The following is a 115343-nucleotide window of genomic DNA, read 5'->3' as shown; positions in this document are numbered from 1 at the left end:
TAATTACACTCGGCGTGTTGATCTTGGGTATTGCTCAGCTTCCAGCGCTTATTATTGTTGCTCCTGTTATCTTTTATGTGTTCTCGACACAAGACACAACATCGGCAACCATTTTCACAGTTTGGGTATTGCTTGCTGGTATTTCTGATAACTTCTTAAAACCAATGCTAATGGGCCGTGGTGTTGATGTACCTATGCCAGTCATTTTGATTGGTGCTATCGGTGGTATGTTAGCGGCTGGCATTATTGGTTTATTCCTTGGGGCGGTTGTATTGGCTATTTGGTATGAACTATTCGTGACTTGGTTGAAGTTAGATCAAGATGAAACGCCATTAGAAGCCGCTCAAGAAGATTTGGTTGAAGCAAAAGATTAACCGTCTTCATTTGCACTAAACATAAGTTGTAAATATAACGAAAGGCTAAAGCATCTATGGTGCTTTAGCCTTTTTTGCAACGGTATTGAATAAAGGTATCGAGTAAAGGCACACAGGGTTTATAAATCAGCATCTTGCTAATACCAATCTAGACAAGTATCTGAACATTCTTGCTGGTTAAAATAGCTTATAACTATGTTAGAAATTTTATAATTAGAACCACTAGTTACTTCAATTTCTGCCTTGTTATTATCCATTTTCTCTACGCAATTATCTGACCATTTACTTATCCAGAATGGTATAAGAACCCAACAAATTCTCGCTGAAACGAGCATCTTGAGGTAACTTGGGTATATGCATCACGTAAGTAGAGAATAAGAATCGCGTATGGCAATGAATAGCTTTTTCAAGAAAGTATTTAGCTACATGAATCCGTCGGTGAACCCTAATATCGAGCCCGCATTCACAGAATGGCAGCAGCATTTACCCACATTGTGGTTGTTAGGTAAAACGGGCGCGGGTAAGTCGACATTAATTCAAGCCTTAACGGGTAATTCGGCCGTTGAAATTGGCAATGGTTTTAAACCCTGTACCCAAACGGCACATAGTTATCATTATCCCGCCGACAATCCATTACTGTGCTTTCTTGATACGCGCGGATTATCTGAAGCAGATTACGATCCTCATGAAGATATTCAAGCCTGTAAAGATCGAAGCCATGCCTTAATTGTGGTGCTAAAAGCAGAAGAGCCTGAACAAAGTGATGTACTGAATGCACTTAAACAGATTAAAAAATCTGGCGATATCAAGCACTTTTTGATTGTTCATACCGCCATTAGTTCACTGGGTTCTCACACCGAGCAACAGCAAGCTATCTTGCACAATCAAACCCAAATTGAACATGTTTTGGGAGGGATCGTGCAGTCTATTCAAGCTGATTTCTCACCTGAAACAGGTGACGTAATTGGGCTTGATACACTGAAAACCACCTTGGCAGAGATGCTACCTATTTTAAGTTTATTCACGAATACCAAAGCACATATTTCTCGTGAAGAAGGTAATTTCAATAAATTGAAAACCGAAGTGCTGTGGTATGCCGGCACTGCTGGTGCAAGTGATGCTATACCTGCTGTCGGGTTTGTCTCGGTGCCCGCGATACAAGGAAAGATGCTGCACAGTTTAGGCAATCAATACGGCATCGAGTGGACTAAACAAGATTTCATTGAGTTTATAGGCACGTTGGGCACGGGTTTTATGGTGCAGTATCTTTCGAAGTTGGGTATTCGGCAGTTGGTGAAATTCATTCCGGCTTATGGTCAAACGATAGGCAGTGCAACAGCAGCAGCAATGAGCTTTTCATCGACATACGCGATTGGTCGTGCGGCATGTAAGTACCTATACCATAAGAGTAAAGATGAATCGGTAACAAAAGAAGAAATGAAAGCCGTTTTTGAGCAAGCGTTTGAAAGTATTAAAAATGTCGCTGAAACTGAAATGCACAAAACGGATACGCTAGAAAAGCGCCAAAGTAAGCATACCAGCGATATGAAATCAGAATTGAAGCAGGGCAAGAGATGAAACAGCTTAAAAATAGTTATCGATTATTGAGCCGTTTATCTTATGGTTTTGTGCCCTTAATGATTACGGCGATATTCATTCCCTTCATTATTCTGGCTGTTTTTGGTGCGGTGTCATTGTTTGAAAATGGGCAATGGCTGTTATTTTTAGGTTTATCAGCCGTATTTTGTTTAGTTATCTTTTTGCCATTTCTTTTCTTTAAACAAAAGATGACTAAACAGAGCCTGTTTGAACAAGACCAGTTTAAGCAAAGCCAAGACGGATCGCAGCAGGATCGTTTAACTGACGATGATCTTGAGAAAGCCACTGTCGAACCTAATGCAGAATGGTCTGAATTTGATCTTCAAGTGTGGAAAAAACTCAATACGACTATTCAGCAGAAACTAGATAGCGATGATGAGTGGGGCAGTTTGCGTGAACATGGCTTCGAATTAGCTTCCCGCGTTGCCTGCGAATATGCGCCCAATGCCACCGCTCACGATTTAGCATTTACTGCCCCTGAATTTTTATTGATGGTAGAAGAGGTAAGCCATCGTTATCGTATCTTCCTTAAAGAAAATATCCCATTTTCAGAAAAAATAAAGCTAACCACTATCAAGCAAGGGTATGCACACAAAGACAAAATGGACACCGCGAAGAAAGTGTACGATGTTTATCGTATATTTCGTGCCGTTACCCCAGCAGGCTGGATTGCCGAAGCTAGAAGTCAGATTATTGGCCGGCTTTTTGATGAAGTGAGCGCCGATGTACAGCATCGCTTGAAGAAGACGTTGTTACAGGAAGTGGTTTCCGTGGCGATCGATTTATACAGTGGTAGGTTTAAAGCCAGAGACACAGAACTTGCCGAAAGTGACGTTGTCACCAAAGATCGTGCGCGAGTCGAACCTAATATCGAACCATTGCGGGTTGCTGTTATTGGGCAAGTAAGTGCGGGAAAATCATCGGTGGTGAATGCCGTGGTTGGCAGTATGGTTGCAGAAGTCAGTGCTATTCCTTCAACCGACAGTATTCATGTTCATAAATGCGAAGTCGATGGTGTCGATCTGATCCATTTGATCGATCTTCCTGGTATTGATGGAAATCCTAAAACAGAAGCTTTGATTGTTGATCAAATTGCTAACAGTGATCTTGTCTTGTGGGTACTCAAAGCCAATCAATCAGCTAGAACACTAGACACTCATCTCAAAGCAGCTGTTGAGGAATTTTATACACAACCGAAAAACCGATCACGAAAAAAACCGCAGATATTGGCATTGGTTAATCAAGTTGATCGCCTTCAGCCTGTGCAAGAGTGGCAACCACCTTACAATTTAGAGCAGCCAACAACAGCCAAAGCAAAAACCATTAAAGCCGCCGTTGAATATAACCAAGAATTGTTATCGCCTGATCATATTATTCCGGTGTGCGTTAGTGAAGACAAGGCGGCGTTTAATCTCGATGAAATAGGGGTGTTGTTACAGTTTGCGTATGAAGATGGCGTTAATACGCAGCTTAATCGTCGAAGAGTTGAGGGTGATAAAACCGATTATCTCAATCAAGCCAAACGTCTTTTTCGTTTAAGTAAAGTGGCGTTTAAACAGTTAAGAGATGCAGATAAGTACTCTACTTGATGGTAAGAAGAGAGCCTATTAGTCGTAACGAATAGGCTCTCTTTTTTGTTAACGGCGATGTGAGAATGCTATTTAGGTAGCATCCGCTGTAGCGTATTGTCTTTCACCACATAGTGATGATAAATAGCAGCCCCTGCATGTAATGCAATCAAGAAATATCCAATGTCGGCAATAGTTTCGTGAATTTCCTTAATCGACTTTGAGGTTTCTTTATCTGGTACTGAAAAGGCAGGCATGGGTATTCCTACTAGATCCCATTGCTTACCCCCGACAGCAAGCATGATTAACCCTAATAAGGGTAAAAGAATAAAGGCTGCATACATGATGTAGTGTATAACCTTCGACAAGGTTAACTGCCATTGGGGAGGACGGGGAGTAATTTCGGGTGTTACCTGATTGCGCTGAAAGTAAAGCCGAATACACATCAAAACCAAGACAAAACAACCTACATTGAAATGAATGATTTTAAGGTAGTCATGCCAAGGGGTTGATTTAGGCACAATACCTTTCAGCTCAATGGCTGCATAGGTAATGGCAATAAGTAGTAGGCTAAGCCAGTGAAACCAAATTTGATGACGAGTAAAACGTGTCATAACGTTTCTTCTTAATATTGAACGTAGCTGTAACGTTAATTGAGTTAATGTGAATATAGGCTGAATTCTCCTTATTCACATCACTCACAGCCCTATTTTTACGTTATCGTCTTTTTATTTTTCTTGGTACAACTTCAACTCCGGTACGATAGCGCCCAGCTGCGGCATTGAGTGCTAGCTCTAGGGCATTGTCTGCAATTAGCTCAAATTGTTGGGGTAACGATTGAATTTTAATGGGTAAAAAATCCAATAAACGGTTGTCACCAAATGTTGCTAAATGAATTTTCGACATTAATTCGGGATTAGCCAGTAAGCAATCAAGAATGCCTTCAAATAAGGTATAAGAGGTAGCAAGAATTGCGTCAGGGAAATGGCCTGAATCAATCCATTGTTGCAGCTGTTTTTGCCCTTGTTCTTGGCTGAAATGATCGCCATAAGCAATGTGCATGTTGATATCAGGTTGATGACGACGAATAGCCGTTAAAAAACCTTGCTCACGTTCTTTCGACACACCTAGCTCAGGTACAGCTCCCACCAACCCAATGCTATTCACACCTTTATTGAGGAGGGTCTGAGTAAGCTCAAATGCCCCCTCTAAATCTTCACTTATTACACTGGCAAAAATTTCATCGTCTAACGCACGGTCGAGTGCAATAACAGGTACGCCACCAGTTTGAATGCGTGGATAAAAATCATTATCAGCAGGCAGGACACTGGCAACAAGCAGCGCATCGATACGACGGCTTAATAGTGTTTCTGCAACTTTCATTTCTGTATCTGGATCATCATCAGAACACGAGATGATCAATTGATAGCCTGCTTTACGCGCATTTCTTTCGAGTAATTTCGCTAATTTGGCATAACTACTGTTTTCTAGATCGGGAATGATTAAACCAAACGATCGGCTACTGCCTGCACGAAGAGAGGTCGCAGCGTGATCTGGGCGGAAGTTATGCTCATTAACAACTGCCATTACCTTTACTTGTGTTTTTTCACTGATCCGATATTTGCTAGCTTTGCCATTAATAACATAGCTAGCTGTTGTGCGAGATACACCAGCTAATTTTGCAATTTCATCTAACGTCATGATGAGTTCTTATCGTTTGCTTATAATAGAGATTAAAAAGAGATTTGTGCGCTTGATCATATAATCGCAAATGATCCTTTATAGAACAATTGCAATCATAGCTGAAACGATTCAGTATGTCTGCTGAAAGGTTTCAGCAAAGCTCTAAAATGTTAAGTGGCTTTACTGAAACTTTTAATTTCAGCAAAAGCTGAAACGATTCAGCTTTTAGGTTGAAGTATCAACTTATAATTACACGACGTGTCGATGGGTATGTTAACTGGGTATGAATAGAGATTTTCACCTCGGTTATTAGTACTAATCAGACAAATAGAAGACAGAAATCCAGTGGAGTGAATTCATGTTGTCACTATCTCAGAACGATATTCAGTTAAAGCAAACCGCTACCAATAAAGAAGATGCGATTAAAGCATTAGCAGCAAGCCTTGAAACACAAGGGCTAGTAGAAACTGGGTATGTGAATGGCATGCTTGCACGTGAAGCGCAAAATTCCACATTCTTAGGTAACGGTATCGCGATTCCACACGGTACAACAGATACTCGCAGTTTGGTGAAGCAGACTGGCGTGAAAGTGCATCATTTCCCACAAGGTGTTAACTGGGGCAATGGCAAAACGGTGTATTTAGCGATTGGTATTGCCGCTAAATCTGATGAGCACCTTGGTATTTTGAAGCAGCTAACGAAAGTGCTTTCAGCTGATGGCGTTGAAGAGAAATTAAAAAATTGCGAGAGCGAAAGTGGCATCATTTCTATCTTAAATGGCGAAGCGCAATTAGAAGCCGAATTTGATACAGATCTTGTTCAATTGGCATTCCCAGCAACAGATTTGATTCAACTAACAGCAGTTGCGGCTGGGCTTATTAAGAATCGCCAGTTTGCAGGTAATGGTTGTGTGGCAGATGCGATTGCAACAGGTGCTACGCATTTAGGGCAAGGAATTTGGTTAGCAAAAAGCAATCAAGATGTGTCTCGTACTGCACTGTCTTTTGTTACTCCTGCTGTGGCATTTGAAGAGAGTGGTCAAGCCGTTAAAGGTTTGATTATGGTGGCAGCGTGTAACAGCGCACATGTATCAAATTTAGGCTTTATAACGCAGCTTGTCTATACAGCGCAAGCCGATAAATTGGCAAGTGCAGATGCTGAAAAAGTGGTGTCTTTACTGACTCAAGAAACATTAGAAGGCTCTACAGCATCGTTCAAAATTCGCAATTCACATGGCTTACATGCTCGCCCTGGTGCGATGTTAGTGAGTGTCGCGAAGAAATTCACCTCCGCTATTCAGGTGGTTAATCTTAACGGTGAGGGCAAACCTGCGAATGCGAAAAGCTTGATGAAAGTGATTGCACTGGGTGTGAAATGTGGACACGAACTGCAATTTACCGCTCAAGGTGATGACGCTGAACTTGCACTTGAATCGATTGGTCAAGCAATTGCAGATGGTTTAGGAGAGGGTAAATAATGATGGATACGACGGCTATAACTACAACTATAGCGACAGGCGTAATTAAGCCTAAAGTCGTTACTGTTACGTTAAACCCAGCATTGGATTTAACTGGCAGCTTAGATTCATTGTCCCTTGGCACCGTTAATGTTGTGAACAAAGGTAGCCTTCATCCTGCAGGCAAAGGCGTTAACGTGGCAAAAGTGCTGGCTGAATTAGGTGCAGATGTAACGGTGACGGGGCTATTAGGTGCAGATAACCAAGAACCTTTCTGCCAGTTATTTGAAGAGATTGGCGCGACAGACAAGTTTATTCGCGTAAAGGGTGCTAGCCGCATTAATGTAAAACTTGTTGAAAGTACGGGAAAAGTCAGTGACATCAATTTCCCGGGTGTGGCCGTATCACAAGATGATATAAATCGATTTGAACAGACGTTATTTGAATTAGCAGAAACACACGACGTATTTGTAATTGCAGGCAGTTTACCAGCAGGCATTACACCTGAATTATGTGCCGATTGGATCGCGCGTTTACATCAAGAAGGCAAAAAGGTGCTTTTTGATAGCAGCAAAGCGGCATTAGTGGCTGGCTTTAGCAAGAACCCGTGGTTAGTTAAGCCCAATGATGAAGAGCTTGCACAGTGGGCGGGGCGAGAGTTAACAACAGAACACGATTTTACAGAGGTTGCAGAACAACTGGCTGAACAAGGCATCGCTAATGTAGTGGTTTCTTTAGGTGCAGATGGTGTGATGTGGCTGAATAATGAAGGCTGGTTACGTTCGCAACCACCAAAAATGCAGGTTGTTAGTACCGTTGGTGCTGGTGACACGCTGGTGGCTGGAATGTGCTGGGGTCATATCAATAAGTGGTCGAAACAAGAAACTCTTCGTTTCGCAACTGCGCTTTCTGCTTTAGCTGTCAGCCAAGTCGGCGTGGGCGTTGAAGACATTAACGCGGTTAATGCGATGAAAGAAAGAGTCACTATTTCTGGTTGTGTACTTGCAAGTACAAACGAACTGGATAATTCAATTAATAATGTGAAGTGCTAACACGGATATGAGGGTATCAACATGAAGATTGCAATCGTAACAGCTTGCCCTAGTGGCATTGCCAACAGCGTAATTGCTGCTGGCTTATTAGAAAAAGCAGCAGCAGAGCTTAAATGGAATGCTGACATTGAGTGTCAGTCAACCGTTACAGCTTCTACATCACTAACAACAGAACAAATTAAAGCGGCAGACTACATTGTTATTGCAGCGAGCACTGCGGTTGACACATCACGTTTTGCGGGTAAAAAAGTTTATCAATCAGCAGTATCTGCCTGTTTCTCTGATCCTAAAGCTTATTTAGAACTTGCTGTTGATAAGGCAGCTGTGTTGTCAGCACCTGAACTAAAAAATGCAGAGGCTGCTGTTAGTAATACATCTGGTAAGAAGAAGATTGTTGCTATTACAGCGTGTCCTACTGGTGTGGCACACACGTTCATGGCGGCTGAAGCGCTTGAGCAAGAAGGCCAGCGCCAAGGTCACGATATTAAAGTTGAAACTCGTGGGTCTGTTGGTGCTAAAAACCAATTAACCGATGAAGAAATTGCAGCTGCTGATCTTGTGATCATTGCCGCTGATATCGAAGTGGATTTAGCCCGCTTTGATGGTAAAAAGCTGTATAAAACAAGCACAGGTTTAGCACTGAAGAAAACGAAGCAAGAAATGGACAAAGCCTTTTCAAGTGCATCGGTATACAAGCATGAAGCGGGCAGTGCATCTTCTAGCGCTAAGAATCAAGAAAAAACAGGTGCCTATAAACACCTTATGACGGGTGTTTCGCACATGTTACCACTGGTTGTTGCTGGTGGTTTATCTATTGCTCTCTCTTTTGTTTTTGGTATTGAAGCCTTTAAAGAAGAAGGCACATTAGCAGCGGCATTAATGACAATTGGTGGCGGTTCAGCCTTCGCACTAATGGTTCCAGTGCTTGCCGGCTTTATTGCTTTCTCTATTGCTGATCGCCCGGGTTTAGCACCTGGTTTAATTGGCGGTATGTTAGCGAGTTCAACGGGGGCTGGTTTCCTTGGCGGTATTGTTGCAGGTTTCCTTGCTGGTTACAGCGCGAAGTTCTTAGCCGATAAAGTGAAGCTACCACAATCAATGGAAGCACTTAAACCAATACTGATTATTCCGCTTGTTGCGAGTTTAATCACGGGTTTAATCATGATTTATGTTGTTGGTGGCCCTGTTGCTGCAGCAATGACAGGCTTAACTGAATTCTTGAATAACATGGGTTCTGCCAACGCGGTACTGCTGGGTATTATTCTTGGCTGTATGATGTGTTTCGACCTTGGTGGTCCGGTAAACAAAGCGGCATATACATTTGGTGTGGGTCTATTAGCGTCACAAACTTATGCACCAATGGCAGCTGTAATGGCTGCGGGTATGGTACCTGCGATGGGTATGGGTTTAGCCACATTCCTTGCGAAACGTAAGTTTAACTCAAGCGAATCAGAAGCGGGTAAAGCATCATTTGTATTAGGTCTTTGCTTTATCTCTGAAGGTGCAATTCCTTTCGCAGCGCGCGATCCAATGCGTGTAATTCCATGTTGTATGGCAGGCGGTGCGTTAACAGGTGCATTGTCGATGCTATTTGGTGCGCAACTAATGGCACCACATGGTGGTCTGTTTGTTCTGCTTATTCCAAATGCGATTAGCCCAGCACTTATGTATTTAGTGGCGATTGCGGCAGGTACATTGGTAACAGGTATTAGCTATGCACTCTTGAAAAAATCAGACCAAGAGCAATTAGCAACAGCATAAAATGTAGTGTGTAAGTAATACTTTAAAAAGCCTCAGATAATCTATTAACCATTAATAGTATCTGGGGCTTTTTTATGCGTATGAATAATAACAAAAATATGCACGTAAAGTTTTCAGATTATAATAAAGAAGTATATTTTGGTGTTAAGTATCAATGATATTGATGTATGTGTTTTTTAGGAGAATATTTAACATCTTCGCCTTCTAATTATACCCAGTAAAATAATAACTTATACGTTAATGTCAATGTGAGTAATTGAGTTCATGCTAGTTGTTATTAGCAATCTTACGAAAAAAAGAGAGTTATACGTTTAGTGTGATAGATGATCTAGTTAGGTTTTCTGGGTGTTAAATGTATGTTTATATTGTATTTGCGTATTGATTTACATGCTCTAAAAGTAAGATCCAGTGCAAGTTTTTAAAAACTTAGAATATCTTCCAAACAACTTAATCGTATAGTAAATAGCGAATGCAATTAATTGCACTAGCTATTGCTAAAGGTAAGTGATTTTTCTTTTAAGGAAAAATATGGAAATATTAGCCGCATCCTCAAAAAAAGAAAAAGTAGTGTTTGATTACACGTTATTCTTATCTGCGTCTTGTAAGCATCGATTCACTTTTTTAGATGCGATAAAAGCGTGTATACCTGCGTTTGAGATATCATGGAGGTCATCTCTACCTAGCGGGTTAAGTGTTTCTGAACAGTTGCAAATGCAAGCATTAAAAGTGCTTTCTACCAATGTGAGTGATGCCAGTAATCTTGTGCGTTTGTTGCGTTTAGCACGCTCAGAAAACATTAATGAGATTGTAATTTCTTTGCCATATTCTTTGGATGAAGAACAATTATTATTAATCGAAGAGAAGTCGGGTTGTCACATTGGATTTATTGAAGACAATGGTGAACAGTTAAGAGTCAGTATCTGATACACGCTCTAGCGCCAAACTAGCATTTGTAGATAAAAGAAAAGCCAGTTTTAAGCTGGCTTTTTTGTGTCTGCTATTTTAGAACGAGTAAAATTAACAGAATTATAAGATACCCGTCCAAAGCATACCGACTGCAAAACAAGCAGCAACGGTGAGCATACTAGCTGCCGCTTTTTCTTTCCCAACGAATACTTTTACGCCTTGTTCGCGTTTAGCTTTGACGTAGAAATACAAACCGGGAACGTAAAGTAATGCAGAAAGCAGCAGGTAATTTAAGCCTGAAGCATATAGAAGCCATAAGCCGTAACTACTTGCACAAATCCCAACAAATAGCAGTGAACCGCGATTTTTAGTCTGAATAGCTAACTGCAATGTATATGCACCGACTAAGAAATAAGGCACTAAAATCATTTCAGAAGCGATGGCCAGTAGGGTGTCATACGTTCCGCCTGAATACATAACAAAAAACAATGAAACTTGAATGCAGATGTTAGTTAATAAAAGGGATTTTACAGGGCTTCCCGCTTTATTCTGAGTGGCAAAGCACTTAGGAAACATCTTATCTTTAGCAGCAAGGTAGGGCGCTTCAGAGGCTAATACAGTCCAGCTTAAGAATGCTCCGCATACCGAAATTAACAAACCACAACCAATAATAATCCCACCCCAAGGGCCTAAGATATGCGTGAGCACTTGTGCCATTGATGGGTTGTGATAAGTCGCTAACTCTTGAGTGGTAATAACCCCCATAGAAAGCAGCGTTACCAGTACATAAATAGATAAAGCGGTTAATAGGCCAAGAATGGTTGCTCTACCAATATCTCGACGGTGCCTTGCGCGGCTTGAAACAACCACTGCGCCTTCAATACCTATGAATACCCAGACTGTAATTAGCATGGTGCTTTTTACTTGAGAAAGAAGATCATGCTCTTCACCAAAATGAAGCCCAGTAAAATCAAAAATAAAGGTATCCCACTTAAATGCTATAAATGCGAAAGCAATAAACATAAAGAGGGGAACTAGTTTAGCGATGGTTGTTACCATATTAATAATGGCAGCAGTTTGAATACCACGAAGTACTAAGGCGTGTACAAGCCATAATAAAATGGAGGAGCCCGCAACAGCAAGCCAGGTATTTCCTTCGCCAAATAAAATCATATCAGGTTGATCGAAAAACATACCTAGCGTGCTGAAGACGATAACTAAATAAGAAACGTTGGCAAGCATTGCGCTTAACCAATAGCCCCATGCAGAACAGAAGCCTACGAAGTCGCCAAAACCTGCTTGGGCGTAACCAAAAACGCCACTTTCGATTTCAGGTTTTAAATGGGAAAGGTGTTGGAAAGCGAGGGCGAGAAAAATCATGCCTACACCTGTAATGCTCCAACCAATCATTACAGCTGCTGGGCTAGCCACTGAAGCCATGTTTTGAGGAAGGCTAAAGACGCCCGCACCAATCATAGACCCTATTACCAGTGCGGTCATCGCACCTAAGCCAAGTTTATTATCCAAAATAAAATCCGGTGTATATAACTATAGGGCGTAGATAATAAAGCATTTCATTGTGCTTTTTTGATAATTTTCAGAAATTATGTGACATTGATTAACTTAATAGCAGTGGATAACCCTTTTCATTGCTATAGATCAACATATTAATAAGATATTTTGATTAACCAACAACATTATTAGTAGCTTTGTAACGCTTTGTTTCACAACTAGTGAAGGGTAACTTTATGTTTTGTCGCATGATTAATAACAAAAGCTAGCGTTTGACCTTGTTCTGATGCTTGGCGAATAGCATCTGTTTGGAAACTACTAATGTTACCCGCCGCAATAACGGCACTACAGTTACCACCGATCAATGCCTTTGTCATCAATGCTTGGTCGTCGAGCAATTTTTTGCTTTTTAAGACTAGCACCCTATTAATATCGACGCCTGCGCTTATAAGAAGCTTCTTATCGACCATCGCTTCGTCGCCAATGAACATAATCCAACGGCTCTGCAAACTTGCTTGCTTTAATAAACGTAGAAAGTAGGCGAGTTGAGTTTGTGACTCATCGGTAAATGAAACATCAATTGGGCATTTAACCGACTGGTATTGAGACAAAGTAGAGTTTGCTGTAAAGGTTGATTTATATGCCTGAGAAGCAGTAACCGATTGTAGGTTATTCAATAATGCTGTCATGGGTTGTCATCCTTATACCAGTGGTTAAATAGTACTGTGTATCTATACTGTACTGTATGAACGTACAGTAGTGTTATTTAGACGAGGATGCAAGTATTTTTTTGTTGTACTTTTATGTCTTAACAGAAATTACTTTCGGCATGCTGAGATCGCAGGTGTTTTCTATCTCGTTGTTTATTAGTGTTATTTTTCATTGATGGTGATTTTATAGAAAATAGAACGTCAGCTTAAACTCAGAAATAATGAGAAATAACGTATCGAATATTTGAGTTACTTCACGCCAGTTAAGCGGCCTGTAGGTAGGTTTATACAGTAGTTTACTGTTTATCTTCTTATCGTCTTTTTTAAAGCGTTTACTATTTGATGACCGTTTTGATAAGAATCAGCCAGCCCAGTTTGGAAGAATGAATTTGATAAATGAATGTCTGAAAATTGCATGTCGAGTGTATGTTGACTTATAAGGTGGAAATTAATGCCTAATTTATTAGACTTTCATCAAGTTACATATCAAATCAGTTGGTATCATATAGCCTACATTTTGTGATCACGAATGCGGGGGGCATACCCGAGGGTGGTAGCGTATTTATAGGGTTCTTCATACTGAAGTGAGATATACGATCGCAGATCGTATATTCCATGCGTATATCTGCGGATTTAGTGAGGATATACGAATTCATTTCGTAGAATAAAATGTTATAAAGCAAGGTAGATAATGAGTTCAGATAAAGTAGATGATTGGGTTGGACTATTACAATTTCGAGATGAAAAATTCGCATCATTAATTCACGACAATCTACAGGAAAAGTACATCATTGCATTAGCAATTAGGGTTACGGAACTATGCTTAGATGCTGTAGTCCTTTTAAATAATCATCGAGTTTCATCAGTCCCTATAGTTTTACGCTCCGCATTAGAAACTTTCGCTGATCTTCAATGTTGCATTAAAGACAAAAGTCATCCAGAGGCTATGACAAAAGCTCAATACTTGCGGCTTTACGAGCTTCAAAAGCATATTGAAAGTGATAAAGCGGAAAAATACAAAAAGTTAGGTAAAAAGCTTTCCGTGTGGGATCGCTTCAAAAAAGCTGATTTAGTGGAATTGTATAATGGTTACTATTCTATATTGTCAATGTACGCACACGGCAATGTAGGTGCTTTGATCGAGAGTAACTCGAAAGATTCCCAAGTTTTACTAGGCTCAGCCTACGATGATGAAAAGTTACTTCAATTTTTCGATCAAGCAATAAACTTGGTAGCACTTTCTATTCGAGACAGTTTGGAATTCTTTGGGGTAGATAAAGCTACGCTTGAGTACCCACAAAAGATACTCGATAAACTCAACAAAGCTTTATAACAGATAAGGATATGTGTCGCGAAGCCGACACCTATCCGAAGTGTTGAACAAGCCCGAGCTACCTTATATAGGGAAATATTACGAAGAAGTGGAAGGGTGATGATTGATAAGCGGTTATCTTGAAGTGAGCACCTGCCTTGTCTTAAAGCCAATAAACATAATCAACTGATTTTAATGGTTAATTCTGATTATCTCCTCAAGTGAAAGCAGAACCTTATCTTTATATAACGCAATATTATCTTGGCCGAAATACACCAAGACACCGCATTAAATGATGACAACAAGGGCAAAAGTAATCCGCTTTTGTCTGGCTATCCAAGTAGCGAAAAGTGATATTCCCGTTGTCTTTGTAAAGAATATTGTTATCGGCTAATACGCCACGGTATAGGCATTTAGATAAATATAACAAAGCTGATTTCCCCTGCCCAACATGACGACAATCAACGACCCATACGGTGCGCTTGGTGAGTTTGTCGTAGCGCACCTTACTGCTGGCGTTGGATCAGAATAACGCGTAGATATACATTAACGCTATTGGATTGGTACTAAGTTGTTATAAGTACAACATTTTCAAATTAAATCTGTACGCTCTTTTTGTAAGAAGTAACACTTAGGTCTAGTCTGGTTTTTATCTTTGGATAAGAAGGAGCCATGTTGAACTCGGAAGTCTTCGTGGTTTTACATGTAATTGATTATCATGAATAAATTTAATTTCACACTCAAGGCAACATTTTTGTCGGTTTTGTTTTGGCTAATAGAGTCTTTGATTCATAATCTTTTCTTTTTGGAAGATAATTTTGAAATTTTCCCTACTGATTCAAATGAACTTTGGATGAGGGTAGTAATCGTCATACTGGTGATTAGTTTTGGTATATATGCTGACTTTCAAACAAAAATGCTATTGAAAAAAGAAGAAGAAAAACGACTAATATTCAAGGCGACTATTTATTCATCGCAGCATATTACCAACAACCTACTGAATCAAATGCAATTTTTTAGGATGAAGGCAGATGAAAATAATGCATTCAGTAGTGAAGTGATTAAATTGTATGATCAATCTTTACTGGAAGGTCAAGAATTAATGAAATTGTTAAGTAATGTAGATGATCTTACAGAGGAAAATATTCGAATGTCTGTGTCTCCTAAAGAACCAGACACATCACCAGATTTGTCTGTTTAAGTTGTGATGCTCAAACATTACGTGTGCAGATTCTTGTAATCCTGACCTGATGAAACATATCAATGCGTTGTAGTCGTAGCAAGGCAGTGCGTTACACGGCGGTTTTGGTATGGAGTTTAGGAGAGATATGAAAAAGTATATCTATTCTTTGATGATCATTGTTGTAGCTGTACTCGGTTCATATTTGTCTTTTCACTTGTACCGAAATTCTTTGCTTTCTACAAACATTGAGCATGGTAGCTATAGTAAATGTTTTTAACGATAGTACCTTAGAGAATCGTATTCTTAGCTCGTGGAGTAAATCGGGCGTTTTCCAAGTTCGATTTGTAGCCTCAGGTAATGAACATTGCTTTGCTCCCAAATTTCCATCTATTGAAGTTACTTCTGCAAATGTTACTACAAACGGGGACGTTCAGTTTTCAGGTAAGCTTTTTAGCCTAACTGAAAAGAATGGTGCCTTTTACCCTAAGGGCGGTTTACTTTGAGGTTTTAATCTACAGGGTTGGGCTATGAAGCCAGAGCCCATTGAGTTAGTTATACTTGATAAATCTGCGTGGTTGACAGTGGCTGGCATGTTAAACGAAGAATACCAGAACTATGAATTCAGCACAGATTAGCTGCGCACATAACACAATCAAGGGTGACGCGTTACACTTATTCACATTATCCCCAATCCACGTTGTATATTAGTGTAGTAGCCAAGGAAAACAGGCCTGTTCTTTAGATCTTTCATTAAATAATCACTCTGATTCATTTGGTGTTAAACCACTATTATATTGATGTGGTCTAATCTTGCTGTAATAACCAATAATATATTGAGTTAGTCTTTCTTAGCATCCGCAAAATATTCATATCCTGTTGTTGGTATCCATACGGTCTTTCAGCTGTATGTAAAGAACTTCGTTTTCCGAGTCTCGCCACTAATGATTATAGAATTCATGAATATGTTAGTTTTCAAGTGCTTGGTCACTTTGTTATTTCAACGTATTTGTTAAAGTAGCTTGGTTTTACTACAACCGTGCTAACAAGTGTATTTAAGCGGTGTTAGCCGAAATCGGGCTCCATAGAGTTTTTTATAACTATTAATAATGGTATTTCTAGAAAATGTTTAAATTTATTTTTCGTCTATTGTTTAGACTTCAGGGTTGGAAAGTACGTGATTTGCCGCCTTCTGATATCAAAAACTGTGTAATGGTTGGTGCTCCTCATACGAGTAATTGGGATTTTGTTTTTACAATGGCAGCTTGCGATTATATGAACTTACCTCAGCCACGTTTTACAATAAAAAAAGAATGGATGCGCTTTCCATTTAACCTGATTCTTGGACCTATGGGGGCTATTCCGATTGACCGTTCAGGAAAAAAAGCGGGTGAAAAGCGCCCTAAAATGGTAGATGAAATGGTTAAATTCGTTGGAGCCTCAGATGGCATAACTGTTTTAGTTACACCAGAAGGTACTAGGGGGCCAGCCAAAAGGTGGAGAACAGGTTTTTATCATGTCGCAATGCAATCTAAAGTGCCAATACTTTTAGGGTACTTGGACTATAGCAAGCGTGAAGTTGGGGTTGGTAAGGTTATTTACCCAAGTGGTGACTTAGAAAAAGATTTACGCCAAATATGGGACTTTTATAGTACGATTCCGCCGCGATATCCAGAGAGGTATATACAGCTTTAATCGTAAAATATATGGACTTGCAATGTTATACATTGCAGGGACTGTCCAACAATAAAAACATGAAGCTGACGCGCTTTACTCTGCATTTTTGGTTTGTTATTCGGCAAGTGGAAGCTCATCTAATATCTTTTCAGTCGAAATGCCGTGAATTTCATTTGTCGGTTATTGCGGTTTAAGGCTTGGCGAAACAATATTTTCATACCAATTTTCAATCGTGCTCAATAAGTTCTTTAGCCGCAATTGTTCATTAATGTTGTTTGTTATTACGCTAGTTGCGGTTCAAATATTGTGGCACTAAATTTATTGCTGAGTAGGAAAAGGTACCCTTCAATATTCTTGTGCCGCAACAAAAGTTCTCATCTGTATTGTGTTTGGCTTCAGTGTTAACTCAGTCGCCTTAAGTGAGAATTAAGTCATTGATTATGGCGTACTATTAAGTGAATCGCAAAAGAGAAGAGGCGAATTGTTGTTGAAAGTTATCCGCTGTATTTTAGCTCTATGTTGTTGAGTTATTATATAAAGGTATAAAATGAGTAATTTTTTAGGTGTTAACGATATTTATAATGCGAATATCAATAGTAAGATAGTTATTAACCCTAACTTTCAGCGTATTGACGAGAAAATATTCTTTAACTTGGGGCGGTTCCACATATCTCGGCGTGAATCTGATGAGTTGTCAGAAGGACAGATTCAATTGTTCGACACGTTACATGAGCAGCCAACCTTGGATCGAATTCTCTGCAATTTCCCGGATTCTGATATTTGTCTTAAGCGATGGTGGAACCTTGGGATTATTGAATTAGTTGCACCATTGAAGAGAAAAAGCGATTCGCACCTTGTTGTGATAGAACCGCATATTGATGATGCGATTCTATCTGTTGGGGGAGCATTACTGAATCGGAGGGGGGAGCAGAAAATAACGATTGTCAGCAATATTTTTCACTCCAACTATACCTGTTATCATGAAAAAACAACGCATGAGAAAGCGTTTGTGACCGAACGCCGCGCAAAGGAAGCTAGGCTTGCTTGTGAGATGGTTGGCGCTACTCACCTTCATATCGGACAGTTAGACAAACCCCTCAGATGGATGGAGGGTAACGGTCAGGATTTATTGCACTCTGACCAACTTGAAGAGCTGGCCACCATGCTCAGGGATGTTATTGCCCCCCTTAATGCTGATGAAATCTGGATACCTATCGCATCAGGTTCGCACTCCGATCACCATAATACCCGCAACGCCGCGATTTTAATGCTACAGCGTTATAAAGAAGAATTTGTTACTTGCAGAATCAGCCTTTATGAGGATTTACCATACGGACATGATTTTGGTGGTGAAATGCGAGACAGGCTGGTTAGCCAGATTAATGGCGGAAGTTTGCTAGATACTCAGTTTGAAGACATAACCAGCATAATGGAAAATAAAAAACGTTTGGTTGGAATTTTTGCATCTCAATTCAGAACCAGTTTCATGGTTCCTTCTATTATTTCCTCAGCAAAAAATATTCACTCAGATTTTGAATTTAGCGAAAGGCGTTGGGCGTTAACCCATACACCAACGTTGCCATCTTATGTGGATTTTGAACAGCTCGATAGTATTGATATGTTATTTAAAAATCTCAAAGATAACGATGTTGTTAACTTGGTTATTCATGACTACTTCGTAGCAAAAGATATAGAAAAAATCATTGATGAATTTTCGCCTTTGAAATTGAATATATACACAAGAGAACGCGAAAAAATACGCACAGTAAACCTGAATTCTGAACATGTCAGCCTGACGTATTATTCCGATACAATCGATGCATTTTATAAATGTGTAGATACGCTTCTTTCTACTGAAAATTTGTTTTGTGTTATCGCGGGTTATCAACTTGGACAACCCGCTGTCGCAGCACGCTTTGAGGGGTTTAAAGACCCTAAGCATAGCTATCAGACACTATGGATGAGCTCTATGGTTGGCGCGTTGGATGAACTGATCGCGAATACTCTGCTTGAATTGCCGAAAGAATAGGAGGCAGAAATGAGCATAAATAAAGTAAGTGTTGTGATTCCAACGTATAACCGCAGCGAATTACTGAAGGAAACCCTTAACTCACTGGTAGCACAAAAATGTGCGGGTGATTTGTTTGAGGTGCTGGTTGTAGATGATGGCTCTAATGATGATACCCGTGATGTAGCTAATAGCTTTAAAAACAAACTCAACCTTAAATATTTCTTTCAGGAGGACAAGGGGTTCCGGGTAGCTAAAGCTCGAAATGTCGGCATTTTTTCAGCAAAATATGAGATTTGTCTTTTTCTCGACTCTGGAATTATCGCACCTGATAACCTGATCCTTGCTCATAGCAATCACTACAAAGAGAGTGATGACGATGTACTTATTGGGTTTTCATACGGGTTTGACGAATTCGAAGTTAGGAATGAACAGGCGCTTTTGAGCTTATATCGCGAATATCAAGCAGAAGGCATATTTCGTGTGCTTGCACAAAATGATCAGTACCCAGATTGTCGTTATGATCGCCTCCACGCATTAGAGAATGGCTATGCGCAAAGCCGCTTCCCCTGGTTTGTGTTCTGGACATGTCATGTGAGTTGCAAAACGTCCTTGCTAAGGGACATTGAGGGGTTCGATGAATCCTTTTGTAGCTGGGGTGGTGAAGACATGGAGCTTGGCATACGGTTATTCTCGGCGGGCGGTAAGTTCGGTTTACTTTCAGAGCCACTGGTGCTTCATCTCCCCCATGAAAAATCGCCTGAAGATGCGAAAGCATTAGGTCAGGCAAGTTTGAAATACATCATAGAAAAACACGGAGATATTTCTTCTGACGTTTTAAAAATGAATTGGAGTCAGGGGATCTTGCTGTCTAAATAATGACAAGTTCACATTTTCAAACTGATTTTTAAGGGAATAAAATGCCAACGTACAGAAGTAAATTTGTTAGCTTGCCTGATGACCAAGATTTTATTAAGCAAGTCGAAGAAGGGCCGTTCCAGACAGATCCGGAACACGTCGCCAATTTATTGAGGGAAAGGGGGATTACCGTTGATGACTCTGCCGTCATTTCAAATGTTCCGCGCATCTGTTTCACGTCGGTACACGATGAAGCCGGTTACTCAGTTTATAAAGAAATGAATAAACTGGAAATTGAAGAGTTTCGGGGTGTTATCTCTATAGGAAAAAACAGCTTTATAGAATCGGACAGCGATCGTCCTCCTTTTCATAGTGCCAGCACCAAATTCACTTCAGTGAAAGCAAACGCGAATCCACCGGGGAAAATTACGATAGGAGACAGAGTACAAATGATGGGTGTCGCCATTGTTGCTTATTCCCATGTTGAAATTTGTGATGATGTCGGTATTGCTCCAATGGTTACGATTATGGATTGTGATGGACACACAACTGAAGGCCGGGGAACGGATACAGAAATTGCGCGGCTTGAAGCTTTACCCGTGAAAATTGGTAGTGGTTCATGGATTGGTACTGGGGCGGTGATCATGAAAGGCGTTGAAATCGGCAAAAACTGCGTCGTTTCGGCCAATAGTGTTGTGGTTCGCTCTGTACCAGATGGTTCCATCGTTATGGGAAATCCCGCACGGATTGTTAAGTCTTTGAAGACTCAACAAACGGCCCCTCTATCCAGAGAAGCCACAGAGTAGATCTTCCCGCTCACCGAGTAATGCGCGAGAAAAACGGACACGCTATCTTTCGTACTTTTGGTAGCGTTTCGTTGTCCAAGAAATCGCATAAAAGGCGGAGAGACTTGGTTTTGTTGTTACTACGCGTACTTATGTTCGGCGTTATGGTTCTCGAAATCTTATTTTTCATATGCGAGGTGAATGTATGAGTCATGTATCACATTTAGCGTAAATCTGATGTGATTAGCTTGCGTTTTATTAAACCTAATACGGTCATTATGAATAAGAAAGAATTTATAGAGATTTATTTGCGCCAAAAAGGTGCGAGTAGAACAGTAGTGAAACTCGCACCTTTTTTATGGTACAAGTTGTTTAATTCGAACGCTAAACCTTGTTTATTTGAATCACCATTGAAGCTATTTGTTTGGCAATTAGTTCTTGGAACGGTGACTTGGGGAGGTGGTATGTGGCTAATGGTATGGCAGTTTCAAGAACCAAATGTTAAGAATTTATACATATCGCTACTTTTTGGCTTCACTACAGGTTTATGGTTGAGCTTGGAAGTTTTGTACTACTCAAAGAAGCTTAAAATTACATCATGGCCAGAGTGGTTAAGCGAGCACCATTTAGCTGAATAGTCTAAAAACATTCAAGGATATCAAAATGAAACAAGCACCAATTAAAGAATTAATCACATTCGATGATTTTGAAAAACTAGATATACGAGTGGGAACAATAACAGCTGTTTCAGAAGTTGAAAAATCTAAAAAACTGATGAAATTGACTGTGGATTTTGGTGAGCATGTTCGTTCAATTCTTGCTGGCATAAAACAAGAACGTGAAAATCCATACGAAATTGAAGGTAAGCAAGCTCTATTTGTTGTTAATCTACCTGAGCAAAAAATGGCAGGAGAGGTTTCTCAAGGAATGCTGTTTGATATTGGCTATGCAGATAAATTGACTCCTTGTTTAGCAATGCCAGAAATGACAGTTCCTAATGGTAGTCGAGCAGGGTAGGTACTTGGTTGGTTAGCCGTGGTGCAACCTATGTTAGACGTTATATGCAAAGAGTGAATCTGAAATGAAAATACATTGTCGAAAGTTGAACGATATTGATTATTTAAATATGAGGGCTCTCCTGCTAAGAGATGGGGCAAATGACTGGAATTACATTACTGAAGAAAGTATATCCAACCAATTTACATTGATAGATGAAGGGAGAGCATCGGTTGCTTTGGCTGAAGTTGAAGAGGGTGAAATCATAGGTTTTGCAGTAATCATTCATAATGATGCATTCCCAGTCAAACTTGTAAAGTATACTGATTCTTCAGACATCGCTTATATCAAGGAAGTAGTTGTGAGTAAAAGTCACAGCGGGAAAGGATTGGGTAGTAAGTTGCTTCAAGAGTGTGTTCTTATTGCCCGTAATCAGAATGCGAGTAACGTGTTCATTGAAAGGCACGAGGAGAACGCTGCTTCAGCAGGGATGATGCGCAAAGCCGGATTTGAAATTATTGATACTTTTTATGACCCTAAAAAAAGGTCAGCAGGATCAAGAAACACTTCAGTGTTAGCTAAATGCACATAACAGATAAGGATATGTGTCACGAAGCCGACACCTATCCGAAGTGTTGAACAAGCCCGAGTTACCTTATATAGGGAAATATTACGAAGAAGTAAAAACTGAACCATTATCCTTAAATAACCCAAGATTATCTCGGGCGAAATACGCCAAAATGTCGCATTAAATGATGACAACAAGGACACGACCAATACGCCACGGTATAGGTATTTAGATAAATACAATAAAGCTGATTTTCCCCGACCAACATGACGACAATCCATAACCCATTTTGGGGATAACTGACGAGGTAACCGTAATTTTAGTGTGTCAGTGATGTGGCTGAGTAAACGTGCTCGCCATACGTTAGCTAAATCAAAGGCGCTGAATAGATACTGATTTTTACAGTGTATCCATTGCCGTTTATTGGAATCAAAGCCGTCGGCACCATATGAATATTGTATTAGCAGAATCAACAGAGATTAAAGAGATAGATAGGCTCATTGAGTCGGCTAAACGATATTGGGGCTATAGCGATAAGTTAATGGATAGTTTGGCTCCCTGATTTACTTATTATCCCCGAAGATCTTACCTCTCGTACATTTTGGTTAGCCCCTTCAGCAATGGGAAAGGGTTTGGGACGTAAAATGTTCCAATTCATAATTAATCATCTAAAAAGTGTTGAAGCTATAAAATTGGTAATCGTCTCAGATCCAAATGCAGAAGGTTTTTACCAAAAAATGGGAGCAACTAGAGTTAAGTTAGTTAATTCAAAACCAGAAGGTAGGGTGTTGCCAGTGATGAATCTATCTCTTTTGTTTTGTAAGTAATGACTGAATTTTAAAAGTAATTACCTATTTGCGCATGGTTAAGGTGAATCTAAAAAATGGTAAATATTTAACTGGCATGGGTTTGAAGGGCTATATTACGGTGGTTACTAAGAGGTAGCTGATAAATGCCATTGTTGCAACACTGAGCGTGATTGGGAGCTGCGTTCTAAAGTGACTTTCAGGGCTACACCCTGCAGCGGAAGATGCCACAATGATTGAGTCGGAAATAGGCGAACTTTGATCACCAAAAACAGCACCAGAAATAACAGCACCAATAATAAGCGGTAACGACAATCCCATTTGAGCAGCCATTGGTAATGCAATCGGTATTAATATGCTTACGGTAGCTCCAGAACTTCCTGTTGCAAATGAGATGGCAATACCAATCAGAAAGATGATTGCTGGTAGTGTTTTTTCTGAAATATGACCCACCATAATTTTGGCAAGGTAGTTCCCTGTACTAAGTTCTCCGATGACATGGCTAAGGGTAAATGCCAAGGTCAGTATGATTACCGCTGGAAGAATTTGTATTACACCCTGAAAAACCCAACGTAAGGTCTGATTGAATTTTATTCCACTTAGGCGGTAGAGAAGTGCACTTCCCACGAGTGCTATATATCCACTCCAGTAAATCGCATTGCTGATATCGCCGTTGATTGGGTTTCCACTGCCTGTAACGGTTGCGATAGTCACGATACTTAGTATGAGTAAGTAGAGTGGGGCCATTAATACCCATAGGGGATGACTCGGATTGCTTTGCTCGATATGGGTTTCCACTACCTGTATCGTACTTTTCTCTTGCTCGTATTTGAAGTCGTGAGGTAGCACGGATAGCAAAGGAACAGAAAGAAGTATAAATAGGGTATAAAACTGATAATGCACTGAATCCATAACCAGTTGAGTCGCAACGCCTTCAATAATACCTTGCTCAATTTGAACTTGAATCAAACTGGTCAAGAAAATACCAGCGCTACTGATAGGTAAAAGCCATGCTAAAGGTGCCCCAGTCCCATTTGCTACAAACGCTAATTTTTGTTTAGACACCTGATGGTTAGTAAACAGTTGGCGACCAATCACCCCAACCATCATCATTGAGCCAACACCTTCTAGGCACATTAGAAAACCAGCCCCAAAGGTTAGTAACTGTGCATGAGTTTGATTTCTAATCCACTTCTTCTCTGTGATGATAAACAATGCGCAACGAATGGCCCCTGAGCATTGTAATAAATGGATAATTGAGCCGATCATCAAAATAAATAGCAAACTCTTTAATGCACTTGGTGATTGAAGGGTCAGCGCAATCGCATTCACACTTGAGACTAATCCAGATAGGAATGACGGTGCTAAAATCAAAGACCCCGCCACGATACCTGAAAAAATCGCCAAATAGGCTTTGCGAGTCGTTATTGCCAATGAAATAGCCAACAGTGGTGGAAGTAAGGATATCCAATTGTTCATAATAAACCGTCCAAAATTGTGAAGGTTTAGTGTAGTGGTGCAGATATTTATTACATGGTGAAGGTAAGTGGGAAAATGGTATATATCGAACACTATGGGTTGAATTACCCGAGTATTTAGATGCAACAGAGTTATACCAGCGCGCGTTGAAAGACAATATTAGTATTGCGCCAGGGAAAATGTTTTCCGCGAGTAAACAGTTTAATCATTGTTTTCGGCTTAATTCATCGTTTGAATGTTCAGAGCCGGAAGAAAGAGCGATAAAACGGCTAGCCGAGTTAATCCAAAACATGCTGGATGAATAAGATGAACTTCATAAGTAGCGAGTAAAGCCTACTTATGTAGGCCTTCACCCATAGCGAGCATCGTTGATGATTACCAACAGCTTGGGCTCTCTTTTGTACTAATACCAATCTAGACAAGTCTCTGATCATCCTTGCTGGTTAAAATTGCTTATAACTACGTTAGAAATTTTGTAATTAGGGCCACTAGTTACTTCAATTTCCGCCTTGTTATTATCAATTTTCACTGCGCAATTATCTGACCATTTACTTATCCAGAATGGTATAACAATTGATGTCAGTGAGTTACTGAATCGGCTCAATCGTTAATGGTGCAAAAGTTGCTGTGACATTGTTACCCGCAGCAGAGTAGTCGCTGTACATGGTGCCTTGACGCAAAGTGTAAAATACATCGACGAAGTCATCATCGTTTGTTGCCCAGCTGTCTGGAATCGCTTCTAAAACTTTCCCTGTCAGTTGTGGAATAATCGCATACGCTTGCACTTCAGGATCAGGAATCGATTTTAAAGCTGCAGTCGCCACTTCTAACAAAGTACGTGCTAAATCCTTATAATTGGTGCCGTCATCTTTCTCCATTAACAGCATATCAGCCGCAGACCAACGGTAACGCTGCCAATAGATCATCACTTGGTTCGGTGAGTAATCAGTCTCGCTATAGTCCAAATACGGCATATCAATAATATCCAGTACTGGCTCGTCACGGCTTGGATTCACGCCTGTCACTATCGCATATACTTCAGCTTTTCCTGAAATCCAAGGTTCATGGTCATCTTTCAGACGAATTTTCTTGAGTACAGTCGTCGATATACTTGGTGTGTCAGCTTGTGTATCAAACGCATTCTCAGCCATTGAACGGGATTGAAGTGCCATGGGTTTTGGTGCGATATTCGCATTATTCAAGCCTTGTAAGCGCTGGATTTCATCGTTCATCGCCTTAATGCCTGCTTTCAGCTCTTTACGCGAGTTTGTATCAACAACGAGCACAGGGCGATCAGGCACATCATATACATCCAATAAGTGAATGTTACCGTCGATATCGTAGGCTTCGATATAACTCCAGTTCTTATCGTTGCCTTCTGGCTCCCATGCAAACAGTGGAGACTGTCCCGCCTGCCAACGTGCCAACATAGTTTTATCAGCCAAACGTAATTCCATAATGGTATCGGTATAATCTTCGATGCCTTTCTCTACTCGTAACGTCTCATCCATCGCCACCATCGAACGCGCAAAAGGGGCCGCACGCTTACTACGTTTTAATTCATTGAGTGGCGCATTCAATTGGTACTAGCTGATCTCTTCATGAAGTACAGGTGCAAGTTGTGCGTATTGTTGACTCAAGCTCAATGCTAACGCACGTTTTGATTCCGTAACCGATACCATTGTTGGTGATGCCGAGCTTGATTTATCTAGAGTGGGAGCCAATTGTGCATTAGACACCGGCGCTGCAGTCACACCCGCAGAGAGTATGCCAGCAGTAATCGCTAAAGGTAGTGTTATATTCATACCATATATCCTTCTATTAAGTTTTCATCCTGCGCATTTATAATGCAATACCATTTATTCACAGTATTTATGCCACTTAATGAGTAATATAAAAAACAGATGTGTTTTTGTTTGAGATACGCGTTCAATGATAAACAGATATGCGCTATGGGAATTAAATGAAATCGGGTAGTTTTGCCTTGAAAAGCTTACAATTAAGGGTTGGGTGTGTATGGATTTTTGCTATACCCCCATTCGTAACACGAAAATAGTCCAACCATAGGATAACGAATATGCAAAATAAAGTTATTACAGCGGTAACACTCTCACTTCTTCTCACTTTATCAGCTACAACGCAGGCGGCTCAACTAACAGGTTGTGAAGCTAAAAAGGAAGAGATTAAAACACAAATAAAATATGCAAAGGAATATGGAAATACACATCGTTTAGCTGGCTTAGAAACGGCATTACAAAAAGTAAATGAATACTGTACTGATGATTCACTAAGAGTAGAGAGGAAGGAAAAAATAGCTGAAAAAGAGCAGAAGGTAGCGGAAAGAGAACAAGAGTTAAATGAAGCAAAAGAAAAAGGGAATACTGACAAAATAGAAAAGAAAGAGAGAAAGTTGCAAGAAGCGATTGATGAACTCGATGAAGCTCAAAGTGAACTTCTACGTTAAATACGAAAGTTATTTTACATCGTCTTGTTCGAATGTTGTTTTATAGATCACAAGTTTTAACGTGTTTCTGCAAAGCGATGTGTTAGCGGATCTTGCCTGACACAGATTTGCCGCTATATATCTTCTGGCTGGTGTTTGCCGATTCTCAATATAACAATGAGGTATAATAAATGATCCCTGTTAGATGTGCTGTTGTTTCGGGTATTGCCTTATCTGAGGTGAATGATCAGACGAAGATCCTTTTGATGAAAAGAACAAAGGGTGGTTTTTGGTGCCATGTTGCTGGAACGGTTGAAAGTAATGAGCTAGGTTGGCAAACCATCATCAGAGAGTTTAAAGAAGAAACTCAAATTGATGTGGGAGACTTATACAATGGGCAATATTTAGAACAATTCTACGAAAACAACCTCAATACAATAGAAGTTATTCCTGTATTCGTTATTTACTGTAAACCGAATCAATCCGTAATTATTAATCACGAGCATACGGAATATAAATGGTGCACTTTAAATGAAGCTAAAGAACTAGCTGTTTTTCCAGGCCAAAACGTATTATATGATCATGTCTGGCATTACTTTGTAGACAATAAGCCATCAGAATTAATGCGAGTGAAAATTGGCTAACAACAATCAAACGGTGCTAATTACATTAGGTATCTTTGGTATTGAGTTTGGTAAGATTGGTCAGTTTGCTGTGGAACAGGCGCTAGGTACCCAATTTTGATACATAAGGAAGTGATTAGAGTGAAAATGATTTTATCGATTTGTTGTGTTGTATTCTGTTTGTCGTCATTTCCCACGATGGCTGATGATGTATTACTGAAACAAGTGTATGAGTCGCATCAAAGTGATGTTCAGGTTTCTGGTAGTGGTAATGTCATTCGCGTTCTTCCTGATGATAACCAAGGTTCACGACATCAAAAATTCATACTGCGCCTTTATTCAAATCAGACTATCTTGATTTCGCATAATATAGATCTCGCTCCACGAGTCTTAAATCTAAATGTTGGTGATACAGTGGAATTTAATGGTGAATATGAATGGAATTCAAAGGGTGGTGTTGTTCATTGGACGCATCGTGATCCAAGAGGTATTCATGTACATGGGTGGTTAAAGCACAACGGTAAGACATACAACTAAAACGCTCACTGTTGCTACGTACTCTAAGCCTATGGCATTATTAGCCTTATTCCGCTTAATGTCTGGCGGTTATTTCGTAAAATATCGAATGTAACGTTATATTAAGCTATTAAAAAAGGCGATAGAGGACCATATGAAAGAAAAACATGTCTATTATTTAGTGACATTTTTAACCGTGTTTGGTGCGGTGCTTATTAAGAACTACCTTGTCGACAACTATGCAGAATTGAGCAACTTATCGTTTGTGTTCGATGTATTACTGTTTGTCGCCATCTACATGCCGTTGCATTTTGTTTGCTCCAAAATCGGTAAGCACTTTACGAAAAGCATGTAGAAAGCCTTCACGGTGCTCCTTTCTGGTTATCGACTTGGGTAAATAATCAGAAAGCTATCGACTTCTATCGTTACTTAGGTTTCCAAGTTATTGGTGAATTGAATTTTGACCTTGATGGGGTGCTGCATAAAAACCATGTGTTCTCTATGTAGGCTATCGACAGGTATCTAACTCTAGGTAACCTATCATCGATTGACTAAAGGTTACCTCTTCATACGCCTACCATCTTATTTCCTCTTACAACATTTTGTTAAATAAACAAAAAAATCAAATCATTTGAATCTGTGATTATATTATGAGATAAATTCATAGTGCAAATAAGTGCTATTCAATGTTTAGTTGTTTTGAATGAAACATGATGTCTCAAAGCAATGCGTTAATGTCTGCTTTAGCCATTATTTAGTAGTGAAAAGGAAAGGGGTTAGGTTATGGCTGTACAATATTGTGAGAAGTGCAATAAAGACACTGAACATAAGGAAATTATGAAACAAAAACCGTCGAAGTACGGTAAAAGTAAGAAAGAGCAATTTAAAGCATTTCTTGAAGGTTTCTTTTCTGGCACTGCCAGCCCGGTATTGGCATCGTTAGATTTGCTCGATCGTTATGTTGAATGCCAAACATGTCACCATCGAAAGCTTGAGAATCATGGCGACGAATTCCAGTAACTACTACAGGGTTTTATATATATCTAATAGTCACTGGGTATTGTGACAATAAGCTAAATGATAGATCTACCTATTCAGCTGTGTTGCAATTGATAAGGTAGCTTTCGATAACAGTATAAAAAAATCGAACGAAATACGTCTTATATCAATGATTGAATATCCCCGCTCTTCTAAACTGGCGGTAATATTCCCATGATTTTAAATTATGACTCAGACTGATATTAAACAAATTATCGCTAGTTTTACTTCAATAGAGCAAGCGTTGGAGTATTTTGATATAGGCTTTGATAGCCGCTTTATTGATGAATACCGTACAGTGTTAGTGAAACGCTTTAATGGGTATTTGTTACTTGAAAAGCCAGATGATTGGTTTTCAGCCCGTCGCGCACTTAAAAGTGCTTATTGCAAAGTACAGCGAAGCCGTCTAGAGCCTCACTCCCGTTCAGCTTGTCGAGGGTGTACGTCGTGTCAGCGTCGTTAAATATTGATGGTGAAACTAGGCCGCAATCTGCAGCACTATAGTCACTATAAGATTTCAGTTAATAGATCGACTAGCTCGCTTTCTGTTGTTGGCATTTTAGCGAGTTCAATATTACAAGAAGCTCCACCTTTAAGCATGTAGGCAGTAGTAGTACAGTGATCGTGGTGAAACCATTTCCCATTCACACAAACATCGGTGTAACATCTAGTGTCTTGTATTAATTTCATACGAATACCTCTCAAATCAATCGCTAACTAATTATCAACATAACGTTACAGGCTTGTTATAAAAATGATCTAGGTCAATTATTTCGAAATTTACCCCTATAGCGTTACCCGGAATATTAGCTTTTTTGCGCTTGATTGATTCAATGTGGTGCCACGTATTGTAACTGTTATATATAAAAGTAATCACCTCTGAATATTTATTATTTAATATATTAACTTGGGTATATTGATATGACTCGCATTTGTTATCTTTAAATTAATACGGAATTACGTTGAAGCGGTACTCTTATTAAATTGATGAGTCATCTGTATTGGCAGAGTGTCGATTGTTTTTAATAGAAGGACCTTATGAAAGTTCAAATCCCATTACTTACACCTTTGCGTGGAATAGCGGCGTTATGTGTCGCTATTTTTCATGCTCGCCTCATTTTTTTTCCGCAATGGAAAGAACCTCTTAGTGAATACACGCTGTTTTTAGAAAATAGCTACCTTTGGGTTGATCTGTTTTTCTTGTTGAGTGGCTTTGTGATGATGCATGTGTACAAAAAAACCTTTATTCAAGGGGTTGATGCATCACAATGGAAGCAGTTTATGTGGTTGCGATTTAGTCGTATTTATCCTCTCTTTATTATTACTTTATTAGTGCTTTTTTTGTGGGAAAGTATCAAATATAGCCAGAATATTGGATTTTATGGTGGTCCATTACTCGGTAGTTGGGGTTTAACGGGTATACCTGCATTTGAAGGGCCATTTAATACATTTGATTCATTGCTATCAAATATTTTCATGTTTCATGCAATAACGAGCAGTTCTTTAACATGGAACATTGCTTCTTGGTCATTGAGTGTTGAATGGTTAAGTTATATGGTATTTCCTTTCATGGTGCCAATACTTTCGATGCGAACTCGTATAACGCTTTGGATTCCAGCATTAGTGTGGTTAATACTTTTTAGTCTGAATCAAACGTATGGGTCGTTGGATATCACTCATGGTATATCGTCTTTTATGCGGGCATTATGTGGTTTTGTATTAGGAGGTTGGTTATGTAACCTTATTGTTCCATTGAATTTCAAGCGTATAATAAATAACGATCTAGTGCTTCTCGTTGTGCTTGTTTCAAGTTTTTTATTAATGCACATACAAGTTGCAGCACACTTAAATATTATGATGTTCGTGTTACTGGTATTTATATCATCACAACAAGAAAGCCGTAATACATTAGTTTTCATCTTTTTTGATAATCGAGTAACTCGTTTTTTGGGTGATATATCATACTCACTGTATTTGTGGCATGTGGTATTACTGTTACCAGGTATTGAACTTATTAATGTATTGATGCCAGATTTGTTGAAAGTTTGGTTTACACAAACAGATTGGTCGATAGGGTTATTAGGAGTATTAATTTACATTATGGTAACTATTATCGTTTCAACGCTGAGCTTTAATTTTATTGAACGCCCTTTAATGAAAAAATTAAGAACTAAATTTGTAAAACCATCTAAGGCGTTAGCAAATCAATAAGCATAATTCAGCGTTGATTTTGCTTATAACGTCCACTTTTCCTACTCATTGTTATGACAGCGCTGAAATAAACCATAACGTGAACTATGATCTTTCTTGACCCGTTATGAATCCGGTCATAGAGGAAATCGTTATGATTAAGAGTGTGCATAACCTAAAAGCAGTGCTTATTTTTGTTTTAACATCGTTTTTGGTAGTTGGTTCAGTTTCTGCCGAAAGCAATACTAAATCAGATCCATCTTCACTATATAGCCGCTTGGGAGGGCTAGCGCCGATATCTGTAGTCGTCAGTGACTTTATAGACATCGTAGTGCCTGATACTTTTCTTAATAAAAATCCTGCGGTTCAAGCCACAAGGGCACATGTGCCAGCTGCATATTTGAAATATCGTGTAACGTCTATGGTGTGTAGTGCGACTGGTGGCCCTTGCGAGTATCAAGGGAAAGGCATGAAAGAAGCGCATGCGAGTTTGAATATCACTGAACCTGAGTGGGATCGCATGGTTGTTCTTTTTAAGGAAGTACTCGCAAAGCATAAGGTTCCGGCAAAGGAGTCTCAAGAGTTACTTGAACTTATTGGTTCGACCAAAGCTGATATTGTTGTTGTAAATAGTCAGTAAAATTCCCGCTAACAAGCAAAGGCAGTAGGGCTGTTTCATTGTCTGCTGCCTTGTTTGTATCAATTTTCCCTGTGTAATTATCTGACTATTTACTTATCCACTTTTCTAGTAATTATATTCCTATTGAAATATCACCAAAGTAGCAGCAACCGCAACAAGCAATAATGCAAATATGTCTTTTCGACGGGTTTGTTCTTTTAGCCAAAAGGCAGAGATAACCATCATAAAGAAAATTTCAATCTGACCTAATGTTTTCACGTAAGGAACAGTTTGTAATGACATAGCACTGAACCAGCCTAATGAACCGAAGAAACTGGCAATACTAGTCATTGTTACGAGTTTTCTTTGTTTGAACATCTGCCTGAGTGTTTCTCTATCTCGTATGCATAAGTAACTAGTCAGTATTAGTGTTTGAATAAAGATAACTAAGAATAAAATCCATGCCGCGCTATGAGGGAAAGGTAAGGATAAGCTCAGACTTGCTTCTCTAATCCATAGTGATGTAAGAGCGAATGCAGTACTGCATGCAAGCCCAATGGCGACGGTTTTGAGGGATATATTTCTAATCTTATCTGGCGAGCTTAAAATTAAAACGGCAATAGCGCCAACAGCAACACCAAGCCAACCCCAATAAGTTAGTGTTGTGCCAAAAAATAAAACGCCGAGAAAGGCGGCGACAGGAGCTTCACATTTTGCTAAGCCAGCCCCGACTGCAAAGTTTTTTTGCTTAAATAGAACAACCATCAATGCTGTTGCTACAATTTGCATGACAGCTGCACTAATAATGAAAAACCAAGAATCAGCAGAAAAGCTGGGTAGGTCTGTAGGTTGCCATTGATAAAGGCTACATAGATATAACAAAGCCAATGGACTAGCCAAAAGAAAGCGGGAGAGGGTAACACCGACAACATTTAACTGTTTGCTCAATTTACTCTGAAAAGCATTTCGCCATGCCTGACAAAAAGCGGCAAAACAGGTTAAAACAATCCAACTCATCTTCATCTCTTGTTATTTGAAAGTTATGAAGGTAAATCATAAATTGTTGTTGTTAATAATGATATGGTCTATTAAGAAAGAACGACTAAGCCTTGATTCTATTATTGCGTACTAAACCACGTCGCACATTTTTGCAGAGTTTTCCAAAGCTATATAGCTCATCAAAACTAGGGGATATGCCTCGGTCTATAGCGTGTTGCCAGTAGGTGAGATCGGTATCTACCAGTTCCATGAGCTTTTTAGGGCATCCGATACAGCTATTATCTACACCACACACAAAAGTCTCGGAGTCATATAATGGAAACTCCTTTTTGACGGCATCAATGATTTGTTGCATAGCGGTAATTCTGTCGGGTTTCTTACTCATACTAACGGTGACTTCTCTAAAAGTTGAAGTGAGTATTATAAAGTGAGTTACAGTGGTGGCAACTCTGCAAAAGTGGTAATTGAATATTCAATTTTACCTAGCGTTACATTCGTCAATTTTTATCCTTACAGCATCCATTTGCGCAAATTCATGACCATTTACTTATCCTGATTGGTACTACAAATTTTAGATGTCATACATCTCAATCAAATGATATATTAATTATACATGTTTATTGCTACAAACATCAGCATGAGTTTTAAGTCGATTGTTATTGTGTGTATCTCAGTAGTGTATTCAGATACGGTGCTGTGAATAGATGCAGGATAAAGATCGTTGAATAAAGGCTGTTAGCACATAAAAGGAAGTATCAACAATGTATGGTTTTCTATTGGCGATTCATATCTTGTCTGCCACTGTTTGGACTGGCGGACATATCGTTTTATCCTGCGTTATTTTACCGAGCGTTTTAAAAAATCGGTCGCCTCAAGAGTTACTTAAATTTGAAGAGGCATATGAAAAAATAGGAATGCCTGCGCTTATTATTCAGGTAATTAGTGGGCTAATTCTCGCGTATCACTTAGTGCCTGATGTGTCGTTGTGGTTTGATTTCTCTAATCCGTTAGCTCATGGAATTGTCGCAAAATTAAGTTTACTTGCGCTAACTGTAATGTTTGCACTAGATGCGAGATTTCGAGTGATCCCTAAATTATCAGAAGAAAACCTTGTTGATATGGCGCTGCATATTATTCCCGTGACTATACTCTCAATCTTGTTTGTATTAGTCGGTGTATCGTTTCGAACAGGGTGGTTAATGTAAGCATTTATCTATTCAGAGTAGTATTAAATGTTGAAGGATCTATATGGAAATTAAAACATTTTCTGAACAATATCGAAATGCTTTGCGAAGCATCTATCTTGAATCAAGAAAATCTACTTTTACCTGGCTGGAGACCAGTACATACCAGTTATTAGATTTTGATCAAGATACAGAAGAAGAACGTATTCACGTAGCACTCGAGGGGGATGATGTTTTAGGGTTTATCTCTGTGTGGGAGCCTGACAATTTCATCCATCACCTTTATGTGTCAGAGCGTGCCAGCAGAATCGGTGTGGGTACACAACTGTTAGAAACCGCCAAAAATTTAAGCGACAAACCGCTAACGTTGAAATGCATGAGCAAAAATGACATGGCGCTAAAATTCTATGCATCAAAAGGTTTTGTTATTGCGTCTCAAGGGTCTGATGATTATTGTGATTACTACGTAATGACCAATCGTTGATAAAGGTTTAGTTGGCCGAAAATTGACATTAATAGGGTACACCATGGAAGAGCTTGAAGGCGGTAGAGAAGGGAAAATTAAACGTTCAGCTGATAGGGTTTATCGACCTTGTGGTTTTTGGTCTCAATCGATTCATCATTTATTTACACACCTTAAAGCAGAGCAGTTTTATTCAGCACCAGAAGCATTTGGTTTTGATAACAAGGGCAATGAAATTCTCTCTTATATCGTAGGCGATGTTTATAACTACCCGCTAGTTGGTGCTATTGCGACGACGGAAGCACTATGTTCAGCAGCTGCGTTGTTGCGTCAGTACCACGATGCCACTGTATCTTTTGTTCAATGTGAACAATGCAGTGATTTGAAGTGGCTTTTACCCAAAAGAGAGCCTCAAGAGGTTATCTGTCATGGCGATTATGCGCCATATAATGTGGCATTAAATGGTTGTCGTGTTGTTGGTATATTTGATTTTGACACTGCACATCCTGCACCAAGGGTTTGGGATGTCGCTTATGCTGTTTATTGTTGGGCACCTTTTAAAACGAATACCTATGATTCATTAGGTGATGTTGCAGAACAATCGATACGTGCAAAGCAATTTTGTGATTCTTATGGTCTATCAAATGAAAGCCGTGAGCATTTAGTCGATACGATGATCGCTAGAATACAAGCGTTGGTAGATTATATGCGTGATGAAGCAGCAAGAGGTAATGAGGCGTTTATTGCTAACCTTAAAGATGATCATCATTTAGCGTATATTGCAGATATTGAATATTTACAGCGTAATAAAGCATACATCACATGCTGTATGTTCTAGCAGAAAGAAGAGGTTAAAGTTTGTTAGTTCTCATGTATCTTTCTTCGTTTCGTCGACACCAATTAAAATAGACTCATGGTTATCTAGCCATTGAGGGTATTTTTTCATTGCTTTAGAAAATAGTGGGTTTTGATAATGTATATTCAGCCAGCGTTGAATGTTTGTATAGGGGGAGTGTAGATACCACTTTCGATCAACGCGGGAAAACTGGCGCACAAAAGGTAAAAGTGCGTAGTCAGCTAAACACGGTTTATCACCCATCAAGAATTCATCGGTCGTTAAGCGTTCTTCAAGAACGGTAATGAACATCTCGCATTGGTTGCGATAAAACACCTCTGCAATATCATGATAACGCGCTGCGACTTTATATTTTTCTAACGACTCGACAAACTCATTGTCGTTGCGGTGAATAAGGTTAAGCATGGTAGGTAGAGCATCGGTACTTTCTTTAACAAGTAGATCACTCGGATCACTTTGCTGTAATGCCCAAAGCATTATATCAAGACTTTCATCAATGACGGTCGAATCGGCAAGCACTAAAACCGGGACTGTTGCTTTAGGTGATACTGCAATCATTTCGGCAGGAATATTCTTCATCACAATATCACGTAACATAACAGGCTGCTTTGCCAATAGTATTCCTATTCTTGCTCGCATCGCATAAGGGCATCGTCGTAATGAATACAGTATTGGAAGCGTCATGTTATTGCCTAGATATGTATAAATTATATGAGCGATAGTATCGCTATTTCTTGTTAAAAATAAACAAAAAAAAAGCCAACCTCATATTGAACTCTGGCGAGTTACTATGCGATCAGCTTTATTTCTTTTATTACACTATGCGACTTTTTTGTGTTTGATTATGCTTTAATTTGATAGGTACTCGTTGAACGTACCTTGGAAGTTAATCATTTTATTATCTTTAATGTCGATAATGCGTGTAGCCAGTGATGAGACGAATTCACGGTCGTGGCTAACGAAAATAAGCGTACCTTGGTACACTTTTAATGCGTTGTTTAATGCTTCAATCGCTTCCATATCCATGTGGTTAGTTGGCTCATCCATGACTAACACGTTAATGTCCATCAGCATTAGCATACCAAATAACAAACGGTTCTTTTCACCACCAGAACAACTGCGTGCTTTTTTGTTTGCGTCATCTTCAGTAAACAGAAGACGACCTAACATACCGCGAATCATAAGATCATTGTGCTTCTCGGTACGGTACTGAGAAATCCAATCAAATAGGTTAAGATCGTTGTCGAAATATGCAGAGCTATCTTGTGGGCAGTAACCAACAGAGGCATTTTCAGACCACTTAATCACACCTTCGTTTTGTTGTAGCTCATTCACTAAACAGCGTAAAAATGTCGATTTACCTACGCCATTTTCACCGATAACTGCGAGTTTAGCACCAGCTTCAAGAATAAGATTGCCACCTTCAAATAACATTTCGCCATCAAAACCGTGACCAACATCTTCAAGGATTAATGCTTGGCGATGCATTTTTTTACCATCTTGGAATTTTAGCGATGGTGTCATACGGCTTGATGATTTAACGTCATCAAGTTTGATTTTGTCTAATTTCTTCGCGCGAGAACTAGCTTGTTTCGCTTTAGATGCATTAGCACCAAAGCGGTTAACGAAGTCTTGTAGCTCTTCCATTTCAGCACTTTTCTTAGCATTACCCGCAAGTAATTGCTCTTGTATTAGTGCTGCAGCTTCCATGAAATATTCATAGTTACCAGGGTAGATGCGTAGTTCGCCGTAATCAATATCTGCCATATGCGTACAAACAGTGTTTAAGAAGTGTCTGTCGTGCGAGATGATGATCATGGTGCACTTACGCTTGTTAAGTTCACCAGCCAACCAGTTAATAGTGTGGATATCCAAGTTGTTGGTTGGTTCATCCAGTAACAAAATATCAGGGTTAGAGAATAATGATTGTGCAAGTAGCACACGCAATTTCCGGCCAGGAGCAACTTGTTGCATTGAACCGAAGTGGAATTCTTCTTCAATACCTGCTTCTAGCAAAATGTCACCCGCACGACTTTCAGCACTGTAGCCGTCCATCTCTGCGAATTCACTTTCAAGCTCACCCACTTTCATACCATCTTCTTCGCTCATTTCTGGCAGCGAATAAATGCGCTCACGTTCTTGCTTTATTGCCCAAAGCTTAGCGTCACCCATAATCACGGTGTCGATAACACTGTATTCTTCGAACGCAAACTGATCTTGGCTTAGTGTGCCAACTTTCTGACCTGGAGAAATTGATACATTGCCAGATGTTGGTGCTAATTCACCGCTGAGAATTTTCATAAATGTGGATTTACCACAACCGTTAGCGCCGATTAAACCGTAGCGGTTGCCGTTACCAAATTTGGCAGAAATGTTTTCAAACAAAGGCTCAGGGCCAAATTGCATTGTGATATTTGCGGTCGAGATCAAAAGAGTGTCCTAGCTGTTTACTAACAGGTTAATTATCTGACTTACTGTTTATGAATAAACGAGCTCAGGATAAGTACTGCGAAAGTAAGGTGCATATTAGTGTGATTAGGGTCACGGATTATACAGAGTTTACCTTGAAGATGTCGAGTGATAAGAGGCAAGTAATATATACAGTAGAAGACTTTATTTGTAATAGATGGTGATTTTGAGGCTTTATGACATTGTTATTTACGGTAATTAGATAAAAGTAAATCTACTATCTTCTTTTTAATCATTGGTTTACTGTTAATGTTTGTTGGGTTTTTTTATCATATATATTCCCTTAATATAAAATAATACTGATGATTGAGTGAAATGAGAATATACCAAGTAAGTGATTGTCACCTTCAAATTGGTAATACAGAGGCTAGCACCAATCTAGTCCGTGCATTACAGCATATTGAAGGCAATGGCGATGGTGCTATTTTATTGCTAACGGGGGACTTGGTTTGTAACCCTTCAGTCGATGCTTATGAGCATTTCAGAGAAATCATAGAGACTCATGTCTCGAACAGTGAAATATATGCTATTGCTGGTAATCACGATGATTTTCAAATGATGAAAGCTGTATTTAATGGCAGTCGTATTATGGTTAAGAAAACGGTAAAACTGGCAAATGGTTGTCGGCTTATTTTTGTCGATTCAAGTCAAAAACCTTTAGCCAATATGCCGCTTGGGTCGGGTCGAGTTTCAAACAAAGATCTTAGTTTGCTGAAGAAATGGTCACGTAAAACACCCTCAATCGTTGTTGTTCATCACCCCGTGGTTGATGTTGGTACAGAGTGGTTCACTCAAATAGGAATTGAAAACAAAGCGGCAGTAGTAAGAGCGATACGTCATCATACTCTTTCCGTTATTAGTGGGCATGCACACTCATTCTTTAAGGTGCCGATAAAAGAGGGGATAAGCCAAGTTGTTTGTCCAGCTACGTGCTATGGCTTTGACCACGCTAACCCTTGTTATGAAAGGAATGAAGATATTGGAATTATGTCTTATGACATTGAAAGAGTTGGAGAAACGTTTGATGTACAAGAGTCCATAATGCCGATTAACCGTTAGCATTTGTCGATAGTTTAAATGGCGACTAAGTCGTATTATGTACCTATTTAACGTCTAGTATTTGTCAAAAAGAGATACACAGTATGAACGATCTTTACACTTACATTACCGCCACAAAAGGTGAAACTACCAAATTAAAACTCGTTAGCCATGAGTCGGTTGATACATTCTATAAAGATCAAGGTATCGAGGTTGATTGTACAGAGTCGTTATTTACCTTTTCAAATGGCGTGATAATAAAACATTGTATTGAGTCTGAGCTTTTTGAAGCCAATGAACAAATGTGCCCAGAGTGCTGGATTTCGTACGAAGTGATTTCAGAGTTAGGGAGTACGATGGTGCATCCAAAAAGAAAGACATTTATAAACCATTGCCAAGAATCGTTTTGGCTCAAAATCAATAAGCAACACGTAAGTGTTTAGATAATTAGTATTTAACGCTCCAGTGCTGATCATAATGCTATTAATTTCGCCCTGTAAGAGGCACACACTAAACGCTTCATAGGAACCGTCACTGTTTTCACGTTGTTCAAATGTGTGTCTTTCCGTTTTTTAATACCCAACCTGTTTCATTTGTTCTTTTGTGATAGATATAGCGTTTTTACATTTGGTTACATAATACTTTGTGGCTATTAAGTAGGTAGTTTTCTTATATGTAAATAACGTAGTGGTTATAAAATGGATATTATTAAAGAGTCAAAGAGAACATTTCAATTCCCAACCGCATTCACAATCTTGTTTGTAATTATGTTAGTTGCCATTGGTCTTACATGGATTGTTCCTGCTGGATCATATTCAAAATTAGCGTATAGCGAAAATGATAATACGTTACAGATAGCTAGCCCATTAGGGAATGTAACAACAGTTGCAGCAACTCAAGATGAGTTAAAAAAGCTTAATATCAACATCGACATTGAACAATTTGTTAACGGTGTAATACGAAAGCCAATAGCAATACCAGATACTTATCAACAAGTTGAACAATCACCAAAAGGGTTGTTGGATGTTGCTGTTTCAATAGTTGAAGGCACAATTGAAGGTGCAGACATTATTGTTTTTATTTTGATATTGGGTGGCATGATTGGAGTAATAAATAAAACAGGGGCATTTGATGCTGGTTTAATCAGTTTATCGGAAAAAACGAAAGGACGAGAATTCCTATTTGTTGCTTTAGTTTGTATCGTTATGGCATTAGGTGGAACCACTTGTGGTTTGGAAGAAGAAGCTGTCGCGTTTTACCCAATTCTTGTTCCTATTTTTCTAGCTCTTGGATTTGACTCTATTGTTTGCGTGGGAGCAATATTCCTTGCTGCATCTATTGGTACTGCTTTTTCAACCATCAACCCATTCTCTGTTGTTATTGCATCTAATGCGGCAGGCATATCCTTTACTGAAGGTTTGGGTGTTAGGGCCTTTGGATTAGTCGTTGGAACTACTGTGGTTATTGGCTATTTGTATTGGTACTGTAAAAAAATTAAAGCTGATCCTTCATTTTCTTATACCTATGAAGATCGAGAATCATTTAAAGCGCGTTTTTTAAAAAGTGACGACCTCTCAGGTAATGTGCCTTTCACTACGCGTCGTAAAGTGATTCTCGCTTTATTTGCAATCGCATTCCCATTAATGATCTGGGGCGTTTCCATGGGGGGGTGGTGGTTTCCTCAGATGGCGGCATCTTTCTTAACTATCGCTATAATAATAATCTTCATTTCAGGGCTAAAAGAAAAAGAAGCTGTTGAAGCCTTTACCAAAGGAGCGTCTGAGTTAGTCGCAGTATCATTAATCATTGGAATGGCGCGTGGTGTAAATATTGTTCTTGAGCAAGGAATGGTTTCAGACACAATATTAGCCTATGCATCTGATCTTGTATCTGGCATGCATGGTAGTGTATTTGCTGTTTCTCAAATGATTGTCTTTTTCTTCCTTGGATTAGTCGTTCCATCTTCATCTGGCCTTGCTGTTTTAGCTATGCCAATTATGGCACCACTCGCAGATACCGTGATGATACCTCGTGATATTGTGGTATCAGCCTATAATTGGGGACAATACTCAATGCTATTTTTAGCACCTACAGGATTAGTTTTAGTTACCCTGCAGATGCTCGATATTCCATTTAACAAGTGGGTTAAATTCGTACTTCCTATCGTTGGCTTCTTACTTGTATTTGGCTCTATTCTTTTGGTTGCGCAAGTCATGATGCTTTAGTTTGTTTAATGCATTCTTAATTAACCGACATAAGCAAGCCGCTCAATGAGTGGCTTGTTTAATATTGTTACGAAGCCACATTAATTCCCTATAGTGTTAAATTAATTTCCGATTCTGTTAGTTAACTACTCCGAATGTAGTAAGAATGATTACTATTTTCATTAGGAGTCTGCATGTTACTTACAAAAGATATGAATCGCTTGGCTGCTTTCAAAGTAATGCTGTCTAGCGAGAAGCGCAGGGTATGGGTATCTATTTGTAGTGCCGTACTTTGTAGTTTTGTGGAAATTATCCCTTGGCTATGTTTATATTTTTCTCTCAATGCAATCTATGAGGGGAGTTCCCCTTATATGTATTTAGTTACGATGGCTATAGCCTTAATAGTGCGTTATGCACTTTATACTCTGGCTATTTGGTACGCTCATTTAGCGGCTTATCACATTATTCAAAAGGTCCGTCAGCATTTGGTGATGGCTTTGGCTCATATGAAAATTGATAAGCTACGTGGTCTTAAAAGAGGTGATATTGAAAAGCGTGTTACGGACGATTGTCAGAGCTTAGAACCACTTATTGCACACCATGGAACTGATATCATTAATGGTTTGCTTATGCCTGTTCTTATGACTTCGTTCCTTTTTTATATAGATTGGCGGTTAGCAATTATCGCGTTGGTACCTCTTCCTTTAGCCCTCTCGGCCCAGTTTCTGATGATGCGAGGCTTTGCTGAACGGCAGGAAAAATACACCAAAATTGTTTCAAACATGCATCAGGCTCAATTGGAATTTCTGCGTAGTATTGGGGTAATGAAATTATTTGCCGTTGATGCTAACTCTTATTTGGAGTTAAGCAGAACGATGCGTTCACATGATAAAATCGTCACGACCTATACCAAACAAATGGTGGGAGCTTGGGTTACCTTTGTTACATTGGCTCAAATTTCACTGACTTTGGTTGTACCTGTAGCAATACTACTCGTTGAGTTAGGACAGCTTTCTCTTGTAGACCTAGTGATGGTTGTCTGTATCAGCGCTGGGCTTCTTAAGCCGTGGTTGGATTTGACTCAAGTATTTTCTCAGATTCAGCAATCGACCGTTTCTATCGATAGAATATTACCGCTTTGTTCATCCAATGATGGCATCAGTGTGATGTATGAGAAGCCTCTACAAGTTCTTTCTTGCGAAAATATGGCTGTTAGTCGTGGCAACTACACTGTCTTCGAGAATGTAAACCTCAATATTACACCGGGACAAAGAGTACTAATTGAAGGTGAGTCGGGTTCAGGTAAAAGCACGCTTTTATCTACTTTATCTGGAGCGCTCAGTTCTGATGCTGGTGGATGGAAAATTAACGACGACTTTGTTCATGATTTCGATGATGAAAGTCGGAGTCGGTATATTGCAGCAGTCGACCAACACGTAAATTTCTTCACCGGAACATTGAAAGAAAACCTCCTATTATCTAAACGTGATGTTAAAGATGAAGAGATCTGGCACTTGTTAGATGCCTTTGGCTTAAAGCAATTGGTCAGCGATTTACCTAGTAAACTGAGTAGTGATATTGGAGAAACGAGTCGACTGTTTAGTGGTGGAGAGATGCAACGTCTCGCTATTATCAGGGCTGCATTAGCTCAAACGCCTATCCTTATTTTGGATGAAGCAACAGCACATCTAGACCAATTGAACGAACAAAAAGCCTTGGCCGCACTGCGAGAATATTCTCCTAATCAAATCCAATTGATTATCAGCCATCGTTATCAACAAGTTAAACACGTTGATGTGCATTTTAATGTCCGCTCTGGTTCTATTCATGAGGTGTCCCTTGTATAACGTTAAACAGTTAATTAATCATAGCGGAGCAAAAACAGGTCAGTTCTGGTTTGGCTTAGTTGGAAAAATAGCAACAGAGTCTATTCCATTAATAATATGGCTAATGTTGTTCTCCTTCATATTGTCATTAAACGTACTGCCATTCGCCTATATGGCACTTGTGGCTTTGGCTGTCATTGTCGTTCAGTTTGTTTTGGGGAGAAGCGCCAGAAAGAGTTTTTTGGGAGCCTATGAAATAACTCACCACCTACGCAGTCAACTTTTAACTGATATTCGTCGCCAGCCACTTGCTACCCTTAAAGGTAAGGGGCTCGGTGAAAAGATGAAACTCATCACAACAGATCTGAAGCAATTTGAAGACATATTTAGCCATATGATTGTTGAGTTCGTTGCTGCTTGGGTCATACCTATTGCTATGGTGATAATTCTTTTGTGGGTCCAGCCTCTGATTGCATTGGCTATGCTGGGGATGTTTCTGTTGGCTTTGGGTGTTTTAGTGATGTCTGAGAATACATTTAGTCAAAAAGCAGAACACTATCACCACGCGAATATAGACAGTGCCAACCAACTTCTTGAGTACATCGATTGCCTACCTATGCTGCGTGGATTTGCGCAAAGTAACAAATTGGCAAAACCATTGTGCGACAAGATTGAACAGCAGAGACATGAGGGGTTAGGGCTTGAATGGGCTGGTGGCACGGGGGTGCTTATGGCGACTTTAGTCTTTGAGTTTGTATTGGTGCTAAATATTGCTCTGTCTGTGTGGTTTATTGATCAAGGAACGCTTTCCCTTCCTCAGTTTTTAGTTGTTACGGCAGCAACCATCGCTTGTATTCGTCCATTGGCTCGAATGACAGTATATGCTGCATTGCTTAGATATATGCTTAAAGCCGCTAGCCGCTTACAACTTCTTTCTCAGTTACCACAACAGAAAGAAGAAGGTGTTGGGCCTCACTCATTTGACGTTTGCTTATCTGATGTCGATCTTACTCTAGAGGGTACACCTGTACTCAAGGGGATAAACTTAAAAGTTGCTGAAGGCGAACATATAGCTTTAGTTGGCAAGAGTGGGGCTGGTAAATCAACGTTGCTCGACTTAATTGCTGCTTTCCATATTCCTAATTCGGGATCTATATCATTAGGCAATAAAACGATTGAAGAGGTCGGTACCAGACTCTGGTATCGTCATGTCTCTTATGTTACTCAAGATGTGCAGCTGCTTGGTGGTAGTTTACGAGACAACTTATTATTAGCGAAGCCAAGTGCAGATGATGACATTCTCTTTGAAGTGATTGAGTCAGCAGGCTTGACCGACTTGGTAACAAGACTACCTGAAGGGTTCGATACGCTAATTGGTGAAAATGGTAACCAACTGTCAGGTGGAGAACGACAAAGGCTTTCAATAGCGAGAGCATTATTACACGACGCTCCGGTACTTCTTTTGGATGAGATTACATCGGCGTTGGACTCCAATACTCAAGCACAGGTATTAAGTTCGATCAAGAAGCTATCAAAGGGGAAAACAGTAATTTCAGTGGCTCACCGGCTAGAAACTATCAAAGGTGCTGATAGAATCTACGTGATGGAAAAAGGGCAAATAATTGATTCTGGTGAGCATGATGAGTTGGTTGCAACGCAACCTGATTATCGTCAGTTGTGGCAGGCAGGCCAAGTGGCTTAAACGTTCTTAGCTCTGTTAGGCCGATCTATATTTCTATGCTGGTTCATTGCGAACCAGCATATTCCTCATTAAAATACTAGTTTAACTCATGGAACATCCATGGCTTACCATCTGGGCCTGGAACTTTTTTCTTATCTATTTTACCCACTGCCGTTTTGGGAAGCGAATAGACAATATTCAACTCATCAGGCATTTTGAACGAAGCTAATTGTTTGGTCTGTAAAAAACGGCGAAGATCCTGCAACGTTAGTGATTCATCCTTACAGATTAAAGCGACACCTATCCGCTCTCCCAAGTGTTTATCAGGTACAGGGACAACAGCCACCTGAGCGATTTCAGGATGGCTCAATAAATGCTCTTCTATTTCATCAGTAGCAATACATTCGCCAGATCTATTCACAATATCTTTTATTCTGCCTGTGACAGAAATGTATTGATTTTCATCTATTCTGACTTTGTCTCCACTGCGATAGAAACCGTCGTCTGTAAAGGAACGTAGGTTGTGCTCTGGAGCACGATAATAGCCCCGCAGTGTGTAAGGCCCACGAGTCAGGAGCTCTCCCTCTTCGCCGTTGGCAACTTGATTACCTTCACTATCGACAATACGAATTTCGTCCCACTGACTTATTGGACACCCTTGCTTTGCAGCAATTGTCTCTGGGTCATCACCTATACGGGTACAAGCTATCAAGCCCTCAGCCATACCAAACACTTGCTGTAGTGCGTTTGGAAATACATGTTGGATATCTATTGCATCACTGTAGGATAACTTTGAACCTCCAACTTGAATTAAGCGCAGACTCGAGATGTTTGCTTCTTCCCACTCGGCCGCTTCTGTCCAGATTTGGGCTAGCGCAGGAACCAAAGCCGTGGCAGTGATGCCGTTTTGTTCAATAAGCTCAAAGCAATAATCTGGCCCAGCCTCATTTGAAAAGACCACCTTTCCACCAAGCGAAAGCGCACCAAGGATTCCGGGGCAACCAAGGGTAAAGTTGTGAGCGGCTGGTAACACGGCAAGGTAGGTATCTTTTGCGCTAATATTGCTAGCCTGAACACAACTTTTGATGTTAAAAAGATAATCATTGTGTGTGCGTGGGATAAGCTTTGGCAGCCCAGTGGTGCCTCCCGAAACCAAGAAAATAGCGGGGGTGTCGGGATCGATCTTTGGTGGCGTAAATGGTGTGTTTCCAATACCAGTTAGTGAACGGTACTTTGTATGTGGAACCGCCGTATAAATATGAGTAATAGAGTTTGAATGCTGTTCTAAATACTCTGCTATACAGATAGAGTCCTTGCCTCCATCGCAGATATAACCTTTTGCCTGTGATATATCGATAAAGTGACGAATTTCAGCGATTCCATGCGCAGGTAAAGCCATTATCGGCACTAGTCCTGCTCTTTGAACCGAGAAAAAGCTGATAGCAAAATCACAGGTATTCGACATTTGAAGAACTACTCTGTCTCCCTGAATCAATTTATCTTGTAGCAATCGAGCGGCTATTCGATCTGCTTCTGCTAGTAGTTGTTTGAATGTAAATTCGCGTACATCATCTTTGATGGCAATTTGATCGCCACTCAATTTTACGTTGTCTGTTAGAACGCTCCAAAGTGGCACGTTATCCCATATTTCATCGTAACGGTTCTGTTGTTCTGCTGAGTAGTGGGTGAAACCTTGAAGCAGATCTTTATTCGAATTTTTAGCAACCTGTAACGGGTTCATGATTCTTCCTCACAGGCAGTTTCGCTTGATGGAACCAGTTGCGGTGTATTTTCTTGTGAAAAAACTAAGTGATTGAGAACACAAGCCATCTTTTCACAGGTCTCTTCCCATTCTCTTTGAGGGGTAGATAAGCTAATGATACCTGCTCCGGCTTGAAGTATAGAGAGTGATTTATGTTTATATGCTGCTCGTAATATAAGTGCCGCGTCGAAATATCCGTTTTGATCGGAAACAAGAATACTTCCACTATATAAACCTCGCGGAAGAGGTTCGAATCGGGCAATAGCATCAATGGCTTCACGTTTAGGGATACCAGACGCTGTGATGGCTGGGAAGAGAACCTTAAATGCATCCCATGCTGATTTATTTTCAGTTAGAGTTCCCGTTACACGAGAGGCAAGGTGCTGCACACTGCCTCTTTCAGAAATATGCATGAACTCAGCGATATTGACGGTTTCACTTGCACACACTTGCTCCAATTCTTCGACGGCAAGTTTGACCGATGCTGCATGCTCAGCGATCTCTTTTGGATCGGTAAGAAGTTCGTTTTTTAAACGCTTGGCTTCTGTAAGGTCCGATGGCAGTGCACGTGTTCCAGCCAGTGGTTGGGTACTCAAATTTCCGTAAGTATCTACTTCTAGAACCGTTTCTGGAGAAAATCCAAATGCCTCAAATCCTCCCATCTGGAGCATGAAAGAACGAGCAGGTGTATTATGTTTTCTTCCTGCTATGAAGCTGTTTTTAATATCTATAGATGAAGGCAGAATAGCGGGGCGTGACAGAATTACTTTTTTGTATTTGTCGGCTTTGATTTCATTTACTGCATGTTGGACTACGTCTTGGTAGTATTTTTTTACTTCTTCACATTGCACAATATCTTTTTGTGTCATGCTTTTATGTGATTTAGTCGGTTGAGCTTTATAGTTATTACAGTCAGCTGCAATTCGTTGAATTTGAGGTATAACGGCCTCATCCATTGTACGAATGGTAATATGTGTTTTGCTGATTCGTATATCTGTTTCTGGTACAAAAAGTTCTAGTAGAGATCTTTCGGTCTCTTTTTGCTTTAAGTTGTGAGCAAAATGGCAGAACTCGAAGTCTACACGTCCAAATAGTCTCCAGTCTTTGATTTGTATTTTTTTGGTTGCCTGATGAATCGCTTGGCAAATATTATTATGATTAACGCTTTGTCTGACGCCTGCGAAGTCAACGATATCACCCACTTGGTTTACCGTGAGTTGTGAATGCTTATTGATGCCGATTGCCCATTCCTGATTGTGTTCGTAAACGATATAGTCTGCGCAGAAATCGGCACTCGTGATTTCAGTCGCTAGTAAAATAGGTTGGCACTGATGCTCAAATGACAGAGTTTTATAGGTTTGCATGTTTTTATTAGCCATGGTGTTCTCCGAAAATGGCGTTTAAAGTGCCGGTATTTTTGTATTGGAACTAACGAATATGTTGTTTAATGAATGTTGAACTACAGTCTGAATAAATACTGCGGGTGTTGTTGTTAAATAGAAGTGATCACCAGGTACACCAAAGAATTGGGTGCTCGCTTTTATTGAAGGGCATATCCAACTTTCCCATTCTTTTACCTCTGATTCCCACGCCTCAGGATCGCACTCTCCAAAAACTAAAGAGCACTGCGTAAAATTCAGTTCCGGTGCACTATCTAGCTTCTTTACGTAAGTCTCCGTTGCGATGAAATCGGCTCTTAGCATGGGTAAGAAAATGGGTAACAGTTCAGGATTCTGCTTGAGAACTGGACTTCCGCTACCAATTTCTATTAGCTGATCAATAAAATCATTGTCACTAAGGTGGCTGAGTTTTCGGCGGCTTTCTAAGTGGGGTGCATGACAACCACTTAAAATAATCTGTTTAACCGGGGTTTCAGATCCGTAGTATTCTTCTAGTTGTGTGCAAACCTCAAAGGCAACTTGTGCTCCCATGCTATGCCCACACAAGCGTATATTGGCATTGGGAGGTAATTGGGTTTGATTTTCCCAACGAACAAATGCGTCGAAAATGTCATCGGCGAGATCGCTAATGGTACTTAGTGGTCGCTCACGCATGCGTTGATCTCGGCCTGGGTATGTTGCCAGCATGACCAAAGAGTTTTCTGGTAGAGTTTCGCTGTCAAGCTTTGTCCAGCTTTTGAATGCGCTTTGACTACCACCAGCAAAAGGACAAACAATCCATATATTCTCTGCGTGACTACCACTTTGATATAACGTTTTAAACACCTGATCTATCATAATTAATTTCTCTTTAAATCTGTTCTGCGAGTGGTATATCTACTTGAATTTCTGGTGATATGGCGCGCTCTTTCGGTTGCCCTACCAAAAGCAAAATTTGTTCCCAGAGGTGGGCTACTTTTAGTTGGTGTTCGAACGTCATAGCTTGATCAATTTGTTTGCCATCGATTGCTCGGCTGATTTGTTCTAGGGTGTATAAAACACCGTCAGGACCAAGGTCTTCGAAGGTGTCTTTTACTAGACTGTCGTTCTTGTAAAGCGTTTGAGTAGTCCGCTGGTTTAGGTATTTACCTTCGGGCAACTCTGAGAGTTGGTAGAGACTTTGGTCGTTACTTTGATGATGGTTCGCATATAACACTGGGGTCCAAGTGACCGGCCCATAACTATCCGTTAACGAGAAATAGCCATTACCCCAGCCTAGCATGATGCGGTGCATTGCAAGGCTGTGCATATCTGGATCTTGTGGGTCCAGATAGTTTTGCAGCTGTAACAAGAAGTCACCTTGTTCTGAATTGAGGTTGACTATGTCAAAGTGGGCCTGATGACCCAATAAGGTAGGTGTCAGGTCAACGTTTTCTCCGAGCGATTGCAGTAATAGATCAAGTGATGAATAAAGTAATTGGCGGCTTGTCGTCAGGTTGCCATAGGTGGCATTTTTCAGCGTTTGACTACGTAAAGACTGTGTACTTAAAACCAGAGTTCGTCCTGCCGTTGTTGCGCCATAAAAGCTGTTTACCCGATACTGAACACCATGTTTTTGAGCGAGAATTATGTGGCGGTTTAGCTCATTGATAGAGACCGGGTGCTCCTGAATTACGTGAATTTGACGCTGTAATAGGTCTTCCACTAACAAATTACCATTGCCACCAATGACTGATGCTCTAATAACAACACATGCAATGTCTATGTCTTGAGGAAGCTCTGAAATGTTAGTGAAAAGAGGAACCCCAAATGCTTCGGCTAATTGCTTGGATCGTTCACTTCCTGTCGAAACAATCCCCGCGAGTACTAAGTCAGGGTGCGGTTCAATAAAAGCATTAAGATAAAGTTCGCCAAATTTAGCGCCAACAATGACGATTTTTTTAGGTTTATTCATTTTCAAACTCTTCCAAGGAGATATTATTTGTAGAAACAACAGTGCCTTGCGGCTTAGTCAGTAGTTGAGAGATCATATTCGCCAAAAGTGTGACACTTGGCTCCTGCAGTATGGTGTAATGATCTGCATGAAGATCATGAATATGAGGGCTGCAGCAGTCTGTCCAACCGTGACAGGGGCGAGTCGCTATGTCTGGGTGCTGATAGCTCATAAACTCTAGGTGCTTGTTTTGTTCAGCAGTAAAGAGTACTACGGGTAAGTGTTTTAACACTGGCGGTTGGTAGTTCAACATAGCAAGCAGGTTACTGCGGTATATGTGGAATAGGCGGGTAATGCTTGTGGTATCCAAAACCGTTGATTCAATCATGCTAGCAAAAGCGGCACAGACCGAAGCGCTAAAAGATTCTTCATCGCTAAAATTAGGAGTGGTGGTTTCATTCAGATCTGGGAACCGACCAACACAATCAGCATAGAAGTATTTTCGCATGCTGACTTCATCCAACTGAGCGGTGTCATTTAAGCTTGGTTTGTAGCTGTCAATCATGATGCACTGAGTGACTTCGTGGCCTTGTATTATCATTTGGTTGGCAAGTTCAAAGGCAACAATACCACCAAAAGACCAGCCTCCAATTTGGTAAGGACCTTGAGGTTGCACCTCTTGAATCATCGCCAAATAATCACTCGCGAGTTGTTCAACACTCACATTTTGTTGCGATAAATGTTGTTCAGGAAAACTCAGCCCATAAAGGGTTACGCTGTCAAGCTGGTCTGCGAGACGCTGGTAGCTTAGTAGATGTCCACCGATTGGATGGATAATAAACAATGTGCTTGCGTTGCTTGTCGCCTTATTGCTTGGTGTAAGCAGCGTTGGTAATGTCTCTGAATTATTGCCTTGTGCGTCAATGAAATCAGCTAAACGTGCGATGGTATCATTTGCTTGAAACTGACCTGCTGTTAGCGATGTATTGAGCTTGGTGTTAATCTGATTGATAAGACGGACAGCCACCAGCGAGTTTCCACCAAGTTCAAAGAAACTTTGATTGGCTGGCACGGTGGTCAAATTTAAACATTCTTTCCAACTCGTCGCTAACATGAGTTCCGTATCAGAGGTTGGTAGGCGAAAATCAGTGGTTTGCAAAGTAAAGTCTGGCGATGGCAAGGCTTTGCGATCAACTTTTCCGTTGGCTGTTAACGGTAAGGTATCGAGCGTTACTATCTGAGCTGGGCACATGTAGTGGGGCAGGTTTTCCCTTACGTAATCGAGCAGTCGCTCACTACTTTCTTCATTATGGTCGCGATACAAGATATAACCAATGAGCTGTATTCCACCGTTGCTGTGTTCGAAAGGCGTAACAATAGCTTCTTGAATATGAATATCGCTCATCGAATCCTTGTATTGACGTAATACATGTTCAATTTCTCCCAGCTCTACTCTGTATCCATTCACTTTCACCTGATGATCGTTACGACCAAGAAATTCGATATCGCCATCTGGCAAGTAACGTCCTAAGTCGCCAGTTTTATACAAGCGAAGGCCGCTTGTGGGGTGTATAAAGAAAGCAGCATCTGTCTTTTCTTGATCCTGCCAGTAACCTATAGCAAGACCATTTCCACCGATGTAAATCTCACCAGAAACCCACTCTGGGCATGGCTCTAATTCATCATCGAGTATATGGAAGGTCTGGTTACTTAATGGCTTGCCATAAGGGATACTCATACAATCCGAATAACTTTGTGTGATCGAGTGACTGATAGACCAAATCGCGGCTTCTGTCGCACCACCAAGACTAAGAACTTGTGCATTTGGGGTGAGTTTGGTCAGGCGGTCAGGAAGACTTACTGGTATCCAGTCGCCACTCATCATTATTTGGCGGATAGCAGGTAGGTTAGATTGCTTTTGTTCAAGGTAATCTGCCAATAATTGCACAAATGCAGGCACGCTGTTCCAAACAGTAATGCAGGTGTCTTTCGCGAGTGAAATTAGGGCTTCAGGAGCTTGTGCCGGGGAAACTTCAGGGATTACAAGGGTTGCACCCTGAGACAGGGTTGAGAAAATATCAAAGACTGATAAATCAAAATTCAGTGCAGATATAGCAAGAACTTTGTCATCGATGGTCAAGTTAATACGTTGATTGATATCGAGTAGAGTATTGACTACAGCTTTATGCTCCATCATTACTCCCTTTGGCTTGCCCGTAGAACCAGAGGTGAAAATGACATAGGCCAAATCACTAGGTTCAACGCTTGGTAAAGTAAAGTGAGAGCTTATTTTGCTAGATAAACAAGGTATTAGTATTTGATATCCAGATTTTTGGCCAAGTTCATTGGCCAAATCACTTTGAGCAATGATAGTGTTTACATCACCTTGTTCGAGTAAGTCTTTGATTCGTTTTTGTGGGTATGAGGCATCGATAGGCATGTAAGCTTTACCTGCCAGCATAATAGCAATAGCTGAAATAACTTGTTCCCAGCCTTTGTCCATCACAATAGCAACTAACGGACTGTCGTTATGGTTAGCCAAAATTTTCGATGCCAATGAAATTGAAGCATTCCAAACTTGCGTATACGTCAGCTCTATATCACCTTGTTGAATAGCCAGACCCTCAGGGTGAAGCTCGACGCCATTACGAATTAAATCACAAAGAGTATCCGTAGGGCGCTTTCGCCCATTTCTGTCGGGCAACGATAATTGGGTGCTGGTGGCATTCGCCTGATCGCGAGTCTTGAGCTGTAAATCAGCGATTAGTAAAGACAGAGGGTTTTCCCATGATAGGGAAGGTATTGTGGTGACGGACTTTACATAGGCATGGAACATTGCGTTAAATATGCCAGATTTTAAGTGGGTTTCTTGAATGGTCCACTTGATATCAATGCCTCCACAAGGTGAAGCAATCAGCATGCAATCTAAATAAACATGAGGAGTTTGAGCACCAAATTCATTCAATTTACCCATATTGAGTGACTGATCCTGTCCAACAGAGGTCGTGTCGTTAAAGACAACCGGCATTCCTGTGTTGAAGTTTCGGTTATAACGATTCTTTTCCGTTAGAACTTGCTGACCATCGAAAATGGCGTGAGCAAGATCGTCGCTCATTTGTAGCTGAATTTGTTTTACAAAATCAATAAATGGCTTTTGCTCTGTTGCATTGACTTCGAGCATTGATGTTGTCGAAAGGTTACCAATTACGCTATCAGAGCCAGATTGAACTCTTTGGCGGTTACTGTGGAGAACGTTGATAGAGAAGTGTTTAGCTTCACTCCATTTCCTCAAAACCATGCAGAATGTGGTCAACATAGTCATTGAAGGTAACACGTTATTGGCCAGAGATACGTGTTGAAGCTGAGCCCATTCTTCTTTGTTGATGCGGTGTGTCAGAACGCTTTGAGAGAGAGCCTCACCTCTGTCGTCATTGAGCGGTAGCGTTGGAGCCTCTGGTAAAGAAGAAAGCCTATTTAACCAATAATCTTTAGCGACGTTATAACCTGAAGAGTTTTTCAGGCCATCAAGCTTTTTCAAGTATTCCCCAGCAGTAAGGGAGGGCAACACAAGCTTTGTATGGGGGGCTTGATATAACTCTTGGAGATGTTTGAAAATAGTACTCAGGCTACGGCCGTCAGCAACGACGAGATCGACGACTAAGTGAACCAAACTGGTTTTACTATCAGTTTGTATGATATTGATATCGAAAAGTGGCCATTGATCAGTAGGAACACCGTTGGCTGTGATTCGACGTCTAGCGTCATCGACAATATGTTGTTTGTTCGGTTCGTCCATCGCTGTCAAATCGACATATTGAGGTTGGTAGTAAGGGACATCGTCATCAATGCAGTACTTACCATCTTTGATTGTGCCGCGCAGTTGACTGTGAGCTGCAATCAGTTGGTTCCACGCTTGCGTGAATCTCGTTTGGTCGAGGTGTTGTATTTCTAATTCGGCATAGAAGTGCGCAATTCCATTGCCAAGGGAAAACATCTCGCTTTCACCTAACCAATAAGCGTTTTGAAGTGGTGTTAAATAGTATTCATTTTTTTGAATGTGTTCATCTTCGTCAGCCATATTAAATAGTGAATCTGACTGACGACTTGAGCCTGAATCATAAATAGCATCACAGAAGTCTGAGAATACTGGCTGCTCAAATATTTGTTGAAGGCTAGCGTTTGGAATACCGAATTTTTGTAACTCTACCACCATTTTAGTGGCCATGAGGCTGTCTCCTCCACTTTGGAAGAAGTCAGTGCTATCCAATACAGATTGATTGAGTAGAGTCGCCCATACATTACGTATGTGTTCGACTTGTTTTTCTTGAAATGAACACGTTCGTCCGTGTATATCAATGTCAGGCCCATCGGAGATGGCAGTAACAAAGTCCTCTAGAACCGACTTTTCGAATATTAATGGTAGGCTTGCTTTGGAGAAACCTTTTTTATTCAGCTCTACCACCATTTTGGTTGCCATTAAACTGTCTCCGCCGCTCAGGAAGAAATCACTGGCATTATCTACTTTGCAATTAAGCATCGAAGACCAGGCAAGTCGAATTTTATCTAACGCGTTAGAATTCAATTTAGAGTCAGTCAATGCCTCAAATGATGTGGACTCATGAGCAATGATGGCTTCGCTTATGTCTGGTCGATTGTGCTTAGAGTGGGTCGTTTTCGCTACGATTAAGTGTTGTCTTAGAACGGAACGCTCGCTTTCAGGAAAGGCCAGTTGTGGTTCAAAACCATTTTTTTCAAGCAGCGTTAGCCAAGCCGGTAAGCCGAGCATGGCGCTTTTTTGTTGCTCTCTGAAATCACTGAATGCATTTATTCCTTCTATAAAGCCAACGGTGGCCAATTGCATTGGGCTGAATTGGTCGGTTGCTTCAATTAAGATGAGGTGACCATCGTGTGCAAGTAATCCTCGTAGACGGCTTAATGTTTCTGGTAGGTTCTCTGCATCGTGCAATACGTTAACTGCAAGGATGACGTGGTAACCTTCCTTTACGCTCAAATTTGTATTTGCAGGTTTGTTAATATCGAACAGCTCATAACTAACCTGAGGGTAATCAGACAGTTTTAGTTTCGCTTCTTGTAAGAATACCGGGGAAATATCTGTAAAACAGTAATGGTTGATAGTGTTATTGGCATTTGCCAGAACTTCTAGAGTTGTAGATGCAGTCCCCGCGCCAACTTCGAGTATATTCAAGCTGTTAAGCGATCCGGCAGCCAGTTCTTTGACGACTCTAGCGGCGCTGTTGTTAAGCAGCTTCAATGACGGATTCGTTCGATAAAGGCTATCTGTCACGTCGTTGTCTTTGAACAAAATTTCTAACGCCGATTTACTACCATCAAGTAGAGATGGGTGAGATTGAATATTCTCAGCAAGGTACTGTGACAAACACTTGCACCAATTCTCATCAGGCAGAGAAGATTTTGGTGGGGTAGGGAATACACCACTAAATTCGAATCCAAACTCAGTTTTAACCAGCACTTCATCTCTGCATAGTTGATCGAGCCATAGGTCGATCAGCTTAAAATGTTTTTCTGCTACTTTGAGCTGGCGGCGAATGTTTTCTAAGCTGTAAGCTTTGCCTTGGCAAGTAAACAGTTGGTGTTTGATAAGTGTGTTCCATAGGCCACAAAGTGCCTGGTATTCGAGTGATTCCCATGCCGCTTTCACTTCATCTTCTGTGTGATAGTCGATTTCGGGAAGGCTAACCTTTAAATCGCTGGATATTTGAGGAAGAGTTATGACACTATTTTTGCTGTCTGCCTGTCGTATTGATTCTGATTGCATCAACTCTGGCAGATGTTCCATTAAGATAGGGTTGCTAGCAGTATCGGAAAGCTTTTGATTGTAGTTGCTGAATAGTTTATTAAGTAGACCTTCTTCTAATACTCCTTCCATGCAATACCAATTGAAGACAAGGTCACCGTCTACCTCCATGATTTGATGATCGAGCCAAACTTGCGGGGTCTGGCTGAGCACGAACACAGGTTTCCCAAGCATACTTGTCATTGCTTTCTCAATATCCATGCCATCCATTGACATGCCTAGCATGCTAGTAAAAACGACAGGGGTAAGAGGTAAGCTAGCATCGTGTGCGCTCATTTTTCCGTTCGCTTTTAAGTGCCTTGCCATTTCGCGGATCACTTCGACGCCATTGACTTGGCTATGTCCTAAACGTTTCCATAATTTATTTTGCGTCTCTAACATGCGGTTTTTTATGGTCGCTGGCTTTGACAGCATAAAATCCATTAGTAGCACTGATGTGAAGTCACCAATGATGTTCTGAACGCCTTCATGGAATGGTTGTCGGTTGAAGAACGTCATGTTTAGAGTGAAATCAGGCGATTGAGCGCATTGCGATAAGGCTTCAGCAAACAATGTAAGTAAACCTGCTGAAGGTGTGACTCCCCATTTTTGCCACTCAGATTTCAAAGTTTTCCAGAGTACGGAATCTAACCTACCTTCAAGCGTGATGAATGTTGGGTTATCGCGGTCATGCAATGGATTTAATGGCAAATTTGGGGCTTTGGGTAACGTAGGAATAGCTTGTTGCCAATAATCCCAAGAGGCTTTCCAGTCAGGTTCTTGTCTAAGCTTGTGCTCGTGAATGACGTAATCTCTGAATGTGATTGGCATTTCTGATAGCGCTAAACCTTGGTATGCAACGCTTAGATCGTCCATCATGATTTTAAAGCTTTGAACGTCAAACTGGAGTAGGTCTAGATTTATATGTAACCTAATTTTTTCGTCTGAAATACGGCTTAGTCGCAGATCAAACAGAGGCCAAACATCAGCAGGGCGGACATCGTAGCTCATCGCATTGCGGATATTCATCAGTTCGTTTTTCTGTTCATTTTCAGACAGAGAGCGTAAATCTAATTGAGGAATTTGGAATGATGGTACCTCAGCTTGAATAATCTGTTCACCTTCGGGTGTTACTGTCATTCGCAACATATCATGGCGTTTAATCAGCGCATTCCACGCATTTTCAAATTGTTGAGGGTCAAAATTAGATAGATCCTTATCCCACTCAAATACTACGTGGCATGCAATACCTCCGTATTCAATCCAAGATTCTCTGCCAATCCAGTATGCGTGCTGGATCGGGGTTAGTGGGAAGGGCGCATACTTGTCGTTTTTTTCAATGATGAACGGTAACGTTGGTGACGTTCCACTGTTGTTTTTCAGCTTCTCTTGTATTAGTGAGGATAGACCTTCAATCGACATATCTTGATAGGCTTCATCGGCATTGATTTTCAAATCGAACTGTTTCTGAATGGCAGCGCTTAACTCAAGGAATTGCAGGGAATCCATACCCAATTGCAATAGGTCTTGTGATTTATCGATATCAATAGAGCCAGAAATGCCTAACTGGTAGTCGATACGACCTCTAAGCCATTCTGGAAGCTCTGAGAGTTTAACTGGTGTAGATTCTGCTGAGGTACATGACGATGATAAATTATTGGTCTCGGTACGTGCGGGGCGACAGCCAAAGAAGCCTTCAAAGTTAGGATGCGAATTTTCAATGTTCATCGCTAGGGAATGTGGCAATCCGTTTAAGAGGCACTGACTTAAGTGCCACAAGCCTTCTTGAGCGTGTATTGTGTGCATACCTTCTTCAGCTAATTTATTAACTAGAACTTGATCGCTTGTCATGCCGACTTTATTCCATGCCCCCCAACTAATACTCATGACATGGCAGCGGCTTCGGCCGCTCTGTTCGAAAGCAAATCCGTCCAGGTAGGCATTGGAAACAGCGTAAAGACCTTGCCCCTTAGCTCCGAGTACTGCGGATGAAGAGAACCCAATAAGATATTGGGCATTTTGCGTTTCAAGCCATTGATGTAATGTTCTTATAGCCAGTGATTTAGTTTGAAGTAGTGCAGTGGAATCTTCTCTTGACCAGTTAGCCAACAAACCATGCGCTGGACTGCCTGCTGCATGAAATGCTCCGATGATCGGCAAGCCAGGTTTCCATTCTGAAAGAATGTTTTCAAGTTCTCCTTGCTTAGAAAGGTCGCACGTGAGGGTCTGAATTATGCACCCCATAGCCCCTATTTTTTGAACAAACGTTTCCCAGTCATTGTGTATAGTACGCCCCAATACAGCGATATGTTTTGCTCCGGAGTGAGCGAGCCATTCAATAATTAGGCGTCCGATACCACCCATTCCACCTGTAACCAAATGCCAACCTTCTGTAGTGAACCATTGGGTAGGAACTGGGTTTCCCGATGTATTGGCATGTTTTAGCGATGGTCGGAAATAGGATTTTCCTCGGTAAGCAATTTCAGGACTATTGTCAAAGGGAGCATTCTTAACCACTTGAGCAATGAGTTCTGGTTCAGAACTCTTCATGTCCAGCATAACGATGTGTCTATTGGGGTACTCTTTGCGAGCGACACGCAACATCGATACGAGTGCCAATTTTTCGGGCTTAATCTCATCTTCGGCTTGAACATGTACGGAGTCTGAAGCCAACACGTACAGTGTTTCATAATCCGAGCTCAATGCATTAGCCATCGAAGCTGTGACTTCACTCAAGTTCCCTTCGGGTAATGAAATCAAGTTTTGATCAGAATTAACTTGGACGATTTCACCAGAACGACTTAAAGCTTTGCCTATTATATCAGCAGATAAAGTTCTACATGGTTTGCCTGGTTCGATCGCCTGCCATTGCCATTGGTAATAGTTATGAGGAGAGGGAAGTAATTCAGTGTTGCTGGATGATACGAACCCTTTTGTACTTACTTCTGCAAGCCACGTCCAATTTCCGCGAGGCGACTTTGCGTGAATTTGGTATTTAACCTGACCCCACATACCTGAGAATGAGCTGATAGCAACGTTACCAAGCTCATTTACTGAGTAGGTACTTGAAAGTGAAATTTGCCATTCAGAAATATCTTCTTTTACCAACAATGCAATATTTCGAGCAACCGCCGCTTGTAGATCTCCTTCTGTTTTCGCTGGTGACCAGTCTTGATAGATAAGGCCGCTAGTACTTGTCAGTGCAGGAGTGGATTTTTCGAACGCTGATGTTCGATATTCTTTTGCTTGTGTAAGTAAAGTATCAGCTTCTGCGCATTGTTCTGTACCACTCTTAAAGGTGTGCTCAAAACTACTGAGTCTAGCTTTCAACGCTGATGGTGATTGAGCTAGGTTGCTGATTAGAGAAAGAGAGAGTCGAGTCTCATTACTGCTTTTTTCTAGGCGTTCTCTTAATTCTGCAGCTATTAGGTCTATTGTCGGTAATGGGCTCTTTGTTCGCTCAAAGCCTCCATGTTTCTGAGTGTAATAGCCGTAGTCGACTAGAACATTCAAAAGAGTGGAAACTAGACTACGATAGCGGGGAAGTAAGCGGCCGCCACGAATCACGTCTTTAAGAGTGAACTTTTTATGTACGCAACATGTTTGTACAAAGTGATGAATTGCACTACAGCGTAATTGGTCGTAGCAGGCTTCAAGAGTTTTCGGTATTAAGATTGCATCTTTGGTGTTGTCTTTGCTTGGATTTGTCTTTGTGTGTGTGTCGATTTCGTACCAGTATTTTTGTTCATCAAAAGCATAGAGGGGCAGATCACATTTATGACCTGAAATGCTAAATAGCGACGTCCAATCTGCGTTTAAACCTGCGACGTAAAGTCCGCGTAGTACATTTAATGTTGATTTATCATGTTCATGCACTGATAACCAGCTGGTTTCTTTCTGCCAGTTTTCGCGTTTCCCAATGGAGGAAAGGTGACCCGCGGGACCCATTTCAACAAAAATTTGGCTACCTTGAGAAAGTGCGGTTTCAAGTGCTTGTCTAAATTTAACTGGCTGGCGGATATGCCGAGACCAATAGTGACCGTCTAGCTCTGTAGCGGATGTAACTAATTGACCGGTCAGTGAAGAAATAAGAGGGATGGTTCCTGCTGTTGCTGAAAGAGTCGTTGCGAAGTCAGAAAATGGTAAGAGTATATCGTCAAGTAATTTGGAATGTGCTGCGCATGGTACATCGAGTATGCGGAAGTTTATTTCTGTTGAGTCAAGTTCAACTTTAGCAGCTTCAATTGCAGCTGCGTGGCCAGAGAATACCCAGTGGTGAAGACCATTACAGGCCGCCAAATCTAGCTTAGATAAAGCTGTGATTTTTTTGTAGTCTTGCTCGCTGGCAAATACAGCCAACATTGCACCAACGTCACGCCTAGCACACTTGTGCATTAATCGGCCACGCTCAGCCACCAGTTGGATTGCTTGCTGATGAGTTAAATAGCCTCCAGCAACACAAGCCGCGAACTCACCGACAGAATGGCCTAACACCATGTCAGGTGCAAAGCCTTTGGCTTTCCAGTGCTCCATCATTGCTATTTCAAATGCAACAATCGCGAGTTGGGCGTAATCAGTTTGCTTTAGTAAGTCGGTTTTGTCTCCAAACATTACTTCGGATAGTGGGTATTCAGTCAAGTCTTGGCTGTATGATTGGCTAGCATCAATACTCTGTCTAAAAGTGCTGCAAGCTAAGTAGTGTTCGCGCCCCATACCTGCATATTGACTACCTTGACCAGTAAAGCACCAAGTCATTTTTGTTTGTGCTAGTGGGCGGCCTACGTGTAGTGCTATTCCTGCTTCACCTGATGTTGATAAGTGTTCAAGCGATGCAGCAGAAGACGCTTCACATTTGACGGCTAATCGAAATGGGAGGTTAGTAACCCTTGTTGTTAAAGCAGAAAACGCAATATCGTTAAAGTTGGTGCTTTCTCTCAAAAGAGCGGCGTATTCTTTTGCCAGTTTTCTTAATGAAAACTCACTATTGGCGGATATCAGTAAACTAGGAGTAGATGAATTTTTTGTCGACGTTGGCTGAGCAATGTCAGGTGCAGATTGCACGAGAATATGACAGTTAGTGCCACCAATACCAAAAGACGATACTGCCGCAGTTCGAACTTTACTCGACCAGTCAAGCGTTTTTACGGCAAGATCGAAGCCAGAGCCCTCTAGTCGTAATTCTTGGTTTGGCTGTTCAATATTCAGAGATGCAGGAATTTTCCCCCTTGAGACTGAAAGGACAGTTTTAATAAGAGAAGCGATGCCTGCCGCCGTATCTAAGTGGCCCAGACTACTTTTTACTGAGCCGAGGTAACATGGTTTCGCGGTATGTGGGCGTTGATATGCCTGTTTTATTGCCGTTACTTCGATAGGATCGCCAAGTTTTGTGCCTGTCCCGTGCGTTTCGATCATTTCTACATCATCGGGTGTAACATCAGCTAAGTGGATTGCGTCTGAAAGTACTTGCGCTTGTCCACTTACTGATGGGGCTGTAAAGCCTACTTTATCTTGACCGTCATTGTTGATGGCACTACCACGTAAAACGGCGAGGATGTTATCACCATCCTGTAAAGCGTTGTCGAGCCTTTTCAGGACAACGCTACCTACGCCATGGCCGCCAAACGTACCGTTGGCATTGATGTCAAATGGACGGCATAAACCATCAGGTGAAAATATCATCCCTGGTTGATATTCGTATCCCGACTTTTGTGGGAAAGAGACTGCCACCCCACCAGCAATCGCCATATCACATTCGCCAGAACGTAAGCTTTCACTGGCGAGATGAATGGCAACTAAAGAGCTGGAACATGCTGTTTGAACTGTGAATGCAGGGCCGGTTAGGTTGAGTTTATGGGACACGCGGGTAGCTAGATAATCTTTATCGTTGCCAATCAAAGCTTGTAAGCCTTTAACTTGACCAACTTGCGTGACATCGAAATTCTTGAACGATGTGTAAGTACTTGTTCGTATTGAACCAAATACTCCTGTTTTTGTATTCACTTTTGTTGGTGGGTAACCAGCGTGTTCAAGGGCATGCCATACATTCTGTAAAAACAGCCTTTGTTGTGGGTCTATTGACAGGGCTTCGTTGGGTGAATAGCCAAATAAAGCCGCATCAAAGTAATCTGGCTTTTCGATTACTGCACCACTTGCTACAAAATTATCGCGTTTGTATATGTCTGGCGAAATACCTGCCTGTTTTAGTTCACTCTCGGAAAAGTGTGACTGACCTGTAATACCATTGACTAAATTGTGCCAGAAGGTTTCCGCATCTGGTGCTTTAGGAAATCGACAAGCTAACCCAATGACTGCAACTGGGTCGCTATTGCCATACATAGTTTCAAATTTTTCCATTATTTCCTCTCTGAACCGTGCCGGGTAGATACAAGGCTCCCAGCTTAAAGACTGAACACATGATTACTTGATGCGTTGGCGGCGGTTATTTTTCCTATTTGATTGTCGTTGTTGCCTAACTTTAAGCGTGTCATTGGAATCTAAAGGTGCTGTTTTGCCTACGAGCGCTGTTGCTAACGAGATAGGAGACGGGTACGTAAATAAATCGGTAACGGATAAACTCATACCTAATTGGTGTAGTGCACTGTGCATCTGAACAAGTTGGAGCGAATTAGCCCCAGCGTCGAAAAAGTTTTCTCTTTCACCTACGGAAGAGCATACTATTTGGTCGAAAGTCTCTTGAATTTGACGCACCTTGATCGGATCAACGTGCTGATCCTTTGTGTATTCTAAAGTAGGAGAAGGTGTCGCTGGTGTTGCCGTAAAACGAGTAATGTTGTGCTCCGAACTGATAAGCTGATTTAACGGCAGTGACCAACACTCTGGCTTTCGAGCTAACATTTTGAGTAGCTCGATGTAATGCCCAAACATTTTGTCCAGAAGTGGTTGTGGGAGTAAGCTTTCAACCGCGTCCCAGTTTAGACAAAGGTATCCCGAAGATTCATAGACTTGGTGGTCAAGCCATACTTGAGGTGTTTGAGAAATGCCCCAAGAAGGCGTTAACCAGCCTGAATCTGGCAGAAAATCCCCATCTGATGTACCAAGAGCACTTGTAAACACCACTGGCATAGAGGTGTTTGCAGTGTTCTGCTGACGAGCAAGTTCTCTCATCACCCATACGGCTGAAACATCTCTATGCTGAAGGTCTTGCGCTAATTGTGTTTGTAAACGCTTAAGGCTAGTTAACCAGTTATTCTCAGGGTGCCATGCGAGTAGTAATAACGTCGTAAAGTCACCCATAACGTGGTTTATTTGAGGGTGAACGGCCTTCCGGTCGAAAAGGGTTAAGTTTAGTGTGACAGCCTTATTATCACTCCAAGCTGAAAGAGTAGAAGCGTAAGCGCACATAAGAATGACCGACGGGGTGACCTGATGTCTGGTCGCTATCTCTTTAAGAGCTGCCCATTCTTCAGGCATAAGTCTTGTTTCTGCACGAATAAATTTAGGCTTGTGTAGTTTCGCGGGATCTGACTGTATTGGCAGGTTAGGCGCAGGAGGAAGAGTCGCTAACTGACTGTGCCAATAAGCTTTCCCTTGCTCAATAACACTTAGATCTGAGTCCTTATGGGTATTTTTCCAATTTACATAATCCCTGAATGTGACATTTAGTTCTGGGAGTTTTGATGTTGGGTTGTGATAAAAGGTTTCTAGCTCAGACAAGAAAATTTTCATGCTTAAACCATCAAGCATCATGTTATCTAAATTGATAAACAAACGAGCTTCTTGTGACTGGTTAAGTATTGCCTCAATGCTGAATAGAGGCCAAAATTCTGGATTATTAACCTGATGCGATAACTTGTTTCGAATTGCGTCGGCTTCAGGATTGTTAAGGTCATCAAACAGATGACACTTGAGGTCAAAAGAAGGTACGTTGATCAAAACTTGTTGTTGGTGGTTTTGAACGACGGCTCTTAACATGTCATGGCGTTCGATCAGTTTATCCATCGCCTGATTGAATCGTACTACGTCGAGTTCTCTTACTTTGAACTCTATAAAGAATTGGGAACTACTTGCGCCCAAAGCAAACCCGTGTTGACGGCCGATCCAATATGCTTGCTGGACATCTGTCATAGGGAAGGGGAGATAGCGATCACTTAAACATGCTTTTAGAACTGTGTCATTAACGGCAATGCCTTGGTCGCTAGGGACTAGGGTTGCAGCAAAATCACTGAGGGTGGTTTTTGTAAACAGTTCAGTCAGGTTGCCTCGTAAGCCAGATTTTTGTAGCTCGCCAATGCAACGGGTAGCGAGAAGGCTATCGCCTCCCATAATAAAGAAGTCGCTATCTTTGCTGATTTGGTTTGTTTTAAAAAGTGATTGCCATACTTTAGCTAAGGCAATCTCATTGTTGGATGTTAAGGGAGCCGGCTCAAGTTTACTTTCAGATGATGCCACTGTGGTACTCGTCAGAGACTTACGATCAACTTTGCCATTTGGTGTTAGAGGTAACGCGTCCATGAACGTAAATCGTTTAGGAATCATGTAGTCAGGCAATTGTTCACTTAACTTAGCCATTAGTTTGGTTGCATCGGTCTTGAGTACAGTGTTTTGGTTTCTCAATACATATAGCGCGTGATTCCCAGCAAGTACTTTATGTTCAAGGCGCAGGCCTGTTTGCTCAAAAGCTGAGTACAGGAAAGTCTCCGACAGTAAATTAGGCGTAGTTGCTTCGATGACTTGTGCACTGATCAATGAGGCGTCACCCAACTTTGTAACTTCTGTCAGAATTGCCAGGCCGTCAGGGGCAAGCAAGGTTTTGATATGATGAAGATACTCAATAGGAACTTGTTGACGGTGTAATACGTTGTTGAGCAGGAGCACATCCACCGTTCCTTTGAGCGTTTCAGGGATTGTTTTTCCTGTGTAAATAACGTCTGCGTGTGCAACTTTCTTCAAACGTTGCGTAGCGAGGTTTGTCATAGCAAGAGAAGAATCTAATGCGGTATATTGAACTTGCTTTGGCCCTAAAAGAGTCGAAATATGACTAGCGACAAGACCAGTTCGTGATTCTAGTTCTATGATATTCAGCGGTTTCTTCAACTTAGTGGCAAGAGCGGAAACGGCTGTAATGACTTGGTGTAGTTGATGTTGGAAATCGGCACGGTTAAATAACAAAGCTTCAGGTGATAACTGGCTTTCGAGAAGTTCAGCCGCTTCACGCTCTCCCCTCAATACCTGAGCGAGAAGGTTGTTAGACTGTGCTCCAAGTAATGAACGTGATTTCGCTGCAGTATTTTCCATAGCCGTATTTTCTACAGCAGTATTACTTAGCAACTGATAAGTTGTGCCTTCACCTTGGCCATGTTTGGATACTGAACCATGCTCTGAAAGAAACTCTAACCATTTCTTAAATAATCCGACATACTTTCTAGAGGCGCTATATGAGTGCATCCATTCGCTTAGCGTTCTAGCCTTAACGTTATCAGACACTTGACTCGACAAGTGATGGTGTAGGAAATCTACAATCTCCGTATTTTCCTCTGTACTTTCTAAATAGGGCTTATGTTCTTGGAATAGTTCTCTATACTGTTTCGGTAATGCTGGGTGCGGTTGTAAAGCAGAATGTAACTCTGTCCCTTCTGTTACGACAAAACCTTCTAATTGTTTATCTTTGCTACCACCTTGGCTTAATGCTAATGCGACACCTTGTCGAACCCCCGCAATGCGGTTGAAGGCGGAGTCTATTTCACCAAGCTCTATACGATAGCCGCCTACTTTGACTTGATTGTCTTTTCGACCTAAGAATTCAAGCGTTCCATCCGGCCAATAACAGCCTGTATCTCCTGTACGATACCAACGCTGAGTTTCTCCACTTTCTAGACAGGTTTGGTTAATGAATTGGTGTGACGTACGTTCGCTGTCATTCCAATATTCCAGTGCAACGCCAATACCACCGATCCAAAGCTCTCCATTAACCCTGTCTGGACAGTCTCTTCCCATTTCATCAACAACTCGATAAACCTGATTTGTTAGTGGGTATCCGTATGGTATAGAGCGCCAGCTTGGGTCGATTTTTTTGACGATATATTCATTTGACCAGATAGCAGCTTCGGTTGCTCCACCCATAGCACTGAATGTTGCTACTGGATTATATTGGTGTAGACGAGCAGGCAGTGAAAGATCAATCCAATCGCCAGATAGCATTGCCGTGCGTAGGTAGGATGGGGCGTTGAATTGCATCCCTTCACAAAAGGTAAGGAACATGTCAAAAAGGGCTGGTACGCTATTCCATAGCGTTACTTGGTGTTCGCATATTAAGTTATTCCAAGCCATTGGATCACGAAGTTGGTTTTCTTGAGGTAATACCAAAGCACCACCAGCCGTGAGAACGCCAAATATATCGTAGACGGAAAGATCAAAATGCAGTGCTGATAGCGCTAAAACACGGTCAGCACTTGTGACGTCGTGACGCTCATTAATATCCATGCATGTGTTAAGGGCTGCTTGGTGTGAAATGACGACTCCTTTGGGAGTGCCTGTCGAACCAGAGGTGTAAATTATGTACGCTTTGTCGTGTGGACTACGCTGTTGAGCTGCGGGTTGAAGTGTTTCAAGCGTTACATCTTGCCAGTTAAGGTGAATGGAGTCGGTCCAGTCAAAGTTTGATTCTGTCGTCTTGCAGCGAATCACTATCCGAATATCGGCGTTTTCAATAATGGATTTTCTGCGGACTATTGGTTGGCTAGGTGCGATTGGAACATATACGCCACCGGCATAAAGGATGGCCAGCACTGCAATAATTTGACCCTCTCCTTTATCCATACTGACAGCGACGTGCTCACCGCTTTTTAGCCCAGCGTTAACTAATTGGTATGCGAGCTGTTTCGCTTTTAAAGTCAGTTCTTCAAAGCTAAGGATATTGCCTGAGCTAATAACGGCGGTGCGGTTTGGATGCTTTTCCGCTTGTTCAAATATTCGTTCGTGTAGCAAGCCATGAGGCGGTGTGCCTTGTGATTGGTTCACTGCCTTTCTGATGTTTTTTTGAGGCTCAGGAAGTAAATCTGGTAATGGGATTTTCCAATGCTCGTCGTTTGCTAACATATACGACAGTAGGTTAGTGAAGCGATGGAACATAGTGTCTACTAACCCTTCTGGAAACAGCTCGTCGATGCCATCCCATTGAAGGATAACCCCTTCATCATGTTTGAAAGCGACAAAGTCTAGCCAAACCTGTGGTGTTTGGGATATTCCCCAGCCAGGCTGGCCAAGGGGGCCGTTGGTATCGTCGCCAAACAGTGATTTACCTAGATTACTGGTGAAAACGATAGGCGCCCCATGGGGGTGAGTGCCATTTTTTTTTAGGTCACGTAACACCTCTACACCTGATGTCATTCGGTGTTCGTAAAGTTCTGCAAATCGGTCTTGGTGATCTTGAATTAGATCGCAAGCGTTAGCGTCACTGATCTCGGCATCGAGTAATAAAATGTTGGTGAAATCCGCCAACATTTTGTTCAGGTGTTTATTGAATGGATGACAATCAAACAGAGTCAGGTTGAGCAGCAGTTTTCTCTGACCACTCCAACGCGACAATACTGCGGAGTAGAGTGTCGCTAGTACCATCGTCGGTGTGACTTTATTTGTAGCCGAAAGGTGCTGAAGTTTCGCCCACTCCGTTTTGTGTAGAGAGTGTCTGCGGCGACTAAATTTTGGTTTTTGAAGTTGAGCCGGCTCGATTCTTAGTGGCAAGTTAGGTGGTACAGGAAGAGTCGCGTATTGAGATTGCCAATATTCAGATGAAACGCATTTTTGAGCACTAAATTCGGTAGATTCTTGTTGTAAATAGCTACAAAAATCATATTCACTAGATTTTTCTTCAAGAGGGTCACCTCTTAATAGGGTGGATAACTCGTTAAAAAACAAACTGAAGCTTGATGCATCCATTACGAGTAGGTCGATGCTCACATGAACTCGATATTGTTGATCGCTAAGAACGGAAACTTGGATATCGAACGTTTGCCCACTTTGTATATCGAGAACACGATGGCTGAGTTTGTTGCGGGTGCTGAACATTTGATGTTCAGCAGCTTCAGAGGAAAAGTGACTTAAATCATGTACGGTAATTTTCTGTTTATCTTTTGGCTTAACCCAGCGCTGTGTTCCGTCACTATGAAAGCTAACGCTCAGCATGGGATGACGTTGAATTAGTGTATTTATCGCAGTTTCGAGGAGTGCAAGATCAAGGTGCTCGGTGTTAAATTCTTGGTATAGATGACAGCTATTGCCTCCTAACGGTTGGCTTGGCTCTCTACCAATGTAATAAGCAAGCTGAACTGGCGTCATTGGAAAAGGGGCGCCATCGGTCATTACCGAATATGTATGTGAAGGTAGTGATGTTTGCTTAAGCTGGTTGCCAGCATCAAGCTTGCGGTCGACCAGTATTTTAATGTCGCTAATTGTTGGATACTCATACATCTCTTTCAACGTTATTTTGCACCCTGCGCGTCGGAATTGATTTACCATTCGCATAAGAAACATAGAGTCGAGGCCAATTTCAAAAAGGTTGGCAGAGTCACTGAGAGAATCTGCAGTGACGTCAAACGAACGGCAAATCTCTTCCCTAAACTTCGAAATTATTTTTTCATTATCAAGCATGACGATATCTACTTTGGTAAATTTTAGACGCAACGAACCCGGCAAGTTGCTCTGCAACAGCCTAGATAAGTTCGGGTTTAGTAAGCCCGATGACTCGGGCTTTGGAGTTTATCTATTAGTTTTTTTGTGTATTTAGTGTGCCTTCACTAAACGTATTGCGGGATGCTAAGTCGGAAATGCGTGTGAGCTGATAGGCTGCAAAACACGTAGCGATAATGGCAAGAGAGTAGTGGGCTGAGTAACCTAGATAAGATATTAGCCAACCACATAGTACTGCCATAACGATGGTCACGATCATATCCATAGATTGGAACAAGGAATAATCTATGCCAGCTTGTGAACCGTATGACCATTCCATCATCAGTGTGTACAGTGCTAAGAACTTGGCTGCTGATATAACGGCATTAAGGATGAAGAGCACCTCTAACATGTAAGGGATGTTGACTAAATTGGCAGAATATAAGAAGAAACCAGTATAGAGGATGGCTTCTACTGCTAAGCAAATAGTTAACATTTTTATCGCAGTGATATGCTTAATTGCCCAACCACTCAAACCGACACCAATGAAACCTGTAAGTGCGCCACCACCAGCTACAAGTAAGCCAAGATTTTCTAAGTTAATCCCTTTTTCGTAGAGAAAAGGCATCATCATAGACAATACGCCGCGAGTACCAATTTGGCATAACATAATTAGGAAGAGCCCACGCCTTACTTTAGAGCTTGAAAATGCACTTTTAAGAGATGGGGTTGAAACGTCCTTTATAGTTGGTTGTGATGTTGTCCGGCTAAATAACTGGAGTGTTGGAAGCGACATTATGATAACCAAGCCCATTAGAGCGAACAGAGCAACCTGCCAATCTACTGCGCCTGTTAAATAGATAAACAGGCCACCACCAAAGATGGCGCCAAGGTATGCCCCCCCAACTTGCATTACATTTCCGATTCTTCTCTTAGAGCGAGGCAGTTGATCTACAGCTAATCCATCAGTGCTCATATCCGCAATAGTAGAAAACATCGCGAGCGCGAAAACACATAGGAATAAAAGCGACAGCTGATGCAAAGCTTGAGTAAAAGCAAGTCCCCCTAGGGTGACTAAGATCGCTACCTGAGCTAATAGGACTAGATACCCGTGATTCTTCAAGGTATCACCTTTCTTTCTTATTTTTTCCAAGTATGGCGACCAAAGAAATTTCAGTGCCCAAGGAAGTATCGCAAGATAAAAAAGCCCTATTTGTGATGTAGAAACGTCTTGCGACTTTAATACAGCAGGCAACCCCTGCAGAGTAAACATGCCAATCAAACTTTGAGTCGTGTAGACGCCTGCCATAATAGAGAGCAGCGAAGATAATTTTAAACCAGAAGTAAGGCGAGTCGGGAAGGTCATCTAGTTACCACTCCATCTTTGCGTTTAGTCCTACTTCTCGTCCAGTACCGTAGTTGCTAAGTGAAGTACCTGCCATCGCAAATGAATAGGTTTTGTATTCTTTATCGGTAATGTTATTGCTAAAGAGTCGGAAAGACAGGTGATCGTTGAAGTCATAAACGATCGCGACATCCACGAGCGCGTAACCTTCTTGTGATAGGGTGTTGTTTTCATTGAAATACATTTTAGATGTGTAGCGAGCATTGGATACCAGCGAGATCTCGCCTTCGACTAATGATTGGGGTAAGAAATACTCTACACCAACGGTAGCCGTTGTGTCTGGTGCGTAAGGTAAACGATTTCCTTCTAGTCCACCATTACCAGATTCAAATGTAGATCTTCCTGATGTACCAGCAAGATTCAGCGTTAGGTCATCCGTTGGATAGAAAGCTAGCTCTAGTTCTAAACCTAGGCTTTTAGCCTCGCCATGATTACTCAGTTTTTGGCTTCCAGGTGCACCGGTATAGAGTTGGACGTCTTTGGTTTCAATTAAATATAGTGCCCCGCTTAGGTCCACACTATTATCTAACAGAGTTGTACGCCAGCCTAATTCCCAGTTGAGTGATTTCTCGGCATCAAATCCATCTTTATCGCTGTTACTACGTGGTGCAGCACTGAAGCCACTTGGGCGATAGCCACTAGTCAAAGATGCATACAGTCGAGAGTGCTCATTGGCTTGCCAGCCGATAGCAGCCTTGGGTGATATTATATTTTCAGATTTGCTTTGATCATATGCTGAAATGCCCCATGCTGCATTTCCTGCGTAGTCTGAGTTAGTCGACATTCGAGAAGCGCGGAGGCCAAAGGTCAGGTCTACTGTGTTTGTCATTGCATAAGTTGATTGCCCGAACAATGCGTAAGTATCTGTCGAAATTTTGTTTTGCGAACCTGAGTTTACGTCAAATTGGCGATTTTCAAAATAACCTCCAAGAAGGGCTGTCAGAGCATCGTTGAAATGCGTGTTAACTCGCAGCTCTTGACTGAATGTATTTTGGTCTTCTACCCACGTGCCACCGATAAAGGTACGATCTACATCTCTGTCTTGGTAGGCTGTGATACTGGTTAGTTGGGCGCTTCCGAAGTCATACCCAACATTTAGTGATACCGTATTCACATTACGTTTAAGCTCAGGTATGTCTTGGTTAGTCTCTTTTTTGTCAAATTCAGCTTTAGTCAGATACCATTCCTCATGGCTGTCGAGATCATCAGCTGAAAAAGATAAGGTCGCGTTAAGAGGAGAATTGTCGGGTATATAGTGCAAACGCGCCATTCCGCTAATTTCTTTAGTTTCGTTGGCTTTTTTAGTGTTGCTCGGCACGTGCGTAATGTTCCCCTCATCCTTTAGAGAACGAATCACTACGTCAGCGTATATTTCGTCGCTGAGTGCGATAGCGGTGGAAGCATCAAGTTGTTGGCTTAGGTTACTATATGTGACACCCGCAGAGGCTTTCGGCTGATTTGTCGCTTTCTTAGTAATAATGTTAATGATGCCGCCTTGCGCATTGCCGCCATATAAAGTTCCTTGCGGGCCTCTTAGCAATTCAACGTGTTCAACATTTAACAGCTGTTGCGTAAGGAAAGCAGCGTCCTGTAAGACCCCATCGACATAGATGCCAATTGTCGGTGAGTGATAATCCGGAGAACTGATACCCCTAATCGTTGTATTGGCATATGTGCGGTTACCACGAGTTTGAATGACTAAGCCTGGGAACGCTTTTTCAAGGTCTTTGACTTCATGTATGCCCGCCTTTTCAAGCTCATCGCCTGTTTTAACAATAACTGAGTTGTTAACTCTACCTATAGGTGTACCTTGCTTTGTTGCTTCGACAATAATGACATCTTGAACATTATCTTGAGCAAACGTATCGTAACTTAGCGTAGTAATAGCAACGCATAATGCGATTGGAGACAGCTTGAAACATTTCCTGTACATCTTATTTTTCCTTGAGGTTTAGCTTTATGGCTATATATTGCAAATTTCCGCTTCTACTCGCTAACTCAATAAGGTGAAAAAAAAACACGAATAGACTTTTTGATGATGGATATTTGCGATAAAGCAACAGTCGCCTTAGACAGGAGACTGTTATTTGAAAAGAGTTTCCTGATGTTAATTTTTCAGCACTAGAAGATATGAACAGTTCTGCTTTTTCTAGCTAGAGTAGAAACTTAATGGAGGGGGCACTTTACTCGCAATTTAGAGCGATGCGCTGTGTATTACTTTTATTTGAATACGAAGACGGTGTGCATCCGAATTCTTTTTTAAAGGCTGCAGCAAAATGTCCATGATTGGCATACCCAACTTCTAAGGCAATGTGGGAAATTGGATTTTCCCTTAGAGAAAGAAGCCTTACAGCTTTAGACATTCTTTGTTGAAGAATATATTGGTGGATGGTGGTGTTAAACTCTTTACGAAACCACTGCTTTAAAGAGGTTTCATTTGTACCAATCCTGCGAGCCAATTGAGTAATAGTTGGCGGTAGCACAAACTCTTTATCCAAGATCTCAATTGCTTTCTCTAAGCCTTTGCTACTGTCCATGCGTCTGGGGAGGGTGACTTCCTCTTGTAGCAGGTAGCGTGCAGCATCGCTGATGAATGAATATGAAAGGTGGCGATGTATGCTAGCGTTGGAGCTTGTATTAGGTTCGGATAACTTTTCAGCGATACGATGAAATTGAGAGTTTGCCGATTTCATTATCAGAAATGGCTCTCGCTGCTCTAGTTTTCTTTTGGTGAGTAAGCCAATTTGCATGACATCGATATACTCAAGTAGAACTCGCCTTGGAACTTGTAAGGCAAAAAGTTTTGTTGACTGAGGTTGATAACGACAGAGTCCTGCCCTGGTGTCTGAGTAGCACAATGCTATCGCGTTACTTGGAAAAATTCTGGGTGCTTTGAGGCTATCAATTTGATAATAAACAGCGCTGCCTAAATTGAGCATGACAGTAACCGTATCGTACTCAGTTTTATCTGGAGTATCGAGTTGGACAGGGGCATAGAACCGCCCCATAAATAGGCTTAGAACCACTTCTTCGTTAAGCGCACAACAACGTAATGAGAACTCACAGTCGTTATGCTTAAACAGTATATTCCCGTTGGTTTGAATGGATTCTTCCATTAGTTCCAAATTAAAGGGAACTGTATAGTAGGTCATAGATAAATAATAATCACAACGTAAATGATAATGATGCACATTACCATTTAAGGGCGTGAGGGATCCATAAAAATAATATATTTAGCAGTTAAAGTTATCAATTTGATTATTAAGCTTGTTTCATATGTATGGTTAGGTGGACGCTTTCATTGTAATAAGTGCTTTTTGAACATTAAATACTGACGAAAGCACAATTACTGACGCTGTCGACGATACTGGAGAGGCTTTTCTCCAGAGTATTGTTTAAATAACTTACTAAAATATGAAGGGCTGGAATAACCTATGTTGTATACAATGTCGATGATAGGTTTGTCAGTATATAACAGCTCTTTGGCAGCAACTTCCATGCGGGCTTGTTGCAAAGCTTTAGAGAATGTATTGTCAAATAGCAATTTAAAGCCACGTTTAAAACTCGTTTCATTAGTACCGACTTCTTTGCAGATCTCTTTAATAGACCAGTTTTTCCCCGGCTTAGATGTTATCAAAGTATGGGCTTTGCGTACTTTGTTGAGTGTGCGGCTGGATAAACATGAACATTCATGGTCTGTCTTATTGCTCTTAATCATCTCAAGCTGGTCTAGTATTTTCGACAAACAGTGATAGGCCTGTAAAACGGCAAGCAGATTGTCGGTTACGCCTGATTCTTTGTTAGTCAGTTCTGTCTGTAATTGATTGATGAACTGCTGGATCTCAATGATAGTATTAAATACTAAAGGTATATTATCGGTTTGTGGATTGATGCCACTTTCTTGGAATTTTGCGCTCATTTGCTGATAAATAGAGCTAAGATAATTACAATCAAATCGAATATCGGCAATTTCTATATAGCTTTCTTTTTCGCTGATAAAGACATCGTTAAATGTGTTTTCTGAAAAAATGAGTACACTCTTTCCTTTTTGTAATTGCTTGGGTCCATCTTTTCCATTGTGCCAACGAATGTTGTCTCCTTTAACAACCGTTAGGAGACGAAGGAAGGTGGTCTTTTTGTTCTGACCCTCTTGATGAGATGTACATCCACCATACCCGGAAAGGGTATGTATTTGGCAGCCTAAGCAATCACCAACAGAGCTGCCTAAAGGTGCCTTGTCAAAACTAGAAATTAGTTGGTCATGAGTAGAATTAATGTTGGTAATAGGAATAGAGTTTGAGCCGTGTTTCATATAATGCTTGTTCATTTTTTATCGTCCGAAATAGCGTGGTCAGCTCGTGCATATGCATACCGCAGCTTGATTTGGAAATTTGTTGCACGACAATACCGAGCATTTCTCTATCTGGTCTTTATAATATTGTATTTGAGTGAACTTCAAGTGTATAAACCAGAACCCCCATTCTGTTGAGGAACCGGTTATTTGTCTACTCAGATTGGAAGTGATTTTCTACATCATTTGGTCTAATTTGAGTAGTTGATATTGTTACAAAGTAAGGGGGAGGAGTTGTTTTTATATCAGGTAGATAAACAGTAAACGAACCATAAACCTACGGAGTATTTTTAGTGAGAAAAATTCCACGGTAGAAGTGTTCTGTTGTTCTCTGAATTATGAAATTGAGGTGCTGATGACAGTGCGGGATTATGGAAGAAATTGAGGAAGGGTTCGATTTATTAGTTTGGTCCCTAAACCATTTAACCTGAAACACCAGACACAAAAAAGCCGCTCAATGAGCGGCTATTTGTTGTATGGCTCCCTCTACTGGACTTGAACCAGTGACATACGGATTAACAGTCCGGCGTTCTACCAACTGAACTAAGAGGGAATTGTATGGAGCGTGCAGCGGGAATCGAACCCGCATCATCAGCTTGGAAGGCTGAGGTAATAGCCATTATACGATGCACGCAAAATAAATGGTGCCGACTACCGGAGTCGAACTGGTGACCTACTGATTACAAGTCAGTTGCTCTACCTACTGAGCTAAGTCGGCACACTTTATTCTGTTTGTATTCACGCTTAAGCCTAAATACGAATATGGCGGAGAGATAGGGATTTGAACCCTAGAAGGGCTATAAACCCTTGCCGGTTTTCAAGACCGGTGCTTTCGACCACTCAGCCATCTCTCCTGAGTGCGAAGGATAATAATGAATACTGATGTCGATGTAAAGCGCTATAATTCTAACTGACTAATATTTGGTCTTTTTAAGTTAAAATCGCAAATAAAAAGCTGTTTATCTGGATTTCAGTAATATTTTTAATGGTAAAACCTCGGTATGTCTCATTAATCGGCGGGTAAATACCCCGACTAAGAGCCAGAATCGTTCATATACTGATCTAGACGTTTGTATTTTCACTTATTAGTAGTTGGAACGTTTATGAAAATTGTATTACCTAGCGTGTTGTTTGTGACTACTGCTCTTATTGGTTGTTCTTCTGATCAACCCAGCCCTCCTAAAATGTATACTGAAAGCTGCAAAGTGGTGTCTGAAGCTGAAATCGAATCCTTATTTGATCGTTGGAATAACTCGTTGCGAACAGGTAACTCCAAAAATGTTGTTGCTAATTATGCAGTGCGCTCGGTGCTTTTACCGACAGTGTCTAATAGGGCACGTTATACCGCGAACGAAAAAGAAGACTATTTCGATCATTTTCTTGAAGATCGCCCATCAGGGAATGTTGATTTACGTACCATTGAGTTGGGGTGCAATACTGCGGTAGATGCCGGTCTTTATACGTTTACCTTCGCCAAAACAGGTGCGACTGTTAGTGGACGTTACACTTATACGTATCGTTGGGATGGTACCGAGTGGTTAATTACCAGCCACCATTCTTCTGCAATGCCTGAATAAACGCATCGTCGTCGTTTTATTGGACTTTAATACGGTGTTGCTCATTTTCAACGTAGAACTACTATGTCTGTAAATGAGCACCTTGAGGTAACTTGGGCATATAAGGTAATGATATTAAGATCATGCTTCTTTTTTGGAATATACCCTTGTAATAGTGCTAACTCCTTGATTATGCGCCATGCATCATAATGAGAAAAAAACGCCTTCACCATACGCTATTTGTTGAGTATTGTGATTTTGATTGCGAAACATTAACGCCTATTGGTGGTAAGTTTCGCAATGCATAATTTCAAAGGAGTATGATATGCAAGATGCAAATGCTAGATTCCCACACACAGCTAGAATTTTAATCCTCAGGCAGTTTTTGTGGGGGGCTGCTTTCTACGGTACCTATGTATTATTAACAAAATATTTCTTGTTTGAGCTGAACTACAGTGAAGCTGATACCATTATGATGTTGGGTGCTTTTGGTGCCGTCGGGCCAGTATTCTCGGCTGTTGGTGGTTTTGTCGCTGACCGATATATTGGTTCGTTTCGCGCTGTTTATATTGGCTATACCACTTATACCATTGGCTTCTTTTTACTTGGAATGGGGGCATCACAGCTCAATATACCAATGAGTATTTTCGCTATTGCGTTAATTGGTTATTCACGAGGGTTGTCTGCAACTTGTCCGACGGTGTTATTCGGTAATTCATATTCAGCTACAAACCGTGAGTCTTTCCAGCAAGGCTTAACAATTAACTATTCAATCAACAATTTGGGCTCTTTTTTATCGCAATATCTATTTCCATTTCTTGTTGCGTATCTTGCCTATCAAGGTAACTTCTTTATTTCATCATTCTTAATGATGTTAACACTCGTTCTATTTTTCACTTTTCGTAAAGAGTTGGTTGAAGCGGGTAATGATCTCGATAAACGCCCTGTAAGCATGAAAGTGTGGGCTGGCTTTATTGTGGGTTCTGCCCTAATGCTTCGTTTAGTGTATTGGATCTTCGCTAACTTAGATGCTGGTAAATACCTGCTTTATGCGTTAGGTGTGCTGGTCATTCTGTATTTTATCTATGAAATTACTAAAGCGACTATCGCGTACAGGTATAAGATGTGCTGTGTATTAATCATGATTTTCATTTTCATGGTTTTTTACTTCTATTACGGTCAAATGCTCACATCGATGAACATTTACGCAATTAACTTAATGGGGGATCAGCTCTTAGGGTTTATTCCAATTCGCCCTGAATCTAATGTAGCGTTTAATCCACTGTGGTGTTTTGTGCTGGGTGGTCCGGCTATTTATATCTATGGTTGGATGGATAAGAAGGGCTATTCACCGACGATTCCAACTAAGTTTGCCGCAGCCTTTGGTTTTACCGCAATTGCGTTTGCTTTATTGGGTCTATCAACCGGTTTTGTGGGTGAAAACGGAAAAATTTCTGCAGACTGGATTTTGTGGGTGAATTTTTTCCAATCGTTTGCAGAGTTAATTGTGGGTGCCTTGGGTGCTGGTTTCATTTTTGAAATGGTGCCACGTTATCTATCAGCATTCTCGATGGGATTGCGGGCTGTTGCCTTGTCGTTAAGTGGTATTTTAGCGGCCGTGATATCAACAAAAATAGCACTACCGAAAGATCAGGTATTAACCCAAGAAATTATAGAAAATGTTTATACTAACTATTTCTATACATTAGCAGTATTTGCATTCTTGATGGTTTTCGTCACATTGGTACTGTCTAAAGTGATAGCAAAACTTATTCGCAAAGGCGAAGAGTTAGAAAAATTAGAAGCAGAAAAAGAATTAGCAACAAGCCACTAATTATCAGTGACTCATTATTAATGCAGTAATAGTAAAACACCCTTTGTTATTATAAATAACAGAGGGTGTTCTTTTATATATATGCTGATTGCGATTAAGGCTTCATTGCTATCGTCTGTTCAGCATCAGCAACGGGTAATGCAGCACTGACTGACGTCATATTAACGATATCGACCTTTAATTTATCTTTACCGAGTAATTCATCAACAATTTTTTGAGGAAATGGCCAGTAATTGAGCTGAGCATATAAGGTAATAATACCTGAAGTATCTTCTGGTATTTGAAAAGTATAATCGACGATTGAATAGCCATTCGGTTGAATGCGCGTATCAGATAATATTCGATCAACTTCCCATACATTGAGGTCAACCACATTGCCATTGGCATCACCTAACGTAACTTTGAAATTACGTGTACCTTTTTCGGTGTGTCCATCAACAACGGCACCAGAACGATAGATTGATGGTTGATTGTCTATCTTAACATTAAAATCAACCCATACCTCACGGCCTTCAGGGAAACCAGTCGGCAGTTTATGACCGGCACCCACATTGGCCACTTTGACTTTTATGGTAACAAGCTCGCCTGGTATGAGTGAGTCAGGTAAACCAATAAACTCAATGGTTGCCGCCGATCTTAGCATGGCACGCGAAAGTTCGGCACTGTCTGGATTATTGAAGTATTGATGTAGCGTTGAATTACCCCCTGTGAATTCATGGGAATAAATGTGTTTACGCTCTTTTCCCATAATGGCTGATTTACCTGGATTATCGTGTTGCCCTGGCCCTGGCGTCATATGGCAATCTTGGCATTGTATGCCTTGTTCGTTATAAGCACTTTCTTGCCATTCATCGTAAGTACGTTCTATCGGTGTACTGTTGAAAGGGTGAGAAACATTATGGCAAGTCGAGCAGAATTCTGAGCGAGTATGAAGATCTGAATATTCAGTTTTATGGTAAGGCGAGCTTGCATCGGTACGCGGCCCCAATTTTACATGTTTATCTTTATTTGGCGATAAAATATACGCTGCGTTGTCATTACCCGTTATACCGGTAATGTTATGGCACACTTCGCAGTTAACACCTGGCAAATCGGTGTTCGTCTCTATCATTGCCGCAGAAGCATTCATGCTTGTCATGCCTATTGGGCTGTGGCAAGCAATACAAAAATTATCAACTTGGCCATCAGTGGCTTTACTCGCGCGTAGAAATAGCGCTTGATAAATTGGATCGTCCCACGAGTAGGCCATGGCTGACTTTTCCCACTGCTGATATATTTCACTGTGACACCCTTTACAGACTTCAGGATTTTCAAACATATCAGGTGTTAGCTGGCGACCATCAGTGGTGGCACGTGATGGATAAAAAGGGCTGCTCTCTGCTATTTGTTCTTCTGTTAGTGGCTTATGCGGCTTTTGCCATTTATACAGACCGTCTTGTGCATGAATGTAAAAGGGGGATAGTAATACTATAAAGATAAAAAAAGATCGGATGAAATTGAATAGGGGAAATAACCATAAAGCCTGATGTTGAATTGGTTTGAATTCGTTTTTAATTAAAAAGTATCGAGCACTTCTAATATCCATAGGTTTACCCATTAAAAAATGATGAATACATTGCTGTCTAGCTAAGCTGTCACTCAATGAGTTTAGGTGTGATAAATGGAATCGATTTCACAAAAATAAGATTATTGACATACTTTATATCTGGTTAATGAGACGCGAAAAAATTTACACAATTGTGACTATTTATTTTGATATTCCCGTAGAATACGCAGGGTGTTTTAGTCATCGTTATCAATGAGTTTCTTTATTGATGATAAAGACGTCGTAATTATAAATACAAATCTAAGAGGATAGATATGAAGCAATTTTTTTTAGGCTGTGTTGTTGTCGCCTCACTACTAATGCTATCTGGTTGTGGTGATGAGTTACAGCTCACTGCTGCACAGATTAAAAATGTGGACAAAATGTCGGTTGCTTCTGATCAAACGACACTAGATGTATATTGCCCTACAGGGATTTGTACTTTTGACCTGTCATCTAATGTTGAAACGAACGTTGTTGTAACCATGCATTACAACGATGACAAGACATTCAGCAAGATTGAAGGCGTGAGCGTGACGGGTAGAATGGGCTCAACAGTAAAAGTATTAGGTGAAAACAGCTTCAGCATGGATCTAGCTGCTGATAACGACGTATCAAAAATTCAAGTTGTCGATTTTTACCGTTAATTACTGGTGCTAATTGTAAATCGCTATTTGTTACGGCTAGCGTGCTTTCGTTTATGTCGATTAGATGCCCCCGCCGTTGGTTTCATTGGAACTGGTCGTCTTTCTGCTAAAAGGTGCTTAATAGCCAATATCGGGTGTGCGAATAACATTCTTGGCCCAGCATAGCGCATTATCGTTTGCGACATTGCTTTGTATTCTGGCTTATAGCAGTGAATAGGGCATTGACGGCATGTAGGCTTGCTTTCGCCATAAGGGCAGCGGTCCAGTCGCATTAGTGCATATTCAACAAAGTCTGCACATTGTGCACACAGTTTGCCGTTTGGCTTAAGTGTGTTTGGGCTAGATACTGCGTGCTGAGTGATTTTGTGATGCTGGTGGTGTGCTTTGCAGTAGATACTAGTCATTAGCTTGAGGGTTTTAAATTCGCTTCTGAGAGAGCCCGCTAAGATGTTTGGCAAAACTGAATGCATATTATTACCTTTAGTTCGAGCGATAGAACTTACACAATATCGAGTGAATATTTTACTCGAACAAAGTGACATTTAAAATGCAACAAATGATTTTTCAGCACCAAACTTGATCTTAAAACGTGATTTATATGTCACATTTTGAGTAACATGTTATCAGCATGCAAAAATAACGCTATTAGTCGCAAGATTCCTTGCTTGATGGGTTGATCTCAGTGGGTTTGAGCAGTAGTATCCGCTCCTCGTTTTTTGTGGTGGTGTGTAATGAGCAGATTTGAGTGCCTTGAAAGAATTGTCGACGAATATCGTAAAAAAGTTCGTGACGCTGAGTTCAATCGACATAATGACAGTGAAGTAGCGAAAGTACTTGTATTGCTCGTTGGGAACTCTATGTTCAATCTTGCAGATGAATTTGCTGATTGGGTAAATCGAGGTGGCGATCGTAGCTACAGCGGTAAGTTTTTTGTTTCTAAGCAGCTTATGACATTGCTTGAACCTGTCACTTTCCGCGGTGTAACTGTTCGTCGTGATTCGATTAAACTATTCAGAGTATCTTAATCTGTATAGTTTCGATCGTTGATTCAATAATCACTCAAAGTGAAATTGAAGAATAGATTATGGATTTAGCTTTACTGACAGGAAGCTAAATCGACAAAAAGGGATGCTTCGGCATCCCTTTTTGTTATCTATAAAAAATAACCCGAGAATGTTGGTCGCCGCAGATAGGGTAGATCCAGCACATGATTTATGGTCAACTACGGCTAAGTCAGCTTTAGAACAGGATTAAAAATGGACGCAGAATTTTGGCATAGCCGCTGGGCAGAAAATCGCATTGGCTTTCACCTTGACGATACAAACCCAGTATTAACGCAATATTGGCCAATGGTTAAAGCAACACGCGACGATCGTGTACTTGTGCCTATGTGTGGGAAGTCTGTTGATCTGGTTTGGTTAGCCCAAAAACATAATAACGTAATCGGTATTGAGCTGAGCGATATCGCAGTAAGATCGTTTTTTGCGGAACACTTGTACACACCCATGGTGACTGCAATCGGCCATGAAAGTGTGTATGCATTTGATGAGATCACCATTCATTGTGGCGATTACTTTTCTGTGCGTATTGATCCTGTTGATGTGGTCTACGATCGTGCTGCATTAATTGCGATGCCAAAGAATATGCGTGAAATGTATGTTGAGCGTTTATTGTCGTTAGTGAAAAAAGGCGGTCGCATTTTGTTGGTAACGTTAGATTACCCACAAGAGCAATTAAATGGTCCTCCGTTTTCTGTGACGAGTGATGAGGTACGCCGTTTATTTGATGGTTGTAACATCACGCTTTTAGCACGCGATGAAAAAGATGAAACACACCCACGCCGTAAAAATGGATTAAGCCATTTTGCTGAAGAAACGTGGTTGATTGAAGTCGCTTAACATCGAGATTTTCAAGCTCGGTACGTTTATTGAGTTAATAGTAGCAGAATGAAAAGAGGCGAGGCTCTATGATAGAGCCTCGCCTCTGTTGCCACCAGTCTATCAGTGGTAGAGAGAATAGAGTTGGATTAATAAATAACTTTAACGTCTGCTGCTGCATTAATAGCGTCAGAAACAGCCTGTTTGATATCCTCACGGCGCGTTAACGCAACACCAAGACGACGGCGCCCGTTAATCTCTGGCTTGCCAAACAGGCGCACCTGAGTCTGTGGACGAGATAGCGCGGCGGTTAAGTTATCGAAGCGAATATTGCTTGAAATACCGTTACCTAAAATAACAGCAGAAGCCGCTGGGCCATACTGAATGATTTGCTGAATAGGTAAGCCTAAAAACGCACGAACGTGTAATGCAAATTCAGACAGATCTTGAGAGATCAACGTAACCATTCCCGTATCATGCGGGCGAGGTGATACTTCATTGAACAGCACTTCATTTCCACGCACAAACAGCTCTACGCCGAACAGCCCATAGCCACCTAGAGCATTAACCACTTTTTCAGCAACATCTTGCGCGGCTTTTAGTGCTTCATCTGACATCAGTTGTGGCTGCCATGATTCACGGTAATCACCATCTTCTTGGCGATGACCAATCGGGGCACAGAAATGCACGCCATCAACAGCGCGAATTGTAAGCAACGTAATTTCGTAATCGAACTTTATAAAGCCTTCAACTACAACGCGACCAGTACCCGCCCGGCCGCCTTCTTGTGCGTACTGCCACGATGCTTCGATATCGGCAGGTGTTTTAATCACACTCTGGCCCTTACCTGAAGAACTCATAATAGGTTTAACAACACACGGTGTGCCTACGCGTTCTACTGCTGCGACAAAATCATTATATTGATCGGCGAATTCAAAAGGAGAAGTAGGAATCTGTAAGTCTTCAGCCGCTAAACGACGAATGCCTTCACGATTCATAGTTAGCTTAGTCGCATTTGCTGTAGGAACAATATTCACTCCCTCAGCTTCAAGCGAGACGAGAGTGTCTGTTGCAATGGCTTCAATTTCAGGAACAACGTAGTGTGGCTGCTCTAATTCAATCAATTTTCTAAGTGCATCGCCATCCAGCATGTCGATAACATGGCTACGATGAGCAACTTGCATTGCTGGTGCATTGTCATAACGATCAACGGCGATAACCTCTAAGCCTAAACGCTGACATTCAATCGCCACTTCTTTACCTAATTCACCAGAACCAAGAAGTAACACACGGGTTGCATCAGAACGCGTTGCTGAACCAAACATTGAATTTCCTTACGATGAGTGTTGATACTGGGTAAATGATAACTGATTTCAACAATGACGCAAACGTTTGCTTTGTTGTTTTTGTTGATATATTGAACGTTTAGAACGCATGGGTAATAAAAATACAATGTTGTATTGGGTAAGTCTGAATTAAGTGTGAATGGTGAAGTAACTTGGGTATAACGTATTGATAAGCGCATTTTCCTGTCAACGTTGTGTCAGTTCTTGTTTAAAGCATCGTGTTTAGGGAACTTTTTGGTTAGATTACTTCCGCCCACTAGAGGCCGGTAGGGGTGTATACACCTACACATTAAGTGACGATGTAACTAATATAAATTATTAAGTTTTACTTATTGCAATAACAGCGTTGCGATTTTAGTTGTTCTATCAAACACAAAGTAGGCAGTACAAAATGAAAAAGTATTTCTTAGGGTTAGCACTATTCTTTGTTGTTCCATTTTCAGCCCATGCGGCACAAGCCATTGGCGTCTTTTTAGGTAGCCCAATGTCTGGTATTCAATATAAGCATAACGATTTGCGCTTTTCGCTTGGCATTGATGACTTCGGGCTGGCAGTTGATAAAACGTTCAACCTTGGCTCTTTGTCAAAAAATTCGGATTTAAATAATTTATATACCTTTGTTGGTGCACAATACGTCGATAACAAACACGATAAAGTGGGTGTGCGTTCAGGTGTTGGTTTTGAGCTACCAGTGAATAGCTTTGAGTTCTACGGTGAGCTAGGTCCAACACTGTATGTTGTTGAAGATGTAGACCTTGAATTAGAAGCAGCGCTTGGTTTTCGTGTCCGTTTTTAAATCAATTTAAAACGAAGTGGCAGCTATATAAGAATGTATAAAAAAGGGCTAACCAATAATATGTGGTTAGCCCTTTTTGTTTGACGAACGTTATTTATTATCAATTATTCAGCTAGTTAGTTCACTATTCTGCGAGTAAACCGACTTCGACAAAGTATTTTTTAGCTCCATCGTGCAGCGGTGCTGTTAATCCATCTTTAATCATTTCTTCTTTTTTCAAGCCACTAAAAGCTGGATGTAATCTTTTAAACTCATTGAAATTATCAAAAACAGACTGTGTAACCGCATAAATCACATTGTTATCAACTTGAGTTGAACTCACGAAAGTCGCGCCGACACCAAATGTTTTTACACCATTCTCTGAACCCATGTACATGCCGCCAGGAATGGTAACAATACGATAGAACGCATTTTCATCGACTAACTTATCGATGACAGGCCCTGACACTTCAACAATCACACTACTGCAAGATGTTGTGGCTTCTTTAATGGCGCCGCTAGGGTGCCCAACGGTGTAAATCATGGCATCGATTTTGTTATCACATAATGCTTTGGATTGTTCAGATGCTTTCAATTCAGACACTAATTTAAAGTCTTTCATTGTCCAGCCTTTGGCTTTCATTAAGACTTCCATCGTACCTCGTTGCCCTGAGCCTGGATTACCAATGTTGACGCGCTTTCCTTTCAAATCATCAAAGGTCTTAATGCCAGAGTCAGCTCTTGCGACAACGGTAAAAGGTTCAGCATGAAGAGAAAATACGGAGCGTAATGACTTAAAAGGGCCTTTTTCTTCAAATAGGCTTGTGCCGTTATACGCATGATGTTGCCAATCTGATTGCGCGATGGCTAAATCAAGTTCACCTGCTCGAATAGTATTGATGTTATAGATAGAGCCCCCCGTACTTTCGACAGAGCAGCGTATACCGTGGGATTTACGGTCTTTATTCACCAATCGACAGATTGCACCCCCTGTTGGGTAATACACGCCCGTAACGCCGCCTGTACCAATAGTAATGAACTGTTCTGCATGCGCGGTAAGCGATACAACTAATGAAATAAAACCAACTAGAACTGAGCTAAGAGATATACGTTTCATTCTCTTTTCCTTGAATCAAAATGTGTGGAAAAGCATTTCACTGCAATATTGTGAATGTGGATGTAAAAATGTGTTCTGAACAGTATAGACAGTACTGTTTAATTCGATGTGTCAGTGATGAGGCGGTCGGTAGAGAAAAGCAGAAAGAACAACGCCACTGTTATTCTTTCCTGTATTCAATAATAAAATACAAAAAGTAATATCAGTGGCGTTAAGTTTTAGCTTAGAAATTGCTATTTAGTTATTTAGTTATTTAGCAATTTAGTTACTTTTTTACGGTTTTCCCAATGCGTAATAAAGGCAACAGACGCGACAATAATGGCCGCCCCTAACCATAAACGACCGGGAGGTGCCCAACCGAATACAACCCAACCAGCGAATACGTTTAGTGGTAATTTGGCATGATCAAAAGGCTGAACAAAAGAGGCATCGGCTGCTGCATAAGCCTTCGCGATTGCCCACTGTGCCAATGCTGTTAATAAACCAGCCGCCGCCAGTAATACCCAAGTCATGTTTTGATCGGGAAGGGTGAATGTTGGCAATGCCAAAAACAGATTAAACGGGGTGATCAAAATTAAAAGATAAACCACCATCGTAGTCGGTGAATCATAAACCGATAACTTCTTAACCATAAGTGAGTAGCTTGCCCAAAAGAAAGCGGCACCTATCGGTAATAACGACGCCCAGTTAAACGAATCGCCCCAAGGTTCGAGAATAATCATTGCGCCAATAAAGCCTGCTAATGTTGCCACCCAACGTGCTGTACCGACTTTTTCTTTTAGGAATAAACCTGAGCCAATCGTGGCAAATAAAGGGGATGTCATCAATAACGCGATACCTTGCCAAATAGGCACAGGATATGCGAGAGCCCACAGCCACAACTGAATACCTATAACGGATAAGAAAACCCGAAAGCAGTGTTGTCCGAAATGCTCGGTACGTAAAGCGTGTCGTAACCCCAAATTATTTAACCAAGGAAGCATTGCAATCAAAGCAATAAAATATTGGATAAAACCGACAGTCGTCGAGGGTAAATGAAGTTTAACGCTTAAGTACTGTGCCAAGCTATTTACAAGTGCAAACGCTAAGCCAGCAGTTAGCATCCAGCTCGCACCTTGAATTGGATTGTGTTTGTGAGACATGGAAATGAGACTAATAAGAATAATGAAGTCGGATAATACTCCGAACTTATTATGATTGGTACAGTAGCGAGTTGATTGGTTCTGATTCTAAACGAAAAAACCGCTAAAAGCGGCTTCTTCGTTGTGCTTACAATGAACGCTACCCAACAGATGCTGGTGGGTAGAGATATTATGCCGCTACATAAGTAAGCGGAATATCAGGGTTCAATGCTTCAAGTGTTGTTTGTGTGTCTGAAAGATGGCTAATGGTGCTGTCTGCTTTTTCAACTAATGCTGCTTCTGCAATATCAGTTAACGCATAACCTGCCATATTCATATTAACCAAGGCAACTTGTAATGGCGGAAGGCTAGGGTTGAAGGCTGCGTTTTCAGCATACTTACCAGTGAACACTTTACCGTCAGTCGCTTTCAATGCCACACCGCTGTAATTCTTAGTGTATGGCGCATGTGATCCATTCGCTGCTTTACAAGCAATAGCAACAAATTCATCCGTTTCTTTAATCGTTATACCGTGGTCAATTTTACCTAGCAGTGCATCGGTAATATTCAGATCAGCAGGGCCAAACGATTCTGGTAAATATTGTTGTAAGGTTTGTTCTTCACGCTCGGGTAATTGAACAATTAACGTCTTCGCCGTTGTAAGCTCGTTCATGAACTGACGACAGTGGCCACATGGGCTGTAGTTAATTGTAATATCAGTAATGCCCGTTTCGCCTTTTATCCACGCATGGCTAATAGCAGATTGTTCAGCATGAATAGTTTGAGAAAGCGATGCGCCGACAAATTCCATGTTTGCACCGAAATACAAACGACCAGATTCACCACGAACAATGGCACCGACAAAGAAATTAGAAATAGGAGCAACGGAGTAAGCAGCAGCGATAGGAAGAAGGGCAACGCGTAATTCACTGTCTGTCATGTGGGTTGTTGAAAGCAGTGTGGTGAATTGTTCGGGACTTATTGTTGCATCAAAATTAGCATCTTCAAATATAGGCTTTACCGCTGATGCAAGATCAGAGGGTAAGGAACCTAAAGCATCCATGATCTTAACATGCATGAGGTGTTACTCCGTTTAGTTGATGGAGAAACATTGTAGGCGAGCAATTTTAAATTCTGTGTGATCTTGATCACAATGTGGCAAGTCTTGTTTCACTCCATACATTAATGCGAGTGGCGTCACACGTATTTTGAAAATCACACTACCATTTATCAACGACTTAAAAATGTACACGATTGCATGCACCTTGCCGCTTTTACCTATTATTTTTCAATAACCAAACACCATCAAAATAATTGGATAGACAACAGGTGCCAATATCGAGGTGAAAATACCGCAAATCACCAAGGCTAATGAACTAAATGCACCTTCTTGATGGTTTTCTTCTGCCGCTTTCGCTGTACCCAATGCGTGAGAAACCGTGCCCATTGTTAACCCCTTCGCAATAGGAGCATGTATGCCAAATAGTTTAAATAATGGATACCCGAATACAGCACCAAATAGTCCCGCAATAATCACCATAATCGCAGCAATCGCAGGCACACCACCAATTTGATCTGCCACTGCCATTGCAATAGGTGTTGTAACAGATTTAGGTAAAATACTGGCTGTTAATTCAGGTGAAGCCCCCATTGATAGGGCAATACTTGCGCCAACAATCATCGAAAGAAGGCTACCCACTAAACAGGCAGATAAAATGACTTTCCACTTTTGGCGTATTTGCGACAGTTGTTCGTAAAGCGGAAATGCTAACGCAACAACAGCAGGTTCTAGCAAATAATTCAGCCACTTATTTTGTGCCATATATTCTGTATAGGGCACATTCAGCCACATCAGCAAAGGAATAATAATGACAAGGCAAATAAGCAGTGGGTTCACAATAGGGTGCTGTAATCGTTTAGATATAAGACGCGCAAGATAAAAAACGATCAGAGTAGTAATAAGCCAGATCATTACTTTTCCTTATGGTGCGTAGCAACACCAATAACAATTAATACAACCAAGCTACTGCCTAACGTACTAAGTAAAATAGGTAGGGTATTCGTACTGATAAGATCGAGATAATCCATAAGCCCAACACCGACAGGCACGAACAACAGCGCCATGTGGCGAATAAACAGGTGACAGCCTTCTTTTGCCCAATGCGAGGGAATTAGCCCCATAGAAAGTACGGCGAAAAGAATAAGCATGCCGATAATACTGCCGGGAATAGCGACTCCCGTTAACGCTTGAATGCCTTTACCAAGAAAAAGACAAGCAAAGATGATCGCGAATGAGCGAATGTATTTCATAAACCCTTCAAATACGTCAAACTACGCATTCATCATACAATTAATTTGTGATCTACGCCACATTTAATGCCATGATTTACGCTTCAATTACGTCGTTTTCTTCGGTGATTATGTTGGCCTTCATCAAAGCCTAATAGAAACAGTTATAACTCAGATGCGAGGTATAACATGATACCTGCAACTGCCATCAGAATAACTGACACTTTATGAAAAATGCTATTTTTAACAATGTCTTCTGTGGCAGATTGAGGAGGTTCGTCTTTTGGGGGAATAGGGGGGATTTCTGCTTTTGGTTCTTTAAATGTATGAAATAAACGACATGTTTTTTCAGGAAGGGGGACTCGAAAACCGTATTTAGGCACAACCTGAATAGGAATTGCCATCGCATTATTGTGTGTTAGCTTTTTATTGAGACCAATGAAGAGTGAGTTTAAATCAAACTGGTCGTGTGTATTTTCTGTATCAGGCCCCAATTGTACGAATGTTTTATCAAACAAGGTTTGAGATGTGATGACTTCACCAGAGAAATAACACAAGACTTCTAATAAGCGAGACTCATGAAGTGTTAGACGGGTTTCGGTTTCATCATGCCATACCAATAAATTGAGATCTGGTTCGAAATCAACATCATGAAAACGGTAACAGCGGGTTAGGGCTTTCGTTGTCATAGCCATCACTTATTAGGGTTAAAATAAAATGTGATAAACGTTGTCTACCACAGCATTGATAGCAACGATGTTATTGAGTGGTATTTTCTGTTATGTATAAACGCTTTTCCTCTGCTTAAGTGTTGTTGCTATTTGAATGAAGTTCAAACTGGGCATGCGAGATATTGTCTCAAAAAAAAGCCCATTAACCGCAAAGGCTAATAGGCTTATTCTATTTAAGAAGATAATTGTTCATATTTCAGTGACTAATATGAACCTCAATCTTTTTGCTTAACAAAATAAAATAACTGATTTAGCTAACACTGTTGTTGATATAGTCATACAGTGCTTTCAGTATTTTCATTTTATGTTCATTTGATTGGTTTTCTGTCGCCACAGCTTCAAAATTTTCCATATACGCAGGTAAATTATCTTGAAAGAAGTCTTGGCAGTGGTGCTTCCATTTTTGCTGTTCTTCGTAATTCAATGTCATCGGAAAATTACGCGCACGGTAACGGAACAACAGTGGCTTAATGCGTTTATCTTCAACGTTAAGCTTAATTTCAGCCAGTGCTTCAGGTGTCGATTCGCGAATAATATCGATAGAAGAGCGATCGGAATTAGAAAAGAAACCATCATATAGCATCGAATCAACATCGGTATTTTCTTTGTATTCACGCTGAACTGCAAAAATAGCCACCAGTTTTTCTCTTATTTCTGGGTGCTCTTTTAGAATTTGCAGATTCTTTAAACATTGGGCGCGATCAATACCGATACGATCGGCATCTTCTGCTTTTAATGTTTTCGCTGGCGCAAGAACAGGGCATTTATTTAGGTGAACCAATTTTACTGGTATCGGTAACTCGTCTGGTTTCAATTCACTGCGCTTGGTGTACATACGCTCACGTATCTGATCGGCATCTAGCTCGATCAATGGCGTAGGATCTTGCGCAAGGTTAACCGTAATAACAGCATTCTTGTTATCAGGGTGCCATGCCATAGGTACTATCCAGCTTGTATTGCCACACCCCACGCCAAACATGCCAGAAACATGCACTAAAGGCGTTAAGTTCACAATATCAATTAACTCTTGCAGCTTACGCTTCTGGCGTAAATCAAACAGGTAGTTAAATAACTTTGGTTGATTCGTTTTTAATATTTTTGCTAACTCAATGGTTGCATATACATCTGCCATTGCATCGTGTGCATTCGCATGTTCAATACCATTCGCAACAGACAAGTGTTCTAGCTTGAAGCTTGGCAAACCTTCATCATTATTGGGCCAGTTAACACCTTCTGGGCGAAGGGCATAACAGGTACGCATAATATCCAGTAAATCCCAACGCGAGTTACCATTCTGCCAGCCCCATGCGTATGGGTCGTAGAAATTACGGTAAAGGGTATAGCGTGTTACTTCATCATCAAAGCGTACATTGTTATAACCAATAACACAGGTATTAGGCTTAGATAACTCGGCATGAATTTGGGCGATAAATTCAGGTTCAGATAACCCTTTTTCTTGCGCCTCTTGTGGCGTGATACCTGTTATTAAACAGGCTTCTGGTGACGGTAAGTAGTCAACAGGTGGCTTACAGTAAATTACCAGTGGCTCACCGATAATGTTGAAATCCATATCTGTACGAACACCTGCAAATTGACATGCGCGATCGGTAGCTGGTGTTGCCCCGAAGGTTTCATAATCAATCCAATAGAGTGTTGGCGTATTGTCTTTTTTCATCATAATACCCTGACGCCATTAGAATCACTTAACGTCTATTTTGTGTGATTCGAATGGCTTACAAATAATGTACGGTTTGTAAGCACAAATTATATTTATGTGTTTATGTACATAGTTTTATATGCACATTACAACATACATGTCTTACATAAACAGCTTAGCAGTATTAAACAACCCTTTAAATTCAGAGAGCGTGTCTTAAACCTTCAATTGATAACAAATGGGTAGCGGTGTCGTTAATCGTTTTGTAATCATTGCGATACCCAATAGGTGCAGTATCTCGCAGCAACCCTTAAAGAGGCAAGGCTGAAAGACAAAATCATGCCAGAGTTAATAGAATCAGTAATGAATTGCGAAGTAATGATGGAAAATGAGCAAGATTTCGTCACTTTAGACGGCTTCGTTATCTGGTGGCAGAAACGATGTTCTAAGCCTTTCTCATTTGAAACGTAAAACACTACCAAGCAAAGAATGGATGCAATGGCTAAACGGTATTAGCGTCAATAAACCAAAACTAGTAGCCTTTCTTAACGGTCATTTGATAGTGGTATCCAGTTTACTTATCAGTTAATTTAAGAAAAGGCAGCATTGCCGCCTTTATGATTATTTAACACTCTTAAATTTTGTTAGTTGGAATTACCACATATCCCATGCTTGAGCTTCAATTTCATTCTCAACACCATCTGGTAACTCGCTGAAGAAATCGAGTTGTGTAATTTCTTCAACTTCATCAACAGTTGTAATGAAAGAGGGTAATTCAGAAGAAGATATTTTTCGGTGTGGAAGAATGAATGCAATTGCATCATTGTAGTTTGGATCGAGAATGACTTTATAGAAACGATTGGGGATGTAGACACCGTTACCAATATACGTTTCATTACCATCCCAAATAGGACCGGATACAACATAAAGCTCGCTGTAAGTGTTGGCCCATTCACGTACTTTTTCTTCAAGACCTTTCCATCCCCCGCGATTAAAGCCTGGTAGCTGTGGTGCCATGTTCGACATTAAGAAGCTTTCTTGCATCGATACTTGAGAGAAGTCCATTGTTCCAGACGGTGCTAAATGCCCTCGGTCATAACCTGTTTTTGAATAGTCACTGCTTGTTGCACGAAAAGCGTCTGGTAGGTCTTTATCAACACGAAAGCTGTTAGATCGCTTATAGAAAGCATTCACACTCTCTTTAGTGATGTGGTAAGAAACCCAATTAGAGACTTTATTCTGGTAGTTATAGCCAGCAGCATAACCATCTCGACATAGAATTTGGTCACTATCATTTGGTGTACCTTTATCTAGGTGCTGATTACAGACTGCAGCTGAAGCAGATAGCGATAGGGTAATACTAAATATTGCGATTAAGAGGTGTTTCATGTCTTGTCCGTATTATATAAATGTATAAGACGGGCGATAGTATTGGCTGAGCGTATGTATTGGTATTGATATATTCATAGATTGTGATGGGTGTTTTTTATGAGTTACAGTTGTGGGGTTTTGAGCCATTTTTCAACAATATTAGTAAGATAGGTTCTTCTGATAGCCCCATTATTTTAGGCTTTGATTGCCTACTTTTATCTCTGTAGTAATGTTATCGAGAATGTGCCAAGTCAAGAGTGAAGTGGTGTATTAGCCGCTTATAGCAAACATGATTGGTTAAATAATCAATAAAAGTGTGTGAACAGCATTCTGATAAGTTGACAGACATCTTAGACACTAATGATAGATAAATTGTATACTTTTTATCTTTCATGTTGCCTCATACAGAACGATATGTTGTGGTTATGACCAGAGGTGCAACTTATGTTCGCGTTGATATCGAAGTAAATAGGAAAGGGTAAATATTGTGGGAAAAGTTGGAAAAAAATGGATTTCTGGATTTTGGAGACGTATTGGGGCCTTATTCATTGATGTTTTGATACTTGGTGCTGTAGGTTTTGTTTTAGGGCTTCTACTTGAAAGTACTTTTGTAGATATTGGTGAGTGGGGCCGACTTATCGGATTTTCTATTTCACTTGTATATTTTGGTGTCATGAATAGTGTCGTTTCAAATGGACAAACTCTTGGTAAGAAGGCATTAAATATAAAAGTAGTAAATTTATCTAACGATACAATTTCTATTTCAAAATCATTCGCAAGGTATACAGTATTTGCAATTCCATTCACTCTTAATGGAATACACATTACTAACGAAGCGCTACTCTCTTACTTAATGTATCCGTTTTCATTCTTAATTTTTGGTGGTTTGTTTGCAATAATATATCTGTATGTCTGCAATAGAGTTACTCGACAATCACTTCATGATTTGATTTTTGGTACTTATGTCGTAAATTCAGAGGTTGACCATCAAACGGTTGGGGTTATTTGGAAACCACACTTATTAGTTGTTGTGATCTTATTTATCGCATCGGTTATTCTTCCTATATATACATCACAGCAGGCTAAAGTCGAGTCGTTTGAAGATTTAATATCTACGCAAAAAACGATAAATAGTTTGTCAGCTGTTACCTATGCCAGTGTAACTTCCGGTTCTAGTATATTTGCCTCAACTAGTGAAGACTCACAAACAAAAACAACAACGTATGTGAATGTACAGGCGTTTATTTCAGAGGATAATGTGGCTGATGAAGCGCTTGCTCGTAACTTGGGGGAGGTAGTTGTTAATACTTATTCAGAATCAATAAATAAAGACGTGATTAAAGTAACGTTGACATATGGGTATGATATAGGTATTTGGTCACAATGGTTTAGTCAGACACATACTTTTGCTCCTACTGATTTATTAGGTTTTGAATAAATGTAACCTACAAGCAATCAACGTGTTATTTTGGTGTTGTAGAGCAAAAACAAATAGCGAGAATTAAAATGGAATATGCCCCAATAAAAGAAATTGTTGCATTCAGTGATTTTGAAAAGCTGGATATACGAGTGGGAACAATAACAGCCGTTTCAGAAGTTGAAAAATCTAAAAAACTGATGAAGTTGACTGTGGACTTTGGTGACCATGTACGTTCGATTCTTGCTGGAATTAAGCAAGAACGCGAAAATCCATTTGAAATCGAAGGTAAGCAAGCTCTATTTGTTGTAAATCTTCCTGAGCAAAAAATGGCAGGTGAAGTGTCTCAAGGAATGTTGTTTGATATTGGCTATGCAGATAAGTTAAAACCATGTTTAGCGATGCCAGAAACGCCAATGCCAAACGGTAGTAGAGCAGGTTAAATGTTTGTTATGAGTTCCAAGCTATAGCAATCGTATCAACATGATTTATTATATTCGGCATTCTAGCTTTGTCTTTATTTTTGGTGTGCTTTTCAAGTTCAGTGAGGCACACCTTATTTTTGGATCTAGACGAAATTAAGTTCATCAATCAAGGTCGGATATGTCTCGAATATTAATATATGGTAATTCAGGTTCAGGAAAAACGTATCTATCAAATTTAATCGGTAATAAAGTAGGCGTGTCTCCGGTTTCTCTTGATAATCTTTTTTGGCTTCCTGGTGGCTACAACCATAAACGTTCAGAAGAAAACCTCTCATCTCTAGTTGAGTCAATCAAAAATAAACAAGAATGGATCGTTGAAGGTGTTTTTGGGAGTCTGGTCGAGCAATTTCTATCTCAAGCAACATTACTTATCTATTTAGATTTACCTTGGGTGGTTTGTCATAAAAATTTACTTTCTCGTGGATCGGAAAGTTCTAAGCAATTAGAGCCAGCGCATGCTGAAATTAACTTTGAAAAACTGCTCGTTTGGGCTGAAGGTTACTACAGTCGAGATACTGAAAATTCATGCTCATATCATCGTAGTCTATTTGAGTCGGCACAATGTAAAAAAGTCATAATCAAAGATAGATCGAGTTTTGATGTTTTCCTTCAAAATCGACGCCTTGAACTGGGTGGCTGAGGTGTTCTCGTAAAACGCCAGCTCGTAAGACTGCGCGTAATCCTGATGGCTATCAGAGCTATTACATAGATTGTCGTAGACTATCGAAAGGTGTAGCCTCTCGGGTATATAAAAATGGACGGCCGTGCAGCGGTTTAGTTTAGGGGTTAAATGCAAGTTTTTAAAGAAGATGCTGTAACTTGGCTTTCAACGCTCGCTGATGCGAGCGTTGATCTTATTGTGACTGATCCTCCATATGAATCATTGGAGAAGCATAGAAAAATAGGTACAACAACTAGGCTAAAAGTCAGTAAGTCTTCGAGTAATCAGTGGTTTGACATATTCCCAAATAATCGGTTTGAAGAATTCTTGCATCAGGTTTACCGAGTTTTAAAGAAAAACGCTCACTTTTACTTATTTTGTGACCAAGAAACTATGTTCTTTATTAAGCCAATTGCCGAGAAGGTTGGTTTTAAGTTCTGGAAACCAATTATTTGGGACAAGGTTAGCATTGGTATGGGATACCACTATCGAGCTCGACATGAGTACATTTTGTTCTTTGAAAAAGGTAAGCGTAAGTTAAACGATTTAGGTATACCTGATATTCTGGAGTATAAGCGTGTTTATCGTGGTTATCCGACTGAAAAGCCAGTAGAACTCATCCAGACTCTTATTACTCAAAGCAGTTCTAACAATGAGTTAGTTGTTGATCCATTTTTTGGCTCTGGTGCTACTTTGATTGCGGCAAAAAATTCAGATCGCAGGTATATGGGAAACGACATTTCAGATGCTGCTCACGAGCACTTCAGAAGCAGGCTTTGCGAAAATTAACCTAAAAACATAAGTTTGATGCATTTTTCTCGATGTTTTTGGTATGGGGTTTAGTGCGCTTGGTCGGTTAGCGATGGTGCAACTTATGTTCGGCGTGATTACACTTAAATAATTATGGAGGATTTTAGTAATGTTAGTCCCGAAAGCATTAAAAGTTGGAGATAAGATTGGTTACTTTTCACCATCTTCTCCGGCAACAGTATTTGCACCTAAGCGTTTTGAACGAGCAAAAAGCTATCTAGAAAGTAAAGGGTTCGAGCTTATAGCTGGTGACTTAACGGGCAAGGCTGATAGCTACCGTTCTGGTTCAATTCAAGAGCGTGCTGAAGAATTGAATACGTTAATTCGAGATCCGAGTATACGCTGTATTATTTCTACGATAGGGGGAAATAACAGCAATGCTTTACTTCCATATATTGATTACGAGTCTTTGAAACGAGATCCTAAAATCATTATTGGGTACTCAGATGTGACTGCACTTCTTTTGGGTATTTATGCACAAACTGGCCTTGTTACGTTTTATGGCCCTGCATTAGTGGCTTCTTTTGGTGAACTTTCACCATTAGTTGATGAATCATTTCAGTCTTTTAGTGATCTTCTATGTGATCCTTTAATGCATTATCAATATACGATGCCAAGCTTGTGGACTGATGTAAAAGTTGAATGGGAAAATCAAACATCGTCAAAGCCTGTATATAAAAATGAATGGCAATTTTTTGGCTCTGGTAAAGTTACTGGGCGCATAATCGGTGGAAATTTAAACACGATGGGCGGTGTTTGGGGTAGTCCATATATGCCCGAAATAGTTGATGGAGATCTGCTGCTAATTGAGGACTCTCTGTTAGGAATCGAAACTGTCGAGCGCTCATTTTCTCATTTAAAAGTATGCGGTGTATTTGATAGGGTGTCTGCCGTCATACTTGGCAAGCACGAACTATTTGATGATAAAGGTACAAATAGAACTCCGCTTGATGTGTTGCTTGAAGTTCTGAATGGTCAGAACATTCCGATTTTTTGTGGTTTTGATAGTTGTCATACCCACCCGATGTTAGTTACTCCAATCGGGGTAAAGGCCACGATAGACTTTGATACAGAAAGTTTCAGCCTGAATGGCCCGTGGGTGTCAGCGTAATACAAAACAATTTTAATGGGTGATAATGGTTTTAATTCAAGAGGTTGAAAGTAACTCTCAGCATTTGATTACTTTATATCAATGGTTTGAAAGTGAATGGGATGATGTTGAACCTTTAGCGTCAACAAAGGATGGGAAAGTAATCCCAAGTCCAATCATTGCTCTAAAAGACGGCGAATTGGTTGGTGGTTTGGTTTTTACTCGTTTTCTATCTCCAATGACTAATGAGCAAGCTGTTTGGATTAATGCTGTTTTTATTAAACCTGAAAATCGTAAACAGGGTATTAGCTCACAATTGATTAATCGTGCTGAGAAATTGGTCGAGAGTATCGGTGAGCCAGAGTTATTGGTTTTTGCTCAAATCCCAGAATTGTATTCAAAGCTAAACTGGCAAGTAATTGAAACGCACGATGATCATTTCGTGCTTAAAAGTGCATTGGTTAAATAAGAATACAGATACAAAGCAATAAATTCTCGCTGAAACGAGCATCTTGAGGTGACTTGGGTATAATTGGCAATTAAGGCGTTCACACGTGCTGTTACGGCGTTATGTTTCAGGCAGGCGAGTGGATCTTTAGTTTCAGTATTAAAAATAGAGAGATAGATACACGGTTGTGCGTGAATTTATTCATTTCCAAAAATAGACTTACCTTATCGGTGAATCTTATATCAAACAGTGATTATAGTTATTTCATGAAATCTACTACCAACCGACTCGATCGTTTTATTAGCCAGAACAGTACGTTTTCTATTTCAGATACTCGCCTTTTAATTGCTCAAAAACGGATCCTTGTGGATGGGCAGGTGGCGCATTCAAATCAACAGAAAGTGACGAAATTCACTTATGTCGAATTAGATGGTAACTGCTTACAAGATAACAATCCGGTTTATATTATGCTGAATAAACCCAAGGGAGTTGTTAGCGCGACGAAAGACATTAAACATTCTACTGTGTTAGACCTTATTCAGCACCCTCAGAAGAGCGAACTGCACATTGTTGGACGTCTAGACTTTAATACAACGGGACTGGTGTTATTGACTAACGATGGGGCATGGTCGCGCAAGATCAGTTTACCCGAGACAAAGCTCGCAAAGGTCTATGAGGTTACTTTGTCTAAACCTTTAACTGAAGAGTATGTGGCTGTATTTCGAGAGGGTATCTATTTTGGTTATGAAGACATTACAACTAAGCCCGCTTGCTTAGAGATACTCTCTGAGTACACTGCTAGGCTTTCACTGGTTGAAGGCAAGTATCATCAAGTTAAACGAATGTTTGGTTTTTTTCAAAACGAAGTGTTGGAGCTTCATCGAGTTTCTGTGGGGAATATTTGTCTTGAGGGGCTTGAAGAGGGGCACAGTAGGCAGCTTACACAAAAGGAGTTGATGACAAATGAAGCCGTATAACAGATAAGGATAGGTGTCGCGAATCGACACCTATCCATTGCCGTTTTATATTCTCCAGCCATTAACTACTCACCTAGATCCAAGGTATAAACATATTTGTTTGTCATGCAATCGAATTTTATTCAAAAGTAAATCGATAATGTCTTAGTGGACATGGAATATATTCTCGGCAACCTTTCGGCCGCCATAAAATATACTCATCTATCAATAATTCATTGAGTAAAAACGGGTGTTCTCATAAATCTTGTGCATCCCCAAGTAATTTGGCATAACATTCAATCGGAATGTTCATTTCCTCTTGTAACCATTTCCCTTTAGTTAGTAGTTCTTTTCTTTTTATCGAGGGGATGTCGTTTTTGAATGCGAGTACGATCGTGTTTCCACCTTCTACTTCGAAACTGAGTAGTCGGTTTTTAAATTCGAGCTCGAGTAATTCATCTAACTCTTCTCGTAACTTAAGTGCCGTATGGCAGATGTTGAGCACGAGAACACCTTGACTGTTGAGTGCATTTTTACAATCACGTAAATAGGATGATTGTACTTGTTTTGGTTCCATGCCTTCCGAGTTGTATAGATCTGAAAAGATAATATCGCTTTTTAGATCGGTGTTCTTCATGTAGTTCACAGCATCGTCTATATGAAGGAAGAGGCGATCTGTGTCGGGTAAGTAAAAATATTCTTTTGCGATCTTCGCCACTGCTTCACGGTATTCAATCGCGTGTACGTTCAACTCGGAGAAACTATTAAGTAGGTTCTTTGTTATTGAGCCTGCGCCTAGCCCCATGACGGTGGCTGTTTTTACTGTGGGGATAAAAAATAAACCTGCCATCATGGCTTGGGTGTAGCCGAGGTGTAATCTATTAATATTATTTAGCTTCATGCAGCTTTGATAGATTTTCCCATCAAAGCTGAGGATCCGGCTGGTTCTTGTTTGGTAAACATAAATTGGGCCGTGATCATCGATTGTTGTTGAGATACAGGTTCCATTGATATCCATGGTATTTTAATACCTCTTAAAGAAGGGTATATAACGAGTAGGGCATTATAACGGAAAACAATACCTTTGACCTTGCCTGTATAAAACAGCATCGAGTTGGTTGCGTTTTGATGCTCTGACTGAAAAATATAATTTTATAAAAGAAATCAAGTCACTGATGGCGTATACATATGAATGTATTAATACAATTTATTACTGCAGCTCTTGAGCGTTAGGCCTATATTCTCTACAATAGCGCACTTTTTATTTACGACAGGTCACAAACATGAACGATACTAACTCACGCCCAGAATTACCGGATCACCTTGCGGGTAATCCTCGTAGCCCGCACCATGTGGCAGAAGTTTTCGAGCATGAAATTGGTATTCTGCTTAATGGTAAAGAGCGTTTCGATGTTGAAGAATATTGCATCAGCGAAGGTTGGGTAAAAGTCGCGTCACACAAAGCATTAGACCGTCGCGGTCAACCGCTTATTGTTACGGTAAAAGGAACGGTTAAAGCGTTTTATAAGTAAGACGTATTGAAAAACCGATAACTTAGCCAGCGGTAATCCCCCGACTTAGTTGGCGCAATAGTTACGTTGTTTTGTAATACCACTTACGATCAGCACCAAAAAATGGCCTAAAGAAATTTAGGCCCTATATATTCTTGATATCCAACCAAACATTACTGCCATGCTCTATCTCAAGGGCTTGTTTCAATGACAAATCATTCCACTATCACTTTCCCCATTATCAAAGTGATAGCGATTTATTAAATTGATAGGAATTAAACCCGTAGTAAGAATCATACTCAATTGGCTGTTTTTATTATTAATTAACTGAAAATTCAGCTTATTGACCTTAATCACACTCTTTACCTTTCTTTCGACATTCGTCACGAATTTCCTCCTTATTTATCGTGTTTTAAAAGTTTGGCGCAGTAGTTGCTCAATTGAATGCATTACGAGGTAAATCAATGCATTTATCTCACTTTCTGAGCCCTACGCATTGCACGACGAAATGTGCTGGCTGTAATAACAAAAAGAAACAGCATCAAGGAGATTTATCATGGGAGACATCATGCGTCCCGTTCCATTTGGCGAGCTTCTCAATCGTATGTTTAGCGAATACAAAGAGAGCAAGTCCATTTTTGGAATCCCATCGAAGCAGTTTTATCGAAAAGAAAATGCTAAGAGCTTATCCGTTTGGGGCGAACATTGTGAAACACCTGTAGGGCCAGCAGCCGGTCCACACACGCAGTTGGCACAAAACATTGTTTGTTCGTGGCTAGCGGGCGGGCGTTTTATGGAGCTTAAAACTGTCCAGAAATTGGATCAGTTAGAAATCGCTAAACCGTGTATTGATGCAGAAGATGAGTGCTTCAATACGGAATGGTCTACCGAATTCACCTTAGTTAAAGCATACGATGAATACTTAAAAGCATGGATTGCGCTACACCTGCTGGAAGAAGTCTTCGATCCTCGTGCAGAAGGGGAAGATAAGTCATTTGTTTTCAATATGAGCGTTGGTTATGACTTGGCCGGTATTGAAACTGCTCCAATGCAAAAATATATCGATGATATGGTCGATTCTAGCCAACATGAAAATTTCCATGCGTATGTTGCAGAGCTAAAAACCTTCATTAACGATCCTGAATTCATTAAAACCTACGGATTTGAGCACCGTCTTGCACGTTTAGAGAACTTACCCGCCAGTATTTCGGCTCAACTAACACGTGGCGTTACGTTATCGACCATGCACGGTTGTCCACCGAATGAAATTGAAGCAATTTGTCGTTATATGATTGCCGATAAGCATATCAATACTTTCGTAAAATTAAACCCAACGTTGCTTGGTTACACCCGTGTTCGTAGCATTATGGATAACGCTGGCTTTGATTACATTGCCTTAAGTGAAGAATCATTTAGTCACGATTTACAAATTGAACCCGCGAAAGCCATGCTTCACCGTTTGGTTGATTTAGGTAAAGAAAAGGGCATCGGTTTTGGCGTTAAATTAACCAACACATTAGGTACGCTGAATAAAAAAGGACGCTTGCCAGACAAAGAAATGTACATGTCGGGCCGTGCTTTATTCCCATTGTCTATTAATGTTGCGCTTGAGTTGTCGCGTGAATTTAATGGCACCTTGCCTATTTCGTATTCTGGCGGCGCAAGTAAATTCAATATCAAAGAGATTTTTGATACGGGTATTCGTCCTATCACGATGGCAACCGATCTGTTGAAGCCTGGTGGTTATTTACGTTTAGCCGATTGTGCCAAAGAGCTGGAAACAAGCAGCGAATGGGGCATGGGTAAAGTTGATTTGGTGAAACTGGAAGCCTTAGCTGCTAAATCATTAGTGGCGGAATACACGCAAAAAGAATGGCGTGGACCAGAAGAAATCAGTGTGAAAAAAGCGCTGCCATTAACCGACTGTTACGTTGCGCCTTGTGTAACGGCATGTCCTATCAGCCAAGACATTCCTGAATATATTCGTTTAATGGGGTTAAGTCAGTATACCGAAGCGCTGGAGGTGATTTATTCACGTAATGCGCTACCTGCAATTACTGGGCATATTTGTGATCACCAGTGCCAGTACAACTGTACCCGTCGTGATTACGAAGGTGCATTGAACATTCGTGAAATGAAAAAGGTTGCCCTTGCAAAAGGTTGGGAAGGCTATAAAGCCAAATGGCATGCACCGGATCTAGACAGCGAAAAACATCCGATTGCCGTGATTGGTGCGGGTCCTTCTGGTTTATCTGCGGCCTACTTTATGGCGCGTGCGGGTCATCCTGTAACGGTTTTTGAGAAAGAACATAATGCAGGTGGTGTGGTTAAAAATATCATTCCTCAATTCCGTATTCCTGCCGAAGTGATTCAACATGATATCGACTTTGTGCAAGATCATGGTGTGAATATCGAATACGGCTGTAATCCACATATGACGGTGGATACACTGAAATCGAGTGGCTTTAAATATGTATGTTTGGGTATAGGGGCAGATAAAGGCAATCCAATGTCACTAACGGGTGATAACACCAATGTGTTCAAGTCGTTAGAGTTCTTACGTAGTTTTAATGATGGTGAGTTTACGCCTAGCCCTGAGCGCGCAGCAATGCATACATTAGGTAAGCATGTTGCTGTTGTTGGCGCAGGCAATACAGCAATGGACAGTGCAAGAGCGGCATTGCAAGTCGATGGTGTTGAAACCGTCACCGTATTGTACCGTCGTACATTGGCTGAAATGCCAGCTTATAAAGAAGAATATGATGAAGCCGTTGAAGATGGTGTGAAGTTCATGTTCTTGACTAACCCAGAAGAGTTTAATGTTGACGGTACGGTAGTTGCCCGCGTTATGAAATTGGGTGAGCCTGATGAAAAAGGGCGTCGTCGTCCGGTTGCAACCGATGAAACGGTTGAGCTGCATGTAGATGCGCTTATTACCGCAGTTGGTGAGCAAAGCAATCGCGATGCACTTACCCGTATTGGTATTCCGATGGGCGAAGATGGTTGGCCTGTTGTGAATAGTGAAACAGGTGAAACCAGTGTCGAGAATGTATTCCTAATGGGGGATGCGAGTACAGGCCCGTCATCGATTGTTTCGGCTATTTCTGGTGGACGCAAAGCTGCAACAACGATTCTTGCGCGAGAAGCTCAAAATGATGAGTTAATTGCCGTGAAATCAGATGTGCAAGTGGACGATGTTTATGCTCGTAAAGGGGAAATTCAGGTCAAACTGATTGAAGCGAATACGCTTGAAATTAATGACCATGAAGCGTTTATCCAACAAGAATCACAGCGTTGCTTAGAGTGCTCGTATGTTTGTAGCAAGTGTGTCGACGTATGTCCTAACCGTGCAAACATTTCTCTGCCTATTCCGGGCTTCCGTGATCAGTTCCAAACAATACACCTCGATGCTTACTGTAATGAATGTGGTAACTGTGCCCAGTTCTGCCCATGGGACAGCAAACCGTACAAAGATAAGTTTACTCTGTTTAACCTACGCGATGATTTTACCAATAGCACAAATGCAGGCTTCTATATCGAAGGAACTGAAGTGCTAGTACGTTCTGAAGGGGAAATTTACACCTTCAGCATCAATGAGCAAAGTGAACTCGATATGCCAGAGTCGTTAGCCGATGAAGCAACCATTATTAGCTACGTGCATGCACATCATAGCTACCTACTTGGCAAAGTGGACGTATAGGTAAGGAGTAAGGGAATGTTATTACTTAAAAACGCAACTGCTGTGCAATTTGAACCTGCATTTATTAAAGAAGGCGTCGATATTGCGATTGATGGCAGCACAATTAAAGAAGTTGGCGCTAATCTTTCAATGAAATATCCAGATGCCATCGTAAAAGAGATGCATGGCAAGCTCGTTATGCCAGGTTTGGTGTGTTCACACAACCATTTCTACTCAGGGTTAGCCCGTGGCGTAATGGCTGATATTAAACCAAGCCCTGATTTCATCTCGATTCTGAAGAATCTATGGTGGCGTATGGACCGCGCCTTAGATGAAGAAGCGGTGTATTACAGCGGTTTAATTTGTTCACTTGAAGCGATTAAAAGTGGTTGTACATCGGTTATAGACCATCATGCGTCACCAAATTACATTGGTGGTTCACTCAGTACTTTGCGTAAAGGTTTCATCAAAGCAGGTCTTCGCGGCATGACTTGTTTTGAGACCACAGATCGCAATGGCGGCATGAAAGAGATGATGGCGGGTGTCGAAGAAAACATCGCTTTTGCTCAGCTGATTGATCGTGCAAAAGAAGAAGGCACTGAACCGTATTTAGTCGAAGCCCATATTGGTGCTCATGCACCGTTTACGGTAACTAACGACGGCTTAGCCATGATGGCCGAAGCTGTACAAGCGACAGGGCGTGGTATTCATGTGCATGTGGCAGAAGATCGCTACGACGTAACGCACAGTCACCATCATTATGGTCAAGATATTGTAGAGCGTTTAGATAGCTTCGGGCTGATTAATGAGAAGACCTTGTTAGCACATGGCTTGTTCTTATCCGATCGTGATATTGATATTTTAAATGCGAAAGATGGTTTCTTGGTGCATAACGCACGTTCAAACATGAACAATAATGTGGGCTATAACAACAAGCTTACTCGCTTCAAAAATGTCGCTTTAGGCACGGATGGAATAGGGGCGGATATGCTTGAAGAATTGAAGTTCTCGTTCTTTAAACACCGTGATGCTGGTGGTCCGCTATGGCCAGATAGTTTCATGAAGAACCTCTGGAATGGTAACGAAATTTTAGCCCGTAACTTTGGTGCTAAGTTCGGTCGACTTGAAGCTGGCAATAAGGCTGATTTAACAATCTTGGATTACACCAGCCCAACGCCATTTGTTGCTGATAACCTTGCAGGTCATGTCGCTTTTGGTATGAATGCGGGTAACGTGAACAGTGTGATGGTGGAAGGGCGCTTCGTATACGAAGACCGTGCATTCCCGTTTGATATCGCGCCCATTTATGCAGAAGCCAGCAAAGTGGCAGAGCGTTTATGGAAAACCATGGATCAATTAGACTAATGTGAGATCCCGTTATGGATACGGTTAATACTAGATTCAAGCTGGCAGAAGCCACTGGAGAAGCGAAGTATATTGCCGACCGCCATTACGAAGGACTATTGGAAGGGCGGTTTTTCCGCTCTTCTTGTTCTAGAGGCGTAATTAAAGCGGTTTATGTACCGGAATTACCTGAAGGCTACCATTTGTTTGGTGCCAAAGATGTTCCGGGACACAATGTATTGCCAATTGTTGAAATCGATTGGCCAGCATTCGCTGATAAAGAAGTACGTTACGTTGGCCAAGTGATTTTCTTATTAGTTGGTCCTGTTCCTGATGTTATCGAGCAATTACTGCAACAAATAAAGGTAGAATATTCGCCGCTGACACCTGCTTATACTATTGAACAATCAAAAGCACTTATCGATGGCGCCATTCATTCAACAGACAATGTATTTGATTCCCATGCGTTGACGAAAGGTGATATCGACGAGGGCTTTGCACAAGCAGTTACCATTATTGAAGAAACATGCAGTACGGGTTATCAAGAACATATTTACTTAGAAACACAAGGTGTTGTTGGTTACCCACAAGATGGCAAAGTGGTTATAGAAGGTTCGATGCAATGCCCGTGGTATGTACATCACTGTATGGCTGTTGTGCTTGGTCATGATCATGTGCGTGCGATTCAATGCCCAACGGGTGGCGGCTTTGGTGGTAAGGAAGATTACCCTGATGTACTCGCCGGTCCGTTAGCTGTTGCGGTAGAAAAGCTGCAACAACCGATTCGAATTGTATTAGAACGCAGTGAAGATATTGCGTTTACCTCCAAGCGACACCCTGTCGCATTTCACTACCGTACAGGTATTGATAAGCATGGAAACATTGTCGCGATGGACGTGACATTCGATGTGAATTCCGGTGCTTACCTTAGCCTTTCTGGCATTGTGCTTCAGCGTTCAATCACAACTGTCACCAATGTGTACGATATTCCTAATGTACGTGTCGAAGGGCATGCTTGGGCAACCAATACTGTGCCTACAGGTGCATTTCGTGGTTTTGGCTCACCGCAGACTTGTTTCTGTATCGAAACCCACCTTAATCACGTTGCAAAGCAATTAGGGCAAGATCCTGCAGCCTTTAAGCAACGTCATTTTTTACAATCAGATTCGACCACATTAACGGGCGCGAAGATCTTTGGTGATCTGGTGCTCGATCAAATGATGGCACGTATTACTGACTTATCGGACTACTCTCAAAAAACACGATCTTATTTGGATCAAGCGCCGAATACAGCAACCCGTAAAGGGATTGGTATGGCTATTTTCCAACATGGCTGTGGCTTTGCGGGTGATCTAGAAGATACCTTGGTACGGGCTAAAGTTCGCTTGGTTAAAGAACCTGATGGCAATGTCTATATTTTGGCATCGAACACTGATATTGGTCAGGGGTTAAGCTTAACCTTCTGTAAAATTGTGGCAGATAGCCTCTGCAAACCCCTTGAATCTGTGCATTTAGCGACACCTGATACTGGTGTTGTGCCTGATTCTGGTCCTACTGTTGCTTCGCGATCTATCGTTATTGTCGGCTATTTACTCGAAAAAGCAGCTGAAAAGCTGAAATCTTGCTGGGTAGAGGGTGAACATCAAGAGCTAGAAGAAGTTTACCGTAAGCCTGACTATCACGTATGGGATCAAAATACGTATCAAGGCAATGCCTACCAAGTGACCAGCTATGGTGTGAATGTCGTGGAAGTTGATGTCGATATGGCAACAGGTGAAACACAAATAACGGGTGCATGGGCGGTATACGATATTGGGCGCGCGATTGATGCTCAGGTATTTAAAGGCCAAATTGATGGCGGGTTAGTGCAAGCTCTTGGCTATGGCAGCTGTGAAAAAATGGAACTGACTAGCGATGGTGTGTTTGCTCAGAAAACCATGGCTGATTATGTGATTCCAACCGCACTGGATGTGCCATCAATTGAAAGTGATTTGGTGGATAACCCATACCCATATGGCCCTAATGGTGCCAAAGGGGGCGGTGAACTCACCCATAATGGCGGAGCCGCTGCATTTGCCGCTGCCGTTGAGTTAGCGATTGGTAAACCATTTTCATCTATTCCAGTTACGCCCGAAAAAGTATGCGAAGCGTTATACGCAGAAAATAAGGCAGTTGTTAAGGTAGTTGTTATAAAAGCGAATGAACAGGGATCGCAGCATGAATATCAAGGAGAACAAGATGAAAATTGAATTTTTCCTTAATAATGAATGTGTCTCCGTGGATGCAGATCCGATGCAATCATTATTGAATACATTACGCGGTAACCTGAAAAAGACAGCAACGAAAGAAGGTTGTGGTGAAGGTGAGTGTGGGGCGTGTTCTGTTTTATTTAATGGACAATTAGTAAATGCTTGCATGATGCCCACTGCACAAGCAGAAGGCGCGAATATCATGACGCTCGAAGGCTTAAGGCAAACCGCTAAAGGTCAGTGCGTGATTGATGCGTTATTAGAAGCAAAAGGGGTGCAATGTGGGTTTTGTACGCCGGGAATGGTATTGGCGCTGTATGCCTTATTAAATGGCCGCAGCGATCCAACACAGCACCCGACCGAAAAAGAAATTCGTACCGCGATTTCAGGTAACCTCTGCCGTTGCACGGGTTATGGAATGATTATCGATGCGGCGAATATTGCGGCCACTAAAGGGGAAGGATTATGGTAACGGTATATCGTCCAGACACTTTAGAACAAGCATTAGACAAATTAGCAATGGGTGAGCATACCTTATTTTCAGGTGGCACCGATTTAATGGTGAGGCACACTGCACGACCGGGAATAACCCCTGATTTTAAGCACGATGTGGTTTTTCTTGATGCTATTGAAGAGTTACAACATATAACGCTGATTGAACTAGAGTCTGGTTTGGGTACCGAGGCTGGTTTACAGTCTGGTTTGTGTCAATCTGGTCTATGTATTGGTGCTGGTGTTAGCTTGCACGACATTGAGATTAATCCGCTAGTGCCTGATGTACTACGCCAAAGTGTCGCCAATATTGCCGCGCCAGCATTGCGTAACCGCGCCACTATGGCCGGTAATATTTGTAATGCCTCACCGGCTGCTGATTCGTTACCTGCTTTGTATTTGCTTGATGCGAAGCTTGTTCTATCGTCGATTCATGGTCAACGTGAAATGCCGATAGCCAACTTTATTACCGGCCCTGGCAGAACGTGCTTACAGCAAGGAGAAGTACTGACCCACGTGGTAATTCCTAAGAGTGATCTTCCCGTTACCTTCTATCACAAAGTCGGCACACGGGCGGCGAATGCTTTAACAAAACTGTCGGTTGCAGGGTTAGCAAAAGTTGAGCAAGGTAAAGTGGTAGATTGGCGAGTCGCGTTTGGGGCTGTGGGTCCAACCGTCGTGCGTAGCACTGTTTTAGAGCAGAAAATCATTGGTCAGCCGATTGAGATGCTACGTGAGCCGTTATTTATTGAAAATATACTGAGTGGCTACAGCAAAGTAATTTGTCCTATCGATGATCAACGTTCGACAGCGCAATATCGGCACAGGGTGTCACTGAATTTATTAGAACGCTGGTTAACTCAACTTGCCTAAGTAATGACCTAACTGTTTGTTCATTTATCGTTTATTTTACCTTCAAGAGGTTGTTGCTCATGGCAATAGCCTCTTTTATTTTAAGGTGTATAAAGGCAGCTAGAAGCTAGGATTAAAAACGTTCATCATAACCATCAGTAATCTGAATTGTAGGTGAGTGCAGATGATCATATAACGCGCATTATTGAAATACCCATAATGAAAATGTGATGCAAAAGTTAATTGATGCACTAGATAAAAACGGTTACTACATCTGGGATGATTTTATGTCTGCTACGCAGGTTGAACAGCTCAAATCATGTCTGCCTGAAAATTGGAAACAAGCCTGTATTGGGCGTAATGATGACGTTACGCGAATTGAATCAATTCGTAGTGATAAAATTCACTGGCTAGCCTCAAATTTAGGCGAGCCAGTTCAGGTCTTTCTTAATCAAATGGAAAATATTCGTCATGAGGTAAACCAACATTTCTACCTTGGTTTATTTGAGTACGAAGCTCACTTTGCGAAGTATGAAGAAGGGGATTTCTATAAGAAGCACCTTGATTGCTTCCGTGGCAATGAAAATCGCCGATTAACCACTGTTTTTTATATGAACGACAGTTGGACTGAAGAAGATGGTGGTGAGCTGGTTGTTTATGATTTAGATGATAATGTAATTGCTAAACTTCCACCTAAATCTGGTCGCTTGTTTGTGTTTTTATCTGAACAGTTCCCACACGAAGTATTACCTACCAATAAACAGCGATTTAGTATTGCAGGTTGGTTTCGTATTAACGGCGTGAAAGACAATGTTCTCGATATCGCGCGGTAATACCAATCTAGACTAGACAAATATCTGATCATTCACTTATCCAGAATGGTATGAAACGGACTGTGGTAAAGAAATTAATGGGGTCTGCTTTTATTTAAAATGAACAGAGACCCTATTAAATTGATAACGAATTTAATGGCGATTAATCGTAATATCTGAAACAAAACCGTGTTCAGTACCCACAAGCGCCTGCTTCAACATGTGTGCGGCTTCTTCTGCTGTCATAAACGAAGAGGTATCAAATTCTTTCCCACTCGTTTTCCAGAAGTCAGTCGCCATTCCACCAGGGTAAACCGCGATAAGTTTCATTGGGCAGCCTTTCAATTCTAGGCGAACCGATTCTACTAATCCACGTACCGCCCATTTTGCAGCGCAATAGGTTGATTCTTCAGCTTTAGCTGCTTGTGCAGCTGTCGACATCACAACGACGACATTGACTTTATGATTACGGTAACGCTTCACTAATTCGCGCAATAAGAAAATCGTTGAGGTCACGTTGTTTTGAATTAACTGGCTGATTGCTTCAGGATCTTGCTGTTCGATAGGGCCAAAATAACCACTGCCAGCACAATGAATAACTGTATCTGGTGCGCACTCTAAAGAATCCAATAATGCTTCGACGTCTGTGGCTTTACCGAGGTCAGCTTGTTTAACCTGTACTTTTTCTGGCATATTGGCAGCTACGTTTTCAAGGCGTTGTGCATTTCGCCCGGTGATCAGTAATGGTTTTCCTTCTGTGCTGTACAAGTGTGCTAATGCTGCACCTAAACCGCTACTTGCGCCTGTAATTACAATCATAAAATGCCTTTATTAATGGGGTTTTGTTTAAAAAGACAAAGCCACGGTTTAATGATTTTCTTTATCTTCATTCTTTTTGTAATAGTTTTGAATTTTTTGCTCAAAGAACTTAGTTAAAGTTAGGCCTGTCTTCTTTTTGATTAAGGCGGCAATGATAGCCAAAATAATGAATCCAAATACAACGCTCATAACCCCTCCTAGGTGTACCTATGTTACTTGTTATACACTAATTACCCATTAATTATACCTTATGAATAATTGATTTAATGGTGACTTGTCTGTTATTGGGATTGTGATCAAGGTAGTTGAAAAATAGCCATCGTCTTGATTATAATTCCACCATCATATCTATCGGAGCTAACGCCATAATGAATAACTAACTTACCGACATTCAATGACTATTCATTATTTGGACACTCGGGGTTAGTGGGCGTTACTTTGTCACAGTACAGTTATATCTTGCTTCTTCTTGCGGCAATCACACCTAAGTAACGGCTTAGACCCCTTTTACATTTCATTCGTAAGGGGAGGTATTCTTATGCCTGCATTAATCACACATCAATTGTCATTCCAATTCGATACTGGGGAGTGGCTATTTCAGAACTTAAATTTCACCCTACCTAATGGTATTACAGGGTTGGTGGGTCGTAATGGGGTAGGGAAATCTGTTTTTCTCTCATTGTTATTGGGTAAGCTTTCACCAACTCAGGGTTCTGTAACTTGCCAAGGCCAGGTTGCTTATTACTCTCAATTACCTTCTAAACTTCTGGATGGTAATACCCGTATCTCTGATTATTTAGGCGTTACCAATAAATTGCTGGCACTTCGATCCATTGAGCTGGGAGGCTGTAAGCAAGAACATTTTGATGTAATTGGCGATGATTGGGATATAGAAATTCGATTACAGCAAGTGTTAAAGACATTGCGCATTGAGTCGGAATTGAATACGTATTGCCATACGTTAAGCGGTGGTCAATTAGCCCTTTTACAGTTGTATAAACTGTTCGAATCTAATGCTGAAATATTACTGCTTGATGAACCGTCTAATCATTTAGATTCTGCCGGTAAGCGTTGGCTCATTAATCGATTACAACAATTCGAAGGGCAAATACTCTTGGTTAGCCATGATAGAAGCTTGCTAAAACATGTCGATGCTATTTATCAGCTAACAGGCTTAGGGCTAACGTTTTTCAGTGGAAATTACGATGTATATCAAGAGCAGGTGACGACTCAGTCAGCAGCATTAGACAGAAAAATAGTGCAATTGAAAGCAGAACAAAAAAAGATAGAGCGTCAAACCCAAGCCAACAAAGAAAAGGCACAGCAACGTGAAGCCCAAGGCAACCGCCTAAGAAAATCGGGTAGCCAGCCAAAGATCTTAATGGACGCGATGAAAGACAAGGCGGGACGCAGTCAATCGGCACAGGTAACTAATCAGCAAAATCAAGTAGACCGTAATCAAGACAAACTGCATAGCTTAGGTGTTCATAAAGAGGCATTGAAACCCCAAGCGTTGTATTTACAGCAAGCAGCGCAAGTAAAGAAACGAAAGCTGTTAGACGTCCAAAACTGTCGGTTGCATTATGGTACAGGACGTTTGTTCTCTTTTTCTTTATCTCAGACGGATCGATGTTATCTCGATGGCGCGAATGGATGTGGAAAATCTACGTTACTAAAAGCAATTCAACAGCAACACTCGAGTTATTTTGGGGTGATTAAACGGTATACAAGCACGGTGTATTTGGATCAAAATTTTGGCTTGTTGAAATGTGATGATTCGATGCTAGACAGCTTAATGCACCATTGCAGAGGGCTCATTGAAAGCGACGCCAGAATCTTATTAGCAGGTATTGGTTTTAGGCGAGATTCTGTTTACCGCAAAGTGGCAGATTTAAGTGGTGGCGAAAAAATGAAATTATCGATGCTCATGGTGAGCCATGTTGATGATGCGCCCTTGTTACTGCTTGATGAACCAGATAATCATTTAGATATCGACTCAAAACAGATGCTAGCAACCGCACTAAAAGCCTTTAAAGGAGGGTTCATTTTGGTGAGTCATGATAAAGATTTTGTCAGAGACGTTGGGGTTAATATGCAGGTAACAATAGGATAAATTCTGCAGCAAAATAATCAACTCATTGTTTCTGTGTATGGACGTTTTAAATCTGATTCTGTTGAATGAATCAGATATATTTTTAGCTGTTAGTAATATATGAATATGAGAGAAATAATGAAGTTAGATGCTGTCTTGTGGGATTATGATGGAACAATTGTTAACTCTGTTCCTAAAAATATAGAGATTACAAAAAATATTTTATCCGTTGTTGCGCCTCGTTTAATTGGCGATAACCTGCCTAAGTACTTACTCAGTGAAGCTGCATATCATCACGCCAATCATGCGGCTAAAAACTGGCAAGAACTTTATGTAAATTATTACGGCATGACGGAATCAGAAATGCAGGTAGCGGGTACGTTATGGGCTGAACATCAGTTAAGTAATACTACGCCAGTTAAATTGTTTACGGGGATAGATGATGTGGTACGACGCTTATCTTCTATTCCGCATGGTATTTGCTCGCAGAATGCTTCAAAAAATATACGTAAAGTTTTATCTGAGGCGAAAATTGATTCTTTTTTCAAATCAGTTATCGGTTATGACGATGTATTAGGCGATGCACAGAAACCTGCCGCAGATGGTGGTTTAATTTGTCTAGAACAATTATTTGATAGCGCAGAGAATAAAACAGTGATGTACATTGGCGATCATGAAGCTGATGTACAGTTTGCTCGTAATGTGCAATCTGCCTTTGGTAAAAAATTGACAGTTATTTCTGTGGCAGCTGCATACAGTGGGGCAGCGCCAGAAGGCTGGTCTGTAAAACCTGATTACATCATTCGAGATCCGTCTGAATTAGCGATTATTTGTGAACAATATCTATAGTTAAGAAGTGATAACGGAGTGATATCTATAATTATGATTAATCGTTAATAACCCGTTGGCTGGTCTTCTTATACTACTCAGGAGCTAGCTACTTAAAGCCTCTAACTTCTATACCCAAGTTACCTCAAGATTTTCGCTGAATCCTGCATTTTGAGATAGCTTGGGTATATTTTCTTTTCTCCGTATCAATCCCTTTTTTGTCGACTCTTCCCTTCTAGAAGACCCTATTTGAAATCCATATGTCTCGGGTATTTCAGGGTAAATTAGTATGATGACTAATGTTTAGTGTACATAATAAATGAGTAGGTAAAACCACCACCTTGGTAGTATAAAAGCCCAGCAAAACCGAGTCCACTTGAACTTTTATATCGATATTGTTAATATTTCGCGGATTTTTTATTTAGTGGTCTAATTATCTTGGTTTTTGTGGACCATTTTCGTTTCTACTTTTTGAACAAAAAAAATATACGGACAAAACGTTTGAGTATCATTTATGGATAGTACAGTAAAGAAATACAGTATTGATACGACCGACTATCAGGTGGGTCAAGACAACATTCAAAAGTGGGGTTTTGATATTCATAACCCTGTATTTGGCATTAGCGCAGGGTTTATTCTCTTATTCCTCACAACTCTTATGATCGTCGATCCAAATACAGCGAAAGAAGCACTAAACGGTCTTAAGAACAGTATTATTAATGGTTTTGACACGTTCTTCATGTGGTCAACTAACTTTTTCGTACTCTTTTCTTTGGTGCTGCTGTTGTCGCCGTTCGGTAAAATTCGTATTGGTGGCAAAGAAGCTAAGGCAGAACATTCAACAGCTTCATGGTTAGCAATGCTATTTGCTGCCGGCATGGGGATTGGTCTTCTATTCTGGGGGGTAGCGGAACCGGTTGCTTACTTTACTGATTGGTGGGGCACACCCTTTAACGTAGAACCGTATACGCCAGAAGCCAAAGCACTGGCAATGGGGTCGACTATCTTCCATTGGGGCATCCATGGTTGGGCTATTTATGCAATTGTCGCGTTATCGCTGGCATTTTTTGCTTATAACAAGGGCTTGCCACTATCGATTCGCTCAGTGTTTTATCCAATCTTTGGAGATAGAGCGTGGGGTTGGTTAGGGCATGCCATCGATATTATGGCGGTACTCGCGACCTTATTTGGTTTGGCGACATCGCTTGGTTTAGGTGCGCAGCAAGCGACTAGCGGTATTAACCATGTATTCGGTACTGATGGCGGTATTGGTATGCAGCTTATCGTTATTGCATTTGTGACCATGATTGCGATTATCTCGGTAATTCGCGGTATTGATGGCGGCGTTAAAGTATTGAGTAATATCAATATGCTGTTTGCATTTGCTCTGTTGCTGTTTGTTGGTTACGTTGGTTTTGATGTTGTGAAGCTTTCGATTCCAGACACATTAATGGCTTATGTGGAAAATATCATTGGTCTAAGTAACCCTCATGGTCGTGAAGACACAACATGGATGCATGGCTGGACTGTGTTCTATTGGGCGTGGTGGATTTCATGGTCACCATTTGTAGGTATGTTTATTGCGCGTATCTCTAAAGGTCGAACAGTGCGTGAGTTCTTGCTTGCTGTGATCTTTATCCCGACGTTAGTGACGATTATTTGGATGGCTACTTTTGGTGGTATAGCGATTGATCAAGTGGTTAATAAAGTCGGTGAACTAGGTATTAATGGTATGAATGATATCTCACTTACTTTATTCCATGTTTACGATGCACTACCATATGGTTCAGCAATTTCAGTACTGTCGATTATATTGATATTGATCTTCTTTATTACGTCATCTGACTCAGGTTCATTGGTCATCGATAGTATCACTTCTGGTGGTAAGATAGATGCTCCGGTTCCACAGCGAATTTTCTGGGCGACAGTCGAGGGTGCTATCGCTGGCGTTATGCTTTGGGTTGGCGGTAAAGAAGCGCTTCAGGCACTACAGTCTGGTGTGGTTGCGACAGCCTTACCATTCACCTTTGTGTTGTTACTAATGTGCGTTAGCTTAGTGAAAGGCTTAAACAGCGAACTTGCGTTATATACGAACCATAAAAAGTTGCCTAAAACAGCTTAAGGTCATTCATCTAGTTTTATACCCAAGTTACCTCAAGATGCTCGTTTCAGCGAGAATTTGTTGGGCTCTAGGCAAGGCACTTATTTATAGACCTAGTCGTTCTACGTTGAAAATAAGTAACACCGCATAGATCCCAACAAAACTCGCCCTTCGGGAGTGATTCAGCGTATCAACTTCTGTGTCAAATGTGTTTGAAAGGGAATGCCATTCCTACACACATTTTCCTTGAATTAAACACGCTGAGATCACTCTGAATCCTGCATCTTGGGGTAGCTTGGGTATATACGAACGATGATGACAACAATTTAATCGGTCTCAAGCGAATGTTTGAGGCCGATTTTTTTGTATGATGAAAGCTCAAATACTTTAGGAATTGTTTTACGTCTGTGGCCATTATTAAGTGGTTATTAGAGCGTGATTTCAATGGCATAAATACCGTGCAGAGGGATCATAGCTTGGTATTCGTGAAAGCTGTTCAATAAAATAACGCCATCTTCTATGGTATTGCATAATGTTGAAAGTACGTCGAGGCTTTCTTGCTCAAGCAGGCTTCTTGCATCAGGATAATGACGAACAGCAACCACCTTTACTTTCAAAGCGTCTGGTTCAATAATCTCAAGCCCAACGAATGGGGGGCCTGCAATGATCTGAAAAAGAATAGTATCCCCAATTTTAAGCTGATCATACTGAATAGATTCGTAAGAGTTATTGGTTCTAATTTCGACTTTTTTCTTACCTAAGCGAATCGCTTGTATGGCTTTACGATAGATCTCAAGTTTGTATTCCATGTAACTATTTACTCTTATTTTAGAGAATGTTTCTATGCAGAATAGCAAAAATAGTGGTAACTGGTATGAACTATTCCACTGATATATTTGCCATTACACCTGAGCATGTCTCCTTAGGTTTATCCCATAATATCGGTAATAGCCGACTATGTTACTGCCGATAAACAGTAGTTCCATAATCACAGCCGTTGGCGATCCTGCAAGGTAATTGTGTACTAGCCAAATTGTCGTTCCAACGATCATTAATTGCCGTAAGCGTTGATCGTTTTGGCAA

95 protein-coding genes, 4 tRNA genes and 3 pseudogenes (2 of these 102 only partly in view) are annotated in these 115343 nt (G+C 40.9%); 57 read left to right on the top strand and 45 right to left on the bottom strand.

Going from position 1 to position 115343, the window contains the following annotated elements; translation table 11 throughout:
- The 3 genes from C9J47_RS11910 to C9J47_RS11900 all read left to right on the top strand — a co-directional run.
- Positions 1-374 carry the 3' portion of an AI-2E family transporter gene (locus C9J47_RS11910; protein WP_107253731.1) on the top strand. Its footprint begins 766 nt before the window's first position, so only the last 374 of its 1140 coding nucleotides appear in the window; its start codon lies off the left edge, out of view; its stop codon occupies positions 372-374.
- A gap of 393 nt (positions 375-767) precedes the next feature.
- Complete coding sequence (locus C9J47_RS11905) at positions 768-1952, top strand: YcjF family protein (protein WP_170107503.1); 1185 nt, start codon at positions 768-770, stop codon at positions 1950-1952.
- Positions 1949-3562: a dynamin family protein gene (locus tag C9J47_RS11900; RefSeq protein ID WP_107253729.1), complete on the top strand. Its 1614-nt coding sequence runs from the start codon at positions 1949-1951 to the stop codon at positions 3560-3562. The genes C9J47_RS11905 and C9J47_RS11900 overlap by 4 nt, the downstream gene beginning before the upstream one ends.
- A 68-nt stretch (positions 3563-3630) precedes the next feature.
- On the opposite strand, the gene C9J47_RS11895 is transcribed toward C9J47_RS11900, so the two are convergent.
- Positions 3631-4155, bottom strand: a complete 525-nt coding sequence (locus C9J47_RS11895; protein WP_107253728.1) for a cytochrome b — start codon at positions 4153-4155, stop codon at positions 3631-3633.
- Between the two features lie 103 nt (positions 4156-4258).
- The gene (gene cra, locus C9J47_RS11890; RefSeq protein ID WP_107253727.1) at positions 4259-5242 is read right to left on the bottom strand and encodes a catabolite repressor/activator; all 984 of its coding nucleotides are present in this window, start codon (positions 5240-5242) and stop codon (positions 4259-4261) included.
- 340 nt (positions 5243-5582) lie between these two features.
- Between cra and fruB the strand changes: the two genes are divergently transcribed.
- The 4 genes from fruB (at position 5583) to C9J47_RS11870 (ending at position 10417) form a co-directional block, all read left to right on the top strand.
- Positions 5583-6701 carry a fused PTS fructose transporter subunit IIA/HPr protein gene (gene fruB / locus C9J47_RS11885; RefSeq protein ID WP_107253726.1) on the top strand — a complete coding sequence of 373 codons (1119 nt, stop codon included), beginning with the start codon at positions 5583-5585 and terminating at the stop codon, positions 6699-6701.
- 2 nt (positions 6702-6703) lie between these two features.
- Positions 6704-7732, top strand: coding sequence for a 1-phosphofructokinase (gene pfkB / locus C9J47_RS11880; protein ID WP_170107502.1), 1029 nt, complete (start codon positions 6704-6706; stop codon positions 7730-7732).
- A gap of 21 nt (positions 7733-7753) precedes the next feature.
- The gene (gene fruA, locus C9J47_RS11875) at positions 7754-9493 is read left to right on the top strand and encodes a PTS fructose transporter subunit IIBC (RefSeq protein ID WP_107253724.1); all 1740 of its coding nucleotides are present in this window, start codon (positions 7754-7756) and stop codon (positions 9491-9493) included.
- A 528-nt stretch (positions 9494-10021) separates the two neighbouring features.
- Entirely contained in the window at positions 10022-10417 is a 396-nt protein-coding gene (locus tag C9J47_RS11870) for a RuvC family protein (RefSeq protein ID WP_107253723.1), read from the top strand.
- Positions 10418-10519: 102 nt separating this feature from the next.
- Here the strand turns inward: C9J47_RS11870 and C9J47_RS11865 are convergent, their stop codons facing one another.
- Both C9J47_RS11865 and C9J47_RS11860 read right to left on the bottom strand, forming a co-directional pair.
- Positions 10520-11926 carry a basic amino acid/polyamine antiporter gene (locus tag C9J47_RS11865; RefSeq protein WP_107253722.1) on the bottom strand — a complete coding sequence of 469 codons (1407 nt, stop codon included), beginning with the start codon at positions 11924-11926 and terminating at the stop codon, positions 10520-10522.
- 203 nt (positions 11927-12129) lie between these two features.
- Positions 12130-12600, bottom strand: coding sequence for a cell division inhibitor SulA (locus C9J47_RS11860; RefSeq protein WP_107253721.1), 471 nt, complete (start codon positions 12598-12600; stop codon positions 12130-12132).
- 712 nt (positions 12601-13312) lie between these two features.
- On the opposite strand from C9J47_RS11860, the gene C9J47_RS11855 reads away from it, so the two are divergent.
- Positions 13313-13954, top strand: a complete 642-nt coding sequence (locus C9J47_RS11855) for a DUF5677 domain-containing protein (protein WP_107253720.1) — start codon at positions 13313-13315, stop codon at positions 13952-13954.
- A 235-nt stretch (positions 13955-14189) separates the two neighbouring features.
- Here the strand turns inward: C9J47_RS11855 and C9J47_RS11850 are convergent.
- Positions 14190-14429, bottom strand: a pseudogene (locus tag C9J47_RS11850) (transposase); the annotation flags it as partial.
- A gap of 222 nt (positions 14430-14651) precedes the next feature.
- On the opposite strand from C9J47_RS11850, the gene C9J47_RS11845 reads away from it, so the two are divergent.
- Entirely contained in the window at positions 14652-15134 is a 483-nt protein-coding gene (locus C9J47_RS11845) for a hypothetical protein (protein ID WP_107253718.1), read from the top strand.
- Between the two features lie 740 nt (positions 15135-15874).
- Here the strand turns inward: C9J47_RS11845 and C9J47_RS27350 are convergent.
- A pseudogene (locus C9J47_RS27350) lies at positions 15875-16014 on the bottom strand (IS3 family transposase); the annotation flags it as partial.
- A 224-nt stretch (positions 16015-16238) separates the two neighbouring features.
- Between C9J47_RS27350 and C9J47_RS11835 the strand changes: the two are divergent.
- The 7 genes from C9J47_RS11835 (at position 16239) to C9J47_RS11805 (ending at position 22029) form a co-directional block, all read left to right on the top strand.
- Positions 16239-16808 carry a 1-acyl-sn-glycerol-3-phosphate acyltransferase gene (locus C9J47_RS11835; RefSeq protein ID WP_107253717.1) on the top strand — a complete coding sequence of 190 codons (570 nt, stop codon included), beginning with the start codon at positions 16239-16241 and terminating at the stop codon, positions 16806-16808.
- A 529-nt stretch (positions 16809-17337) separates the two neighbouring features.
- Positions 17338-18819 carry a PIG-L deacetylase family protein gene (locus tag C9J47_RS11830; RefSeq protein ID WP_107253716.1) on the top strand — a complete coding sequence of 494 codons (1482 nt, stop codon included), beginning with the start codon at positions 17338-17340 and terminating at the stop codon, positions 18817-18819.
- A gap of 9 nt (positions 18820-18828) precedes the next feature.
- Positions 18829-19677 (top strand): glycosyltransferase, encoded by an 849-nt coding sequence (locus C9J47_RS11825; protein ID WP_107253715.1) that lies wholly within the window; start codon positions 18829-18831, stop codon positions 19675-19677.
- A 41-nt stretch (positions 19678-19718) separates the two neighbouring features.
- Complete coding sequence (locus C9J47_RS11820; RefSeq protein WP_107253714.1) at positions 19719-20462, top strand: acyltransferase; 744 nt, start codon at positions 19719-19721, stop codon at positions 20460-20462.
- A 227-nt stretch (positions 20463-20689) separates the two neighbouring features.
- Entirely contained in the window at positions 20690-21079 is a 390-nt protein-coding gene (locus tag C9J47_RS11815) for a DUF6404 family protein (protein WP_146150845.1), read from the top strand.
- A gap of 25 nt (positions 21080-21104) precedes the next feature.
- Positions 21105-21458 (top strand): tRNA-binding protein, encoded by a 354-nt coding sequence (locus tag C9J47_RS11810; RefSeq protein ID WP_107253712.1) that lies wholly within the window; start codon positions 21105-21107, stop codon positions 21456-21458.
- 64 nt (positions 21459-21522) lie between these two features.
- Positions 21523-22029, top strand: coding sequence for a GNAT family N-acetyltransferase (locus C9J47_RS11805; protein ID WP_107253711.1), 507 nt, complete (start codon positions 21523-21525; stop codon positions 22027-22029).
- A gap of 182 nt (positions 22030-22211) precedes the next feature.
- Here the strand turns inward: C9J47_RS11805 and C9J47_RS27600 are convergent.
- A pseudogene (locus C9J47_RS27600) lies at positions 22212-22442 on the bottom strand (transposase); the annotation flags it as partial.
- Positions 22443-22550: 108 nt separating this feature from the next.
- On the opposite strand from C9J47_RS27600, the gene C9J47_RS27595 reads away from it, so the two are divergent.
- Entirely contained in the window at positions 22551-22832 is a 282-nt protein-coding gene (locus C9J47_RS27595; RefSeq protein ID WP_425440599.1) for a GNAT family N-acetyltransferase, read from the top strand.
- A gap of 90 nt (positions 22833-22922) precedes the next feature.
- Here C9J47_RS27595 and C9J47_RS11795 read toward each other — a convergent pair whose 3' ends face one another.
- The 3 genes from C9J47_RS11795 to C9J47_RS27345 all read right to left on the bottom strand — a co-directional run bounded on the left by C9J47_RS11795 (position 22923) and on the right by C9J47_RS27345 (position 26095).
- A complete protein-coding gene (locus C9J47_RS11795; protein ID WP_107253710.1) occupies positions 22923-24290 on the bottom strand; it encodes a Na+/H+ antiporter NhaC family protein in 1368 nt (455 codons plus the stop codon).
- Positions 24291-24877: 587 nt separating this feature from the next.
- On the bottom strand, positions 24878-25870 hold the full coding sequence (locus C9J47_RS11785; protein WP_245903439.1) for a DUF3103 family protein: 993 nt from the start codon (positions 25868-25870) through the stop codon (positions 24878-24880).
- Between the two features lie 6 nt (positions 25871-25876).
- Positions 25877-26095, bottom strand: coding sequence for a hypothetical protein (locus C9J47_RS27345; protein ID WP_245903437.1), 219 nt, complete (start codon positions 26093-26095; stop codon positions 25877-25879).
- A gap of 272 nt (positions 26096-26367) precedes the next feature.
- Between C9J47_RS27345 and C9J47_RS11780 the strand changes: the two genes are divergently transcribed.
- From C9J47_RS11780 to C9J47_RS11755, 6 genes are all read left to right on the top strand, one after another.
- Positions 26368-26754 carry a DUF1090 domain-containing protein gene (locus C9J47_RS11780; protein ID WP_107253709.1) on the top strand — a complete coding sequence of 129 codons (387 nt, stop codon included), beginning with the start codon at positions 26368-26370 and terminating at the stop codon, positions 26752-26754.
- 170 nt (positions 26755-26924) lie between these two features.
- Entirely contained in the window at positions 26925-27377 is a 453-nt protein-coding gene (locus tag C9J47_RS11775) for an NUDIX hydrolase (protein ID WP_107253708.1), read from the top strand.
- A gap of 126 nt (positions 27378-27503) precedes the next feature.
- Complete coding sequence (locus tag C9J47_RS11770) at positions 27504-27893, top strand: DUF3465 domain-containing protein (protein ID WP_107253889.1); 390 nt, start codon at positions 27504-27506, stop codon at positions 27891-27893.
- 133 nt (positions 27894-28026) lie between these two features.
- Positions 28027-28227 carry a hypothetical protein gene (locus tag C9J47_RS11765; RefSeq protein ID WP_107253707.1) on the top strand — a complete coding sequence of 67 codons (201 nt, stop codon included), beginning with the start codon at positions 28027-28029 and terminating at the stop codon, positions 28225-28227.
- A 428-nt stretch (positions 28228-28655) separates the two neighbouring features.
- Entirely contained in the window at positions 28656-28892 is a 237-nt protein-coding gene (locus C9J47_RS11760) for a hypothetical protein (protein WP_006231648.1), read from the top strand.
- A 205-nt stretch (positions 28893-29097) separates the two neighbouring features.
- A complete protein-coding gene (locus C9J47_RS11755; protein ID WP_107253706.1) occupies positions 29098-29373 on the top strand; it encodes a nitrogenase-stabilizing/protective protein NifW in 276 nt (91 codons plus the stop codon).
- A gap of 44 nt (positions 29374-29417) precedes the next feature.
- Here the strand turns inward: C9J47_RS11755 and C9J47_RS11750 are convergent, their stop codons facing one another.
- Positions 29418-29600, bottom strand: coding sequence for a hypothetical protein (locus C9J47_RS11750; protein ID WP_107253705.1), 183 nt, complete (start codon positions 29598-29600; stop codon positions 29418-29420).
- Positions 29601-29948: 348 nt separating this feature from the next.
- On the opposite strand from C9J47_RS11750, the gene C9J47_RS11745 reads away from it, so the two are divergent.
- The gene (locus C9J47_RS11745; protein ID WP_107253704.1) at positions 29949-31121 is read left to right on the top strand and encodes an acyltransferase family protein; all 1173 of its coding nucleotides are present in this window, start codon (positions 29949-29951) and stop codon (positions 31119-31121) included.
- Positions 31122-31254: 133 nt separating this feature from the next.
- Positions 31255-31740 carry a group I truncated hemoglobin gene (locus tag C9J47_RS11740; protein WP_107253703.1) on the top strand — a complete coding sequence of 162 codons (486 nt, stop codon included), beginning with the start codon at positions 31255-31257 and terminating at the stop codon, positions 31738-31740.
- A gap of 120 nt (positions 31741-31860) precedes the next feature.
- Here C9J47_RS11740 and C9J47_RS11735 read toward each other — a convergent pair whose 3' ends face one another.
- Both C9J47_RS11735 and C9J47_RS27340 read right to left on the bottom strand, forming a co-directional pair.
- Complete coding sequence (locus C9J47_RS11735) at positions 31861-32736, bottom strand: DMT family transporter (protein ID WP_107253702.1); 876 nt, start codon at positions 32734-32736, stop codon at positions 31861-31863.
- Between the two features lie 85 nt (positions 32737-32821).
- Positions 32822-33103: a hypothetical protein gene (locus tag C9J47_RS27340; RefSeq protein WP_107253701.1), complete on the bottom strand. Its 282-nt coding sequence runs from the start codon at positions 33101-33103 to the stop codon at positions 32822-32824.
- Between the two features lie 376 nt (positions 33104-33479).
- Here C9J47_RS27340 and C9J47_RS11725 point away from each other — a divergent pair, with 376 nt between their 5' ends.
- From C9J47_RS11725 to C9J47_RS11715, 3 genes are read left to right on the top strand one after another with little or no spacing between them, the layout of a single operon-like run.
- Positions 33480-33923 carry a CopD family protein gene (locus C9J47_RS11725; RefSeq protein ID WP_107253700.1) on the top strand — a complete coding sequence of 148 codons (444 nt, stop codon included), beginning with the start codon at positions 33480-33482 and terminating at the stop codon, positions 33921-33923.
- 43 nt (positions 33924-33966) lie between these two features.
- The gene (locus C9J47_RS11720) at positions 33967-34386 is read left to right on the top strand and encodes a GNAT family N-acetyltransferase (RefSeq protein ID WP_107253699.1); all 420 of its coding nucleotides are present in this window, start codon (positions 33967-33969) and stop codon (positions 34384-34386) included.
- A 43-nt stretch (positions 34387-34429) separates the two neighbouring features.
- Positions 34430-35203, top strand: coding sequence for a phosphotransferase (locus C9J47_RS11715; protein ID WP_107253698.1), 774 nt, complete (start codon positions 34430-34432; stop codon positions 35201-35203).
- Positions 35204-35233: 30 nt separating this feature from the next.
- Here the strand turns inward: C9J47_RS11715 and C9J47_RS11710 are convergent, their stop codons facing one another.
- Positions 35234-35905 (bottom strand): glutathione S-transferase, encoded by a 672-nt coding sequence (locus C9J47_RS11710; protein ID WP_107253697.1) that lies wholly within the window; start codon positions 35903-35905, stop codon positions 35234-35236.
- Positions 35906-36070: 165 nt separating this feature from the next.
- Complete coding sequence (locus C9J47_RS11705) at positions 36071-37651, bottom strand: ABC-F family ATPase (RefSeq protein WP_107253696.1); 1581 nt, start codon at positions 37649-37651, stop codon at positions 36071-36073.
- A 354-nt stretch (positions 37652-38005) separates the two neighbouring features.
- Between C9J47_RS11705 and C9J47_RS11700 the strand changes: the two genes are divergently transcribed.
- The 5 genes from C9J47_RS11700 to C9J47_RS11680 all read left to right on the top strand — a co-directional run bounded on the left by C9J47_RS11700 (position 38006) and on the right by C9J47_RS11680 (position 44460).
- Positions 38006-38749 (top strand): metallophosphoesterase family protein, encoded by a 744-nt coding sequence (locus tag C9J47_RS11700; RefSeq protein ID WP_107253695.1) that lies wholly within the window; start codon positions 38006-38008, stop codon positions 38747-38749.
- An 83-nt stretch (positions 38750-38832) separates the two neighbouring features.
- Positions 38833-39171, top strand: coding sequence for a hypothetical protein (locus C9J47_RS11695; protein ID WP_107253694.1), 339 nt, complete (start codon positions 38833-38835; stop codon positions 39169-39171).
- A 255-nt stretch (positions 39172-39426) separates the two neighbouring features.
- Positions 39427-40953: a YfcC family protein gene (locus C9J47_RS11690; protein ID WP_107253693.1), complete on the top strand. Its 1527-nt coding sequence runs from the start codon at positions 39427-39429 to the stop codon at positions 40951-40953.
- Between the two features lie 173 nt (positions 40954-41126).
- Positions 41127-42779, top strand: a complete 1653-nt coding sequence (locus tag C9J47_RS11685; protein WP_107253692.1) for an ATP-binding cassette domain-containing protein — start codon at positions 41127-41129, stop codon at positions 42777-42779.
- A complete protein-coding gene (locus C9J47_RS11680) occupies positions 42772-44460 on the top strand; it encodes an ABC transporter ATP-binding protein (RefSeq protein ID WP_107253691.1) in 1689 nt (562 codons plus the stop codon). Before C9J47_RS11685 ends, C9J47_RS11680 begins: the two co-directional genes overlap by 8 nt.
- Before the next feature lie 76 nt (positions 44461-44536).
- Here the strand turns inward: C9J47_RS11680 and C9J47_RS11675 are convergent, their stop codons facing one another.
- From C9J47_RS11675 to C9J47_RS11610, 14 genes are all read right to left on the bottom strand, one after another.
- Positions 44537-46180 (bottom strand): (2,3-dihydroxybenzoyl)adenylate synthase, encoded by a 1644-nt coding sequence (locus C9J47_RS11675; protein ID WP_107253690.1) that lies wholly within the window; start codon positions 46178-46180, stop codon positions 44537-44539.
- Positions 46177-47580 (bottom strand): salicylate synthase, encoded by a 1404-nt coding sequence (locus tag C9J47_RS11670; protein WP_107253689.1) that lies wholly within the window; start codon positions 47578-47580, stop codon positions 46177-46179. The genes C9J47_RS11675 and C9J47_RS11670 overlap by 4 nt, the downstream gene beginning before the upstream one ends.
- Before the next feature lie 21 nt (positions 47581-47601).
- Positions 47602-48438 carry a thioesterase II family protein gene (locus C9J47_RS11665; protein ID WP_107253688.1) on the bottom strand — a complete coding sequence of 279 codons (837 nt, stop codon included), beginning with the start codon at positions 48436-48438 and terminating at the stop codon, positions 47602-47604.
- A gap of 13 nt (positions 48439-48451) precedes the next feature.
- Positions 48452-49534, bottom strand: a complete 1083-nt coding sequence (locus C9J47_RS11660) for a Gfo/Idh/MocA family oxidoreductase (RefSeq protein WP_107253687.1) — start codon at positions 49532-49534, stop codon at positions 48452-48454.
- Positions 49527-61682, bottom strand: a complete 12156-nt coding sequence (locus tag C9J47_RS11655) for a hybrid non-ribosomal peptide synthetase/type I polyketide synthase (protein ID WP_107253686.1) — start codon at positions 61680-61682, stop codon at positions 49527-49529. Before C9J47_RS11655 ends, C9J47_RS11660 begins: the two co-directional genes overlap by 8 nt.
- 63 nt (positions 61683-61745) lie before the next feature.
- Positions 61746-67934: a non-ribosomal peptide synthetase gene (locus tag C9J47_RS11650; protein ID WP_107253685.1), complete on the bottom strand. Its 6189-nt coding sequence runs from the start codon at positions 67932-67934 to the stop codon at positions 61746-61748.
- Positions 67935-68049: 115 nt separating this feature from the next.
- Positions 68050-69318 (bottom strand): MFS transporter, encoded by a 1269-nt coding sequence (locus C9J47_RS11645; RefSeq protein WP_107253684.1) that lies wholly within the window; start codon positions 69316-69318, stop codon positions 68050-68052.
- Positions 69319-69322: 4 nt separating this feature from the next.
- Positions 69323-71290 carry a TonB-dependent receptor gene (locus tag C9J47_RS11640; RefSeq protein ID WP_170107498.1) on the bottom strand — a complete coding sequence of 656 codons (1968 nt, stop codon included), beginning with the start codon at positions 71288-71290 and terminating at the stop codon, positions 69323-69325.
- A 250-nt stretch (positions 71291-71540) separates the two neighbouring features.
- Positions 71541-72509 (bottom strand): helix-turn-helix transcriptional regulator, encoded by a 969-nt coding sequence (locus C9J47_RS11635; protein WP_107253683.1) that lies wholly within the window; start codon positions 72507-72509, stop codon positions 71541-71543.
- A gap of 194 nt (positions 72510-72703) precedes the next feature.
- Positions 72704-73684 carry a helix-turn-helix domain-containing protein gene (locus tag C9J47_RS11630; protein ID WP_107253682.1) on the bottom strand — a complete coding sequence of 327 codons (981 nt, stop codon included), beginning with the start codon at positions 73682-73684 and terminating at the stop codon, positions 72704-72706.
- 501 nt (positions 73685-74185) lie between these two features.
- A tRNA-Asn gene (locus tag C9J47_RS11625) sits at positions 74186-74261 on the bottom strand.
- A 6-nt stretch (positions 74262-74267) separates the two neighbouring features.
- Positions 74268-74342, bottom strand: a tRNA-Gly gene (locus tag C9J47_RS11620).
- Between the two features lie 8 nt (positions 74343-74350).
- A tRNA-Thr gene (locus C9J47_RS11615) sits at positions 74351-74426 on the bottom strand.
- A 45-nt stretch (positions 74427-74471) separates the two neighbouring features.
- Positions 74472-74562, bottom strand: a tRNA-Ser gene (locus tag C9J47_RS11610).
- Positions 74563-74811: 249 nt separating this feature from the next.
- Here C9J47_RS11610 and C9J47_RS11605 point away from each other — a divergent pair.
- Positions 74812-75285, top strand: a complete 474-nt coding sequence (locus C9J47_RS11605) for a nuclear transport factor 2 family protein (RefSeq protein WP_107253681.1) — start codon at positions 74812-74814, stop codon at positions 75283-75285.
- A 304-nt stretch (positions 75286-75589) separates the two neighbouring features.
- A complete protein-coding gene (locus C9J47_RS11600; RefSeq protein ID WP_107253680.1) occupies positions 75590-77098 on the top strand; it encodes a peptide MFS transporter in 1509 nt (502 codons plus the stop codon).
- Positions 77099-77192: 94 nt separating this feature from the next.
- On the opposite strand, the gene C9J47_RS11595 is transcribed toward C9J47_RS11600, so the two are convergent.
- Positions 77193-78683, bottom strand: coding sequence for a multiheme c-type cytochrome (locus C9J47_RS11595; protein ID WP_107253679.1), 1491 nt, complete (start codon positions 78681-78683; stop codon positions 77193-77195).
- Between the two features lie 275 nt (positions 78684-78958).
- Here C9J47_RS11595 and C9J47_RS11590 point away from each other — a divergent pair, with 275 nt between their 5' ends.
- Positions 78959-79330 (top strand): spore gernimation protein, encoded by a 372-nt coding sequence (locus C9J47_RS11590; RefSeq protein ID WP_107253678.1) that lies wholly within the window; start codon positions 78959-78961, stop codon positions 79328-79330.
- Positions 79331-79353: 23 nt separating this feature from the next.
- Here the strand turns inward: C9J47_RS11590 and C9J47_RS11585 are convergent, their stop codons facing one another.
- Positions 79354-79800, bottom strand: coding sequence for a nitrous oxide-stimulated promoter family protein (locus tag C9J47_RS11585; protein WP_107253677.1), 447 nt, complete (start codon positions 79798-79800; stop codon positions 79354-79356).
- 261 nt (positions 79801-80061) lie between these two features.
- On the opposite strand from C9J47_RS11585, the gene C9J47_RS11580 reads away from it, so the two are divergent.
- Positions 80062-80355 (top strand): hypothetical protein, encoded by a 294-nt coding sequence (locus tag C9J47_RS11580; RefSeq protein ID WP_006231697.1) that lies wholly within the window; start codon positions 80062-80064, stop codon positions 80353-80355.
- Between the two features lie 231 nt (positions 80356-80586).
- Complete coding sequence (locus tag C9J47_RS11575; protein ID WP_107253676.1) at positions 80587-81228, top strand: thiopurine S-methyltransferase; 642 nt, start codon at positions 80587-80589, stop codon at positions 81226-81228.
- Between the two features lie 128 nt (positions 81229-81356).
- Here C9J47_RS11575 and purT read toward each other — a convergent pair whose 3' ends face one another.
- Positions 81357-82532: a formate-dependent phosphoribosylglycinamide formyltransferase gene (purT, locus tag C9J47_RS11570; RefSeq protein WP_107253675.1), complete on the bottom strand. Its 1176-nt coding sequence runs from the start codon at positions 82530-82532 to the stop codon at positions 81357-81359.
- A gap of 412 nt (positions 82533-82944) precedes the next feature.
- On the opposite strand from purT, the gene C9J47_RS11565 reads away from it, so the two are divergent.
- A complete protein-coding gene (locus tag C9J47_RS11565; RefSeq protein ID WP_006231694.1) occupies positions 82945-83349 on the top strand; it encodes a hypothetical protein in 405 nt (134 codons plus the stop codon).
- Between the two features lie 124 nt (positions 83350-83473).
- On the opposite strand, the gene C9J47_RS11560 is transcribed toward C9J47_RS11565, so the two are convergent.
- The 7 genes from C9J47_RS11560 to sbcB form a co-directional block, all read right to left on the bottom strand.
- Positions 83474-84445 (bottom strand): TAXI family TRAP transporter solute-binding subunit, encoded by a 972-nt coding sequence (locus C9J47_RS11560; RefSeq protein ID WP_107253674.1) that lies wholly within the window; start codon positions 84443-84445, stop codon positions 83474-83476.
- A gap of 245 nt (positions 84446-84690) precedes the next feature.
- Positions 84691-85587 carry a DMT family transporter gene (locus C9J47_RS11555; protein WP_107253673.1) on the bottom strand — a complete coding sequence of 299 codons (897 nt, stop codon included), beginning with the start codon at positions 85585-85587 and terminating at the stop codon, positions 84691-84693.
- Positions 85588-85756: 169 nt separating this feature from the next.
- The gene (cdd, locus tag C9J47_RS11550; RefSeq protein ID WP_107253672.1) at positions 85757-86644 is read right to left on the bottom strand and encodes a cytidine deaminase; all 888 of its coding nucleotides are present in this window, start codon (positions 86642-86644) and stop codon (positions 85757-85759) included.
- Between the two features lie 210 nt (positions 86645-86854).
- Entirely contained in the window at positions 86855-87535 is a 681-nt protein-coding gene (locus C9J47_RS11545) for a CidB/LrgB family autolysis modulator (protein ID WP_211321744.1), read from the bottom strand.
- Between the two features lie 2 nt (positions 87536-87537).
- The gene (locus tag C9J47_RS11540; RefSeq protein WP_107253671.1) at positions 87538-87876 is read right to left on the bottom strand and encodes a CidA/LrgA family protein; all 339 of its coding nucleotides are present in this window, start codon (positions 87874-87876) and stop codon (positions 87538-87540) included.
- A 143-nt stretch (positions 87877-88019) separates the two neighbouring features.
- Positions 88020-88544: a winged helix-turn-helix domain-containing protein gene (locus tag C9J47_RS11535; RefSeq protein ID WP_107253670.1), complete on the bottom strand. Its 525-nt coding sequence runs from the start codon at positions 88542-88544 to the stop codon at positions 88020-88022.
- Positions 88545-88836: 292 nt separating this feature from the next.
- Positions 88837-90261, bottom strand: a complete 1425-nt coding sequence (gene sbcB / locus C9J47_RS11530; protein WP_107253887.1) for an exodeoxyribonuclease I — start codon at positions 90259-90261, stop codon at positions 88837-88839.
- A gap of 321 nt (positions 90262-90582) precedes the next feature.
- Between sbcB and C9J47_RS27455 the strand changes: the two genes are divergently transcribed.
- Positions 90583-90714, top strand: coding sequence for a hypothetical protein (locus C9J47_RS27455; protein WP_281258945.1), 132 nt, complete (start codon positions 90583-90585; stop codon positions 90712-90714).
- Positions 90715-90897: 183 nt separating this feature from the next.
- Here the strand turns inward: C9J47_RS27455 and C9J47_RS11525 are convergent, their stop codons facing one another.
- On the bottom strand, positions 90898-91632 hold the full coding sequence (locus C9J47_RS11525) for a DNA/RNA non-specific endonuclease (protein ID WP_107253669.1): 735 nt from the start codon (positions 91630-91632) through the stop codon (positions 90898-90900).
- A gap of 469 nt (positions 91633-92101) precedes the next feature.
- On the opposite strand from C9J47_RS11525, the gene C9J47_RS11520 reads away from it, so the two are divergent.
- The 7 genes from C9J47_RS11520 (at position 92102) to C9J47_RS11490 (ending at position 97502) form a co-directional block, all read left to right on the top strand.
- Positions 92102-93052 (top strand): RDD family protein, encoded by a 951-nt coding sequence (locus C9J47_RS11520; RefSeq protein WP_107253668.1) that lies wholly within the window; start codon positions 92102-92104, stop codon positions 93050-93052.
- Positions 93053-93120: 68 nt separating this feature from the next.
- Positions 93121-93474: a tRNA-binding protein gene (locus C9J47_RS11515; protein ID WP_107253667.1), complete on the top strand. Its 354-nt coding sequence runs from the start codon at positions 93121-93123 to the stop codon at positions 93472-93474.
- 160 nt (positions 93475-93634) lie between these two features.
- Positions 93635-94156, top strand: coding sequence for a P-loop NTPase family protein (locus C9J47_RS11510; protein ID WP_107253666.1), 522 nt, complete (start codon positions 93635-93637; stop codon positions 94154-94156).
- A gap of 150 nt (positions 94157-94306) precedes the next feature.
- The gene (locus C9J47_RS11505; RefSeq protein ID WP_107253665.1) at positions 94307-94966 is read left to right on the top strand and encodes a DNA-methyltransferase; all 660 of its coding nucleotides are present in this window, start codon (positions 94307-94309) and stop codon (positions 94964-94966) included.
- Positions 94967-95096: 130 nt separating this feature from the next.
- A complete protein-coding gene (locus tag C9J47_RS11500; RefSeq protein ID WP_107253664.1) occupies positions 95097-96098 on the top strand; it encodes a S66 family peptidase in 1002 nt (333 codons plus the stop codon).
- 25 nt (positions 96099-96123) lie between these two features.
- Positions 96124-96546 carry a GNAT family N-acetyltransferase gene (locus tag C9J47_RS11495; protein WP_107253663.1) on the top strand — a complete coding sequence of 141 codons (423 nt, stop codon included), beginning with the start codon at positions 96124-96126 and terminating at the stop codon, positions 96544-96546.
- A gap of 245 nt (positions 96547-96791) precedes the next feature.
- Positions 96792-97502, top strand: coding sequence for a pseudouridine synthase (locus C9J47_RS11490; RefSeq protein WP_107253886.1), 711 nt, complete (start codon positions 96792-96794; stop codon positions 97500-97502).
- Between the two features lie 235 nt (positions 97503-97737).
- Here the strand turns inward: C9J47_RS11490 and C9J47_RS11485 are convergent, their stop codons facing one another.
- Entirely contained in the window at positions 97738-98499 is a 762-nt protein-coding gene (locus tag C9J47_RS11485) for a spermidine synthase (protein ID WP_107253662.1), read from the bottom strand.
- A gap of 265 nt (positions 98500-98764) precedes the next feature.
- Here C9J47_RS11485 and C9J47_RS11480 point away from each other — a divergent pair, with 265 nt between their 5' ends.
- The 7 genes from C9J47_RS11480 to C9J47_RS11445 all read left to right on the top strand — a co-directional run bounded on the left by C9J47_RS11480 (position 98765) and on the right by C9J47_RS11445 (position 108441).
- Entirely contained in the window at positions 98765-99013 is a 249-nt protein-coding gene (locus tag C9J47_RS11480; RefSeq protein WP_006231703.1) for a DUF3297 family protein, read from the top strand.
- 535 nt (positions 99014-99548) lie between these two features.
- Complete coding sequence (ygfK, locus tag C9J47_RS11470; RefSeq protein ID WP_107253660.1) at positions 99549-102692, top strand: putative selenate reductase subunit YgfK; 3144 nt, start codon at positions 99549-99551, stop codon at positions 102690-102692.
- A gap of 15 nt (positions 102693-102707) precedes the next feature.
- Complete coding sequence (gene ssnA / locus C9J47_RS11465; protein WP_107253659.1) at positions 102708-104036, top strand: putative aminohydrolase SsnA; 1329 nt, start codon at positions 102708-102710, stop codon at positions 104034-104036.
- A 14-nt stretch (positions 104037-104050) separates the two neighbouring features.
- Complete coding sequence (locus C9J47_RS11460) at positions 104051-106264, top strand: xanthine dehydrogenase family protein molybdopterin-binding subunit (RefSeq protein WP_107253658.1); 2214 nt, start codon at positions 104051-104053, stop codon at positions 106262-106264.
- Entirely contained in the window at positions 106254-106736 is a 483-nt protein-coding gene (locus C9J47_RS11455; protein ID WP_107253657.1) for a (2Fe-2S)-binding protein, read from the top strand. Before C9J47_RS11460 ends, C9J47_RS11455 begins: the two co-directional genes overlap by 11 nt.
- A complete protein-coding gene (locus C9J47_RS11450; protein WP_107253656.1) occupies positions 106730-107629 on the top strand; it encodes an FAD binding domain-containing protein in 900 nt (299 codons plus the stop codon). The genes C9J47_RS11455 and C9J47_RS11450 overlap by 7 nt, the downstream gene beginning before the upstream one ends.
- A 209-nt stretch (positions 107630-107838) precedes the next feature.
- Complete coding sequence (locus tag C9J47_RS11445) at positions 107839-108441, top strand: 2OG-Fe(II) oxygenase (RefSeq protein ID WP_107253655.1); 603 nt, start codon at positions 107839-107841, stop codon at positions 108439-108441.
- Between the two features lie 132 nt (positions 108442-108573).
- Here the strand turns inward: C9J47_RS11445 and C9J47_RS11440 are convergent, their stop codons facing one another.
- Together C9J47_RS11440 and C9J47_RS27100 are read right to left on the bottom strand one after the other, a co-directional pair.
- Positions 108574-109239: an SDR family NAD(P)-dependent oxidoreductase gene (locus C9J47_RS11440; protein WP_006231710.1), complete on the bottom strand. Its 666-nt coding sequence runs from the start codon at positions 109237-109239 to the stop codon at positions 108574-108576.
- A gap of 48 nt (positions 109240-109287) precedes the next feature.
- Positions 109288-109428, bottom strand: coding sequence for a hypothetical protein (locus C9J47_RS27100; protein WP_006231711.1), 141 nt, complete (start codon positions 109426-109428; stop codon positions 109288-109290).
- Positions 109429-109777: 349 nt separating this feature from the next.
- On the opposite strand from C9J47_RS27100, the gene C9J47_RS11435 reads away from it, so the two are divergent.
- The 3 genes from C9J47_RS11435 (at position 109778) to C9J47_RS11425 (ending at position 114281) form a co-directional block, all read left to right on the top strand.
- Positions 109778-111352: an ATP-binding cassette domain-containing protein gene (locus C9J47_RS11435; RefSeq protein ID WP_107253654.1), complete on the top strand. Its 1575-nt coding sequence runs from the start codon at positions 109778-109780 to the stop codon at positions 111350-111352.
- Positions 111353-111469: 117 nt separating this feature from the next.
- A complete protein-coding gene (locus tag C9J47_RS11430; protein WP_107253653.1) occupies positions 111470-112180 on the top strand; it encodes an HAD family hydrolase in 711 nt (236 codons plus the stop codon).
- Positions 112181-112673: 493 nt separating this feature from the next.
- Positions 112674-114281, top strand: coding sequence for a BCCT family transporter (locus C9J47_RS11425; protein WP_107253652.1), 1608 nt, complete (start codon positions 112674-112676; stop codon positions 114279-114281).
- Positions 114282-114688: 407 nt separating this feature from the next.
- On the opposite strand, the gene C9J47_RS11420 is transcribed toward C9J47_RS11425, so the two are convergent.
- Both C9J47_RS11420 and C9J47_RS11415 read right to left on the bottom strand, forming a co-directional pair.
- Positions 114689-115069, bottom strand: a complete 381-nt coding sequence (locus tag C9J47_RS11420; RefSeq protein WP_107253651.1) for an ASCH domain-containing protein — start codon at positions 115067-115069, stop codon at positions 114689-114691.
- 93 nt (positions 115070-115162) lie between these two features.
- Positions 115163-115343, bottom strand: the 3' end of a protein-coding gene (locus tag C9J47_RS11415; RefSeq protein ID WP_107253650.1) for a YgjV family protein. 332 nt of this gene lie beyond the right edge of the window; only the last 181 of its 513 coding nucleotides appear in the window; the start codon falls outside the window, past its right edge — the gene reads right to left on this strand; the stop codon is at positions 115163-115165.

It is taken from the genome of Photobacterium indicum (genome assembly GCF_003026215.1).
Classification (GTDB): Bacteria; Pseudomonadota; Gammaproteobacteria; order Enterobacterales; family Vibrionaceae; genus Photobacterium; species Photobacterium indicum.
This window is presented reverse-complemented; position numbering and strand designations above follow the sequence as displayed.

Bases quoted from the DNA above. Each gene is read 5' to 3' on its own strand.
- C9J47_RS11905 (WP_170107503.1), top strand. From the start codon at position 768: ATGAATAGCTTTTTCAAGAAAGTATTTAGCTACATGAATCCGTCGGTG.
- C9J47_RS11900 (WP_107253729.1), top strand. From the start codon at position 1,949: ATGAAACAGCTTAAAAATAGTTATCGATTATTGAGCCGTTTATCTTAT.
- C9J47_RS11895 (WP_107253728.1), bottom strand. From the start codon at position 4,155: ATGACACGTTTTACTCGTCATCAAATTTGGTTTCACTGGCTTAGCCTA.
- cra (WP_107253727.1), bottom strand. From the start codon at position 5,242: ATGACGTTAGATGAAATTGCAAAATTAGCTGGTGTATCTCGCACAACA.
- fruB (WP_107253726.1), top strand. From the start codon at position 5,583: ATGTTGTCACTATCTCAGAACGATATTCAGTTAAAGCAAACCGCTACC.
- pfkB (WP_170107502.1), top strand. From the start codon at position 6,704: ATGGATACGACGGCTATAACTACAACTATAGCGACAGGCGTAATTAAG.
- fruA (WP_107253724.1), top strand. From the start codon at position 7,754: ATGAAGATTGCAATCGTAACAGCTTGCCCTAGTGGCATTGCCAACAGC.
- C9J47_RS11870 (WP_107253723.1), top strand. From the start codon at position 10,022: ATGGAAATATTAGCCGCATCCTCAAAAAAAGAAAAAGTAGTGTTTGAT.
- C9J47_RS11860 (WP_107253721.1), bottom strand. From the start codon at position 12,600: ATGACAGCATTATTGAATAACCTACAATCGGTTACTGCTTCTCAGGCA.
- C9J47_RS11855 (WP_107253720.1), top strand. From the start codon at position 13,313: ATGAGTTCAGATAAAGTAGATGATTGGGTTGGACTATTACAATTTCGA.
- C9J47_RS11845 (WP_107253718.1), top strand. From the start codon at position 14,652: ATGAATAAATTTAATTTCACACTCAAGGCAACATTTTTGTCGGTTTTG.
- C9J47_RS11835 (WP_107253717.1), top strand. From the start codon at position 16,239: ATGTTTAAATTTATTTTTCGTCTATTGTTTAGACTTCAGGGTTGGAAA.
- C9J47_RS11830 (WP_107253716.1), top strand. From the start codon at position 17,338: ATGAGTAATTTTTTAGGTGTTAACGATATTTATAATGCGAATATCAAT.
- C9J47_RS11825 (WP_107253715.1), top strand. From the start codon at position 18,829: ATGAGCATAAATAAAGTAAGTGTTGTGATTCCAACGTATAACCGCAGC.
- C9J47_RS11820 (WP_107253714.1), top strand. From the start codon at position 19,719: ATGCCAACGTACAGAAGTAAATTTGTTAGCTTGCCTGATGACCAAGAT.
- C9J47_RS11810 (WP_107253712.1), top strand. From the start codon at position 21,105: ATGAAACAAGCACCAATTAAAGAATTAATCACATTCGATGATTTTGAA.
- C9J47_RS11805 (WP_107253711.1), top strand. From the start codon at position 21,523: ATGAAAATACATTGTCGAAAGTTGAACGATATTGATTATTTAAATATG.
- C9J47_RS11795 (WP_107253710.1), bottom strand. From the start codon at position 24,290: ATGAACAATTGGATATCCTTACTTCCACCACTGTTGGCTATTTCATTG.
- C9J47_RS27345 (WP_245903437.1), bottom strand. From the start codon at position 26,095: ATGAATATAACACTACCTTTAGCGATTACTGCTGGCATACTCTCTGCG.
- C9J47_RS11780 (WP_107253709.1), top strand. From the start codon at position 26,368: ATGCAAAATAAAGTTATTACAGCGGTAACACTCTCACTTCTTCTCACT.
- C9J47_RS11775 (WP_107253708.1), top strand. From the start codon at position 26,925: ATGATCCCTGTTAGATGTGCTGTTGTTTCGGGTATTGCCTTATCTGAG.
- C9J47_RS11770 (WP_107253889.1), top strand. From the start codon at position 27,504: ATGATTTTATCGATTTGTTGTGTTGTATTCTGTTTGTCGTCATTTCCC.
- C9J47_RS11765 (WP_107253707.1), top strand. From the start codon at position 28,027: ATGAAAGAAAAACATGTCTATTATTTAGTGACATTTTTAACCGTGTTT.
- C9J47_RS11760 (WP_006231648.1), top strand. From the start codon at position 28,656: ATGGCTGTACAATATTGTGAGAAGTGCAATAAAGACACTGAACATAAG.
- C9J47_RS11755 (WP_107253706.1), top strand. From the start codon at position 29,098: ATGACTCAGACTGATATTAAACAAATTATCGCTAGTTTTACTTCAATA.
- C9J47_RS11750 (WP_107253705.1), bottom strand. From the start codon at position 29,600: ATGAAATTAATACAAGACACTAGATGTTACACCGATGTTTGTGTGAAT.
- C9J47_RS11745 (WP_107253704.1), top strand. From the start codon at position 29,949: ATGAAAGTTCAAATCCCATTACTTACACCTTTGCGTGGAATAGCGGCG.
- C9J47_RS11740 (WP_107253703.1), top strand. From the start codon at position 31,255: ATGATTAAGAGTGTGCATAACCTAAAAGCAGTGCTTATTTTTGTTTTA.
- C9J47_RS11735 (WP_107253702.1), bottom strand. From the start codon at position 32,736: ATGAGTTGGATTGTTTTAACCTGTTTTGCCGCTTTTTGTCAGGCATGG.
- C9J47_RS27340 (WP_107253701.1), bottom strand. From the start codon at position 33,103: ATGAGTAAGAAACCCGACAGAATTACCGCTATGCAACAAATCATTGAT.
- C9J47_RS11725 (WP_107253700.1), top strand. From the start codon at position 33,480: ATGTATGGTTTTCTATTGGCGATTCATATCTTGTCTGCCACTGTTTGG.
- C9J47_RS11720 (WP_107253699.1), top strand. From the start codon at position 33,967: ATGGAAATTAAAACATTTTCTGAACAATATCGAAATGCTTTGCGAAGC.
- C9J47_RS11715 (WP_107253698.1), top strand. From the start codon at position 34,430: ATGGAAGAGCTTGAAGGCGGTAGAGAAGGGAAAATTAAACGTTCAGCT.
- C9J47_RS11710 (WP_107253697.1), bottom strand. From the start codon at position 35,905: ATGACGCTTCCAATACTGTATTCATTACGACGATGCCCTTATGCGATG.
- C9J47_RS11700 (WP_107253695.1), top strand. From the start codon at position 38,006: ATGAGAATATACCAAGTAAGTGATTGTCACCTTCAAATTGGTAATACA.
- C9J47_RS11695 (WP_107253694.1), top strand. From the start codon at position 38,833: ATGAACGATCTTTACACTTACATTACCGCCACAAAAGGTGAAACTACC.
- C9J47_RS11690 (WP_107253693.1), top strand. From the start codon at position 39,427: ATGGATATTATTAAAGAGTCAAAGAGAACATTTCAATTCCCAACCGCA.
- C9J47_RS11685 (WP_107253692.1), top strand. From the start codon at position 41,127: ATGTTACTTACAAAAGATATGAATCGCTTGGCTGCTTTCAAAGTAATG.
- C9J47_RS11675 (WP_107253690.1), bottom strand. From the start codon at position 46,180: ATGAACCCGTTACAGGTTGCTAAAAATTCGAATAAAGATCTGCTTCAA.
- C9J47_RS11670 (WP_107253689.1), bottom strand. From the start codon at position 47,580: ATGGCTAATAAAAACATGCAAACCTATAAAACTCTGTCATTTGAGCAT.
- C9J47_RS11665 (WP_107253688.1), bottom strand. From the start codon at position 48,438: ATGATAGATCAGGTGTTTAAAACGTTATATCAAAGTGGTAGTCACGCA.
- C9J47_RS11660 (WP_107253687.1), bottom strand. From the start codon at position 49,534: ATGAATAAACCTAAAAAAATCGTCATTGTTGGCGCTAAATTTGGCGAA.
- C9J47_RS11655 (WP_107253686.1), bottom strand. From the start codon at position 61,682: ATGGAAAAATTTGAAACTATGTATGGCAATAGCGACCCAGTTGCAGTC.
- C9J47_RS11650 (WP_107253685.1), bottom strand. From the start codon at position 67,934: ATGCTTGATAATGAAAAAATAATTTCGAAGTTTAGGGAAGAGATTTGC.
- C9J47_RS11645 (WP_107253684.1), bottom strand. From the start codon at position 69,318: ATGACCTTCCCGACTCGCCTTACTTCTGGTTTAAAATTATCTTCGCTG.
- C9J47_RS11640 (WP_170107498.1), bottom strand. From the start codon at position 71,290: ATGTACAGGAAATGTTTCAAGCTGTCTCCAATCGCATTATGCGTTGCT.
- C9J47_RS11635 (WP_107253683.1), bottom strand. From the start codon at position 72,509: ATGACCTACTATACAGTTCCCTTTAATTTGGAACTAATGGAAGAATCC.
- C9J47_RS11630 (WP_107253682.1), bottom strand. From the start codon at position 73,684: ATGAACAAGCATTATATGAAACACGGCTCAAACTCTATTCCTATTACC.
- C9J47_RS11605 (WP_107253681.1), top strand. From the start codon at position 74,812: ATGAAAATTGTATTACCTAGCGTGTTGTTTGTGACTACTGCTCTTATT.
- C9J47_RS11600 (WP_107253680.1), top strand. From the start codon at position 75,590: ATGCAAGATGCAAATGCTAGATTCCCACACACAGCTAGAATTTTAATC.
- C9J47_RS11595 (WP_107253679.1), bottom strand. From the start codon at position 78,683: ATGGATATTAGAAGTGCTCGATACTTTTTAATTAAAAACGAATTCAAA.
- C9J47_RS11590 (WP_107253678.1), top strand. From the start codon at position 78,959: ATGAAGCAATTTTTTTTAGGCTGTGTTGTTGTCGCCTCACTACTAATG.
- C9J47_RS11585 (WP_107253677.1), bottom strand. From the start codon at position 79,800: ATGCATTCAGTTTTGCCAAACATCTTAGCGGGCTCTCTCAGAAGCGAA.
- C9J47_RS11580 (WP_006231697.1), top strand. From the start codon at position 80,062: ATGAGCAGATTTGAGTGCCTTGAAAGAATTGTCGACGAATATCGTAAA.
- C9J47_RS11575 (WP_107253676.1), top strand. From the start codon at position 80,587: ATGGACGCAGAATTTTGGCATAGCCGCTGGGCAGAAAATCGCATTGGC.
- purT (WP_107253675.1), bottom strand. From the start codon at position 82,532: ATGTTTGGTTCAGCAACGCGTTCTGATGCAACCCGTGTGTTACTTCTT.
- C9J47_RS11565 (WP_006231694.1), top strand. From the start codon at position 82,945: ATGAAAAAGTATTTCTTAGGGTTAGCACTATTCTTTGTTGTTCCATTT.
- C9J47_RS11560 (WP_107253674.1), bottom strand. From the start codon at position 84,445: ATGAAACGTATATCTCTTAGCTCAGTTCTAGTTGGTTTTATTTCATTA.
- C9J47_RS11555 (WP_107253673.1), bottom strand. From the start codon at position 85,587: ATGTCTCACAAACACAATCCAATTCAAGGTGCGAGCTGGATGCTAACT.
- cdd (WP_107253672.1), bottom strand. From the start codon at position 86,644: ATGCATGTTAAGATCATGGATGCTTTAGGTTCCTTACCCTCTGATCTT.
- C9J47_RS11540 (WP_107253671.1), bottom strand. From the start codon at position 87,876: ATGAAATACATTCGCTCATTCGCGATCATCTTTGCTTGTCTTTTTCTT.
- C9J47_RS11535 (WP_107253670.1), bottom strand. From the start codon at position 88,544: ATGACAACGAAAGCCCTAACCCGCTGTTACCGTTTTCATGATGTTGAT.
- sbcB (WP_107253887.1), bottom strand. From the start codon at position 90,261: ATGAAAAAAGACAATACGCCAACACTCTATTGGATTGATTATGAAACC.
- C9J47_RS27455 (WP_281258945.1), top strand. From the start codon at position 90,583: ATGCCAGAGTTAATAGAATCAGTAATGAATTGCGAAGTAATGATGGAA.
- C9J47_RS11525 (WP_107253669.1), bottom strand. From the start codon at position 91,632: ATGAAACACCTCTTAATCGCAATATTTAGTATTACCCTATCGCTATCT.
- C9J47_RS11515 (WP_107253667.1), top strand. From the start codon at position 93,121: ATGGAATATGCCCCAATAAAAGAAATTGTTGCATTCAGTGATTTTGAA.
- C9J47_RS11510 (WP_107253666.1), top strand. From the start codon at position 93,635: ATGTCTCGAATATTAATATATGGTAATTCAGGTTCAGGAAAAACGTAT.
- C9J47_RS11505 (WP_107253665.1), top strand. From the start codon at position 94,307: ATGCAAGTTTTTAAAGAAGATGCTGTAACTTGGCTTTCAACGCTCGCT.
- C9J47_RS11500 (WP_107253664.1), top strand. From the start codon at position 95,097: ATGTTAGTCCCGAAAGCATTAAAAGTTGGAGATAAGATTGGTTACTTT.
- C9J47_RS11495 (WP_107253663.1), top strand. From the start codon at position 96,124: ATGGTTTTAATTCAAGAGGTTGAAAGTAACTCTCAGCATTTGATTACT.
- C9J47_RS11490 (WP_107253886.1), top strand. From the start codon at position 96,792: ATGAAATCTACTACCAACCGACTCGATCGTTTTATTAGCCAGAACAGT.
- C9J47_RS11485 (WP_107253662.1), bottom strand. From the start codon at position 98,499: ATGGATATCAATGGAACCTGTATCTCAACAACAATCGATGATCACGGC.
- C9J47_RS11480 (WP_006231703.1), top strand. From the start codon at position 98,765: ATGAACGATACTAACTCACGCCCAGAATTACCGGATCACCTTGCGGGT.
- ygfK (WP_107253660.1), top strand. From the start codon at position 99,549: ATGGGAGACATCATGCGTCCCGTTCCATTTGGCGAGCTTCTCAATCGT.
- ssnA (WP_107253659.1), top strand. From the start codon at position 102,708: ATGTTATTACTTAAAAACGCAACTGCTGTGCAATTTGAACCTGCATTT.
- C9J47_RS11460 (WP_107253658.1), top strand. From the start codon at position 104,051: ATGGATACGGTTAATACTAGATTCAAGCTGGCAGAAGCCACTGGAGAA.
- C9J47_RS11455 (WP_107253657.1), top strand. From the start codon at position 106,254: ATGAAAATTGAATTTTTCCTTAATAATGAATGTGTCTCCGTGGATGCA.
- C9J47_RS11450 (WP_107253656.1), top strand. From the start codon at position 106,730: ATGGTAACGGTATATCGTCCAGACACTTTAGAACAAGCATTAGACAAA.
- C9J47_RS11445 (WP_107253655.1), top strand. From the start codon at position 107,839: ATGCAAAAGTTAATTGATGCACTAGATAAAAACGGTTACTACATCTGG.
- C9J47_RS11440 (WP_006231710.1), bottom strand. From the start codon at position 109,239: ATGATTGTAATTACAGGCGCAAGTAGCGGTTTAGGTGCAGCATTAGCA.
- C9J47_RS27100 (WP_006231711.1), bottom strand. From the start codon at position 109,428: ATGAGCGTTGTATTTGGATTCATTATTTTGGCTATCATTGCCGCCTTA.
- C9J47_RS11435 (WP_107253654.1), top strand. From the start codon at position 109,778: ATGCCTGCATTAATCACACATCAATTGTCATTCCAATTCGATACTGGG.
- C9J47_RS11430 (WP_107253653.1), top strand. From the start codon at position 111,470: ATGAAGTTAGATGCTGTCTTGTGGGATTATGATGGAACAATTGTTAAC.
- C9J47_RS11425 (WP_107253652.1), top strand. From the start codon at position 112,674: ATGGATAGTACAGTAAAGAAATACAGTATTGATACGACCGACTATCAG.
- C9J47_RS11420 (WP_107253651.1), bottom strand. From the start codon at position 115,069: ATGGAATACAAACTTGAGATCTATCGTAAAGCCATACAAGCGATTCGC.